This is a genomic window from Streptomyces sp. NPDC007189, from assembly GCF_040703635.1.
Taxonomy (GTDB): domain Bacteria; phylum Actinomycetota; class Actinomycetes; order Streptomycetales; family Streptomycetaceae; genus Streptomyces.
Window position 1 is genome coordinate 1 of record NZ_JBEYEY010000017.1, and the last position, 113,250, is coordinate 113,250.

Below are 113,250 nucleotides of genomic sequence, written 5' to 3' on the forward strand. Positions count from 1 at the left end.
TACTCACCCTCTCGGGCTTTCCTCCGGGCGCTTCCCTTCGGTGTTTCCGACTCTATCAGATCTTTCCGATCCGATTTCCTCGGCGCTTTCCAGGTCCCCGCGTTTGTTTCGCGGTTTCCTTTCCGGCGGATCCGACTTTATCAGAAGTTTTTGACCGGTCAGACCGGCCGCTCATTTCTGAGTAATCGGGAGGTGCTTCTCCGAGGTGTCGCTCTCGACACTCTCTGGAAGCTCGTAGAGTCTAGCTGCGACCTGTGAACCTGTCCAGTTCCAGGCAACTGTTTGAATCTACCTCCCCACGCCATCCGTGTCAACGGCTCTTGCGGGGCGAAGAGGAGACTAGCAGCTCACAGGGCTGGAACGCACATCACGCGGCGGTGGGGACCGACGCGCTGCGGTCCGACGCGTCGAGATCGCCGGTCTCACCTGCGCGGACCGCTCGGCCGCCGAGGACGTAGACGTACGCCAGGAAGACCACCTCGGCCAGGACGCCGATTCCGATGCGGGCCCAGGTGGGCAGGCCCGACGGCGTGACGAAGCCTTCGATGGCGCCGGAGACGAGCAGGACCAGGGTGAGGCCGATCGCCATGCCCACCGCCGCGCGCCCCTCCTCCGCCAGCGCGGTGCGCCGGGTACGGGGGCCGGGGTCTATGAGGGTCCAGCCCAGGCGCAGTCCCGTACCGGCGGCGACGAAGACGGCGGTCAGCTCCAGCAGGCCGTGCGGAAGGACCAGCCCCAGGAAGGTGTCGAGCCGGCCGGCGGAGGACATCAGGCCGATACCGACGCCCAGATTCAGCATGTTCTCGAAGAGGATCCAGAGGACGGGCAGGCCGAGAAAGACGCCCAGGACCAGGCACATCGCGGCCGCCTGGGCATTGTTCGTCCACACCTGGGCGGCGAAGGCCGCCGCGGGGTGGCTGGAGTAGTACGTCTCGTACTCGCCACCGGGTCGGGTCAGCTGACGCAGCTGGCTGGGCGCCGCGATCGACGCCTGTACGTCCGGGTGGGTGCCGATCCACCAGCCCAGGAGGATCGCGATGGCTGTGGAGACCAGTGCCGTGGGTACCCACCAGTGGCGGGCGCGGTAGACGGCGGCGGGGAAGCCCTGGCCAAGGAATCGTGTGACGTCACGCCAAGATGCGCGGCGGGTGCCGGTGACGGCGCTACGCGCGCGTGCCACGAGTTGGCTGAGCCGGCCTGTCAGCTGCGGGTCCGGCGCGCTGGACTGGATGAGGGACAGGTGAGTGGCGGTGCGCTGGTACAGGGCGACGAGTTCGTCGGCTTCGGCGCCGTTGAGGCGGCGCCGGCGGCGGAGCAGGGCGTCGAGGCGGTCCCATTCGGCTCGGTGTACGGAGACGAAGACGTCCAGGTCCATCGGGTCTGCCTGCTCCTCGGCTGGTCGTCGACTGCTCGTGGCGGATGGTCTCGATCGCGGTCAGCTCGTAGTACTGCAGCGCGATGCGCTCACAGCTTGGCAGACTTGCGCTTCCGGGGGCAGATCAAGGGAGGACGGCGGGCGTGAGTGAGCTGGTGACGGGCGAGGCGGTGGCGCTCGAACTGCGGCCGGCGAAGCTGCCGAGCAGGGCGCTGGCCGTACTGCTCGATCTGGCGGTGGCCGTGATCGCGTACGTCGTCGTCAGCATCGCCGTGGTGGTGTCGACCGCGTCGCTGGACGAGGCCGCGCAGGTGGCGCTGTCGATCGCGACGTTTCTGCTGGTGCTGGTCGGCGGGCCGGTCGCGGTGGAAACCCTCAGCCATGGGCGTTCGCTGGGGAAGCTGGCCCTCGGGTTGCGGGTGGTGCGCGATGACGGCGGCCCCATCCGGTTCCGGCACGCGCTGGTGCGGGGTGCGATCGGTGTGGTCGAGATCCTGCTGACGTTCGGCGTGATCGCCTGCATCGCCTCGCTGCTGTCGGCGAGAGGCCGGCGGCTCGGGGACGTGTTCGCGGGCACCCTGGTGGTGCGTGAGCGGATACCGGTGGGCCGGGCCGGCATCGTCGCGCCGCCGCCCGCCTGGCTGGCGGGGCGGTTCGCGGAGCTGGACCTGTCGTCGGTGCCGGACGGGCTGTGGCTCGCGGTCCGGCAGTACCTGACCCGGATGGGGCAGCTCGACCCGCAGGTCTCGACGGCGATGGCGCAGCGGCTGGCGGCCGACCTTGCCGCGCGCACGGGCGCCCCGGTGCCGTCGGATCTGCCGGCGGCAGCCTTCCTTGCCGCGGTGGTACACGAACGGCAGTCACGTGAGGCACGGCAGGCGTACGGCGTCGGTGGCTACGCTCCGCCGGCGGCCGCGCCCGGCACACCGGCCATGTATCGGCCCCCGGTCGCGGCGCAGCCGCCCTCCGCTCATGAAGCCCCTTCTTCTCAGCCACCGGCTCCCGCGGCGGGCGATCCGGCGCACTCCGCTCAGCCAGGCCGGCCGCAGGACTGGACCCGGCATCCGCAGCATCCGCTTGCGCCGTCGCCGGTGCCTCCCCGGCCTGCGCAGGGCGAGCCGCCTGCTGACCGGCCGGCCACCGGTTTCGTACCGCCGGCGTAGAGGCGGGGAGCGGTTCCGCCAGGCCCTCGTCGGCGGCCATGCCGGCCCCGAGCCGGCCGATCCAGCCGGTCGCCGGTCCTGATCCAGCGGTCCCCGTCTTCTCTCCGTCCCCGGCGATCAGTCGAACGTCGACGGCGGTGACTCCAGGTCCTCCAGCTCGATCCCGGGGGCGGCCAGGACGACGTCGCCGGCGATGTGGACGGTGTGCCGTTCGCCGGTGTCCAGGGCTGTGACCTGGTATTCGTCCACGATCAGGGGGCCGTTGTCAGTGGCGTGTGCTTCGCTGTTCACCAAGGCCCAGGACTGGTCCACGGTGCGGGGGGCGAGGACCGGGTCGGTGAAGGCGACCAGCCGTACGCGGGTCGCGTCGGACGAGGGGGTGAGGCGCAGGAGACGGGCGGTGGCGACGAGGAACGCGGGGGACGTGCCGGTGAAGGCGTGGGCGCGCACATTGCCTTCGGTGGCGTGGGTTCCGGTGGGGTCGGTGCGGACCCAGGTGACGCCGTCGAGGGCGGCGCCGCGCACCTGCCACTCCCCCGCGTGGAGTTCGAGGCGGATGGGGCGGCCGAGGTCGTCCAGGGCGAGATCGACGGAGCCGCGCTGAGTGCCGGCGGGGTCGGTCAGCCGGGAGACATAGCGCCAGCCGGACGGGCCGGGGGCGCACTGGAAGTGTTCTTCACCGAGGGGGGTGTGACCGTGCGGATCGTGGAGCGAATAGCGGCCGCGGGGCATCGGGGTCCTGGGGCTTGACGGGCTGAGGGTCCGGCCGGACGTGGGCTGGTCTCGTGCGGTCCGGACTTCCGGGGGTCCCGTGCGGTTCCGGCGGGACCGGTCAACGGGGCAGGCCCCCGGCACGGGGGTGCGGGGGCCTGCCTCGGGGGTCTGCTGCCGGGGAGCGCGGCGGTGCACCGGTGCGCTCCCCGGTGAGCGGGACTACGGACTCGCCGGAGTCGCCGGCTCAGTAGCGGTAGTGGTCCGGCTTGTACGGGCCGTCGGCGTCGACGCCGATGTACGCCGCCTGCTCCGGGCGCAGCCGGGTGAGCTTGACGCCCAGGGCGTCCAGGTGGAGGCGGGCGACCTTCTCGTCCAGGTGCTTGGGCAGCACGTACACGCCGATCGGGTACGCGTCGGGCTTGGTGAACAGCTCGATCTGGGCCAGCGTCTGGTCCGCGAAGGAGTTGGACATCACGAACGACGGGTGACCGGTGGCGTTGCCCAGGTTCAGCAGACGCCCCTCGGACAGCACGATGATCTTCTTGCCGTCCGGGAAGGTCCAGGTGTGCACCTGCGGCTTGACCTCGTCCTTGACGATGCCCGGCACCCTGGCCAGACCCGCCATGTCGATCTCGTTGTCGAAGTGACCGATGTTGCCGACGATCGCCTGGTGCTTCATCCGCGCCATGTCCGACGCCAGGATGATGTCCTTGTTGCCGGTCGTGGTGATGAAGATGTCCGCGGTCTCCACCACCTCCTCCAGCGTGGTCACCTGGTAGCCGTCCATCGCCGCCTGCAGCGCGCAGATCGGGTCGATCTCCGTGATGATCACCCGCGCGCCCTGGCCGCGCAGCGACTCCGCACAGCCCTTGCCCACATCGCCGTACCCGCACACGACGGCCGTCTTCCCGCCGATCAGAACGTCGGTGGCGCGGTTGATGCCGTCGACCAGCGAGTGCCGGCAGCCGTACTTGTTGTCGAACTTCGACTTCGTGACGGAGTCGTTGACGTTGATCGCCGGGAAGAGCAGGGTGCCCTCGCGCTGCATCTCGTACAGGCGGTGGACACCCGTGGTGGTCTCCTCCGTCACACCGCGGATCTCCGAGGCCAGCTGGGTCCACTTCTGGGGGTTCTCGCCCAGGGTGCGGTGCAGCAGCTGGAGGATGACGCGGTGCTCGTCGGACTCGGCGGTGTCCAGGGCGGGGACCTCACCGGCCTTCTCGTACTCGACGCCCTTGTGGACGAGGAGGGTGGCGTCGCCGCCGTCGTCCAGGATCATGTTCGGGCCGCCGGTGGGGCTGTCCGGCCAGGTCAGCGCCTGCTCGGTGCACCACCAGTACTCCTCGAGGGTCTCGCCCTTCCAGGCGAAGACCGGGATGCCCTGCGGGTTGTCGGGCGTGCCGTTCGGGCCGACGGCGATGGCGGCGGCCGCGTGGTCCTGGGTGGAGAAGATGTTGCACGAGGCCCAGCGGACCCGGGCGCCGAGGGCGACCAGGGTCTCGATGAGGACGGCGGTCTGCACGGTCATGTGCAGGGAGCCGGTGATGCGGGCGCCGGCGAGGGGCTGGGCCTCGGCGTACTCCTTGCGGATCGCCATCAGGCCGGGCATCTCGTGCTCGGCGAGGCTGATCTCCTTGCGGCCGAACTCGGCCAGCGAGAGATCGGCGACCTTGAAGTCCTGTCGGTTGTCGACAGTCGTCATTGCGAGCTGCTCCTCGGTATTCGGGTCGAGGTGGGTACGGCTGGTCTGCGCGGCGGCGGACACACGAGTGCCCGAGAAGAGGACACTGGCATGCCCACGTACGCGCAGCGCAGTCCGTCGGAGGCCCTCTCTCCCTCGGTCGGTCCGTACGGGACCGCCCGACCGCCATCAGCAGCGACGTCTGGCTCCGTCCCAAGCTACACCGGACGGCCCGGTCGGCCCCAGTCCGCCTCCGGCCGGTTCCGGCCGGAGGCGGGCTCCGGCCGCCCGGGAGACGGTCTCCCTTGCGCCGGGGGGCGGGTGTGCGCAGCCGGAAGGCACCGCGTGCAGTGGGTGGGCGGGTGGGGGCTATTCTTCGCGCTCTTGACAAAAGCATGGGGAGGGCGCGGTATGGCGGGCGGACGGCGGGGACGTGGGCTGGGGATCTCGGCGCTCGTGGTGGGGCTGCTGGGAGTGGTGCTGGGGATCGGCGCCTTCGCCTACGGGCGGGCCGCGTACGGCGTCTCGAGCGTGGGCGGCGAGAGCATGCGGCCGTCGTACGGGCAGGGTGACCGGGTCGTGTGGGAGCGCGTCGACGGGAGCGAGGTGCGGCGCGGTGACGTGGTGGTGTTCACGCCGCCGGAGTCCTACGGGGTCGACGCGCCCCTCATGAAGCGGGTCGTCGGCGTGGGCGGGGACCGGGTGAGGTGCTGCACGCTCGTGGGCGGGCGGGAGCGGCTGACCGTGAACGGCAGGCCGGTCGACGAGCCGTACGTGTACGGCGGTGACGCCGACGGCACGCACACGCCGTACGACGTGACGGTCCCGCAGGGGCGGTTGTTCCTCCTCGGCGACTACCGCGCGAACTCCCAGGACTCGCGTTACCACCTCGACGAGCAGGGCGGGACGGTGTCCGCGGACGCGGTACGCGGCCGGGTGACGGACGACCGCACGGGTCCGGCGCTGCTGGGGACGGGCCTGATCCTCGGTGTCGTGCTGGTCCTCGTCGGCGCCGGTCTGGGCATCGGCTTTCTCGCCGTACGGCGGCGGAAGGCGCCGCCGGTGCCGCCGATGCCCTGGCCGGCGCGGCCGATGGGGAGCTGAGGGAGCCGAAAGGCCCTCAGTGCCCGGCCGTGTGGGGGTTCGGGCCGCCCGGGGTGGCCTCCGGGTCCGGGCCCTTGGCGGCCTCGGCCTCGCTGTAGATGTCGGGTTCGAGATAGATGACACGGGCTATCGGCACGGCGGCGCGGATGCGGGCCTCGGCGGCGTCGATGGCGCTCGCGACCTCGGCGGCCGTGTCGTCGTGCCGGACGGCGATCTTGGCGGCGATCAGCAGCTCCTCGGGGCCGAGGTGGAGCGTGCGCATGTGGATGACGCGGGTGACCGTGTCGCCGTCGACCATCGCGGACTCGATCTGCTTGACCACGTCGGCGCCGGCGGCCTCGCCGAGCAGCAGCGACTTGGTCTCCGCGGCCAGCACCAGGGCGATGCAGACGAGCAGGACACCGATGCAGACCGTGCCGATGCCGTCCCAGACGCCGTCGCCGGTGAGCACGGCGAGACCGACGCCGAGCAGGGCGAGGACGAGGCCGATCAGCGCGCCGAAGTCCTCCAGCAGGACGACCGGCAGCTCGGGCGCCTTGGCGCGGCGGATGAACTGCGCCCAGGACAGGCTGCCGCGCAGCTCGCTGGACTCCTTGATGGCCGTGCGGAAGGAGAAGCCCTCGGCGATGACCGCGAAGAGCAGGACGCCGACCGGCCAGTACCAGTGCTCCAGTTCGTGCGGGTGGCTGATCTTCTCGTAGCCCTCGTAGACGGCGAACATGCCGCCGATGGAGAACAGGACGATGGAGACCAGGAAGGCGTAGATGAAGCGCTCGCGGCCGTAGCCGAAGGGGTGCTGCGGGGTGGCCTCGCGCTGGGCGCGCTTGCCGCCGATGAGCAGCAGGAACTGGTTCCCGGAGTCGGCGAGCGAGTGGACGCCCTCGGCGAGCATCGAGGAGGAGCCGCTGAACGCGAACGCCACGAACTTCGACGCCGCGATCGCGAGGTTGGCCCCCAGTGCCGCCACGATCGCCCTGGTACCGCCTGACGCGCTCATGTGTTCGCGTTGTCCCTTCGCCTCTGGAGCCCCTCGGACCCCGCGGAGCCTGTCGAGCCCGCGGAGTCCTCCCTCGTACGGCCACGCCGTCCGGGCGCGTGCCCGGCTTTGCCCGGCCTTTGCCGGGGGGCCATTCTTGCAGCCCGGCCGGGCATCGCCGCGTCAGGTATCCACAACCCCGGTCATACGATCACAGTGGCGCGGAAGAGCGTGCCCGCGCCCGAGACCTTCACCGTCTCGTCGGCCGGGACGAAGACCGACTGGCCGGGGCCCAGCTCGTGCTCGCCGGCCCGGACCGCGCCGGCGGTGCAGAGCAGGATCTGCGGGGTGCCGAGGGTGAGGTCGCGGGAGGCACCGCCCTCGGGCAGGACGTACCGGGAGAGGCGGAACTCGTCGATCGGCGTGTCGTAGACCTCCTCGCCCGCCGGGGAGGCCTCCGGGCGCAGCACGCCCGGGTCGGTCGCCCGGAAACGGACGATCCGCAGGAGTTCGGGGACGTCGACATGCTTGGGCGTCAGACCGCAGCGCAGGACGTTGTCGGAGTTGGCCATGATCTCGACGCCGAGGCCGTTCAGGTAGGCGTGCGGGACGCCGGCGCCGAGGAACAGGGCCTCGCCGGGCTGCAGCCGGACGTGGTTCAGCAGCATGGCCGCGATGACGCCGGGGTCGCCCGGGTAGTGCCGGGCGATGTCGGCGTAGGGGGCGTGGTCGCCGCCGAGGCGGGCGCAGGCCGCGCCGGTCTCGGCGACCGTCTGCGCCATCGCCTCCGGGTCGGCGGTGAGGATCGCGGTGAGCACCTCGCGCAGGGCCGCGTCCTCCGGCTGGGCGCGCAGCAGGTCGACGTACGGCTTGAGGGAGGCGACGCCGAGCGCCTCGAGCAGGTCGGCGGCCCGGGCCGGGGCGCGGAAGCCGCACAGGCCGTCGAACTCGGTGAGCGCGCAGATCAGTTCGGGCTTGTGGTTGGCGTCCTTGTAGTTGCGGTGCGGGGCGTCGACCGGGATGCCGCGGCGCTCCTCGTCGGCGTACCCCTCCTTCGCCTGCTCCAGGTCGGGGTGCACCTGCAGGGACAGGGGCGCGCCCGCGGCGAGGATCTTGAGGAGGAAGGGCAGCCGCGGGCCGAACCTCGCCACGGCCTCCTTGCCCAGCTCCGCCTCCGGGTTCGCGTCGATGACCTCGACGAGGCTTCCGCGCGCGGTGCGCGAGGGTGCGCCCGGGTGGGCGCCCATCCACATCTCGGCCTGCGGCTCACCGGTCGGCTCGACACCGAGCAGCTGCGGAATGGCGGTGGGGGAACCCCAGGCGTAGGGGCGGATGGTGTTGTGGAGGCGGTCCATGTGTCTTCTCTGTCTCGGTGACGACGGCTGCCCAGCCGGCGCGCGCGGTGCCGCGGGCGGTGCTGGGTGGGCGCGGGCGGTCCGGCCCGTTGCCAGATCAGGCCCTCGAAGCGAGCGCCAGGTAAACGGCGGCGAAATCCGTGACGGCGATCAGTTCCGCGAGGGTCTCCAGTTCCCCGCCTTCCTCCGGTTCGAGTTCGCTGATCGGCGTGTCGTGGCTGAGGGCCACGTCACGGGCGGCGGGGGCGGCGGTGAGGCCGCCGAGCGGGCGGTCGCGCAGGAGCACTACGCGCGCGTGCAGCGCGGGCGGCTCCTCGACGCGGTCGCGGAAGAAGTCGTCGGGGTCGGCGCTTGCGGCCAGCGGACCGGCCAGCAGGGCGCTGTGCGCGGAGAGCGCCTCGGGGAGTTCGGCGACGAGCGCGGGGCGGCCGGAGAGTTCGGCGAGGGCGGCGGCGAAACGGCGTCCGGCGGGGCCCGCCGAGGTTCCTTCCGTCCACACGACGGGCAGCGCGTCGGCGAGTTCGGCGGCGAGGGTCTTGGCCGGGTTGCTGTAGGTGGCGATGGCGGGGCCGCAGCGCTCGGCGATGTGGTCCAGGCGGTCGGCGACCTTCTGCAGGGCGTCCGGCGGAGCGCTGATCAGCCCGATCCGGTCGAGCAGCGCCAGCAGCGGGGTGAGCAGCGCCCAGAACACGCCCGGGGAGGACGCGGCGAGCGGTTCCTCCTGGTCGTACGGCGCCGTCGCCATCGGTACGAACATGCCGTGGGCGCCGGCGACCGACTCCGCGAGAGGGGTGCCGGCCGGGGCGACGGCGACGACCGAGCAGCCTCGGCGGTAGGCCTGTTCGGTGAGGAGGGTGAGGCTGGGCTCGGTGCCGTCCGGAGTGGCGATCAGGAGCAGGTCGACGGAGCCGGCCCAGCCCGGCAGCTCCCAGCGCAGGGCGCCGGCGGCCGGGGCGACACCGGCGGGGGCCAGGCGGACCACGGGGCTGCCGGCGCCGGCCAGGGTGCCGAGGAGGTCGGCGGTGTGGGTGGCGGCGGCTCCGGGGCCGGCGATGAGGACGGCGCGGGGGCGGCCGTCGGGCTTGAGGTCGCCGACGCCGGCCTCTGTGGCGTGCCGGACGGCGGTGCGGACGCGGGCGCCGGCCTCGGCGGCACCGCGCAGCAGGCCTCGGCGGTCGGCCTCGGCGAGGCCCTCCGGGGTGTCGAGCAGCGATTCGTCCAGCATGGGGGCTCCGATCGCCGGGATCCTGTGCGGGTTTCTACGACGTTCGTCTACGACGCGAAGGGCGTCGTCACGCGGGACGGCGGGCCTCGTCCACGAGGAGGACCGGGATGCCGTCGCGGACGGGGTAGGCGAGGCCGCAGTCCTGGCCGGTGCAGATCAGCTCGGTGTCCTGCTCCTTGAGGGCGGCGTGGCAGGCCGGGCAGGCGAGGATCTCCAGGAGGCCGGCTTCGAGCGGCATGGGGTTTCCCTTCGGGGGGTCGTTTCTCTGGCCGGTGGTCAGCGTACCGCTGGCGGGTGGGGTGGGCCGGGGTGTCACCCAAGGGTGCGTTCCGTGGGCGGCCCAGGAGGTGCGTCCCCTAGGGGCCCAGAGGCTGCGTCCCTTGGCCGCCCGGATGGTGCGTGCCCTGGGCGGCCCAGGGGGTGCGTGCCCTGGGCAGCCCGGCGGTGCGTGCCCTGAGCGACCCAGGCGGTGCGTGGCCTGAGCGACCCAGGCGCTGCGTGCCCGGGGCGACCCAGGCAGTGCGTGCCCTGGGCGACCCAGGCAGTGCGTGCCCTGGGCGACCCAGGCGCTGCGTGCCCGGGGCGACCCAGGCAGTGCGTGCCCTGGGCGACCCAGGCGGTGCGTGGCCTAGGGCCCCAGGGGCTGCAGTCCCTGGGCGACCCGGGGGTACGTGCCCCGGGCGCCCCGGGGGGTGCGTGCTCTGGGCGCGGCCCGGGGGGTGCGTGCTCTGGGTGGCGGGTTCGTCCGCCAGGCTCGGCTGTGGAAAGGCGAGGGGCGGCGGCGCCGGCCTGGGCCGCCGGGAAGTGCCGCCCCGGTCCGTCGTGCCCCGCGTTCGCTCACGCCCTGATGATCGCCAGCGCCTCGTCGCGGATCCTGGCCATCGTCGCCTCGTCCTTCGCCTCGGCGTTGAGGCGCAGGAGCGGCTCGGTGTTGGAGGGGCGGACGTTGAACCACCAGTCGGCGGCGGCGACCGTGAGGCCGTCGAGGTCGTCGAGGGTGACGTCGGCGCGGCCCTCGTACGCGGAGCGGATCGCGGCGAGGCGGTCGGCCTGGTCGGCGACGGTGGAGTTGATCTCACCGGAGCCGGCGTAGCGGTCGTACTGGGCGACGAGGGAGGACAGGGGGCCGTCCTGGCCGCCGAGGGCCGCGAGGACGTGCAGGGCGGCCAGCATGCCCGTGTCGGCGTTCCAGAAGTCCTTGAAGTAGTAGTGCGCGGAGTGCTCGCCGCCGAAGATCGCCCCGGTGCGGGCCATCTCGGCCTTGATGAAGGAGTGGCCGACGCGGGTGCGGACCGGGGCGCCGCCGTTCTCCTTCACGACCTCCGGGACCGTACGGGACGTGATCAGGTTGTGGATGACCGTGCCCTTGCCGCCGTGGCGGGCGAGTTCGCGGGCGGCGACCAGCGCGGTGATCGCGGACGGGGAGACCGGGTCGCCGTTCTCGTCCACGACGAAGCAGCGGTCGGCGTCGCCGTCGAAGGCGATGCCGAGGTCGGCGCCCTCCGCAGGGACCCGCTTCTGCAGGTCCACGAGGTTGGCCGGGTCGAGCGGGTTGGCCTCGTGGTTGGGGAAGGTGCCGTCCAGTTCGAAGTACATCGGCACGAGGGTCAGGGGCAGGCCGGCGAAGACCGAGGGGACCGTGTGGCCGCCCATGCCGTTGCCGGCGTCGACCACGACCTTCAGGGGGCGGATGGAGGTCAGGTCGACGAGGGAGCGGAGGTGCGCCGCGTAATCCTCCAACGTCTCGCGGGAGGACAGGGTTCCCGGCCGGTCGACCGGCTCGGGGGCGCCCGACTCCAGCCAGCGCTCGGCCAGTTCGCGGATCTGCGTCAGGCCGGTGTCCTGGCCGACCGGGGCCGCGCCCGCGCGGCACAGCTTGATGCCGTTGTACTGGGCCGGGTTGTGGGAGGCGGTGAACATGGCGCCGGGCAGATTCAGCGCGCCCGAGGCGTAGTACAGCTGGTCGGTGGAGCACAGGCCGATCTCGATGACGTCGGCGCCGCGGTCGGCGGCGCCGCGCGCGAAGGCGCGGGACAGGCCGGGGGACGAGGGCCGCATGTCGTGGCCGACGACGACGGCCGCCGCGCCCGTCACCTCCGCGAAGGCGGCGCCGAAGAGCCCGGCCAGCGACTCGTCCCACTGGTCCGGAACCACTCCGCGTACGTCGTACGCCTTCACGATCTGCGACAGATCAGCAACCACGGCCAACCCTCCTGAAAGTCCTATGGGTGCCCACAAACTACCCGTCCGGGGTAAGGGCATGTTGTGCGGACACCTGGTGGACACCTGGTCGTGACCGCTGGTCGCTACCGTCTGGGTTCGGGCCGGCTCCGAACGGCTTCTAGGCCGGCCTCAGTTGTCCGGGGAGCGCAGGACGCGCAGATGGCCGCGGCGGGCGACTTCCATGGGGTCCGCCGCACGGGCTCCGCCGCCGGCCCCGGCCGCGCGCTCCTGGGGGCGGGCCGCCTCGCGCACGGCGTTGGCGAGCGCCTCCAGGTCGTCGCCGCTGGGCCGCGCGGGAGCGGAGCCGTCGAGGAGGCGGACAACCTCCCAGCCGCGGGGGGCGGTGAGGCGTTCGGAGTGCTCGGCGCACAGGTCGTAGCAGTGCGGCTCGGCGTAGGTGGCGAGCGGGCCGAGGACCGCGGTCGAGTCGGCGTAGACGTACGTCAGCGTCGCGACGGCGGGTCGGCCGCAGGCGGTGCGCGAACAGCGACGTACAGGGCTCACGACGTTGGACGGTACCGCACTCTTGAGCGGGCCGCGACGACTCTCCACCAGGTCACTCCACCGTGTCGTGCTGTGAAACGCCCCACACACCCCTTCGGGGAGTCCCTGCTGACCTGCGTGGACGGGGTCTCGGCGGGTTTTGCGCGTGACTCGATACGGTCATGAGTCGACACAAACACCGTCAATTGCCTTGAGTTCGGCGGTCTTGGAGGGTTACGGAAACGAGCCAGACGTTGGCTGGAATGGTCATCCTGCGACACGACGCGGAGAGGGCCGGTCGAAACAAGGTGCGGCCGATCGGCGGTGGGCTGATCGGCGGGGATCTTGATCGGCTGGGGTGGGGTGGGGTGGGGTGGTTGCGGTCGGATGGGGACGGCTGGTGGGGGTGGGCCTGGGGGGCTCGTCGGGTGGGACGTCGGGTGGGAGGGTGGTTGCCGTGTGGGGGCGGGCGGGGGGCGCGAGCGGGGATTACGCTTCCCCAGTGATGGACAACCGTGTACCGCCCCGTGCCGCCGGCCCCGGGCCCCGCCGCCGTGATCGTCACGGACGGGGCATGCGGGGGCCGATCGCGCCGCCGCAGGTGCCGCTGGCGGCCAGCCGTGCCGATGTGTTCGCCGACCTGGTGCAGGACTCCGTGGACCGTCTCGAGCGGCGCTGGCCGCAGCTGGCCGACATCGATTTCCTCGTGCTGGAGGTGCCCCGGCTGGACGGGCGGGGCGAGCAGGCGTGGAATGACGAGGCCGTGCCGTTGGGCGGGGTCGTTCCCGCGCGGGACGGGCGGCGGGCGCGGGTGGTCGTGTACCGGCGGCCGGTGGAGATCCGGACCAAGGGGCGGGACGAGCGGGCCGCGCTGGTGCACGAGGTGGTCGTGGAGCAGGTGGCGGAGTTGCTGGGGCTGACTCCGGAGACTGTGGATCCTCGGTACGGGGAGGACTAGGGCTGCGGCGGTGCGTGGGTGCCCTGTGCTGGCGCCGGCCGATTGGCGTTTCGGGTTGCCCGGTGCGTGCGGAGTGCCCTGTGCTGGCGCCAGCCAGGCTTTTCAGTTGCCCGGTGCCTGTGAGTGCGCGGTACTGACGCCGGGCAAGGGGTGTTTCGCTTGCCCGCGCTTGCGGGGTGCCGCTGCCTGCATCTGCGCGGGCGCGACCGTCGGGGCCGGGTGGGCGGCGCCCCGGCAACACCCCTGCCCCGCAGTCACACGCCGGCCTTACTTCTGCAGTACCGACAAGTCCTCCGACGTCCTCGGTACCGCTACCAGGCCCCGGTCGTTCGGGAGGGGCTGGATGGTGAAGCCGGGGACTCCGGATTCGGGGGCGGAGAGGGTGCGGGAGGCGTAGACGAGGCCGCCGGAGACGGTTTCGACGGTGAGGGCGTAGGTGCCCTTGAGCCCCGAGGGGACCGGGGCGGCTACGTCCTGCGTGGTGCCGGACTTGATGGTGTACGTCTTCGTCGTCGCCGTGCCGCCGTCGCTGCCCGCCGAGGCCGTGACCTTGACCGTGGCCGTGGCGGTGGGCGCGGTCAGGGAGAGGGTCGTGCCCTTGGCGCTGTTGTCGGCCGAGGTCGCGCGCGTGCCGACGGGCGCGGTGGCCGGGATGAACGCCGTCTCCTGCTTGTCGCCCTTGCCCCGGACCACCCGCAGGGCCGCGACGACCGGCACCGACTGGTCCGTGGGGGTCAGGACGAGGGAGCCCGCCTCGCCTCTGGTCACGTCGCCGAGGTCGGCCGTGGTCGTCATGCCGGACTTCACGTGCAGGGTGTCGTTGCCCGCCGGGGCGATGAGGCCGTCCGGTGAGGCCAGGCGGACCTTCAGGTCGGCGTCGTCGCCACCCGGGGTGAAGGCGATCAGGCGCACGTCGGTGGCGTCCTTGGGGATGCCGGGCAGGACCAGGCTGCCGGCCGGGTCGGCGGACGCCGCCAGCCAGTCGCCGCCCGCCTTGTCGTCCAGGGCCTGCACCGACGCCCCGACCCGGCCGCTGCGCACGCTGACGTGCACGGTCAGGTCGGCCTGCCGTTCGTCGGTGAGCGTGGAGAGCAGGACCGGCTTGCTCGCGTGCGGCGGGACGGTCTGGTTCTCCCCCAGCGGGGACTTGATCGCGCCGTCCTTGCCGTACAGCTCGATGTCGACGACCGCGGCGGAGTCGTCGGGATTGGTCAGGTGGAGGTAGTCGGTGCGGTCGGCGGCCGTGCTGGCGCCGGGGAACCAGAAGTCGGTGTCCGCGGTGGTGCAGGTGACGCCCTGGAGGCCGCGGCCGGTGCCGGCGGCGACCTCGGTGGTCTCCTGCACGGTCCAGCCGGGCGCGAACTTCCCGTCGGCGGTGCCGATGAGCGCGGGCGCGTCGGCGCCTGAGGTGTCGCCGGTGACCGGGGTGCCGGGCGCCTTGGGGGTGAGCACCGGCTGGTCCGCCGTCTTCTTGCCGTCCTTGGAGCCCTTGCCGCCCTTGGCGCCCTTGCTGGTCCCGGAGTTGTCCGAGCCGTCCGCCAACTGACCGTCGGCCGCCTGGAGTCGGGCCTTGCCCGTGCTCGCCGTGCCCTGGGTGACGGGTGTGAACGACGTGTACGACGTGTCGGCTATGTCCGAGATGCTCGGTGCCGGGCACAGCAGGCTCGTGCGTTCCACCGGGAGTTCGGCGGCCGCCTTGGGGGCGGAGGCGCCGGACGCGGTCGGGCCGGCGAGCGCGGCGAACGCGGTGACGGCGGCCAGTGCGCCGGTGGCGGCGGTCAGGGACAGGGTGGTGCGGTTCACTGCTGGCTCCCGTCGGGGCGCTCGCTGCCGGTGCCGTGGGGGTGCTGGGCCGGGTCGTAGCCCTGCTGGGCGGGGTCGTAACCCTGCTGGGCGGGGTCGTAACCCTGCTGGGTGTCGTACGCCGGGTGGTAGCCCTGCTGGTAGGCCGCCGGGTCGTACGGCACCGGGCCGCCTGTGCCGTCGTAGGCGTACGGGTCGTACTGGCCGGGCTGCTGATAGGGGTCGGCCGGGTACGTCTGCTGGTCGTGGCCGGAGGGCTGGTACGGAGCGCCGTCCTGGTACTGGTCGGCTCCGTAGGCCGGGTAGCCGGCGTTCGCATAGGAGTCCTGCTCCCACTCGCCGTACGCCTGCTGGTGCGGTACGGCGGCCGGGGGCTGCTCCGGCAGGGGCGGCGCCGTGGGCTGCTCGCCGGCGGCCTGCTCACCGGCCTGCTCCTCGGCCTGGGCGCGCAGGCGGCGAGCGCGGCGGCCCTCCCCGGCGGTGGCCTGCGCGGGCAGCGGCTCGATCTCGGGGAGATCGTCGTCGACGTCGCGGCGGCGGCCGGGCAGGGCGAGGACGACCAGGACGACGGCGAGCGCGCCCTGGAGCCACAGCCAGGCGGTGTGGGTGATCGGGTCGTCGTAGGTGACGTCCAGCTTTCCGCCGTCGGCGGGCAGCTGGAAGCCCTGGGCCCAGCCGTCGACCGTGGTGCGGGTGAGCGGCTTGCCGTTCAGGGTGGCCGTCCAGCCGTCGGAGGCGGTGTCGGCGAGGCGCAGGACGCGGCCCGCGGAGCCGGCCGGGACGGTGGTGTGGATCTCCACCGGTCCGGCACTGACCGGTCGGCCGGCGCCCGAGCCGCCGACGGGGACGATGGCCGCGCGGGAGACCTCCTGGTCGACGCGGTACAGCGCGCTGCCGTTCTGCTGGCTGAGCCGGGTCAGGCCGGGGGTGGTGTCGAGGACGCGGGTGATGTCCCGGGGCGCGCCCTGGCGGACGAGGACGTACCGCACGGCGAAGCCGCCGAGTTCGTCGGCCTGGTCGGCGCCGGAGCCGGCGACGAGGTTGGCGACGACCTTGTCCAGCCGGGTGTCCGCGCCGTCGGCGGCGCCGGCCTCGGCGTCGCCCATGCGGGCGCCGGAGCCGCGGACCAGGGTGTAGCGCACGCGCGCGGGGGAGTCGCTGTCCAGGATCAGGGTGCGGGCCCGGTCGCCGGTGGCGGAGTCCTCGGCGACGAACGCGGGCACCTGGGTCGGGTCGCGGCGCTCCAGCGGGCCGTCGGCGCCGCCGATCATCCAGCCGGCGGCGACGAGCAGCGGGCCCGCGGCCGAGGCGAAGGCGATCAGGGCGGCCACGGGCTGGCGCCAGCCGAAGCTCTGCTCGGCCACACGCGCGCGTGCGCCGTCGGCGCCGAGGGCGGCGGCGGCCAGCAGGGCGATGCCGTAGACGAGGGTGGCCGGTCCGGCCCAGGCGGACCTGTTGGACAGGACGGCGAGGACGAGGCCCAGCAGGGCGACGGCCCAGGCGGTGCGGACGGCCAGCTGGCGTTCGGAACGCAGGAGCGCGGCCAGGGCGGCGAGGACGATGCCGATGAGCATCAGGCCGTGCACGGTGCCGGGGCCGCCGGGGCTGGCGCCGAGCAGGTCGAGCGCGGAGGCGGCCGACGGGCCGTAGGCCAGGCCCGCCTCCTTGAAGAAGCCGCCCGGGAACAGGGTCAGCGACCAGGGGGCGAGGACCAGCAGCGGGGTGCCGAGCTGGGCGAGGAAGCGCAGGGCGTGCGCGGTCAGGTCGCCGCGGCGCAGCACGAGCACGCCGATGCCGAGGAGCAGCGCGATCGGCCAGACGATCGGCGTGAAGGCGGTGGTGATGGTCAGCAGCAGCGCGTAGGCCCAGGTGGCGCGCCAACTGCCGCGTGCGCCGGAGCGGTTCGCGAGGCCGCTCGCGGCGATGCCGGCGCGCGCGATGAGCGGCAGCAGTACGGCGAGGACGGCGGTGCCGATGCGGCCGCCGGCCAGGGCGCCGGTGGTGGCGGGCAGGAACGCGTAGGCCACGGCCGCCCAGGCGCGCAGCAGCCGGGAGGTGACGAGCGGCCGGGAGGCGAAGTAGGCGGTGAATCCGGCGAGCGGCACGGAGGCCACCAGCAGGACGGTGACGGCGAGTCCGGTGGAGCCGAACAGGAGCGTGGCGAAGGCGGCGAGGATCGCGAGGTAGGGCGGGGCGGAGGAGGTGCCGCCCGCGCCGACCGGGTGCCAGCTGTCGGCGAAGTGGGACCACAGGTCGCCGGCGCCGGCCGGGGCGGGCAGCAGGGCGCCGCCGCCGAGGGCGCCGCCGCCGAGCAGGGCGCGGCAGGCGACCAGGGAGATCAGCAGCAGGGCGAGGAAGAGCACGGGGCCGGGCCTGCGGGCGATCCGCTTGAGCCGGGCGAACTGCTCGATCTGCAGGAAGTCGGCGTCGTCGCCGCCGGGCCCGGACTCCACGGCGCCGCCGTGCCGGCCGGCCGGGGAGGTGTCGTCGGTGCCGCTGGTGAAGTTGGCGGCGAGTTGTTCGACGGTGGCCCGGATGGTGGCGCCGGGCGGCGGGAAGAGCCGGCGCAGCTCGGCCTTGTCGATCTGCGGGCGGCCGCGGCGGCGCCGGGCGGCGATGATCCGCTCGGGGCGCAGCAGGGTGCCGAGCAGGCCGCGGATCTCGTCGACGGCCTGGCCGGGCACCTTGCCGACGAGGTAGGCGACGGTCCGCAGGAGCGTGCCGAGCACCAGCCGCACGAACACCCAGGGCAGGGCGGCGCCGCGGGTGTTGACGAGCAGGGTGTAGACGGCGCCGGCCTTGTCGACTTTGTGCGGGGAGGCGGCGGTGCGGCCGACGCAGTCGACGGCGCGGCGCTCGCGGGAGGCCGCCTCGGCGTGCCGGACGACGGCGTCGGGGGCGATCAGGACGCGGTGGCCGGCGGCGTGGGCGCGCCAGCACAGGTCGACGTCGTCGCGCATCAGGGGCAGCCGGCGGTCGAAGCCGCCGAGCTGTTCGAAGACGTCACGGCGGATGAGCATGCCGGCGGTGGAGACGGAGAGCACGGTGCGCACGTGGTCGTGCTGGCCCTGGTCCTGTTCACGGCGGTCCAGGCCGGTCCAGCGGCGGCCGGAGTGGGCGATGGAGACGCCGACCTCCAGCAGCTGCCTGCGGTCGTACCAGCCGCGCAGCTTGGGGCCGACGACGGCCACGTCGTCGCGGCCCAGCTCCAGTTCGTTGTCGACGACTCGCAGCAGTTCGGCGAGGGCGTCGGGTTCGGGGGCGCAGTCGTCGTGCAGCAGCCAGAGCCAGTGGATGGGCTCGCCGTGCGGCAGTTCGGGCAGGTCGTACGCGTCGTCGCGCCACGTGCGCGTGACGGGGTCCCAGCCGCTGGGGCGCTTGAGGTAGGGCAGCTCTTCGGGGGTGAGCACCGGGGCGGTGCGGCTCGCCTCCTCGACCGCCTGGCCGAAGCCGGTGCGGCGGGCGAGGTGCAGGACGTTCGCGTCGCCGAGGGACTCGGTGAGCAGCCGGGCGGAGTCGTCCGCGCTGCCGGTGTCGGCGGCCACCGCGTACTGCACGGGGCGCTCCTGGCCGAGCAGCCCGGCGAGGGCGTCGGGCAGCCAGCGGGCGCCGTCGTGGGAGACGAGGACCGCGGTCACCACATGGCGCGGGAACTCAGGTGTGGCGGCGCCGGCTTGGGCTGCCGTTTGGCTGTGCACGGACATCGAGGTACGGGCCCCGGTTCGATGGACTGCGGTGGACGCCCGCGCCCTCTCGGGGGCCGAAAGGACAGCGGGGCGTCTCGGACGAGCGACCACACTATCGGCTGGCCATGACGACGGCCCGCCGCCTGTGGATAACCCACCGGTGACGGGCCGTTCGTGACGTTTTGGTGTGAATGAGCGTGCGTGTGCGCGCTCAGACGGCGGCCTTCTTGAGCCGGCGGCGCTCCCGCTCGGACAGGCCGCCCCAGATGCCGAAGCGCTCGTCGTTGGCGAGGGCGTACTCGAGGCACTCGGAGCGGACCTCGCAGGCGAGGCAGACCTTCTTCGCCTCTCTGGTGGAGCCGCCCTTCTCGGGGAAGAAGGACTCGGGGTCGGTCTGGGCGCACAGCGCGCGCTCCTGCCAGCCGAGTTCCTCGTCCGCGTCGTCGACCAGCAGTTGCTGCACCAGCTCGGTCATGTGCGCCCCTCGTCTGTCTTTCGCGTCCCCGTGTGTAGCCGTCGCTACCGATTTCGGCTGAACGACACGAGTGAAATTACAAGTGTGCTGCTCCGGGCGAGTCAAGCCGAGATCTGCTATTGGGCCCGTTATTCACTCTGCGGAACCAAGGCCGTGCGGAAAGTGTTCAAATCGCCATATACCTTGACACGCAGGCGAGGCCCGGGAGGGCGGCCGAACCTCGTACAGACCTCTGTACGAAGAAAGACGTCCCCGCGTTCGATCGCGTTGCACGAGGCTTGAACGCTCGGTTGTGCGCCATGTGTCCCGGGTTCCCGATGAACAAACCTTTCGCCTGCCGGATGAACCGGATGAGGTGAAACCTGTCCCACATGGCGGCCCCGAAGTTGACAGCTCAGGTGTGAACCGGTGTCCTAGTGGGCATGCTCGCGCACTCGGCACTCACCTCGACCCGCACCGCCGGGTCCATCGGTGCTGCCCAGTGCCGCTGTAGCTGTTGTCGCTGTTCCAGCTGTTGAGCCGTACCCGCTCCAGCTGTACGCCGAGTCGTCCCGGACCCGGCGCCCGTTCCCTCCGACCCTCTTGTACCGAGGAACCAGGCACCCCCCATGAACAGCGACAACGACCTCCAGATCGCCGGCGACATCCTCGAGGTCCCGCACCTGCTCCAGCCGCCGCGCGAGCACCCGGCGACCGTGGCCGAGTTCGTCGGGCTCGCCCGCTCCATCGCCGCCGACCGCTCCCAGTGGGCCCACCTCGTCCGCTACGACGCGACCACCCGCTGGTACCACCGGCTGCGCAGCGGACCCGGATACGAGGTGTGGCTGCTGTCCTGGGTGCCGGGGCAGGGCAGCGGGCTGCACGACCACGGCCGCTCCTCCGGAGTCCTCACCGTCCTGGAGGGCACCCTCACCGAGCGCACCGAACGCGCCACGCGCGCGTTGGCGTCAGGCGCGCAGCGGGTGTTCGCGCCGGGGTACGTCCACGAGGTCGTCAACGACGCCCTGGAACCCGCGGTCAGCCTGCACGTGTACCACCCGGGCCTGACCGCGATGCCGATGCACACGGCCCCGCACTGCGAGGCTCGTCCGGTGACTGCCTGACGCGTTGTCGTAGCCGCCTGCAAGACTTGGGGTCATGCGCATTGTGGTTCTGGCAGGCGGCATCGGTGGTGCCCGGTTCCTGCGCGGCCTGAAGCAGGCCGCGCCGGACGCGGACGTCACGGTGATCGGCAACACCGGCGACGACATCCACCTCTTCGGGCTGAAGGTCTGCCCGGACCTGGACACGGTGATGTACACGCTGGGCGGCGGCATCAACGAGGAACAGGGCTGGGGGCGGGACGACGAGACCTTCCACCTGAAGGAGGAGCTGGCGGCCTACGGGGTCGGGCCGGACTGGTTCGGCCTCGGCGACCGGGACTTCGCCACGCACATCGTGCGCACGCAGATGCTCGGCGCGGGCTATCCCCTCAGCGCCGTCACCGAGGCGCTGTGCGACCGCTGGAAGCCGGGCGTGAAGCTGATCCCGATGACCGACGACCGCGTGGAGACGCACGTGGCCGTCGAGGTCGACGGCGAGCGCAGGGCGGTCCATTTCCAGGAGTACTGGGTACGGCTGCGGGCCTGTGTCCCCGCCGAGGCCGTGGTCCCGGTGGGCGCCGAGCAGGCCAAGCCGGCGCCCGGCGTGCTGGAGGCCATCGCCGAGGCGGACGTCATCCTCTTCCCTCCGTCCAACCCGGTCGTGTCCATCGGCACCATCCTCGCCGTGCCCGGCGTCCGGGAGGCCATCGCGGACGCGGGCGTGCCCGTGATCGGCCTGTCCCCCATCGTCGGGGACGCGCCGGTGCGCGGCATGGCCGACAAGGTGCTCGCCGCGATCGGCGTGGAGTCCACGGCCGCCGCGGTCGCCGAGCACTACGGCTCCGGACTGCTGGACGGCTGGCTGGTCGACACCGTGGACGCGGCCGCGGTCGAGCAGGTCGAGGCGGACGGCATCCGCTGCCGGGCCGTACCGCTGATGATGACCGACGTCGACGCGGCCGCCCGGATGGCACGGGAGGCCCTGGCACTGGCCGAGGAGGTGCGGGGAGCGTGAGTACGGTGGCTTCCGGCGCGGACGCCGAAGTGGCGGGGGCCGGCGGGACGGGCGCCGTTGCCGGCTCGGAGGCGGCCGGCTCGGGAGCGGCGACGGTCGGCCGGGAGGCGCCGGATATCGCGGGGCCCGGCGCGGGGACGGCCGTCGTGGGGGCGTCCGGGCCGGGGTCAGGTGAGGGCGGCGGGTTCCGGGTCTGGGCGCTGGAGGGGATTCCCGAGGTGCGGGCCGGGGACGATCTCGCCAAGCTGATCGCCGCCGCCGAGCCGGGGCTGGCCGACGGGGACGTGCTGCTCGTCACCTCCAAGATCGTCTCCAAGGCGGAGGGGCGGATCGTACGGGCGGCCGACCGGGAGGCGGCCATCGACGCCGAGACCGTCCGGGTCGTCGCCCGGCGCGGCGCGCTGCGCATCGTGGAGAACCGGCAGGGCCTGGTCATGGCCGCCGCCGGGGTCGACGCCTCCAACACCCCCGCCGGGACGGTGCTGTTGCTGCCGGAGGATCCGGACGCGTCCGCGCGCGAGATCCGCGACGGCCTGCGCGCGGCCCTCGGCGTCGACGTGGGCGTGCTCGTCACCGACACCTTCGGACGGCCCTGGCGCGCGGGGCTCACGGACGTGGCGATCGGCGCGGCCGGGGTACGCGTGCTGGACGACCTGCGCGGCGGCACGGATGCGCACGGCAATCCGCTGAGCGCGACCGTCGTCGCCACGGCGGACGAACTGGCCGCCGCGGGCGACCTGGTGAAGGGCAAGGCGGCCGGACGGCCCGTCGCCGTGGTGCGCGGCCTGCCCCACGCAGTGGCCCCCGAGGACGGCGAGGGCGCGCGGGCGCTGCTGCGGACCGCGCGGGACGACATGTTCCGCCTCGGCACCTCCGAGGCGGTCCGGGAGGCGGTGACCCAGCGGCGTACGGTGCGGGCGTTCACCGACGAGCCCGTCGACCCCGGCGCGATACGGCGCGCGGTGGCCGCGGCGGTCACCGCGCCCGCCCCGCACCACACCACGCCCTGGCGGTTCGTGCTGCTGGAGTCGGAGGAGTCCCGGACACGGCTGCTGGACGCGATGCGGGAGGCCTGGATCGCCGACCTGCGCCGGGACGGCAAGAGCGAGGAGTCCATCGCGAAGCGGGTGCGGCGCGGTGACGTGCTGCGGGGCGCGCCGTATCTGATCGTGCCGTGCCTCGTCATGGACGGCTCGCACCACTACGGGGACGCGCGGCGGGACGGCGCCGAGCGGGAGATGTTCGTCGTCGCGATGGGCGCCGGGGTGCAGAACCTGCTGGTCGCGCTGGCCGGGGAGCGGCTGGGCTCGGCGTGGGTGTCGTCCACGATGTTCTGCCGGGACGTGGTGCGCGAGGTGCTGGCGCTGCCCGCGGAGTGGGATCCCATGGGCGCGGTGGCGGTCGGGCATCCGGCCGAGGAGCCGAGACCGCGGCCGGAGCGGGACGCGGCGGCGTTCGTCGAGGTGCGGTGAGTTGAGTTCGAGCCACCCGCTCTCCCGTGAGCGCCTAGTCTCGTAGGGACGGCGCCGGCGGCACCGGCTCCCCCAAGACCCCCAGGATCCCTTCGTGGCAGGACGTTTCGCTCAGCGCCCCACGCGTACGACCGTGCGCGGCGGACAGACCGGCGTGCCCGCGGGCGCCGCCGCCGGGATACCGCGGCAGGCCTCGGCGCCGGCGCGGGTGCGGCGGTGGGCGCCGGTCGGGCCGCTCGATCTCGGGCTGGTGCTCGGGCCGCTGCGGCGCGGGCCCGCCGACCCCACGTTCCGGGCGACCGCCGACGGATCCGTGTGGCGGGCCTGCCGCACGCCCGCCGGGCCGGGCACGCTGCGGGTGCGGGCGTACGGCGGTGAGGTGCTCGGCGAGGCCTGGGGGCCGGGGGCGGAGTGGCTGCTGGACCGGTTGCCCGAGTGGCTCGGCGCGGCCGACGAGCCGGAGGCGTTCGTGCCCCGGCACCGGGTGGTGGCGCTGGCGCGGCACCGGCGGCCGGGGCTGCGGCTCACCCGGACCGGGCTGGTGCTGGAGTCCTTGATCCCGTCGGTGCTGGAGCAGAAGGTCACGACCGACGAGGCGTATCGGGCGTGGCGGTTGCTGGTACGGCGGTTCGGGGAGCCCGCGCCGGGGCCCGCGGGGGCGTCCGAGCGGCCGATGTTCGTCATGCCGGCGCCGCGGACCTGGGCGTTGATCCCGTCCTGGGAGTGGCATCGGGCCGGGGTCGACGACAAGCGGGCCTCGACGATTCTGCGGGCCGTGCGGGTCGCTGCGCGGCTGGAGCAGGCGGTGGGGATGCCGGCGGCCGAGGCGCGGGCGCGGCTGGAGGTCGTGCCGGGGGTGGGGCCGTGGACGTCGGCGGAGGTCGTGCAGCGCAGTCATGGGGCGGCGGATGCGGTGACGGTCGGGGACCTGCATCTGCCGGGGATCGTGGGGTGGGCGCTCGCGGGGGACCGGGATGCCGACGACGAGGTGATGCTGCGGTTGCTGGAGCCGTATGCCGGGCAGCGGCATCGGGCGGTCCGGTTGATCCTGTTGAGCGGGCTGGCTCCGGGCCGGCGGGCGCCGAAGATGCCTCGGGTGGACATCGGGTTGCTGTGAGAGTGCGGGTGCCTACGGCGTTTCGGCTGTTGTTGTTTCCCGGTGCTGCAGTTGCCCCACACGGTGTCTCGCCGGCCCACGCTCACAGGGAGCCCGGTGCTGCCCTGCCCCACACGGTGTTTCGCTCACCGCGCTCGCGGGGTGCCTCCCCCACTCTCGGCTTCGCTCGAGCGGGGGGACCCCCACCGCCCACCCGTGCCGCCTGGGGGTCCCCCCAGGCCCTTAAGGCACTGGGGGAGGCACGACTGCCCGCAGCTACGGGGTACGCCCTGCGCCGTCTCGCCGCTGATGGGTGGGGCGCCGTCCCAGCGGCACGACTGCCCGCAGCTACGGCGCCCCGAAGGGGCGCGGGGAACTGCGCGAACGGCCACGACGCACCGGCGGTGAAGGGCCGGCGGACGCGTCCCCCTGTACGTGGGGGCCCGGGGCGCAGCCCCCGTCTAGGCGGCGTCCCGGGGCCCTGTGGCTACTGGGGCGGCGGCCCCCAGGGGGCCTCTGGCTACTGATCCGATGAAAAGCGGACCGCGCCTGATGGGATGTGGGCGTCGCACCAGACTCGGACGCCCTCGCGGAGTTCGTTGTCGGCGCCGATGACCGCGCCGTCGCCGATGACCGTGCCGGTGAGGACGGTGCGTTCGCCGACGCGGGCCCTCGTGCCGATGAGGGAGTCGGTGATGACGGCGCCGGGCTCGATGACCGCGCCCGGCAGGATCGTGGAGCCGAAGACCCGCGCGCCCTCGGCCACGAACGCGCCCTCGCCGACCACCGTGCCGCCGGTCAGCTTGGCGTCCGGCGCCACCGTGGCCGTGGGAAGGATCAGCCGGTCGCCGCAGCGGCCGGGGACGGCCGGGGACGGGGCGCGGCCCAGCACCAGGTCCGCCGAGCCCCGGACGAAGGCCGCGGGGGTGCCCAGGTCCAGCCAGTACGTGGAGTCGACCATGCCCTGGAGGTGGGCGCCCGCCGCGAGCAGGCCGGGGAACGTCTCGCGTTCCACCGAGACCGGCCGGCCCAGCGGGATCGTGTCGATCACCGAGCGGCGGAAGACGTACGCCCCCGCGTTGATCTGGTCGGTGACGATCTCCTCCGGTGTCTGCGGCTTCTCCAGGAAGGCGAGGACGCGGCCGGTCTCGTCCGTGGGGACGAGACCGTAGGCACGAGGGTCCGTGACCTTGGTGAGGTGCAGCGACACGTCCGCGCCCGCGCTCTCGTGCGTGTCCACCAGCGCCCTGATGTCCAGGCCCGTGAGGATGTCGCCGTTGAAGATCAGCACCGGGTCGTCGGGCCCGGAGTGCAGACGCGAGGCGACGTTGCGGATGGCACCGCCCGTGCCGAGGGGTTCCTCCTCCGTCACGTACTCGATGTGCAGCCCCAGGGAGGAGCCGTCGCCGAAGTACGGCTCGAACACCTCGGCCAGATAGCTGGTGGCGAGGACGATGTGGTCCACGCCGGCGGCTTTGGCGCGCGCCAGCTGGTGCGTGAGGAACGGCACCCCGGCGGCCGGGACCATGGGCTTGGGCGTGTGCACCGTGAGCGGACGCAGCCGGGTGCCTTTGCCGCCGACCAGGAGGATCGCTTCTGTCACCTGTCGTCTCTGCTTCCTGCCGGGACCGGCCGAACTACTCGTTTCACTCGTTTCGGCCGGTCAGTGTATGCAGACCGTAGCGGCGGCATCCGTGACAACCACGCGGTTTCCCACGAGATCGGTGAGAGAACGGTGTGAGTGCGGCGAGCCCCCGACGACGGCACCGGACGAGCATCCCGGCCCACTCAGCGCCCCTGGTAGCGCGCCGCGCCGGAACGGGCCGCACCGAGCTCGGCGTAAAGCGACGCGCCGGGGCAGTCGGTGGCGAACCCGTCCCGATGGCCGGAGATCACGTTCAGTCGTACCTTCTTACCTTTCGGGTAGAGGTTGCCACCGCCCGACGTGAGATATGTCGTGCCGCGCGGGTCGGCGCCGTAGAGCCCGGACTTCCACGCGACGAGCCGGGCGAGCGCCGTCACCACGGCGCCGGGCGGCTTGGTCGCGCCGTAGCTGCCGATCACGGCGATGCCCATGCTGCTGTTGAAGCCGGCGGTGTGCGCGCCGAGGACCGCCTTCGCCACACCGCCGGCCCGGCCCTCGTAGAGGGTTCCGCACTTGTCGACGAGGAAGTTGTAGCCGATGTCCCGCCAGCCCATGCTCTCGACGTGGTAGCGCTGGATACTGCGGATGACGGAGGGGGCCTCGGCGCAGGTGTAGTCGTCACCCGAAGAGGTGTGGTGCACGAAGACCGCCTTGAGCTTCTTCGTGTAGACGAACCCGGGTTCGCGCAGTGACTCGTCGGCGCCCCAGCCGAGGCGCGTGACGATCGCCGGGCGCGGCCCGATGTACGGCTTCCCCCGCGACGGCCCCTGCAGGCGGGCGAGTTCGCGCTCGGTCGCCGCCTTGTCCAGCTCCGGGATCCGTGTGGCGCCGAAGGCGGCGATGTCGGTGTTGGCGACCGACGACGCGCGCGCCGCCTCCGAGTGCGGCCCGGTGCCGGGCGCGTCGGCCGGGCCGCCCTCGGGCGGCGGCGCCTCGCCGGGGTCGACCAGCTCCAGGTGCAGTCCGGCGGGCAACGGAGGCCGCGGGGGATCCGGTACGGCCGTACGACCGCCCCGCGCACCCGTGTCACCCCGGCCGGTGCCACCCGCACCCGCCGCGCGCACGCGGATGTCCACGCCGTCCGAGTCGCCCACCCACAGCGGCGCGGTCGCGCCCCGCGCCCGGCGTGTGTCCCGTTCCGCCGTGCCCGGGTCGGGGCCGTGGTCGGCGTTGTGGGTGCCGACGTCCTGCCAGCCGGACCACCGCCCCGTCCGCGCCGACCGGGTCCGCACCTGGACCCGGCCGTGCAGTTCGGCGTCCGGATCGTCCCAGACGACCCCGACCAGCGAGAAGCGCTCACCGCCCGCCGGAACAGGCCCTGCTCCGGGGCGGTGCCGCGGGCGCGTTCGCGGGAGAGGGGGACGAGGGGCAGCGAGCGGGTGCCGCCCCAGGCGCCGGGCTGCGCGGTCCGGGCGGGTGCGGCGCTCGCGGGCAGGGTCAGCAGCGCGGCCGCGAGGGCCGCGGCGCAGGCGACGCCGATCGAGGACACGGCGATCGACGGGGCGCCGGTGGTCGAAGTCGGGAATCCACGCATGGCGATGATCTTGGACATAGTCGTACAAAAATGTGCAACAGGGCGGTAGCGCGGCGAACTGACGGGGTGTCGGGAGCCGCTGTGCCGTACCGGTGGTCCCGCCGCGCCCCGCGCTCGTCCGCGCGTACCCTGTCCCGGGTGAACGCCACCGATCGCACCCCTGCCGACCTGCTGGCTTCCGCGCTCGCCGCGGACCCCGGCCGCCCGCTGGTGACCTTCTACGACGACGCCACGGGCGAACGCGTCGAACTGTCCGTGGCCACCTTCGCCAACTGGGTGGCCAAGACCGCGAACCTCCTCCAGGGCGACCTGTCCGCCGGGCCCGGTGACCGGGTGGCGCTGCTGCTGCCCGCGCACTGGCAGACGGCCGTGTGGCTGCTGGCCTGTTCGTCGGTGGGCGCGGTGGCGGACCTCGGCGGGGACCCGGCGGCCGCGGACGTCGTCGTCAGCGGGCCGGACGCGCTGGAGGCGGCGCGGACCTGCCGGGGGGAGCGGGTGGCGCTGGCGCTGCGGCCGCTGGGCGGGCGGTTCCCGGAGAGCCCGGAGGGCTTCCTGGACTACGCCGTGGAGGTGCCGGGTCAGGGGGACCGGTTCGTGCCCTTCGCCCCGGTGGACCCCGAGGAGCCCGCGCTGATCGTCGCCGGGGCCGAGTTCAGCGGGGCCGAGGTCGTGGAGCGGGCGCTCGCGGACGCGCCGTCGCTCGATCTGACGGGGCCCGGATCGAGGTTGCTGTCGGGGCTGCCGTACGACACCTGGGAGGGGGTCGGCGCCGGACTGCTGTCGCCGCTGGCCGTCGGGGGGTCCGTGGTGCTCTGCCGGCATCTGGACCGGCTCGGTGAGGAGGCCCTCGCCCAGCGGATCGAGAGCGAGCGGGTCACGTCGGTGCGCCGCTGACGGGGCCCGTACCCCGGTACCCCGAGGACGCGCGGTTCCCCCGGTCGGAGTAGCTGAAGGCGCTGTCGGCCCACACCCCCGCCATGGTCGTAAGAGCAGGACGCGACGCTCGTACGCCTCAAGGGGGTGCCCCGGCCGTGGCCGACAGCGCAGGCAAGGCCCTCGGTCCCGGTGTGGGGGCCTCGGCCACCGGCGACGGGCTGGTGCGGCGGCGCCGCCGGCGGTGGGCGCGGGGGGCGGCGCTCGGGCTGGCCACGCTGGTCGTGGCGGGCGCCGCGGGCGGCTGGGCGGTGTACGCCAGGCTCAGCGACAACATCACCGCCGATGACGCGGCCGCCCGCGAACTGGAGCGGTACGAACGGGAGCGGCCCACCGAGCTGGTGCGGGGCGCGCAGAACATCCTGCTGATCGGGTCGGACACCCGGGCCGGGACCGGCAACAGCGCGTACGGGCGGGATCTGGGCAGCGAGCGGTCGGACACGACGATCGTGCTGCATCTGGCCGCCAACCGGCGCAGCGCCACCGCCGTGTCGCTGCCCAGGGACCTGATGGTGGACATCCCCGGCTGCCTGCAGAAGGACGGCAGCCGCAGCCGGCCGGTGTTCGCCATGTTCAACCACGCCTTCCAGGTGGGCGGTTCGGCGTGCACGATCCGGACCGTCGAGAAGCTGACGGGCATTCGGATGGACCATCACGTGGTCGTGGACTTCAGCGGGTTCAAGGAGATGGTCGACGCCGTCGACGGGGTGCAGGTGTGCCTGAAGGAGCCCATGGACGACAAGGCGGCCCTGCTGAAACTGCCCGCGGGCAAGGTCACGCTCGACGGGGAGCAGGCGCTCGGCTACGTGCGGGCCCGCAAGTCGGTCGGCGACGGCAGCGACACCGAACGGATGGAACGCCAGCAGCGGTTCCTCGCCGCGCTGGTGAACAAGATGCAGAGCAACGACGTGCTGCTGAACCCGGCGAAGCTGTATCCGGTGCTGGACGCGGCGACCTCCTCGCTGACCACCGATCCGGCGCTGGCGAGTCTGCGCGGCATGTACCAACTGGTGCGCGGGCTGCGCGACATCCCCGTCGAACGGGTGCAGTTCCTGACCGTGCCGAGGGAGTCGTACGTCTACGACGCCAACCGTGACCAACTCGTGGAGCCGCAGGCGCAGAAGCTGTTCGGCCGGCTGCGCGCGGACCAGCCCGTGGCGGTGGTCCCGCGGGCGCCGAAGCAGGCCGCGGAGACGGACGGGAAGGGCGGCAGCCCGGCAGCCGGACGTTCCCCCTCCCCCACACCGACGTTCCGCGGGAACACGGCCGCCGAACGCACGTGCGCGTGATCCGCACGGTGAAACACCGGACGTGCGTCCAGGAAAATGAGCCGGATTGCCCAGGTGTAGGCATGCGGAATTTGTCACCGGCGTCGCTGGACGCTGAACTGGGCGGATAGTGTGAGCGATCCGGTGCATCCGGCCGCGAGGTCCGTCCTGGGGTCGTGCACTGTTTCACCGAGACCCGAGCGCCTTTGAGGGGGAAGGCGCCGCGTTCCCGACGGAGGATTCGGACAACCGTGGACGCGCAAGGCCGTGGGCGGGCGGACGACATCGACCCCGCAGACCAGTGGGTGCTCAATCCGGACACCGGCGAATACGAACTGCGACTGAGCCCTTCCGCAACGCAGTCACCGGTCCCCGGCCCCCGCAGACCGGCCGCCCGGGCGGACGCCGGCGCACCGCCCCGCCGTACCGGCACGGCGCCCGACGGGACGCGACCGGGGCGCGGCGGCGACGTACCCCCGCCGCGGCCGTCCCGGCGCCGGGGCGGCGAGCCGGAGACCCCGCAGGGCAGGCGGGCGGCCCGGCGTCCGGTGAAGAAGAAGTCGAAGGTGAAGAGGGCGCTGGCGTGGACGGCCGGCGGCACGGCGTTCGTACTGGTCGCCGTCGGCACCGCCGGCTATCTGTACCTCAAGCACCTCGAGGGCAACGTCACCACGACGGACGTCGAGGGCGCCGCCAAGAACGGCTTCAGCAAGGACGGCGCGTTCAACATCCTGATCATCGGCACCGACAAGCGCACCGGCAAGGGCAACACGGGCTACGGCGACAAGGGCAGCGTCGGGCACGCCGACACCAACATCCTGCTGCACGTCGCCAAGGACCGCTCGAACGCGACCGCGCTCAGCATCCCGCGCGACCTGATCGTGAACGTGCCGGACTGCCCGACCAAGCAGGCCGACGACTCGACGAGGATCATCCCCGGTTCGCAGAACGTGCGCTTCAACACCAGCCTGGGTCAGGACGGCCGGGACCCGGGCTGCACCATGCGCACGGTGAAGGAGGTCACCGGCATCCAGCCGGACCACTTCATGATGGTGGACTTCAACGCCGTGAAGACGCTGACGACGGCGGTCGACGGCGTGGACGTGTGCCTCGCCCACGCCGTCGACGACAAGGACTCGCACCTGCACCTGTCCGCCGGCAAGCACAAGATCGAGGGCGAGCAGGCCCTGGCCTTCGTGCGGACCCGGCACAGCTGGGGCAACCAGGGCGACCTGGACCGGATCAAGGTGCAGCAGCAGTTCATGGCCTCGCTGATGCGGAAGATGTCCTCCAGCGACACGCTCACCAACCCGAAGAAGCTGCTGGGCCTCGCCGAGGCCGCCACGAAGGCGCTGACCGTCGACAAGGGCATCGGCTCGGTGTCCACGCTCAAGGACATCGCGCTGGAGCTGAAGAAGGTGCCGACGAAGAACATCACCTTCGTCACCGTGCCGGTGAAGGACAACCCGGCGGACGGCGCCGTCCACAAGACGGTGATCGTCGACCCGGCGCTGGCCCCGCAGGTCTTCGACGCGATCAACAACGACGTCTCCTTCACCGAGGTGAAGAAGAAGCAGAAGGCGGAGAAGGACGCGCAGGCCGCGCGGCTGAAGGGCAGCAGGTCCGCGCCCTCCGACGTGCGGGTGCGGATCCTCAACGGCGGCGCCGTCGCCGGCAGCGCGCAGGAGACCCTGGACTGGCTGCAGAACCAGGAGGGCGTGCTGAAGTCGGAGAACGCGGGCAACGCGCCGGCGCAGCTGAGCAGGACCACGCTGGAGTACGCGCCCGACCAGGCGGCCCAGGCCCGGGAGCTGGCCCATCTCATGGGTCTGCCCGGCTCGGCGCTCAAGCCCGGCAAGAGCGTGACCAACTCCCAGGGGCTGCCCGCGATGACGCTGACCCTGGGCAAGGACTTCAAGGGCGCAGGGGTCTCCCTCACCGCTCCGACGAAGGCGCCGGCGGTCGACAAGTCCACGGCGGACAAGGTGAAGTGCGCCAGCTGAGCCCGATCGCCGTCAGGTGAGGGAACACCATGTGACAGCTGCTCATGTGTCGGCGGGAAGGGCGGACACTGCGGTGCGCGAGTACGGACGGTGAAAGGGCCGCTCCCCAGTCTGGGGAGCGGCCCTTCGACCGCGTGGGGGTGTCAGGCGCGCACCGCCGGCCGCCGCGACGCGATCACCCTCTTCGCCAGCGACCGCGGGCTGGTCAGAAAGCCCCAGCCCCAGGACATGTGCATGGTGGCCAGGGCCACCGGGATCTGCAGCCGGGCCTTCGGCGGCAGGCCCCGGCCCGCCGGGAGCGAGCCCGCGACGATCGCCGCCAGATAGCCGCCGGGGACGAGGAAGGCCCACGGGGTGAGCGCCGCGCCGGCCACGATCCCGGCCGCTATCGCGCACACCGCCGTCGGCGGGGCGAGGTAGCGCAGGTTGATGGAGCCCGAGTGGTAGCGGGCCACGACGTGCCGCCAGCGGCCGTAGTCCTTGTACTGCTTGGCCAGCGCCCGCACGCTCGGCCGCGGCCGGTACGACACCTTCAGCTCCGGCGAGAACCAGATCAGCCCGCCCGCTTCCCGGATCCGGAAGTTCAGCTCCCAGTCCTGGGCGCGGATGAACTCCTCGTTGTAGCCGCCCTGCTGCTCCAGGGCCTCGCGGCGGAAGACGCCGAGGTAGACCGTCTCGGCGGGCCCGGCCTCGCCGCCGGTGTGGAAGGCCGCGTTGCCGACGCCGATCTTCGAGGTCATCGCGGCGGCGACCGCGCGCTCCCAGTCGTTCTCGCCCTCGGCGTGCATGATGCCGCCGACGTTCTGCGCGCCGGTCTCCTCCAGCAGCCGCACGGCGGTCGCGATGTAGTTCGGCGAGAGCATGCCGTGGCCGTCGACGCGGACCACGATCGGGTGCCGGGAGGCCTTGATCGCCGCGTTCAGCGCCGCGGGCGTGCGGCCGGTCGGGTTGGGGACGGTGTGCACGCGCGCGTCTTCCGCCACGAGCTGAGCCGCGATCTCGTCCGTGCGGTCCGTGGACGGACCGAGGGCGATCACGACCTCCATCTCGCCGGCGTACTCCTGCGCGAGGATCGCTTGGACGGCCCCGCGCAGATGCCGCTCCTCGTTGAGGACGGGCATGATCACGGAAACAGCGGGATGCCGCACGTCGGGCTTGGCGTTCATAGGGGGATCACGTTACCGCGAACGGGGGACACCGGTGCGCGCCGCCGGGGCCAAGGGCCGGGCTGGAGATCGTATCGGCCTACCGTGCTCACGGATCCCACGTACGGCGTCGTCCGGAGGTGTCCCCCTTGGCCAGCCCGCCCCGGTCCCCCGCGCGTCCGCGCCGACCGCAGCCGCCCCACCGTGTGCCGCGCCCGCCCGAGCGGCCGGTGCGGTCCGTACGGCCGCCCCGGCGGCCCCGCTGGGCCATGCGCGCGGTGAGCACGCTGTCGGTCGTGGTGCTCGCCTCGGCCGGGATCGGGCACGCGGTGATCAGCAGCCTGGACGCGGGGATCGCCCGGGTCGACGCCTTCAAGGACATGAAGAACCGGCCGCAAGCGGGCCACGGCATGAACATCCTGCTGGTCGGCACCGACGGCCGGGACAAGATCAGCGAGCAGGAGCGGCGGCGGTACCGGCTGGGCGGGGCGCCCTGCCACTGCACCGACACGATGATGATCGTGCACGTCTCGGAGAACCGGGACCGGGCCACCGTGGTGAGCCTGCCGCGCGACTCCTACGCCGAGGCGCCCGCGAGCACCGACCCGGCCACCCGCAGACAGCACCCGGCGCACCCCATCAGGCTGAACGCGGCCTACTCCGAGGGCGGCCCCCAGCTGACCGTCCGCACGGTCGAGAGCATGACCCATCTGAAGATCGACCACTATCTGGAGGTCGACTTCACCAGCTTCATGAAGACCGTGGACGTCCTCGGCGGGGTGAGCGTCTGTACGACGGCCCCGCTGAAGGACGCCTACAGCGGGCTCGACCTCTCCCCCGGCACGCACACCCTCAACGGCGGGCAGGCCCTGCAGTACGTGCGGGCCCGGCACGTCGACGCCACCAGCGACCTGGGCCGGATGCGGCGGCAGCAGCGGTTCCTGGCCGCGCTGATCGAGCGGGCCACCTCCTCCGGGGTGCTGCTGAACCCGATGCGGTTCCGGGACGTGATCCGGGCGGTGCTCGGCTCGGTCCGCGCCGACGAGGGCTTCGGCACCGACGAGCTGCTCGACCTCGGCCGCGCCATGCGGGACTTCTCGCCGTCCTCCTCCGAGTTCACCACCGTGCCCATCGGGCAGATGAACTACGCCGTCAAGGGCATCGGCTCGACCCTCAAGTGGGACCAGGGCAAGGCGGCCCAGCTGTTCGCGGCCCTGCGCGACGACAAGCCGCTCACCGCGCCGCCGCCCGCGCACCCCGTGCAGCGTCCGGCGCCGGTCGAGGTGGACCCGCGGCAGATCCAGGTCCAGGTGGCGAACGGCACCGGCACGATGGGGCTCGCCAAGCGCGTCGACGCCGCCCTCGCGGCGGCCGGCTTCGCCGCCACCCACCGGCCGGTGACCGCCCCCGCCCATGTGCCGCACACGGTGATCTCCTACGACCCCCGCTGGGACCGCTCCGCCCGCGCCCTGGCCACCGCCCTCCCGGGCGCCCAGCTGCGCGCCGTACCGGGCCAGGGGCCGCTGCTGAAGGTGACCGCGGGCGCCGACTTCAAGGACGTGCGCAAGGTGCGCTTCGAGGACCCCGCCCAGCCGCAGCAGGCGGCCGTGCGGGGCAACGAGGTGACCTGCGCCGGCGCCTAGCCCACGAGGGGCGCCCGGCTAGTCGTCGAAGCCCTCCGCCGCCCGCTTCTCGCGCAGCTCGCGGATGGCGCGGCGGCGGGCCAGGCGGTGGGTGCGGCGGATCTGGGCCTCCTGGTAGCGGCGGCGGTCGCGGTCTGTCTCCGGGATCACCGGCGGCACCCGGCGCGGCTTGCCGTCGGCGTCGACGGCGGCGAAGACCAGATAGGCCGAGCCGACCTGGGTGGGCGGGGTCGACTCGTTCCAGCGCTCGGCGAGGACCCGCACGCCGACCTCCATGGAGGTCCGCCCGGTCCAGTTCACCTGCGCCTTCACATGGACCAGGTCACCGACGCGCACCGGCTCAAGGAAGACCATCTCGTCCATGGACGCGGTGACCGCCGGACCGCCGGAGTGCCGGCCGGCCACGGCGCCGGCCGCGTCGTCGACCAGCTTCATGATCACGCCGCCGTGCACCGTGCCCAGCAGGTTGGTGTCGCTGTGGGTCATGATGTGGCTGAGAGTGGTGCGCGAGGCGGACGTCGGCTTGCCCGGGATGTCCGGTTCCATGTCCCGTTCCGCGTCCGTGGCCTGGTCTGTCATGCCCTCCACCTTATGCCGAAGCGACAATCGCGGAATTTGTGTCGGCTTCGCAACAGCGCCGCTGTGATTTTCCGACAGCCCTTGTACGCCTCACACCGGCGCCCTGCACACTGGGGCGCATGAATGACTGGCCCGAGCAATGGTCCGACGACAACCGCGGCCCGCGCTACGGACGCGGCAGTGCCGGCGCACAGCCGGAGGGCGCCCGCGCGATGCGTCAGGTGCGGCGCGGCCCGGCGGTACCGCCCGGCCAGCGCTCCTACGGCGACCCCGGCCCGGCGGCGCCGCCGTACGGGGCCGCCGGTGTCCCGCAGCAGCCGTCGTACGTCGACGGCCAGGGATACGGCGACGGCACCGGTTACGACAGCGGCTACAACACCGGGCAGGTGTACGGCGGCGGGCGGCGCGGCGGCGGCTTCGTGCCGAACGACAACGACCCGGACCCGCAGGCGGACCGGTACCGGCCGCGCCCGAACTGGCGGCGCCGGATCAAGTGGACCGCGATCACGCTGGCGACCGTGGTGGTCGTCACCTCCGTCGCGACCTACTTCTGGGCCGACTCCAAGCTGCGCCGCGAGGTCGACCTGTCCAAGGTCATCGACCGGCCGGCGTCCGGCTCGGGCACGAACTACCTGATCGTCGGCTCGGACAGCCGTGAGGGCATGTCCAAGGCGGACGAGAAGAAGCTGCACACCGGCGGCGCCGAGGGCAAGCGCACGGACTCGATGATGATCCTGCACGTCGGTGACAACGGCGACACGCTGATATCGCTGCCGCGTGACTCGGACGTCGTCGTCCCGTCGTACAAGGGCTCGACCTCCGGGAAGGTCTACCCGGCGCAGGGACGGCACGCGAAGCTCAACGCGACCTACGCCGAGGACGGCCCGACGCTGCTGGTCCGCACGATCGAGGCCAACACCGGGCTGCACATCGACCACTACGTGGAGATCGGCTTCCAGGGCTTCGCCAGCATCGTGGACGCCGTCGGCGGTGTCACCATCGACATCGACAAGGGCTTCAAGGACTCCTACTCGGGCGCCGACTTCAAGGCCGGCAAGCAGAAGCTGAACGGCGCGCAGGCCCTCGCCTTCGTCCGCACCCGGCACGCGTTCGCCGCCTCCGACCTGCAGCGCACCAAGAACCAGCAGAAGTTCCTGTCGGCCCTCGCGCACCAGGTGGCCACCCCGTCCACGGTCCTCAACCCGTTCAAGCTCTACCCCACCATGGGCGCGGGCCTGGACTCCCTGATCGTCGACAAGGACATGTCGCTGTGGGACCTGGCCTCGATGTTCTGGGCGATGAAGGGCGTGCAGGGCGGTGACGGCACGTCGATGAACATGCCGATCTCCGGCTCCGTCGGCGGCAACCTGGTCTGGGACAAGGCGAAGGTCAAGACCCTGGTGAACGAGCTGAACAACGACCAGAAGGTCACCGTCTCCGGCACCTAGGCGGCCGGACGTCCCGTCCACGGCCCACCCTCCGGAGTCCGCTTTCCCCCGGCAGAGTAAAGCGCGGATCAAGGTGCGACGACCATTCCGCGCATACCGGCATCAGTCGACCGGTTGTACGAACGTGGGGTTTGTCATCGCCGTGAACAGGCGCTGAACTGTGCGGATAGTGTGTGCGGTCCGGTGCGGAACTGCCGAGGCGTCGTGCACCGTTCGACCCACTGTACCGAGGGCCTTGGGGGCGACTCGTCGCGCGGCCCCGACGGAGGACGAAGCGACATGAACACGCAAGGCCGTGGGCGGGGGAACGGCATCGGCCCCTCGGACCCATCACTGAGGCACCTTTGCACGGAGCGGACGCGGGCGTGCCGCTCACCCCTTCGGCGAACGCGCCGAACCGGCGCGCCGGAGCCGGCGGCCGACGAAGTCGTACGGGCCTTGTGACGTCCGGGCTTCCTTCCGCGTCTAACTGAACGCGGAAGCACGGCAGCCCACGGCGCGGGGCGCGGGGCCGGCCCCGCGCCCCGGCCGGTGCCCGGTCACCGCGGCACGGCCGGCAGACAACGACAAAGGCGCGTACGCCTCCCCACCGGCGGCGGGCGCGCAACAAAGCCGCGGTGTAAGGGTGCCGAGGGCGGGAAGGCAGGAGATGGCACACAGCAGCGTGGACCAGGAGGGGGCGGTGCCGCGCGCTCGGCGCGCCGGCGGACCCAGCGCGGAGGACGAGCCCCGGGACGGGCGGGGCGGCCGACGGCGGAGCAGCGGCGGTCACAGACGCCGCACGGAGCCGGAGTCGCCGAAGCCCAAGCGCCGGATACTGCGCTGGTCGGCGTTGACCCTGGCGGTCGTCATACTCGGCTCCGCCGGGGCGGGTTACCTGTACTACCAGCACCTCAATGCCAACATCCAGAAGGACAAGCTGAACCTGGGCGACTCCGACGTGCCCGGGGCGACTCCGAACGCCGCCGGCCAGACACCGCTGAACGTGCTGCTGATCGGCTCGGACAGCCGGAACAGCGCCAAGGACCTCGCGCTCGGCGGAGCCAAGCAGGAGGTGGGCCGCGCCGGGCTCGCGGACGTGCAGATGCTGGTGCACGTGTCGGCCGACCGCACCAACATGTCCGTCGTCAGCCTGCCCCGCGACACGATGATCCCCATCCCCAAGTGCACCGACCCGCACAACGGCCAGGTCTACCCGGCCCTCTCCCTGGCCATGGCGAACGAGTCGCTGGCCCGCGGCGGCCCCGGTTGCACGGTCGCCACCTGGCAGAAGCTCACCAGGATTCACATCGACCACTTCATGATGGTCGACTTCTCCGGCGTGGTGGACATGGCGGACGCCATCGGCGGCGTCCCCGTCTGCGTCAAGCAGAACGTCTGGTCGCACACCTCCGACGGGCACGGCTCGGGCCTGAAACTGAAGGCGGGGACGACGTACGTCAAGGGACAGCAGGCCCTGCAGTGGCTGCGGACCCGCTACGGCTTCGAGGACGGCACCGACCTCGGCCGTACCCACGCCCAGCACATGTACATGAGCGCGATGGTGCGCCAGTTGCGCAAGAACGCGACCCTGACCAACCCCGGCGCGATGCGCAGCCTGGCGGAGACCGCGACGAAGGCCCTCAAGGTCGACGAGGGCCTGGGGACGATCGCGAAGCTCTACGGCCTGTCCGAGGAGTTCAAGAAGGTCCCCACCAAGCGGATCACGATGACGACGCTGCCGACCGTGCAGTGGTCGCGGGACCGGAACCGGCTCGTGCCCGCGCCCGAGGACGCCGACCAGCTCGTCTCCATGGTCCGCGACGACATGCCGCTGGACGGACGTGGCTCGAAGCACAAGACCGAGGAGAAGGCGAAGACCCCCGCGGACCCGGACGACAAGATCGCGGTGCAGGTGCGCAACGGCACCGCGGGGGACGGACAGCCTCCGGCGCAGCAGCGGGCGAGCGCGGTCGTCCAGGTACTGCAGGGCAAGGGGTTCGCCCAGGCCGCGGCGGACACCACGGCGGCGTCGGAGACGAAGACCACCGTCCTGTTTCCCAGCGCGGACCTGGAAGGCGACGCCCAGGCGGTGGCCAAGGCGCTCGGGATCCCGCTGAAGCAGGTGCACAAGTCGACCGACGTCTCCGGCGTCACGCTGATCGTGGGCTCCGACTGGCGCACCGGCACCGCGTACAAGCCACCCACCGGGCCGACGAAGGCGCCCTCCTCGTCGGCCGCGCTCAACGGCGACAAGAAGGACGCGTGCATGGAGGTCCAGAAGGGCTTCACCTGGTGAGCGGAGCACGGTGACCGCGCCGTGCACACCACGAGGGGCCTTGGCCATGACCGTGCTGCCCGCCCCGCTCGCGGGCTCGGTCGTGGGCCTGCCGGCGTGACCCCCCGGGGCACTCGCGCTGCGGGTGCCCCGGGCGGTTCCCGTGCTCACATACCGGCCCCCGCCATCGCCCGGCACGTCTCCGCGCAGCGGCGACACGCCTCCGCGCAGCGCATCATCTGCTGGTCGTCGGGCATGGTCATACACGCCTCGGCGCACATCTGGCACACCTTGGCGCACATCTGGCACATCTCGACGGACATGGGCGAGCGCCGCATCATCATGTCGGCGCACATGCGGGTCATCTCGGAGCAGTCCATCAGCGCCCGCATGACCTGCATCTGCTGCTGGCCGCCCTTCTGCATGCAGGAGCTCATGGACTCCTCGCACATGCTGTGGCAGTTCATGCAGGCCTCGATGCAGTCCTGCATCTGCTGGGTCAGGGCCGGCATCATCTGGGACTGGGTCATGGCTCCTCCTGGGAACCCGGGGGCCCGGGGCGGACCCCGTGTGCTTCCGTCCTACGACGACCCGGCCCCGCGCGCATGTGACCGACCGGTCGTAAGGTGCCCGCGAAGAGCGGAAAGGCGCCCCGGAGGGCGCCTTCCCACAGCGTGAACCGCCGTGCCGTTACGGCAGGTTGCGGGCCATGACGATCCGCTGAACCTGGTTCGTGCCTTCATAAATCTGCGTGATCTTCGCATCGCGCATCATGCGCTCCACCGGGTAGTCGCGGGTGTAGCCGTAGCCGCCGAGGAGCTGGACGGCGTCCGTGGTGACCTCCATCGCCACGTCCGAGGCGAAGCACTTGGCGGCGGCGCCCAGGTAGGTGAGGTCGGCGTCGCCGCGCTCGGAGGCGGCGGCGGCCTGGTAGGTGAGGGCGCGGGCCGCCGAGATCTTCATCGACATGTCGGCGAGCATGAACTGGATGCCCTGGAAGTCGGCGATCGCCTTGCCGAACTGCTTGCGCTCCTGGACGTAGCCCTTGGCGTAGTCGAAGGCGCCCTGCGCGCAGCCCAGCGCCTGGGCGGCGATGGTGATGCGGGTGTGGTCCAGGGTCTTCATCGCGGTCGCGAAGCCGGTGCCCTCCTCGCCGATCATGCGGTCGGCGGGTATGCGCACGTTGTCGAAGTACACCTCGCGGGTCGGGGAGCCCTTGATGCCGAGCTTCTTCTCCGGGGCGCCGAAGGAGACGCCCTCGTCGGACTTCTCGACCACGAACGCGGAGATGCCCTTGGTGCGCTTGGCCGGGTCGGTCACGGCCATGACCGTGTAGTACTCGGAGACGCCCGCGTTGGTGATCCAGCGCTTCACGCCGTTGAGGACCCAGTGGTCGCCGTCGCGGACCGCCTTGGTCTTCATGCCGCCCGCGTCGGAGCCCGCCTCCGGCTCGGAGAGGCAGTACGAGAACATCCCGTCGCCCTTGGCGAGCGGGGTGAGGTACTTCTTCTTCAGCTCCTCGCCGCCGGAGAGGATCACCGGGAGCGAGCCGAGCTTGTTCACCGCGGGGATGAGGGAGGAGGAGACGCAGGCGCGGGCCACCTCCTCGATCACGATGACCGTGGCGAGCGCGTCGGCGCCGGCGCCGCCGTACTCCTCGGGGACGTGCACCGCGTGCAGGTCGTTGGCCACCAAGGCGTCGAGGGCCTCCTGCGGGAAGCGGGCCTCCTCGTCCACCGCCGCGGCGTACGGCGCGATCTTCGCCTCGACCAGGGAGCGGACGGCGTCCCGGAGCATGTCGTGCTCCTCGGACGGGCGGTACAGGTCGAAGTCAGCCGATCCGGCCACGAACTCACGCTCCAAAGACGCAGTGATACTGACGCTAATTACCGTTAAGTAATCAAAATTTTAGAGGTCGGCCCGCAGCACGCCTACGTGACCTACACGACAGCGGGGAAATTGCCCGGCGGGCGGCCCGACTATGCTCAGGGGCCGCAGCACCGACGTACCCGAGCTGGAGCGCATCCATGAGCCTGAAGATCACCGTGATCGGCACCGGCTACCTCGGCGCCACGCACGCCGCGGCCATGGCCGAGCTCGGCTTCGAGGTGCTGGGACTCGATGTCGTACCCGAGAAGATCGCCCTGCTGGAGCGCGGCGAGACCCCGATGTACGAGCCGGGGCTCGAGGAGCTGCTGCGCCGGCATGTGGCGGGCTTCGAGGGGTCGACCGGGCGGCTGCGGTTCACCACCGACTGGGCCGAGGTCGGCGCCTTCGGCGACGTGCACTTCGTGTGCGTGAACACCCCGCAGCGGCACGGGGACTACGCGGCCGACATGTCGTACGTCGACTCCGCGATCTCCTCGCTCGCCCCGCATCTGCACGGCCCGGCCCTGGTCGTCGGCAAGTCGACGGTGCCGGTGGGCACGGCGGACCGGCTGGCGGACTACCTCGCCGCGCACGCCCCGGCGGGCGGCGACGCCGAGCTGGCCTGGAACCCGGAGTTCCTGCGCGAGGGCTTCGCCGTGCACGACACCCTGCACCCGGACCGGATCGTGGCCGGCGTGCGCAGCGAGCGCGCCGAGAAGCTGCTGCGGGAGGTGTACGCGACCCCGCTCGGCGAGGGCACGCCGTTCGTCGTCACCGACTTCCCGACCGCCGAGCTGGTGAAGACGGCCGCGAACTCCTTCCTCGCCACGAAGATCTCCTTCATCAACGCGATGGCGGAGGTGTGCGAGGCCGCGGGCGGCGACGTGGCGAAGCTGGCGGAGGCCATCGGGCACGACGACCGGATCGGCAAGAAGTTCCTGCGTGCCGGGATCGGCTTCGGCGGCGGCTGTCTGCCGAAGGACATCCGGGCGTTCATGGCGCGCGCCGGTGAGCTGGGCGCGGACCAGGCGCTGACCTTCCTGCGCGAGATCGACTCCATCAACATGCGCCGGCGCGGCCAGATGGTGGAGATGACCCGGGAGGCGCTCGGCGGGGGCTCCTTCCTCGGCAAGCGGGTCGCGGTGCTCGGCGCCACGTTCAAGCCCGACTCGGACGACGTCCGCGACTCGCCCGCGCTGAACGTGGCCGGGCAGATCCACCTGCAGGGCGGCCAGGTCACGGTGTACGACCCGAAGGGCATGGACAACGCCCGCAAGGTCTTCCCGACACTCGGGTACGCCGGCTCGGCGCTGGAGGCGGTGCGCTCGGCCGACGTCGTCCTGCACCTGACCGAGTGGCGGGAGTTCCGCGAGCTGGACCCGGCGGCGCTCGGCGAGGTCGCGGCGGCCCGGTTGATCCTGGACGGCCGCAACGCGCTCGACGCGGAGCTGTGGCGCCGGGCGGGCTGGACGTACCGGGCGATGGGCCGCCCGACGGCGTGACGCACGTGCGGCGGCGCGGACGATGCCGTGACGGACGTACGAGGTACGGACCTACGGCGTAACGGACCTGCGACGTATGGGCCTACGGGCCTACGGCGACGCCGGTTCGGCCGAGGCTCAGTCGGCCGAACCGGCGTCTGTCCGCATTCTGCACCAAGACCCTGTGGGTCAGGGTCCCTTCGCCCGGTAGCGCCGCATCTTCGCGCGCGCCCCGCACACCTGCATCGAGCACCAGCGGCCCCGCCCGGCGGGGCTGCGGTCGTAGTAGGCCCAGTGGCAGTCGGCGGCCTCGCAGGCCTTCAGCCGCATCCAGGTGCCCTGAGCGACCCCCTCCGCCACGGCGGCGGCGACCCGGTCGAGCAACGGGGCGCCCGGGGCGGGGGCGAGCGCGGCCGAGCCGTCCTCGGGGTCGACGGTGACGTACAGGGGGGCGCGGGCCAGCAGCTCGCCGAGCGGGGTCACCGTGCGGTGCGGCCGGTGCCCGGCGTGCGCCAGCAGCGCGGCCCGCAGCGACTCGCGCAGTTCGCGCACCCCGGCCAGCTCGTCCTCGGCGATGCCGAAGCGGGCGCGTCCGTCGGCCGTGTCGAGCGCGTCGCCGCCGGTCTCCAGGTCCAGGGTGTTGACCAGGGACTCCACCAGCCCGAGCGCTCCGGGGGCGGCCGATCTCTCGCTCATGCTTGCGACGTTACCCCCCATAGGGGAGCATGCAGTAACCGTTACCGGTTACCCGTCTCCAGAGGTAACCCGAGGAGGTAGTCATGGCTCTCGCCAAGCTCGGTGTCGTGGTGCTGGACTGTCCCGATCCCCGTGCGCTGGCCGGCTTCTACGCCGCGGTGCTGGGCGGCACGGTGGAGGCGAACTCCGACGACAGCGGCGAGTGGGTGGACCTGAAGGTGCCCGGCGGACCGTCGCTGGCCTTCCAGGAGGCGCCGGGGTACGTGCCGCCGCGCTGGCCCGCCGCCGACCACTCGCAGCACTTCCACCTGGACCTGGTGGTGGAGGACCTGGACGCGGCCGAGAAGGGGGTGCTGGAGCTGGGCGCCCAGCCGCTGGACGCCGACGACCGCGAGCGCACGTTCCGTGTGTACGCCGACCCGGCAGGGCACCCGTTCTGCCTGTGCGCCGGCTGAGCGTCCTGAAGGAGGATCCCATGGCGTCCGTCGCCCGTTTCCGTTCCGTCGTCCTCGACTGCCCCGATCCGCACGCGCTGGCCGACTTCTACGCCGCGGTGGCCGGGGGCACCCCGCAGGCGGAGGACGACGACTGGGTCGTGCTGAAGGTGCCGGACGGCCCGCGGCTGGCCTTCCAGCGGGCCGAGGGGCACACCCCGCCGGAGTGGCCGCGCGCCGACCGCAACGGCCAGCAGTTCCACCTGGACTTCGACGCGGGCCCGACCTGGGCGGACGTCGACGCGGCCCACGAGCGGGTGCTCGCCCTCGGCGCCCGGCCGCTGGACCTCGAGGACCGCGAGAAGAAGGACTTCCAGGTGTACGCCGACCCGGCCGGGCATCCCTTCTGCCTGTGCCGGATCGAACACCCCTGAGCCGGGGGGCTAGGGGGCGGCGTCCAGTTCCGTGATCCTCGCGGTGGACGCCCCAGCAGCTCTCTCCCGGCGCTGCTGTGCGGCGCGGGCCGTGAAGTCCGCGCTGCGCAGCACCCGCTGGACGTTGCCCCAGGCCAGCAGGGCCAGCTCGGGCTCGGACCAGCCGCGCCGCAGGAGCTCGGCGATCAGGTATGGGTATCCGGAGGCGTCGGCGAGGTCGCGGGGGTGGGCGGCGCCGGAGTCGTAGGTGCCGGACAGGCCCACGCACTCCCGGCCGGCCACCTCGCGGACGTGGTCGAGGTGATCGGCGACGTCGTGGACCGTCGGCCCGGTCTGCTCGGCGGTCAGCGGCACCATGCACAGCCCCCTGGCCGCGCCCAGGGCGGCGAGCAGCTCGTCGGGCAGGTTGGCGGGGTGCGGGCGCAGGCCGTGGGCGGCGGAGCGGGTGCACAGCACCGGGGACTTCGACAGCGCGACGACGCGCTCGGCGGTGGCGGCAAAGGCCCCGGAGACGTCGGCGAGGACACCGAGCCGGTTCATCTCGCGGACCACCTCCTCGCCGAACCGGCTGAGCCCCTGCTCCCCCGCCCAGGCCGTGCCCGCCAGCGTGAGCACGCGCAGGCCGAGGGCGTGCAGGATGCGCAGGACGCCGAGGGAGTCGTCGAGCGCGGTGGCGTGGGCGGGGCCGAGCAGCACGGCGACCCGGCCGCGGTTGCGGGCGTCGATGATCTGCCCGGCGGTGCGCACCAGGCGCAGCCCCTCCGGGTTGGCCTCGATCACCGAGCGCGCCTGGTCCACCTGCTCCAGGGTCGCGGCCGTCGCCCGGTCGCCGCCGGGGCCCTCGGGCAGGTGCAGGGACCAGAACAGCGCGCCGACGTGTCCCTCGCGCAGCCGGGGGACGTCGGTGTCGACGGCCGCCTCGCCGAGTTCGAGGTCGTACCAGGTCAGATGGCGCAGCGCCCAGGGCAGCCCGCTGTAGCCGTCGGCGACCGGGTGGGCGGCGAGCACGGCGTGGGCCCGCTCCAGGCAGGCGCGCCCCTCGTGGTCCCGGTCCCCGGGGAACGGGTCGTCCGGCAGGTCCTCGTCCTCACCGGCCTCGGTCGTGGCGGGGATGTCGTCCTGGAGGTCGGCCATGGCGGGCTCCGTACGTCGTCGTCGCTCACATCGGCCGTGAGCTGCGTCGTGGTGGGGCGTATCGCCACGGTCGCACGGAGAAGACGGGAACTTCCCGGTGAGTGGGGCGTTCGGGGGTACGGCCGGTCAGGCGTCCCGGGCCGTGCGGATGACCTCGTCCAGGGTCTCCCGGGAGCGGCGCAGATCGGCGATCATGCGGTCGATCCGCTCGCGTTCGGCGGTCAGGTCCTGCACCAGGCGCGGGGTGGCGATCGCGGAGGGTCCGCCGTCCCGGTCGCGCATGCAGGGCAGCAGCTGCCGGATCTTCTCGCTGTGCAGCCCGGCCGCGTACAGCTCCTGGATCCGGATGACCCGGTCGACGGCCGTCTCCGGGTAGTCGCGGTGGCCGCCGGGGGTGCGGTCCGCGACGAGCAGTCCCTGGGTCTCGTAGTAGCGCAGCGACCGCTCGCTCACGCCGGTGCGCCGGGCCAGTTCGCCGATCCTCACTGCGGGACCTCCGGGCGTCCTCGGGGCTTGAACCTCACATCAGTGTCAAGTTCTACCGTGCCCGCATGACGCAGACAACGGACACCACGGACTTCCTGGCCCCCTCCCGGCTGGGCCGGCTCGCCCTCCCGCACCGCCTCGTGATGGCCCCGCTCACCCGCAACCGCGCGGCGGCCGACGGCACCCCCACGGACCTGATGGTCGAGCACTACGCCCAGCGCGCCTCCGCCGGTCTGATCATCGCGGAGGGCTCGACGCCCAACGCGGTCGGGCAGACGTACCCGAACATCACCGCGATCCACACCGACCGGCACGTGGCCGGCTGGCGGCGGGTCACCGACGCGGTACGGGCGGCCGGCGGGCGGATGTTCCTCCAGCTCCAGCACGGGGGCCGGGTCGGTCATCCGGCGACCACCGGCCTCACCCCCGTCGCGCCCTCCGCCGTCCCGCAGCCGGAGACGATCTTCACCCCGGAGGGCCACCAGCCGGCCGCCGTCCCGCGCGAGATGACCGCGGACGACATCCGCGCCACCGTCGCCGACTTCGCCGCCGCCGCGCGCCGGGCGGTCGACGCCGGCTTCGAGGGCGTGGAGGTGCACTCGGCCAACGGGATGCTGCTGCACCAGTTCCTCGCGGACAACACCAACCGCCGAGGCGACGGCTACGGCGGCTCCGTGCGGCGGCGGGTACGGTTCGCGGCGGAGGTGACCGAGGCGGTGGCCGACGCGATCGGCGCCGACCGGGTGGGCATCCGCATCTCCCCCGCCTCCACCGTCAACGGCGTCCGGGAGGAGGACACCGACGGCCTCTACGCCGCGCTCCTGGACCGCCTCAAGGGGCTGGACCTCGCCTATCTGCACCTGGTGCGCTCCGACCCGCGGGCCGGCTGGTACCGGAAGATCCGCGCCGACTGGCCCGGCGTCCTGATCGGCAACCCGGACCTGACCGACCTGACCACCGAGGCCGTCACCCGGGCCACGCGCGAGATGCTGGCGGCCGGCGCCGACCTGGTGGCGCTCGGCCGGCCGTTCCTCGCCAACCCGGACCTGGTCGCCCGGCTGCGCCTGGGCGCACCGCTCAACCCGGTCCGGGAGCGGTACTTCATGTACGTGGGCGGGGCCGACGGCTACAACGACTACCCCGCCCTGGACGGTCAGCCGTCCGTGCCGTCCAGCGACTCGATCGTGGCGACGGACGGCGCGCGCGTGGCCTGAAGGCCGCGGGCCACGGACTCGGCGGCCTCCAGCACCCGGACCGCGTTCTGCCAGGTGAGCTTGGCCAGGTCGGTCCTGGACCAGCCGCGGTCGAGGAGTTCGGCGAGGAGGTTGGGGTAGCCGGAGACGTCGCTGAGCCCGTCGGGGGTGAACGCGGTGCCGTCGTAGTCGCCGCCGATGCCCAGGTGGTCGACGCCGGCGACCTCGCGCATGTGGTCGAGGTGGTCGGCGACCGTGGACACCGTGGCGACCGGGCGCGGGTTGCGCTCCTCGAAGGCGCGGTGGAGCTTCATCGCCTCGGGGCTGGTGTCCAGGTGGTGCAGGCCGTGGGCGCGCAGGTTCTCGTCGGCCGCGGCGGTCCAGTCGACGGCCGCCTGGAGGACGAACTTCGGTACGAACGTCACCATCGCGACGCCGCCGTTGGCCGGCAGCCGCTGAAGGACGTCGTCGGGGATGTTGCGCGGGTGGTCGCAGACCGCGCGGGCGGAGGAGTGGGAGAAGACCACCGGCGCCTCGGACGTGTCGAGCGCGTCGCGCATCGTCGTCGGCGCCACGTGCGAGAGGTCGACCAGCATGCCGAGCCGGTTCATCTCGCGGACGACCTCGCGGCCGAACGCGGTCAGGCCGCCGGCCCTCGGCTCGTCGGTCGCGGAGTCCGCCCAGTCCACGTTGGAGTTGTGGGTGAGCGTCATGTAGCGCACGCCGAGTGCGTGCAGGCCGCGCAGGGTGCCCAGCGAGTTGGCGATGGAGTGGCCGCCCTCGGCGCCCATCAGGGAGGCGATACGGCCGTCCCTACGGGCCGTCTCCATGTCGGCGGCGGTCAGGGCCGGGGCCAGGTCGGCCGGGTAGCGGTCCAGCAATCGCCGGACGCAGTCGATCTGCTCCAGCGTCGCCGCGACCGGCTCCGGCTGCTCGGCCGGCACGTACACCGACCAGTACTGCGCGCCGACCCCGCCCTCGCGAAGCCGCGGGATGTCGGTGTGCAGGTGCGCGCCCTGGTGGCCGGCGATGTCCAGCTTGTCCAGGTCGTAGCCGGCCGCCTTGCGCAGCGCCCAGGGCAGGTCGTTGTGGCCGTCGACGACCGGGAACTCCCGCAGCAGCTCCCGGGCCGCCTCCACCGACGTCATCGCCGTCACTTCCCGAAGCCGAAGTGGCCCTGGCCCTCGACCTTGGAGCGCAGCCGCTTGCCCTTCTCGGTGGCCTGGTCGTTCAGCTCCTGCTGGAAGTCGCGCATGCGGTGCAGCAGGTCCTCGTCGTGCGCGGCGAGGATGCGGGCCGCGAGGAGCCCGGCGTTGCGGGCGCCGGCGACGGAGACGGTGGCCACGGGCACGCCGGCCGGCATCTGCACGATGGAGAGCAGCGAGTCCATGCCGTCGAGGTACTTCAGCGGGACCGGCACGCCGATGACCGGCAGCGGGGTGACGGAGGCGAGCATGCCGGGCAGGTGGGCGGCGCCCCCGGCCCCGGCGATGATCACCTTCAGGCCGCGGTCGGCGGCCTGCTCGCCGTACGTGACCATCTCGCGCGGCATGCGGTGCGCGGAGACGACGTCGACCTCGTAGGCGATCTCGAACTCGTCCAGGGCCTTGGCGGCGGCCTCCATGACGGGCCAGTCGGAGTCCGACCCCATGACGATGCCAACAACAGGGCTCATTCGGTGATCGTGCCTCTCAGGTAGCCGGCTGCGTGGCGGGCGCGCTCCAGCACGTCGTCCAGGTCGTCGCCGTAAGTGTTGACGTGTCCCACCTTGCGGCCGGGCTTCACGTCCTTGCCGTACATGTGGATCTTGAGCTTGGGGTCGCGGGCCATGCAGTGCAAGTAGGCGGAGTACATGTCCGGGAAGTCGCCGCCCAGGACGTTGACCATCACGGTCCACTTCGCGCGCGGGCGCGGGTCGCCGAGCGGCAGGTCGAGGACCGCGCGGATGTGGTTGGCGAACTGCGAGGTGATCGCGCCGTCCATGCTCCAGTGGCCGGAGTTGTGCGGGCGCATCGCCAGTTCGTTGACGAGGATGCGGCCGTCGCGGGTCTGGAACAGCTCCACCGCGAGGTGCCCGACGACGCCCAGCTCCTTGGCGATGGTCAGGGCCATCTGCTCGGCCTCGAGCGCCAGGGACTCCTCCAGGCCCGGGGCCGGGGCTATGACCGTGTCGCACACGCCGTTGACCTGCTGCGACTCCACCACCGGGTAGGCGACGGCCTGGCCGTGCGGGGAGCGTACGACGTTGGCGGCGAGCTCGCGGACGTAGTCGACCTTCTCCTCGGCGAGCACCGGGACGCCGGCCTTGAACGGCTCGGCGGCCTCCTCGGCGCTGTCCACGACCCACACGCCCTTGCCGTCGTAGCCGCCGCGCACGGTCTTCAGGACGACGGGGAAGCCGTCGCCCTCGGCCGCGAACCGCGCCACGTCCTGCGGATCGCTGACGATGCGGTGCCTGGGGCACGGGATGCCGATCGAGTCGAGCTTCGCGCGCATCACACCCTTGTCCTGGGCGTGCACCAGCGCGTCGGGGCCCGGACGCACGGGGATGCCGTCCGCCTCCAGGGCCCTGAGGTGCTCGGTGGGTACATGTTCGTGATCGAAGGTGATCACGTCGCAACCGCGCGCGAACTCGCGCAGCGTGTCCAGATCGCGATAGTCGCCGACGACGACATCGTTCACGACCTGCGCCGCAGAGTCCTGAGGGGTGTCACTGAGAAGCTTGAACCTGATGCCCAGCGGGATACCCGCCTCGTGCGTCATACGCGCGAGCTGGCCCCCGCCGACCATGCCGACTACCGGGAACGTCACACCCCTAGCGTATCGGCCACGCCGACAGGACCGGACAACGTCCCTCGCACGGTCTCTTACCAGTCGCTTTCCCCTCTCTTTCCGATCTGTTTCCTGGTATTGGCCTTGTGCGCAGGCGGCGGAGGGTTCGCGTGGATAGCATGGCTGGGCTGACGAAACCTACCGACGGGAGCTGCACAGCCATGGAACCTCGTTCCTCGGGGCTGCAACGGCTCGTACGCGAGGTGGCCAAGTTCGGCACCGTCGGCGTTGCGGGCATCTTCGTCAACCTCGGCGTGTTCAACCTGGTCCGCCACGTCTCCGACCTCCCGGTGGTGCGCGCCAGCATCATCGCGACGGTGGTCGCGATCGCCTTCAACTACGTCGGCTTCCGCTACTGGACGTACCGGGACCGCGACAAGGGCGGGCGCACCAAGGAACTGTCGCTCTTCCTCTTCTTCAGCGCGATCGGCCTGGTCATCGAGAACGGCGTGCTCTACCTGGCGACCTACGGCTTCGGCTGGGACAGCCCGCTGCAGAGCAACGTCTTCAAGTTCGTGGGCATCGGCGTCGCGACCCTGTTCCGCTTCTGGTCGTACCGCACCTGGGTGTTCCGGGTGCAGCCGAGCCACGAGGCGGAGTCGATCCTGGTGGCCGAATCGAAGCGGCCCCACTCCGAGCAGAAGTCCCAGCGGGTCCCGTAAGAGCGCGAGCGGGCCGGCGCCCCCTTACCGGACCGTGGGCTGCTCCTCCCCCGGCTTGCGGGCCGGCGGGGTGCGCGACAGGAACAGGCCGAACACCGGCGGCTGGGCCTGCAGCAGCTCCAGGCGCCCCCCGTCGGCCTCCGCGAGGTCGCGGGCGACGGCGAGGCCGATCCCCGTGGAGTTGCGGCCGCTGATGGTCCGCTCGAAGATCCGCGCGCCGAGGTCGGCCGGGACGCCGGGGCCCTCGTCGGTGACCTCGACCACGGCCTGGTTGCCGGTGACGCGGGTGCGCAGCGCGACCGTGCCGCCGCCGTGCATGAGGGAGTTCTCGATCAGCGCCGCCAGCACCTGGGCGACCGCCCCGGGCGTGCCGACGGCCTGCAGATGCCGCTTGCCGGAGCTGACGATGGCGCGGCCGGCGCTGCGGTAGGCCGGGCGCCACTCGGCGAGCTGCTGCTGGATGACCTCGTCCAGGTCGAAGGTGACGGCGGAGCCGGTGCGCGGGTCGCGGGAGTTCGTCAGCAGCCGCTCGACCACGTCGGTGAGCCGCTCGACCTGGGTGAGCGCGACGTTCGCCTCTTCCTTCACGGTGTCCGGGTCATCCGTGAGGGTGATTTCCTCCAGGCGCATCGAGAGGGCCGTCAGCGGGGTGCGCAGCTGGTGGGAGGCGTCGGCGGCCAGGCGCCGCTCGGCCGTCAGCATGCGGCCGATCCGCTCGGCGGAGGAGTCCAGGACATCGGCGACCCGGTCCAGCTCGGGGACGCCGTAGCGCTTGTGCCGGGGGCGGGGGTCGCCGGAGCCGAGCCGTTCGGCGGTCTCGGCGAGGTCGGTCAGCGGGGAGGCGAGCCGGTTGGCCTGCCGTACGGCGAGCAGGACGGCGGCGACCACCGCGAGCAGCGCCACCAGGCCGATGATCAGCAGGGTGCGGCCGACCTCGCGGGTCACCGCGGAGCGCGGCTCCTGCACGGTGACGGTCTCGCCCTCCTCGCCGCGCTGCGTGGCGTGGATCACGTCGCCGTGCGGCCGGGTGCCGATCTCGATCGGCGGCTTGCCGGGCATGCGGATGACCGCGAACTGCTCCCGGCTGACCGGATTGCGCAGCACGTCCGCGTTGACGTTCTCCGAGGCGAGGATCCTGCTGTCCACGATGCTGGCCAGCCGGATCGCCTCGGAGTCCACCCGCTCCTGGGCGCTGTTGCTGATCGTCCGCGACTCGACGATCACCAGGGAGATACCGAAGACGGCGATCACCACGAGGACGACAGCGAGGGTGGACTGGATGAGACGTCGGCGCATGTTCCGTTACCTGAGGTGGTCGCTGGTCCCGGAAGGTCCCGGGCGGGGCTCAGCTCTTCTCGAAGCGGAAGCCGACCCCGCGCACCGTGGCGATGTAACGGGGGTTCGCCGCGTCGTCGCCGAGCTTCTTGCGCAGCCAGGAGATGTGCATGTCCAGGGTCTTGGTGGACGACCACCACGTGGTGTCCCAGACCTCGCGCATCAGCTGGTCGCGCGTGACGACCCGGCCGGCGTCCCGCACCAGCACCCGCAGCAGGTCGAACTCCTTGGCGGTGAGCTGGAGTTCCTCGTCGCCCATCCATGCCCGGTGCGACTCGACGTCGATCCGCACCCCGTGCGTCGCGGGCGGCTGCTGGGGTTCGGCGGCGCCGCGCCGGAGCAGCGCCCGCACCCGGGCGAGCAGTTCGGCGAGCCGGAAGGGCTTGGTGACGTAGTCGTCGGCGCCCGCGTCCAGGCCGACGACGGTGTCCACCTCGTCGGCCCGCGCGGTCAGGATGAGGATCGGCACGGTGTGGCCGTCGGCCCGCAGGCGGCGGGCGACCTCCAGGCCGTCCATGCCCGGCAGGCCCAGGTCCAGCACGACCAGATCGACGCCGCCCTGCATTCCGGCGTCGAGCGCGGTGGGTCCGTCCTCGCGCACCTCGACCTCGTAACCTTCCCGGCGCAGGGCGCGGGCCAGCGGCTCCGAGATGGACGCGTCGTCCTCGGCGAGCAGTACACGGGTCATGAGGTGATGGTAGACCGCCTGCGTACGGTGCTGGGGTGTGATCGGTTCCGGGTTCTCTTACCTTCGCGCGCCGGTGGTGCGCCGCTGGTACGAACCATCGCTCTGGGGATGCGATCGTAGGAAGGACCTTCGATTGCCGTCCTGTGGTTCCTGCGACACCTGTGATCCGTGTCTCAAGTCCTTCCATATCCGGCAGTGTCCTGCCTTACAGTGACCTGAACGCCTGTAGTACACCAGGGGACCTTCGGCGGGCACGTGAGCTGAAGGTCTCTTTTGTGTGCGGGCTGATCATGATCAGCCTTGAAAGGAACGACCTCTGGCCGGGCTCCGCAGCGCATCGCCGCGCGACGGGGCGTGGATCCCGGTGGTCGCCGTCCACCGCTTCCGAGACCCGGACGCGGACTCCCCTCGGGCGTTGGGGGCGGACGGCCGACCCCGCCGGTGCCGGCCGCACCCCCACCGGGCGCGCAACGCTCGACCAGCGCGTCCCGACCAGCAAGGAACGACCATGGCGTCCAGCCTGACGAAGGACTCGGTCCGCCCGGGCACCCCCGGAGCCGAGAAGACCTTCTTCGGCCACCCCCGCGGCCTGGCCACACTCTTCATGACCGAGATGTGGGAGCGTTTCTCCTACTACGGCATGAGGGCTCTGCTCCCGCTGTACCTGGTGGCCCCGGGCGGCCTCCACCTGAGCGCGGGCACGGCGACCGCGATCTACTCGGTGTACGTGTCGCTCGTGTACCTGCTCGCCCTGCCGGGCGGCTGGGTCGCCGACCGCTTCCTCGGCCCCCGCAAGACGGTCGCCGTCTCCGGCCTGATCATCATGCTCGGCCACCTGTGCCTGGCCCTGCCCGCGGCCGCGAGCTTCTTCGTCGGCCTGATCCTGGTCGCGATCGGTTCGGGTCTGCTGAAGGCCAACATCTCCACGATGGTCGGCCACCTCTACAAGGGTCCGGACGACCCGCGCCGCGACGGTGGCTTCACCCTCTTCTACATCGGCATCAACCTGGGCGCCTTCGCCGCGCCGCTGATCATCGGCACCGTCGGTGAGAACGTCAACTGGCACTTCGGCTTCGCGCTGGCCGCGCTCGGCATGGCGCTGGGCCTGGCCCAGTACCTGCTCGGCGGCCGCCACCTGAGCCCGGAGAGCAGCGAGGTCCCGACCCCGCTCAGCCGCCAGGAGAAGGCCGCCACCCTGCGCAAGGGCCTGATCTGGCTGGTCATCGCGGTCGTCTTCTACGGCCTGGTGGGCGGCACCGGTCACTTCACCCTGAACTGGGCGCTGATCCCGCTGACGCTCATCGGCCTGATCGTGCCGATCCTGGTGATCGCGCGGATGCTGCGCGACAAGGACCTGGACTCGACGGAGAAGTCGAAGGTGCGGGCGTACGTCTGGTTCTTCGCCGCCGCCGCCGTGTTCTGGATGATCTACGACCAGGGCGGTTCGACCCTGTCGCTGTTCGCGGACAGTTCGGCCAAGAACTCGATCGCGGGCTGGACGTTCCCGGTCTCCTGGTACCAGTCGGTCAACCCGGTCATGATCATGGCGCTGGCGCCGGTCTTCGCCTGGCTGTGGCTGTGGCTGAACCGCAGCGGCAAGGAGCCGAGCACGATCGTGAAGTTCGCCTCCGGCCTGGTGCTGATCGGTGCGTCCTTCTTCCTCTTCCTCGCCCCGCTGTCGATCGCCGAGGGCGGTCACAAGGCGGCGGCGCTGTGGCTGGTCGCGATCTACTTCGTGCAGACCGTCGGCGAGCTGACGCTGTCGCCGGTGGGTCTGTCCGTGACGACGAAGATGGCGCCGAAGAAGTACGCCTCGCAGATGATGGGCGTCTGGTTCCTCGCGGTCACCGCGGGCGACTCCATCACCGCGCTGATGTCGAACCCGGCCGTCGGCGGGGTCAACCTCGACAAGATGGGCTACGTGGCCCTGGAGGCCGTGCTCGCCGTCCTCGCCGGTGCGGCCGTGTGGATCTACCGCAAGAAGGTCAACAAGCTGATGGGCGACGTGCGCTAGTCGCCCGGCCCCGGCCGTCGGAGGGCCACCGCATCCCCGGGATGCGGTGGCCCTCCGTGCATGGGCGCAGGCGGGCGCCAGCCTGGGGTACGGGAGGGGCCCCGGCCCTCACGGCCTGCGCAGCACCTCCGGCAGGCCCCGGCGCCGCAGCACCTCGGGCAGGCCCCGGCGCCGCAGCACCTCGGGCACGGCCACCGTGCCGTCGGGCCGCTGGTGCTGTTCCAGCAGCGCCGGCACCAGACGGCTGGTGGCCAGGCCCGAGGCGTTCAGGGTGTGCACGTACGCCGGCCGGCCGCCGTCCGCCGGGCGGTACCGGATGCCTCCGCGCCGGGCCTGGTAGTCGCGGGCGTTCGACACCGAGCTGACCTCCGCGTAGGCGCCGAGGCTGGGCAGCCAGACCTCGACGTCGTACGTCCTGGCCTGCGCCGCGCCGGTGTCCCCGGCGGCGAGCCGGGTGACCCGGTAGTGCAGGCCCAGCTCGGCCACCAAGTGCTCGGCGGCGGCGAGCAGTTCGAGCTGGGCGGCGTCCGAGTCGGCGGGCCGGGTGAGCTGGAACAGTTCGACCTTGTTGAACTGGTGGCCGCGCAGGGTGCCCCGCTCTGCGGTGCGGTAGCCGCCCGCCTCCTTGCGGTAACAGGGCGTGTACGCCACGTACTTGACGGGCAACTCGGCCTCGTCGAGGGTCTCGCCGTGGTGCAGGGCGGCGAGCGCGGTCTCGGCGGTGGGCAGCAGGAACCGCTCGGGGCGGCCGTCCGGCGCGCGGTCCGTGACGAAGACGTCGTCCGCGAACTTCGGGAACTGGCCCGCGGTGTAGCCGGCCTGCCAGGTGAGCAGGTGGGGCGGCAGCACGAAGGTGTGGCCCGCCGCGCGGTGGGTGTCCAGGAAGTGGTTGAGCAGCGCCCACTCCAGCGCGGCGCCCTCCCCCCGGTACACCCAGTTCCCGCTGCCGGCGAGGGCCGCACCGCGCCGGTGGTCGACCAGTCCCAGCTCCTCGGTGAGCCGGACGTGGTCGCGGGGCGCGTACCCGAACTCCGGGCGGGCGCCCTCGGTGCGCACGGCCTCGTTGCACTCCTTGCCGCCCGCGGGCACGTCCGGCTCGGGCAGATTCGGCAGGCCGTCGAGGAACGCGCGGTGCTCGGCGTCCAGCCTGCCGTGCGCGGCGGTGGCTTCGGCGACCCGGTCGGCCAGGTCCGCGGCCGCCGCGAGGAGTTCGTCCGCCGGTTCGCCCGCCCGGCGGCGGACCGCGACGTCCGCCGAGACCCGGCGCCGTTCGCCGCGCAGCCGCTCCAGGGCCGTACGGGCCCCGCGCAGCCGCCGGTCGAGGGCGAGGAAGGTGTCGAGGTCCACGTGCAGGCCGCGTTTGGCCAGGCCCTCGCGGACGCGTTCGGGATGCTGCCGGATGAGGGTGACGTCAAGCATGGTGCTGCCCAACTGGTCGGCGGGGCGGCACGGTCCGCCCCGGGTCGGTTCCCTCGGGGCGTGGGCGAGAGGGTGCTCGCGGTGCCACCACGCCTTCGCCGTCGTACGACGGCCTCGTCGGGCCCGATGACGGGGGCCGGCCGGCGGGGCATTTCCTCCCCGCACTCGGGAGGGGATTCACTCCGGGGTGCGAGGCCGCCTTCACAGCGACCGGCGGCTCTCTCGGCTCGCTGAGCCCCGGGCTACTCGTCTCCGTCAGCGCGTTGCGCCCAGGTTAGGGACCGCCGTGTCCGTGCGAAACCGAATTTCCGCGCGGCACGCACTGCGCCCGGCCTGCCTCGTGCGGGAACCCGGCGGCCCAACGGCCTAAGCCGGAGCACCCAGTTCCGCCCACACCGTCTTTCCCGGCCGGTCGGCGGTGCGGACGACGCCCCAGTCCAGGCAGAGCCGCTGGACGATGAACATGCCGTGGCCGCCGGGGCGGCCGGCGCGGTGCGGGGTGCGGGGGGCCGGCTGGCCGGTGCCGCGGTCGGAGACCTCCACCCGGATCACCTTGTTGTCGCAGGCCAGCAGGAGTTCGTCGGGGCCCTCGGCGTGCAGGCAGGCGTTGGTGACGAGTTCGGAGACGACGAGCAGCACGTCCTCGGCGGCGGCCCGCTGGTCGGCGCCGGAGGCGGGCAGCCAGCCCCACGCGTACAGCGCCTGGCGGCTGAAGTCGCGGGCCAGCGGGACGACACCGCTCTCGCCCCGCAGGCTGATTCTGCGGAGCTGAGGGCCCCGGGTCTCGCGCGTATCGCCGGCGGACCCGGACGGCACGGACGGCGCGGCCGCCCCCGTGGGCCCGCCTGCCGTCGGCGCACCCCCCTCGGACCCCCCGGAAGCGCCGCTGGGCTCCGGGCCGCGGTCGCCCGGCGAGTAAGGCCGGGTGGTGCTCATCAGCGCTTCACCTCACCGATTCACCAGTTCACCATGGAAAGTCCGGCGCCGGTCCGCGCCGAGCGGCCCGTACGTCGTCCGTCTGTCCGTCTTGTTCCGTCTTCCGTCTGTCCGTCGTCCGCGTGTCCGTGCCGCACCCGCCGTCCGTCCGTGTGTCCCTCGTGCCGCCCGCCGGCGGGCCGTGCTCCCGCGCGCCGTCCGTCCGGCCGCGCTGTCCGGGCCTGTCCGGCCTGCTCGTCCGGTCCGGCCGGTCCGGCCGCGGTTCCGCTCGCCGTCCGGCGCGCCGGTTGTGCCGGTCCGGCCGGTCCTGTCCGCCGGGGCCGGTCCTGGCGTCCGGTCCGGCCCGTCCGTCGATCGTCCGTGCGGGGTGTCCCGCTGGACCGTCCGTCGCACGCGCGCCCCGTCCCGTGGTGTGGCCGGTCCCGGGGTCCTCCGGGCCGGCGGTCGTCAGGGGGTGTCCCGCCTTCTCCTGCCCTCTCCTGCCCGGACGATCCGGCACGACACCCCTGTTTTCGGCGTTACGGGTGCGGTCGCTCACGGCATGCCGCGCGCGAGGGCGGGGCCGGGGGACTCAGTCGCTGCCTTCGGCCAACGCCGCCTCCACGGAGTCGTGCACGGTGAAGACCGCCTCCGCCCCGGTGATCTCGAACACGCGGGCGACCACCGGCTGCATCCCGGCCAGATGGACCCCGCCGCCGGCGGCCTCCGCCTTCAGCCGGGCTCCGAGCAGGACGTTCAGCCCCGTGGAGTCACAGAACTCCAGGCGGGAGCAGTCCACGACAAGGCGCGAGAAGCCCTTGTCCAAGAGGTCGTCGAGGGGCTCACGCAAAAGATCGGCGGTGTGGTGATCGAGCTCACCCGCCGGTGTCACAACGGCGCTGGAGCCCTCTTCCCGCACCTCCACCAGAAGCCGGCCCGACTGTGCGCTGCCGACCGTCCCGTGGTCCATGCCGTCTCTCTCCCGAGGTCGTGGACGCTGACTGCTCTCGAACACTACGCCCTCCAAGCGAACTCCGGCACCCGAAGAACCTCACAGAAACGGACATAACTAGACAGAACGCACTTGCGATCGGTTCGGTCGACCGGGTAGGGCTAGTAGGACACGTATCCCTACACGCCGGCTTCGGAGGCGCCGCACACCGCAGGCAAGCACTGGCTTCGGCAGCCATATGCCGACAACGATGGAGGACACCATGTCACCCCGGCTCGACGCATCGCATACCCCGATCGCGACGTCGACACCCCCACCGGAACAACTGGATCATCCCATCGACGCCCTCGACCCCGTCGAGGGACTCCCGGAGATCCCCCCGTACGACGAGATCGGCCCGGTCGACGCGCGGGCCCTGTCCAAGACCCTCTTCGAGCGCCTCGAGTCGCTGGAGGAAGGGACGCACGAGTACTCGTACGTCCGCAACACCCTCGTCGAGCTCAACCTCGCACTCGTCAAGTTCGCCGCCTCCCGCTTCCGTTCCCGCAGCGAGCCGATGGAGGACATCATCCAGGTCGGCACCATCGGCCTGATCAAGGCGATCGACCGTTTCGAACTCGCCCGCGGAGTGGAGTTCCCCACGTTCGCGATGCCGACCATCATCGGTGAGATCAAGCGGTTCTTCCGTGACACCTCGTGGTCCGTGCGGGTTCCGCGCCGGCTGCAGGAGCTGCGCCTGGACCTGGCCAAGGCCGGGGACGAGCTGGCCCAGCGGCTGGACCGGGCCCCGACCGTCCCGGAGCTGGCCGAGAAGCTCGGCATCTCCAACGACGAGGTCATCGAGGGCATGGCCGCCTCGAACGCCTACACCGCCTCCTCGCTGGACGCCCAGCCCGAGGAGGACGAGACCGAGGGCGCCCTCGCGGACCGCATCGGGTACGAGGACCACGGCCTCGAGGGCATCGAGTACGTGGAGTCGCTCAAGCCGCTCATCGCCGAACTCCCGCCGCGGGACCGGAAGATCCTCTCCCTGCGGTTCGTGGCGAACATGACCCAGTCGGAGATCGGCGAGGAACTCGGCATCTCCCAGATGCACGTGTCCCGTCTGCTGTCGCGCACGCTGGTACGGCTGCGCAAGGGTCTGACGATCGAGGAGTGACCTCCGCGTCCCCGTCGCGGTGACATCCTGCGCAGCGGCCCGGCCCACCATGCCGGGCCGCTGCGCTGCCGCCGTGGGCGCCCCACCTCTCCGAGTGGCGCGGGTATCCGCGAATGCGCCTGTCATTCCCGGCTCTTGCGCACGGTTCCGGCCAACTCGGCCCGTGGTCCCAACCGTTATCTGGTTACCCGCGGAAACCTCTTTTCCCGGCCACTCCCCTCGACCACTATGGCCCCCCGAACCGGCCGGTGGGCCGGGCCGGGACCGCAACGGCGCGGTCACCCGGCGGTGCGAGGAGGCTGAACGATGGCTCAGGGGGACGGAGCCGGCCCGGACGGCGCCGACGCGGGTACGGAGCACGCGGGCGCGGAGCTTCAGGACGCACCGGACGCCCGGCTGACCGAACTGCTGCGCTCCCCCACGGCCACGGCGTACCCCGCCCTGCAGGAGCTGCGCCGCCGGCACCTTCCGGCGGTCCTCGCCTACGCCCGGCTGTGCGCGGCGAGCGAGTCCGCCGCCCGCCGGCTGGCGGCCGAGACCGTCACCACGGTCGCCCGCGAGACGGCCCGGGGCGTCGACCCGGCCGTCCCGCTGCGCCACCGGCTCCTGCTGCTGGCCGGCCGGGCGGCGGCGACCTGGGCACGCGACGATCGCTCCGCCGGACTCGACCCCGCACTGCTGCTCGTCCTGAACACCTCCGGCCTGCCCGAGGGCCCCACCCCGCCGCTCCTGCCGGCCTTCCGCTCGCTGCCCTCCCGCGCCCAGGGCCTGCTCTGGTACGGCCTGGTGGAGCGGGAGCCGGAGGACCGGACCGCCGCCTTCCTCGGCCTGAGCCGCACCGACGTGTCCTTCGGCGTCCCGCAGGCCCTCAAGGCCCTGGCGCAGGCCTGCCTCCGCGAGCGTCTCGCCGCCTCCGACGACGCCCGCTGCGCCGACTTCCGCCGGCTGATCGAGGAGGCGGTACGGCCGGACGGCCCGCGCCGCAGCGCCGACCTGGACGCGCACATGGCCCGCTGTCCGCACTGCACGGCCGCGTTCGAGGAGCTGCGGGCCCTGCGGGACGCGCCCCGGCAGACCCTCGCGGAGGGGCTGCTGCCATGGCGCGGAACGGCGTACGTCCACGCCGAGGAACCCCGGCCCGCCGCCCCCGAACCCCCGGCGGTACGGCAGGTCTGGCCGCCCCGGCGCCGCGTCCTGCTGGCCTCGGCGGCCCTCGGCGTGGCCCTGGCCCCGCTCCTGGTGTTCGTGCTCGTCCCGGCGCAGTCCCACGACCAGCGGCCGGCAGCGGCGACGCCTTCACCCCCCTCGGTGACGGTGACCGCGACGGTCTCCGTCACCCCCTCCCCGTCCCCCACGAAATCCCCGTCCCCCACGCCCACTTCCCCGTCCCCGTCCCCTTCCCCGGCCACGCGGTCGCCGCGGCCCACCCCGAAACCCACTCCGCCGCCGTCACCCTCCTTCACCCCGCCCGGCTCCTCCTTCGCCGAGGTGGTGAACGTCGCCACGGGCCGCTGCCTGGACATCCGCTACGGCGATCTGGAACAGGGCACCGACGTGATCACCGCGCGCTGCGACGGCTCCTCGACCCAGCGCTGGCGCGTGGACAGCGGCCTGGGCGTGCTCCGGTCGGCGGCCGACGAGGACTTCTGCCTGGACAGCCGCGGCGCGACCGACCGGGGCGTGGGCATCTGGACCTGCGGCTCGGTCTACGGCGACAACGGCGACAACCTCCGCTTCACCGTCGACCCCGACGGCACGATCCGCCCGGCCGTCGCCACCGGGACGGCGGTGACCCCGGACGGCAGGTACGGGGTGTCCCTGCAACCCCTGGACGGCGGCGACGACCAGCGGTGGCGGGCGGGGGCGCGGTGAACCGGGCGGACTGAGGCGCTGTCCGGCGGCCGTCCGGGTCCGGCTGGGCCCGCTGTTCCGGCCTTGAGCACCTGGACCCGGCCACCGGCGAGCTGATCCCGCTGCAGCACGGGCCGTACCGTCAGGAGACCGTCGTCAACCCGCTCAACGGCGGCGTCGAGCGGGTCTTCGGCCCGCTGACGGAGTCGTTCGCGGGCGACCCGCTGCTGCACTCGGTGCTGACCGCACCCGGCCGGATCTTCAGCGACGCGTCCCTGGCTGCTGATCGGCCGCCCCAACGTCACCGGCGGTGAGAGCGGGGTGTACGCCAGCTCGGGCGCCCATCTGCTGACGGCTACGCTGTCCGAGCCCGGCGACCTGCTGCTGGGCGACGACCGCCGCACTGTGCACTCGGTGACCCCGGTGCACCCGGTGGACCCCCGGCTGCCCGCCCACCGTGACGTCCTGGTGATCGCGTACACGGCGCCCCAGCGCTGACCCCGGCACCCTCCCCGTCCCTCCGCGGCAACGCCGTCCGCAGATCCCTACGCACAGGAGCGCCCATGACCACCACCGCGGCCCGTGGCCGGCTGACCGATCTTCCCGTGCTGCTGGTCGCGGTGGTGTGGGGATCCAGCTATCTGGCCGCCAAGGGAGTGACCACGCAGCACACCGTGCTCGCCGTGCTGGTGCTGCGCTTCGCGATCGCGCTGCCGGTGCTCCTCGTCGCGGCCCGGCGGCGGCTGCGGACGCTCAGCGCCACACAGATACGCGGCGCGGGGCTGCTCGGACTGATCCTCGCCGGGATCTTCCTGCTGGAGACGTACGGCGTGGTCCACACCTCCGCCACCAACGCGGGGCTGATCATCAGCCTCACCATGGTCTTCACCCCGCTGGCCGAGAGCCGGGTGCGCGGCACCAGGCTGCCGGGCTCGTTCCTGGCGGCTGCCGGGCTGTCGGTGCTCGGCGTGGCCCTGCTCACGCAGGGCGCCGGGTTCACCGCTCCGACCGGTGGCGACCTGCTGATGCTGGGGGCGGCCGTCGCGCGTACCGTGCACGTCCTCGCCATGTCCCGGATGGAGTCGGTGCGCGGAGCGGACGCGCTGTCGCTGACCGTCCTTCAACTGGGCAGCGCGGTGGTGGTGTTCGCCGTGCTGGTGACGCTGCCGGGCACGGGGTCCGCGCCCTGGTCGGCCGCGGCCGGCTTCGGCGCCGGTGACTGGCTGGGGCTGCTGTATCTGTCGGCGTTCTGCACGGTGTTCGCGTTCTTCGTGCAGATGTGGGCGGTGCGCCGTACCTCCCCCTCCCGGGTGAGCCTGCTGCTCGGCACGGAGCCGGTGTGGGCGGCCGCGGCCGGCATCGCCCTCGGCGGCGACCGGCCGGGCTGGCTGGGCCTGCTGGGCGCGATCCTGGTCCTGGCCGGCACGGCCTGGGGACGGTCGGTGGCGGACCGGGGACACACGGCCGCGAACACCGCGGAAGCGGCGGCCGTGGCGACGGGGACGGGAGCGGCGACCGCCGCGACAAAGACGGGGACCGGGGCGGGAGCGGCGACCGGGATCACCGGGGCCGAGGACCGGGCGACCGGGGCCACCGCCGCGGACGCCGCCGGCACCCCCGCGGACCCCACCAGCGCCGAGGCCGGGACGGCAGGCACGGTCGCGGGCGCGGGCGTGGGCGTCGGGGACGCGGGGGCGGCCACGACGGCGCTGCCGCCCGCGCGGGCGCTCTGACCCGGGTGTGCGGCCGGTCCGGACACCGGCGCGGTCACCTGCCGGGGAGCTCAGACCACCCGCACGCCCCTGCGCCAGACCCCGCTCACCAGAGGGACGCCCGGACGGTAGGCCAGGTGGACGTGGCTGGGGGCGTCCAGGAGGGTCAGGTCGGCGCAGGCGCCGGGAGACAGGCGGCCGATGTCGGTGCGGCGCAGGGCCGCGGCGCCGCCCGCGGTGGCCGACCAGACCGCCTCGTCCGGAGTCATCCGCATGTCGCGGACGGCCAGGGCGATGCAGAACGGGACGGACGAGGTGAAGGACGAGCCGGGGTTGCAGTCGGTGGACAGGGCGACCGTGGCGCCCGCGTCCAGCAGGCGGCGCGCGTCCGGCCACTCGGCGCGGGTGGAGAACTCCGCGCCGGGCAGCAGCGTGGCCACCGTACGGCTGTGGGCGAGGGCGTCGACGTCCGCGTCCGTGAGGTGGGTGCAGTGGTCCGCGCTGGCCGCGTCCAGTTCGACGGCGAGCTGGACGCCGGGGCCGTAGGAGAGCTGGTTGGCGTGGACGCGGGGGTGCAGTCCCTTCGCCTGGCCCGCCGTGAGGATCGCGCGGGCCTGGTCGCCGTCGAAGGCGCCCTTCTCGCAGAACACGTCGATCCAGCGGGCGTGCGGCGCGCAGGCGTCCAGCATCTCGCCGGTGACCAGGGCGACATAGGCGGCCGGGTCGCCCTCGAAGTCGGGGGAGACGATGTGCGCGCCGAGGTACGTCACCTCGTCGGTGTGCCGCGCGGCGATGCGCAGGGCGCGGGACTCGTCCTCGACGGTCAGGCCGTAGCCCGACTTCGTCTCGAAGGTGGTGGTGCCCTGGCGCAGGGCCTCCGCCAGGTAGCGGGTCAGGTTCGCCTCCAGCTCCGCGTCGCTCGCGGCGCGGGTGGCGGCGACCGTGGTGCGGATGCCGCCCGCCGTGTAGGAGCGGCCGGACATGCGGGCGTTGAACTCCTGCGTGCGGTCGCCGGCGAAGACAAGGTGCGAGTGGGAGTCCACGAAGCCCGGCAGCACCGCCCGGCCGCCCGCGTCGACGCGATTGTCAGTGGCGGGTGCTTTCCTGGATTCACCGGTCCACACGACACGGTCGCCGTCGATGACGACGGCCGCGTCCTGGACCAGTCCCAGGGGGGATCCGTCACCGAGGGAGGGGTCGTTGGTGACCAGCGTGGCGATGTTGGTGATGACGGTGCTGCTGCTCATGGTGTCCTCGTGGGTGGTCGTCAGGAGCGGAGGGCTGCGACGGCCCGCGCGAGAGCCCCGGGCACATCGGGCACGAGGGTGTGCGCCCCGTCGCGTACGACGTGCCGCCCGCCCGCGACCGTGTGCCGTACGTCCGCTGCCGTCGCGGCGAATACGGCGGTCTCGGCGCCCAGTCGCGGCACCGGGCCCGCTGTTCTGACCGAGTCGAGCGCGATCGTCGTGAGGTCGGCGAGCGCGCCGGTCTCGATGGCGCCCGCGTCCTGCCAGCCGAGTGCGGCGTGGCCGTCGGCGGTGGCCGCCCGCAGCAGGGCGGCGGCCGTCCAGTGGCCCCGGGTGCGGGTGCGCAGCCGCTCGTTCAGCTCCATCGCGCGCGCCTCTTCGAGCAGGTCGATGACGGCGTGGCTGTCGGAGCCGAGGGACAGCGGGGAGCCGGCCCGCTGCAGGGCCACGGCGGGGCCGATGCCGTCGGCCAGGTCCCGTTCGGTCGTCGGGCACATGCAGGTGCCGGTGCGCGAGCCGCCGAGCAGGGCGATGTCCTCGTCGGTGAGGTGGGTGTTGTGCACGCCGGTGGTGCGCGGGCCGAGGACGCCGTGGTCGGCGAGCAGCCGGGTGGGGGTGCGGCCGTGCGCGGCGAGGCAGGCGTCGTTCTCGGCGGTCTGCTCCGACAGGTGCACGTGCAGCGGGGCCCGCCGCTCCTCGGCCCATCCGGCCACGGTCGCCAACTGCCCGGCGGGCACGGCCCGTACGGAGTGGATCGCCGCCCCGATCCGTGCGTGATCCCGTTCCTTGAGAACTGCACAGCGTTCGGCCCAGGCCTCCGCGCTGCCGTCGGAGAAGCGGAGCTGGTGGGTGTTCGGGGCCTGGCCGAAGCCGGCGGACAGGTAACAGGTGTCGAGGAGGGTGATCCGGATGCCGGCTTCGGCGGCGGCCGCGATCAGCGCCTCCCCCATCGCGTTGGGGTCGGCGTAGGGGGTGCCGCCGGGCGCGTGGTGCACGTAGTGGAACTCGCCGACGCAGGTGATGCCGGCGAGGGCCATCTCGGCGTACACCGCGCGCGCCAGGGCGTGGTAGCTGTCCGGGGTGAGCCGGTCGGCGACGGAGTACATCACCTCGCGCCAGGTCCAGAAGGTCCCGGAGCCGATCTGGACGGTGCCGCGCAGCGCCCGGTGGAAGGCGTGGCTGTGGGCGTTGGCGAGCCCCGGCAGGGTGAGCCCGCGCAGCACCTCGGCGCCGGGCGGCGGGGTGGGCACCTCGGTGCGCACGGCGCCGATCCGCCCGCCCTCCGTCTCCACGACGACCCCCGGCTCGACACGGTCGCCGAGCCAGGCGTGCTCCAACCAGTAGGTCCCCTTGGTCACCTGCAGGCCAGCCCTTCCAGTACGTCGGCGAGCGCGCGCACCCCGGCCACGCAGTCGTCCTCGGCGGCGGACTCGGCCGGGGAGTGCGAGACACCGGTGGGGTTGCGCACGAACAGCATGGCGGTCGGAATGCTGCCGGAGAGGATTCCGGCGTCGTGTCCTGCGCCCGTGCCGAGGACGGGCACCGTCAGGCCGGTGTCCTTGCCCAGGATGCGGCCGAGCTCGTCGCGCAGGGCGTGGTCGAACTCGACGACCGGGGTGAAGGACTCCCGTACGACGTCCAGGTCGACGCCGTGGGCGTCGGCGTACTCCCGGGCGGCCTTCTCGATGCCCCCGACCACCGTGTCCAGGGTGTCCTGGTCGGCGGCGCGGGAGTCGAGCCAGCCGCGCACCAGCGAGGGGATCGCGTTGACCCCGTTGGGCTCCACCGCGATCTTCCCGAAGGTGGCGACGGCACCGGCGAGTTCGGCCTCGCGGCGGGCGGCGAGCACGGTCTCGGCGTAGGACAGCATCGGGTCGCGGCGGTCCACCAGCCGGGTGGTGCCGGCGTGGTTGGCCTCGCCCCGGAAGTCGAACCGCCAGCGCCCGTGCGGCCAGATGGCGCTGGCGATGCCCACCGGGTCGCCGGACAGGTCCAGGACCCTCCCCTGCTCGACGTGCAGCTCGACGAACGCGCCGATCCGGGCCAGCCGTTCCGGGTCGGCCCCGATGCCCTCGGGGTCGTACCCGGCGGCCTCCATGGCCTGCGGCAGCGTGACCCCGTCCGCGTCGGTGAGCCGGTGCGCCTGCTCGACGGTCAGCTGCCCGGCGGTCAGCCGCGACCCGACGCAGGCGAGCCCGAACCGGGCCCCTTCCTCGTCCCCGAAGTTGACGATGGCCACCGGCCTGGTGAACCGCGCTCCCCTCCCGCGCAGTTCATCCAGGGCGGCGAAGGACGACACGACCCCGAGGGGCCCGTCGAAGGCCCCTCCGTCAGGCACGGAGTCGAGGTGCGACCCGGTGACGACGGCGTCCCCGGCCACCGGGTCCCCCAACCAGGCCCACTGATTCCCGTTCCGGTCGACCTCGTACGCCAGCCCCCGCGCCCCGGCCTGCTCCCTGAACCAGGCCCGGCAGTCGCCATCGGCCCCTGTCCAGGCAAAACGCCGGTAACCACGGGAGTCGGGATGCCGCCCGACGGGGAGCAACTCACGCCACATCTCATGAAAGGAGCTGCCACCTACAAGCTGTGACCCGGACGGCGACGAAACCTCAGCCTCCACCGAGGAGTTGCCGTGCCCGCCTTCAACCTGCGTCACGCGTCGTCACCCTCACGCATAGGCACCCGCACCCCACGCTCCTGCGCGACCGACTCCGCGATGTCGTACCCCGCGTCCACGTGCCGGATGACACCCATACCGGGGTCGTTGGTGAGAACGCGCCGAATCTTCTCGCCACCCAGCTTCGTGCCGTCGGCCACGGTGACCTGCCCCGCGTGAATGGACCGCCCCATGCCCACGCCGCCACCGTGGTGGATGGACACCCACGACGCACCGGAGGCCACGTTGACCATGGCGTTCAGCAGCGGCCAGTCGGCGATCGCGTCGGACCCGTCGAGCATGGCCTCGGTCTCGCGGTACGGCGAGGCCACGGACCCGCAGTCGAGGTGGTCGCGGCCGATGGCGAGCGGCGCGGCCAGCTCACCGGAGGCGACCATGTCGTTGAACCGCTCACCGGCCTTGTCGCGCTCGCCGTAGCCGAGCCAGCAGATGCGCGCGGGCAGCCCCTGGAAGTGGACGCGCTCACCGGCCATCTTGATCCAGCGGGCCAGCGACTCGTTCTCCGGGAACAGCTCCAGGATCGCCTTGTCGGTCTTGGCGATGTCGGCGGGGTCGCCGGACAGCGCGGCCCAGCGGAAGGGGCCCTTGCCCTCGCAGAACAGCGGGCGGATGTAGGCGGGGACGAAGCCGGGGAAGGCGAACGCGCGGCCGTACCCGGCGAGTTGGGCCTCGCCGCGGATGGAGTTGCCGTAGTCGAAGACCTCGGCGCCGGCGTCCATGAAGCCGACCATGGCCTCGACGTGCCGGGCCATGGACTCGCGTGCCCGCGTGGTGAAGCCGGCCGGGTCCTTGGCGGCGGCGTCGGCCATGTCCTCGAAGGCGACGCCCACCGGCAGGTAGGACAGCGGGTCGTGGGCGGAGGTCTGGTCGGTGACGATGTCGATGGGGGCGTTCATCGCGAGGAGCTGGGGGACCAGTTCGGCCGCGTTGCCGAGGACGCCGATGGACAGGGGGCGGCGGGCGTCGCGGGCCTCGACGGCGAGCTGGAGCGCGTGGTCGAGGGAGTCGGCCTTCACGTCGAGGTACCGGTGCTCGATGCGGCGCTCGATGGCGCGCGGGTCGCAGTCGATGCAGATCGCGACGCCGTCGTTCATGGTCACGGCGAGCGGCTGGGCGCCTCCCATGCCGCCGAGGCCGGCGGTGAGGGTGATGGTCCCCGCGAGAGTGCCGTTGAACTTCTTCGCGGCGACGGCGGCGAAGGTCTCGTAGGTGCCCTGGAGGATGCCCTGGGTGCCGATGTAGATCCAGGAGCCGGCGGTCATCTGGCCGTACATGGTCAGGCCGAGGGCCTCCAGGCGGCGGAACTCCTCCCAGGTGGCCCAGTCGCCGACGAGGTTGGAGTTGGCGATGAGGACGCGCGGGGCCCACTCGTGGGTCTGCATGACGCCGACCGGGCGGCCGGACTGGACCAGCATGGTCTCGTCCTGCTTGAGGGTCTTCAGGGTGCGGACCATCGCGTCGAAGGAGCGCCAGTCACGGGCGGCCTTGCCGGTGCCGCCGTAGACGACGAGCTTGTCGGGGTGCTCCGCGACCTCCGGGTCGAGGTTGTTCTGCAGCATGCGCAGCGCGGCTTCCTGCTGCCATCCCAGGGCGCTCAGTTCCGTGCCGCGCGGTGCTCGTACGGGGCGGGGTCCCGACATCGTCTGCCTCCTGCTGTTGCTCTTCCTATTCACATCTTCTCTTTCTGAATAGACCTAGTCAATACATCGGGGCGCCTCCGTCCGCGCGCCGCGGATGTTTGGCTGGATGTACGCGAGACGTAGACGACCGGGCACCAGGGGACACGAGGGGAGAGGCCGTGGAGCGGGACCTCGAAAGGGAGGCGCATGAGCGCGCCGCGCGGCGGGACGAGGCGGTGCGGGCGGCCGTGGAACAGGGGCTGCTCGGGCCGGACGCGGCGGTGGTCGGGCTGCTGGACGTGACCGGGATCCGGGAGTCGGCGGCGGCGCTGCGGGCGGCGTTCGACGCGGTCGTGCCGCCGGGGACGCCGGTGCTGCACGCCTTCGCGGTGAAGGCGACCCCGCTGGTGCCGGTGCTGCGGCTGCTGCACGAGGCGGGCATCGGCGCCGAGGTGGCGAGTCCGGGCGAGCTGGCGCTGACCCGCGCGGCAGGGGTGCCGGCCGGCCGGACCGTGCTGGACTCGCCCGCCAAGACCCCGGCCGAGCTGCGGGAGGCGCTGGCGCTGGGCATCGCGGTGAACGCCGACAACCCGCAGGAGCTGGACCGCCTGGACGCCCTGGTCCGCGCGTCGGCCACCGCCTCCCCGCTCGGGATCCGGGTCAACCCGCAGGTCGGCGGCGGCTCGATCGGGGCGACCTCGACGGCGACGCAGACCTCGAAGTTCGGGGTGGCGCTGCGCGACGAGGGGGCGCGCGAGTGGGTCGTACGGGCTTATCTGGACCGGCCGTGGCTGACCCGGCTGCACGCGCACACCGGCTCGCAGGGCATCCCGCTGACGCTGCTGGCGCGCGGGGTGGCGGAGGCGTACGCGCTCGCGGAGGAGATCAACGAGCGGGCGGGGCGGCGGCAGATCGACACGCTCGACATCGGCGGCGGGCTGCCGGTGAACTTCGCGGCCGAGGCGACGGCGCCCTCGTACGCGCAGTACGCCCGGCTGCTGGCCGATCAGGTGCCGGGGCTGTTCGACGGGCGGTACGGGCTGGTGACCGAGTTCGGGCGGTCGCTGCTGGCCAAGCAGGGCACGGTGGCGGCCCGGGTGGAGTACACCAAGAGCGCGGGCGGGCGGCGGATCGCGGTGACGCACGCGGGCGTGCAGGTGGCGACGCGGACGGTGTACGCGCCGGGGGCGTGGCCGCTCAGGATCGCCGCGTACGACGCCAAGGGGCGGCCGAAGCCGGGGCCGGAGGTGGTGCAGGACGTGGCCGGGCCGGCCTGCTTCTCCGGCGACCTGCTGGCCGAGGGCCGCGCGCTGCCCCTGCTGGAGCAGGGCGACTACGCGGCGGCGCTGGACACGGGCGCGTACTACTTCGCACACCACTACGCCTACAACTCCCTCGCCCGGCCGGGGATTTACGGCTTCGCGCCGGACGGTGCGGGAGGCGTCGCGTTCGCGGTCGTACGGGAGCCGCAGACCATCACCGAGGTGGTGGCGGAGTCGGGCGGGGCGCACGCGGACGCGCTCACCACCCTCAGGGCACCCGGAAGCCGTTGACGCACCCCTGGCATGCCTCGAACGAATGGATCAACTCCAGTGCTCCAGGGGCTAGTTGACCCACACTAGTACGCCGGACGCATGTTCCACCGGAAATTGCCAAAGGCCTCACATCCCGCGCGCACCGTGCGTAGTGTCACTGTCACTCAGCCGGAGTCCCAGGCGGGAGGGGAGCCACGGTGCCCGGAATCGACGAGTGCCTGCTGGAAGCGATGCGCCTGCCCGGCGCCCGGGGGGCGGCGCTGGTGGACTGGACCAGCGGACTGGCCCTCGGCACGGTCGGGGAGGCGCCCGGCGGCGATCACGAGACGACCGCCGCCGAGGCCGCCGAGCTGGCCCGAATGGCCGCCGAGCACGGCGCCTTCGCCGCCCACGGCGACGGGCACCCGCCCATCGAGGACGTGATCGTCAGCAACCGCGACAGCTATCACCTGCTGCGGTTCGTGGACACGTCGTTCGACAGCAGCGTCTTCCTGCATCTGTGGCTCGGCCGCGAGGAGGGCAATCTGGCGCTCGCCCGGATCCGGCTCGGTGAGATGGCGGACCGGCTGGTCCTGGGATGACCGTGGTGCAGACACCTCCGCCGCCGCTGCCGGTGCGGGACACCTCGGCGCCCCGGGCGCTGTCGCCGATGCTGACCCGGCTCGCCGAGGAGCGGGCCACCGGCGTCCTGGTCCGCGAGCACGGCACCCTGTACCTCGCCGAGGGCCGGGTGGTGCATGCCGACAGCCCGCTCGCCCCCGGTCTCGACATCCTCCTCACGGCCCACGGCACCCTCGCGGCCACCGCCTGGCAGCGGGCCGCCGCCGAGGCCTCCGGCCCGCTGCACGCCGCCGAACTCCTGCTGGAGTCCGGGCTGCTGGCCACCGGCGCGCTGGAGCTGTGCCACCTGGACGCGCTGTACGACGCCGGGTACTTCGCGCTGGCCCCGAGCAGCGCCCCGGGCCGGTTCCACTACGACCGCGCGCCCCGGCTCGGCCCGCTGCCCTCGGTGCCGGTCGTCGCCCTGGAACGCGAGACGCTGCGCCGCCGGCTGCTGCTGCACCGGCTGTGGCCCGACCCGGCCGCCGACACCGCCCCGCTGATCCGCGCCGACCCGGTGGCCGCCGCGCCGCTCACGCCCCGGCAGCGAGCGGTGCTGGACCGCGTGGACGGCGTCCGCACGGCCACCGCCATCGCCCGGAACCTGGGCCGGCAGGCCTTCCACACCCTGGTCGACGTGCGCCGGCTCGCGGCGGCCGGCCAGGTCGTCCCGCTGCCGACGGCACCCGCCCCGCCGCCCCCGTTCCCGGTCACCGACCCCGACATCGCGCTGCTGAAGAGGCTCAGGGATGCGCTGGAGGCGCTTTGAACGGCACCGCCCCGCCGAGAGGAGAGAGCTGATGGTGTCCGAGGAAGATCTCCAGGCGGTCCTGGACGAGCTGCACCGGCTGCGCAACCGGGTCCCGCAGCTCACCGGGGCGCTGGCGGCCGGCGTCGACGGACTCGTCGTCGCCCATGACACTCCCGGGGTCGACCCGGAGGGCCTCTCGGCGCTCACCGCCGCCGCGCTCGGCGTCGCCGTCCGGATCACCGACGCCACCGGCAACGGCGGCTTCCGGGAGCTGCTGGTGCGCGGCGAGCACGGCTACATCGCCACCTACGCGGCCGGTCGCACCGCCGTACTGACCCTGCTCGCCGAGGGCCGGGTCAACGTCGGCCGGCTGCACCTGGAGGGCCGCCGCTCCGGCGCCCGCATCGGGGAGCTGCTCGACGCCGCCGAGGCCGCCGCCCGCACCGCACGCCAGACCGCCCGCCCCGCACCCGCACGCACCCGCACCACCCGCGCGCCCCGCACCACGGCCGCCGAGGCGCGCACCGCAACCGACAGTTGAGAGGACCACCATGGCCAACACCGAAACCGCGCTGAAGGAAGCCCTCACCTCCATCGAGGGCGCCACCGGCGTCGCACTCGTCGACTACACCAGCGGAATGGCGCTGGGCACGATGGGCGGCAGCAAGAGCTTCGACCTGAACGTGGCCGCCGCGGGCAACACCGACGTGATCCGCGCCAAGATGCGCACGATGGAGATGCTCGGCCTCAAGGGCGAGATCGAGGACATCCTGATCACCCTGTCCGACCAGTACCACCTGATCCGCCTGCTCAAGAGCCGCGGCGGCAACGGCCTGTTCCTCTACCTGGTCCTGGACTCCTCGCGGGCCAACCTGGCGATGGCCCGGCACCAGCTGAAGCGGATCGAGGCGGAACTGGAGGTGTAGTCACACCAGTTGAGCGGTACGGCGGCGGGCCCCGCCCGGGGCCGCGTCGCCGGCCGCGATGCCCGTGCCGCGCAGGCCCTTGACGGCCTTGCCGGCCGGGTTCCCGCCGCGCTGGTCGAGCCAGTCGACGCGCACCCACAGCAGCGTCTCCCCGGCGCGCTCGCGCCGCCCGATCCAGGCGGCCTTCAGCCGCAGCCCGGTGCCGAGCCCGGCCAGCAGCAGACCGCCGGCCGCGGGCACCGCGAAGGCGGAGCCGAGCGCCGCGGCGAAGGCCAGCAACAGCCACCAGCGGTGGCCCCGGCGCCAGTTGCGCACGGTCACCGCCCGGTCCTGCAGCACGTCGTACTTGCCCGCGCGGGCCGCGCCGCGGGCGAGGGCGCCGTACCGGCCGCGCCGCGCCAGCGCCACCACCGCCGCGCCCACGAGGAACAGCGCGGCCCCGGCGAGCATCCCGATCCGGCGCCCGGTGATGCCGGGCGGCACCGCGCCGATCCCCGCCGCGAACACCCCGGACCACCACAGCGGTGCGGCTCCCGCCCGTACGACGACGGCCACCCGGGCCAGCCCCTGTCCTCCGCGCGCCACGTCAGCCTCCCGTGTCACGTCCACCAAGCGCCTGTGTGCGACAGGCACGGTAGCGGCCGAAGGTGAGACGAATCTGAGAGCGGGCGCCGGAGCGGCACTCTGCCGGGGCGTCACTCCACGAACAGGCCCCGCGCCGCCGCCTTGGCGTCGAACTCCTCCAGCCGGGCCTGCGCGTCGGGCAGGTCGTCGCAGACCGCCTCCAGCAGCACCCGCCCGAGCAGCATCGGCGCGCACGCGGTGTCGAAGGCGAGCCCGGTGCCGACGGCGGCGGGCAGCAGCAGATCGGAGTACTTGGCGACCGGCGCGAACGCGGAGTCGGCGACCGTGACGGTGGTCAGACCCAGGTCCTTGGCGTAGGCGAGGGTGTCGACGACCTCGCGCGGATGCCGGGGCAGGGCGAAGCACAGCAGCGCGGAGGCGCCCGCGCGGACGGCGCCGTCGATCCGGTCCTGGATCATCGTGCCGCCCTCGTTGAGCAGCCGGACGTCCGGGTGGACCTTGGCGGCGAAGTAGCAGAAGCCGTACGCCTGCGAGGCGGCGGCGCGCAGGCCGAGCACCGGCAGCGGACGGGAGGCGGCCAGGATCCGGCCGGCCTTCTGCACCGGACGCGGGTCGGCGAGCAGTTCGGCGAGGTGCCTGAGGTTCTCGATCTCGGCCTCGACGGCCTGCTGGTACTCGTTGAAGGCGCCCGCCTCGGCGGCCGGTTCGGCGGGGACGACCTCGCGCAGGTGCTTGCGCAGCGCCGGATAGCCGTCGAAGCCGAGTGCGACCGCGAACCGGGTCACCGACGGCTGGCTGACCCCGGCCAGTTCGGCCAGCTCCACGCTGGACAGGAACGGCACGTCGGCGGCCCGCCGGACCATGCTGTGCGCGATCCGGCGCTGGGTCGGGGTGAGCCGGTGCCCCTCGAAGAGGGCCTGCAGCCGGCCCGCGGGGCTGTCGGTCGCACCCGTCGCCTCGGTATCCCTGTCCACGCTCATGACGCGCTCCCCCTCCAGATCTCCGTGAACCGGTCGAGCAGTGCGGCCGCCTGTGTCACGTCGTCCGTGAGCGGCCGGTCGGCCGGGTCGGCGTCCAGGACCGACTCGGCGAGCGCGAACGCCCGGCCGGCCGGCAGCCCCGGGTCGGGCCGCAGGTCGCGCTGGCGCAGCGCGCGGACGGCGGCGACCAGTTCGCAGCCGACCACCAGACGATACGCACCGCACGCGCGCAGGGTCTGCCGCGCGGCGAGCGAGGCGAAGCTCGCCTGTTCCTCGACGCCCCGGGAGAGTACAGCGTGGCCCAGCGAGGCGGGCGCGGAAAAGGCGCGCAGTTCGCCGAGGGCCGCCCCGGCCGCGTACTCCAGGATCATCACGCCGGAGGAGGCCGGCTGGTGGTCGGCGAGGAAGGGGCGCAGCCGGGTGTAGGCGGGCTCGTTGAGGGTGGACAGGCGGGAGGTGGACAGCCGGGCGACCTGGGTCAGCGCGAGCCTGAAGTGGTCGAGGGCAAGGGCGAGTTGGGCCTGATAGAAGCCGCCGTGGTGGTAGGCGGCCAGGTCCTCGGGGGCGATCAGCGGGTTCTCGGCGGCCGCGTTGATCTCCACGGTGAGGACCTGCTCCAGGGCGTCGGCGGCGTCGTGGGCGGGGCCGTGGATCTGGGGCAGGCAGCGGAAGCCGTAGGAGTCCTGGATCCGGCCGAGGGGCGGGGTCGGCCGGTCGGCGGCGCCGATCAGCTCCCGCATCCGCCGGGCCACCTCGATGCTGCCCCGGTGCGGGCGGGCGGCGTGCACGGGCGCCGCGTACGCCTCGTGGGAGCCGTCGACGGCGAGCAGGGACAGGGCCGCGACGACCTGGGTGGCGCCGACGAGCCCGCGCAGTTCGTGCAGGGCGAGCGCGGACTGGCCGAGGGTGAGGGCGTTGCTGCTGATCAGGGCGAGGGCGTCGTTGTTGTCGAGGGACTGCGGTTCGGGCGCGCCCGCGCCGCGCCAGGGGTGTTCACCGGCGAGCGCGAGGCCCACCTGGGCCAGGGCCGCGATGTCGCCGGTGCCGACGGAGCCGAATTCGTTGACCACCGGATACGCGCCGCTCTCCAGGGCCTCGCACAGGGCGGTGACCACACCGGGCCTCAGGCCCGCGCCCCCGGCCAGCAGCTGGTTGGCGCGGACGGCGAGCATCGCGCGCACCTGGCGGGCCGGGAGCTGTTCGCCGATGGCACCGGCGTGGCTGCGCAGCAGGCGCAGGCCATGGCCGGCGGCGGCCTCGGTGGGCACGTCCTCGTTCCGGTTGGCGCCCACTCCGGTGGAGCGGCCGTAGACGCGCCCGGTGGCGGCGATCTGCCGGGCGGCGTTCCAGGAGTGCTCCACGCGCCGCATCGCGCCGGGCTCCGGCACCGGGAGCGCACTGCCGTCGGCGAGCCGTACGACGTCGTCGACGCCGAGCCCGGTGCCGTCGAGGACCACCGCGGCCGAGTGCACCGACGACGGCGCGTCCACGATGTGAGACACCATCACGCCCAAACTCCCCTCAACTCGGACATTCCGTCTTGCCCATCGGTCATCCGTTACGACGGATTAACACCAACCCGTTGACAAGCTATTCACACACCAAGAACTCTGCATGACGTTATACAGCCGGGCAAGGGACAACTCATGATCCAGTTCGATGCGGTCCACAAGCGCTTCCCCAACGGCACCACAGCGGTCCACGACCTCACCCTGGAGATGCCGGATGGCGGCGTCACCGTCCTGGTCGGATCCTCCGGTTGCGGCAAGACGACCACCCTGCGGATGATCAACCGGATGGTCGAGCCGACCTCCGGCACCATCCGCGTCGGCGGCAAGGACGTCACCCGGCAGGACGCGGCCGCGCTGCGCCGCTCCATCGGCTACGTCATCCAGCAGGCCGGCCTCTTCCCGCACCGCACGGTGCTCGACAACATCGCCACCGTCCCGCTCCTGCTCGGCTGGAACCGCAGGAAGGCCCGGGCCCGCGCCGCCGAACTCCTGGAGACCGTGGGCCTGTCCCCCGAGGCCGGCAAGCGCTACCCGCACCAGCTCTCCGGCGGCCAGCAGCAGCGCGTCGGCGTCGCCCGCGCGCTCGCCGCCGACCCGCCGGTGCTGCTCATGGACGAGCCGTTCGGCGCGGTCGACCCGGTCGTCCGCACCCAGCTCCAGGACGAACTGCTCAGGCTGCAGACGGAGTTGAGCAAGACCATCGTCTTCGTCACGCACGACATCGACGAGGCCGTGCGCCTCGGCGACCGGATCGCCGTGTTCCGCACCGGCGGCCACCTGGTCCAGTGCGCCGCACCCGCCGAACTCCTGGCCCGCCCCGCGGACGACTTCGTGGCCGACTTCCTCGGCGCCGAGCGCGGTCTGAAACTGCTCTCGCTGAGGACGCTCGCCGACGTCCCCCAGGGCCCGGCACCGCAAGGCGCCGCCTGGACCCTCGTCCTCGACGCGCGGAACAAGCCCCTCCACTGGGCCTCTCAGGACGCCGAGATCCCCGTACGCCCCCTGAAGGACACCGACTCCCTGCTCTCGGCGCTGAACGAGTCGGTCGCCTCCCCCACCGGGCTGATCGCCCGCGTCGACGCCGACGGCGTCCTCACCGGTGTCTCCTCCCGCGACGACATCCACGAGCACGCCGGCCGCGCCCACGCCGAAGTGAGGGTGGCCGCATGACGATCGACTGGTCGTGGATATCGGCCCACACCGACGACCTCACCACCCTCACCCTCTCCCACCTCCAGGCCGCGCTCACGGCCGTCGCCCTCGGCCTGCTGATCTCGCTCCCGCTGGCCGTGGTCGCCCACCGGATCCCGCGGCTGCGCGGCTTCCTGCTCGGCGCGTCCAACGTCCTGTTCACGATCCCGTCGATCGCCGTCTTCGTCCTGCTGCTCCCGGTCAGCGGCCTGACCCGCACCACCACCGTCACCGGCCTGACGATCTACACCCTGGTCGTCCTGCTGCGGAACACCGTCGAGGGCCTGGACTCGGTCCCCGTGAAGGTGAAGGAGGCCGCCAAGGCGATGGGCACGCGCCCCCTGCGCACGCTCCTCACCGTGGAGTTCCCGCTCGCGCTCCCCGTGATCATGGCCGGTGTCCGCATCGCCACCGTGATGTCGATCTCCCTGGTCTCCGTGGCGACCTACATCGGCGACGGCGGCCTCGGACAGCTGTTCACCGACGGCTTCCAGCGCGACTTCCCCACCCCGGTGATCGCCGGAGTGGTCCTGACCCTGCTCCTCGCGGTCGTCGCCGACGCGGCCCTGGTCGCCGTCCAGTACGCCCTCACCCCGTGGACCAGGAGGCGAGCCTGAGATGTACGAACTGTTCAAGAACCTCGGCACCTGGCTGACCAGCGGCTCGCAGTGGGCCGGTTCCGACGGCATCGCCCACCGCCTCGCCGAGCACCTCCAGTACTCCCTGCTGGCCACGCTCATCGCCGCCGCCATCGGACTGCCGCTCGGCCTGCTGATCGGCCACACCGGCAAGGGCGCGTTCCTCGCCGTCAACCTCGCCTCCTTCGGCCGCGCCCTGCCGACCGTGGGCCTGGTCGTGCTGGTCTTCCTGGCCGGTGGCCTGTCGATGCTGCCGGTGTACGTCGCGCTGGTCGCCCTCGCGGTCCCGGCGATCGTCACCAACACCTACGCCGGCATGACGACCGTCGACCCGGACGTGAAGGACGCCGCACGCGGCCAGGGCATGCGCGGCCACCAGGTGCTGTTCCAGGTCGAACTGCCGCTCGCCCTCCCGCTGATCATGACCGGCCTGCGACTGGCCCTGATCCAGGTGGTCGCCACCGCGACGATCGCCGCGTACGTCTCCTTCGGCGGCCTGGGCCGCTACGTCTTCGACGGCCTCGCCCAGCGCGACCTGGTCCAGGTGCTCGGCGGCGCGGTGCTGGTCGCCGTCGTCGCCGTCGTCCTGGACGTGGCCCTCGCCGCCCTCCAGCGCTTCCTCTTCCGCCACCGCACCGCCTAGCCCCCCGGGAATCCCCGATGAACCGACGCACTGTCCTCGGCGGCCTGTTCGCGGTCGCCTCCGTCCCCGCCCTCTCCGCCTGCGGCGGCGGCATCACCTCCCTGAACGGCCAGGGCTCCGCCGCCGGCGGCGGTGGCTCCAGCAAGGGCGGAGTCACCATCGGCACCGCCAACTTCACCGAGAACCAGGTCCTCGGCTACCTCTACGCGGCCGCCCTGCGGGGCGCCGGCGTGAAGACGGCCGTCCGCCCCAACCTCGGCACCCGCGAGATCGTCATCCCCGCGCTCAGGGGCGGCGACATCGACCTGCTCCCCGAGTACCAGGGCGCCCTGCTCAACTACCTCGCCCCGAAGGCCACCGCCACCGAGTCGGGCGAGATGCAGAACGCCCTCGCCCAGGCCCTCCCGGCCGGCCTCCAGGTGCTGCCGTACGGCATGGCGGAGGACTCCGACGCCTTCGTCGTCACCCGCGAGACCGCGAGGAAGTACGGACTCGCCTCCCTCGCCGACCTGAGGAAGCAGAACGGGAAGCTGGTCGTCGGCGCCGCCCCCGAGGTGAAGAAGCGCCAGGTCGGCGCGGTGGGCCTGAAGGAGGTGTACGGCGTGGAGTTCAAGGAGTTCAAGTCGCTCGACTCCGACGGGCCGCTGGTCAAGGGCGCGCTCAAGAAGGGGGACGTGGACGTGGCGAACCTGTTCACCACCGACACCGACATCAAGGCCAACGACTGGGTGGTGCTCACCGACCCCGCGCACCTCGTCCCCAGCCAGCACATCGTCCCGCTGATCGCCGACCGCAAGGCCGACGACACCGTCCGCAAGGCCCTCGCCCGGCTCGGCAACCTGCTGACCACGGCCCAGCTCACCGAGCTCAACCGACAGGTGGACAAGGACAAGAAGGACCCCGAGGACGTCGCGAACACCTACGCCAAGCAGCACGGACTGGTGAAGTAGATGAGCAAGCTGGTCGAACTGCGCTCCATCGACGTCGTCCCCGACGAGGAGCGGCACGGCACGGCCTTCAGCCAGTTCACGCTCTGGCTGGGCGCCAACCTGCAGATCACGGCGGTCGTCACCGGCGCCCTCGCGGTCGTCTTCGGCGGGGACGTCGTCTGGTCGCTCGCCGGTCTGCTGCTGGGCAACCTGCTCGGCGGCGCGGTGATGGCCCTGCACTCGGCACAGGGCCCGAAGCTGGGCCTGCCGCAGATGATCCAGTCGCGGGCGCAGTTCGGGGTGCGCGGGGCGGTCGTACCCCTGCTGCTGGTGATCGTGATGTACGTCGGCTTCTTCGCGTCCGGCAGCGTGCTCGCCGGACAGGCGGTGGGCGAGCTGACGCACACGAACGACACCACCGGGATCGTCGTCTTCGCGGCCGTCACGGCGCTCATGGCGATCGTCGGCTACCGGGTCATCCACGCCCTCGGCCGCGTTGCCAGCGGGGTCTGCGCGCTCGCCTTCGTCTACCTGGGCATCCGCCTCCTCGACCGCGCCGACCTGACCGCCCTGCTGCACGACGCCCACTTCTCGCCGCCGATGTTCCTGCTGGCGATGTCCCTGTCGGCGTCCTGGCAGCTGGCGTTCGGGCCGTACGTGGCCGACTACTCGCGCTACCTGCCGCGCACGACGTCCACGAGGGCGACCTTCTGGTGGACCCTGTCCGGCTCGGCGCTGGGCAGTCAGTGGTCGATGACCTTCGGCGTGCTGGTGGCCGCCACGGCGGGCGCGAAGTTCCTGGACAGCCAGGTCGGTTACGTCGTCGCCCTCGGCGGCACCGGACTCGTCGCCTCCTTCTTCTACTTCGTCATCGCGCTCGGCAAGCTCACCATCAACGTCCTGAACACCTACGGAGGCTTCATGTCGATGGTGACGAGCGTCAGCGGCTTCCGTGGGCAGCGGCAGCTGTCGCGGACCGGCCGGGCGGCGTACATCGCGCTCGTCATGGTGGCCGGCACGGCGGTGGCCCTGCTGGGCAAGGACAGCTTCCTGTCCTCCTTCAAGGACTTCCTGCTGTTCCTGCTGACCTTCTTCACGCCCTGGTCGGCGATCAACCTGGTCGACTACTACCTGATCTCCAAGGAGCGGTACGACATCCCGGCCCTGTCCGACCCGCACGGCCGCTACGGCGCCTGGCGGTGGGACGCGCTCGCGGTGTACGCGCTGGGCCTGCTCGCCCAGCTGCCCTTCCTCGCCACCGGCTTCTACACCGGCCCGCTGGTGGACCGGCTGGGCGGCGCGGACGTCTCCTGGATCGTGGGCCTCGCCGTACCGGCGCTGCTGTACTGGCTGATCGGGCGGCGGAACGCGGCGTACCCGCCCGGGAACCCCAGGGGGAAAAGGGGGGTTGTCCCCAGTGCGCAGGGCGTGAGCGCTCCCTAACGTAGGGGGCATGACCGGAGTGGACGGGCGGAACACCGACCTGAGAAAAGAACTCGACGCCACCCTGCAGACCCGCCGGGAGCTGGGCGAGGAGTACGAGACGGCGCTGGTCGACTCCTTCCTGGAGAAGGTCGAGCAGCGGATCGACGACGCGGTGGACCGCCGGGTGCGCCGTCATCTGGCCGAACAGCAGCTGGCGACCGCGCGCGGCGCCCGGCGCCCGAAGAACGCCGACACCTGGTCGGAGCGCTTCGGGCTCGCGATCATCTCGCTGGTCCTGGCGATCCCGCTGACCGCCGTGGCCGGCGGGGTCGCGGGGACGGCGGGGACGGTGGCCGCCTGGGTCGGCATCGTCGGCGTCAACTTCGCCCAGGCGGTACGCCTCAACCCGGAGCTCCTCACCGGCCGCCGCGACCGCGCCGACCGGGAGGCCTGAGCCCGGCTCGCGCCCGCCGGACCGGCCGGACTGGACGGCCGGTTCACGCCTGCCGCACCGGCCGGCCGGGCGGGCCGCCGGTTCACGCCTACGGGTCGGCAGGACCATGATCTGGCGGAGGTTGACGTGCGGGAGTTCTGCGAAGCGGAACGCTCGCTGAACCCCTCTGAAAAGAATTGCGCGGGGACCGCCGCACCCCCATTGCTGGGGGGCGGGACGACGGCGGTCCCCGCGAGGGACGCGGGCCGGGTCAGGGCCGGGCATCTCGCGTCCGTGGCGTCCAGGGAGGTCCGGGAGCCGCTCCGGAGGTTCCTTGGCGCCGTTCGGCGCCGGCCTGGGCGGGGAGCCTCCCCCAGTGCTTAACGCCTGGGAGGTACCCCCACCACCCCTGCCGACGCCCACCAATCTGCCGTACCCGTGTTAAGCCGGTGCTGCGCGCACGTGACACGCTCGTACCACTTCCGCGAACCCCGCCTCACCTCAAGTCGGCCGGGTGAACCCGCAGTTCACCGGGTGTTCGCTACTGCTTTCCGCCCTTGGCGAGGAAGGCCAGCAGGTCCTGCCGGCTGACCACGCCGGTGGGCTTGCCCTCGACCAGGACGATCGCCGCGTCCGCCGAGCCGAGCACGGACATCAGGTCGCCGACCGGCTCCCCGGAGCCGACCTGGGGCAGCGGGGCGGACATGTGCTTCTCCAGCGGATCGTCGAGGGAGGCCCGCTTGTTGAACAGGGCGTCCAGCAGCTCGCGCTCCACCACCGAGCCGACGACCTCGGCGGCCATCACGTCCGGGTGCCCGGCGCCCGGCTTGACGACCGGCATCTGCGAGACGCCGTACTCGCGCAGCACCTCGATGGCCTGGCCGACGGTCTCCTCGGGGTGCATGTGCACCAGGGAGGGGATGGTGCCGCCCGCCTTGTCGCTGAGGACGTCGCCGACACGGGCGCTCGGGCCCTCGTCCTCCAGGAAGCCGTAGTCGGCCATCCACTCGTCGTTGAAGATCTTGCTGAGGTAGCCGCGGCCGCTGTCCGGCAGGAGCACCACCACGACGTCGTCCGGGCCCAGCCGCTCCGCCACCCGCAGCGCCGCCACGACCGCCATGCCGCAGGAGCCGCCGACCAGCAGGCCCTCCTCCTTGGCGAGCCGGCGGGTCATCTGGAAGGAGTCCTTGTCGGAGACGGCGACGATCTCGTCGGCGACGGTCCGGTCGTAGGCGGTCGGCCAGAAGTCCTCGCCGACACCCTCGACCAGGTACGGCCGCCCGGAGCCGCCGGAGTACACCGAGCCCTCGGGGTCGGCGCCGACGACCTTGACGCGGCCGTCACTCACGTCCTTCAGATAGCGGCCGGTGCCGGAGATGGTGCCGCCGGTGCCGACGCCCGCCACGAAGTGGGTGATCTTCCCCTCGGTCTGCTCCCACAGCTCGGGGCCGGTGGAGTGATAGTGCGAGAGCGGGTTGTTGGGGTTGGAGTACTGGTCGGGCTTCCACGCGCCCGGTGTCTCGCGGACGAGCCGGTCGGAGACGTTGTAGTAGGAGTCCGGGTGCTCGGGAGCGACGGCGGTCGGGCACACGACGACCTCGGCGCCGTAGGCGCGCAGCACGTTGATCTTGTCGGTGGACACCTTGTCGGGGCACACGAAGATGCACTTGTACCCCTTCTGCTGCGCCACGATGGCCAGTCCCACCCCGGTGTTGCCGCTGGTCGGCTCGACGATCGTCCCGCCCGGCTTCAGCTCCCCGCTCTGCTCGGCGGCCTCGATCATGCGCAGGGCGATGCGGTCCTTCACGGAACCGCCCGGGTTGAAGTACTCCACCTTGGCCAGGACGGTCGCCTGGATGCCCTTGGTCACGCTGTTGAGCCTCAGCAGCGGGGTGTTGCCGACGAGGCTGATCATCGAGTCGTGGAATCGCACCGTTGTCTCCGGTTGCTTGCAAAAAGAGTGGTCGTCGTGGTGCAGCCAGCCTAAGGCCAGGTGTGCGGCTCACGCGGTCGTTCACTCCCCGTTGAGATTGGCGCACGGTCGGTACGGGGCAAGGAGTGGGTGTACGGCTACGAGGAGGTGGCGGCGACGCATGACGCGCATGTCGAGGGCGAGAGTGGCCCGGCGCATCGCGGCCGGGGCGGCGTACGGCGGCGGCGGGGCCGGGCTGGTCGGCGCGGCGGCGGTCGGCCTGCTGCTGGCGGAGGTGCGGCTGGCCAGACGCCATGTGGGCAACGGCAGCGGCGGCCGGGTTCCGGTCGCCGACGGCGTGTACGGCCACGCGTACGACATCCCCGGGGAACCGCCGCTGCACCTGGCCATGCTCGGCGACTCCACGGCGGCCGGGCAGGGCGTGCACCGGGCGGGCCAGACGCCGGGCGCGCTGCTGGCGTCGGGCCTGGCGGCGGTGGCGGAACGCCCGGTGGAGCTGCGCAACGTCGCCCTGCCCGGGGCCCAGTCGGACGACCTGGACCGCCAGGTGAGCCTGGTGCTGTCCGCCGGGATTCCCGTCCCGGACATCGTCGTGATCATGGTCGGCGCGAACGACGTGACCCACCGGATGCACCCGACGCGCTCGGTGCGCTACCTGTCGGCGGCGGTACGGCGGCTGCGCACGGCCGGCGCGGAGGTGGTGGTCGGCACCTGTCCCGACCTCGGCACGATCGAGCCGGTGCAGCAGCCGCTGCGCTGGCTGGCCCGGCGGGCCTCCCGGCAGCTGGCGGCGGCGCAGACGATCGGCGTCGTGGAGCAGGGGGGACGGACCGTGTCCCTGGGCGACCTGCTGGGCCCGGAGTTCGAGGCGAACCCGCGGGAGCTGTTCGGCCCCGACAACTACCACCCCTCGGCGGAGGGTTACGCGACGGCGGCGATGGCGGTGCTGCCGACGGTGTGCGCGGCGCTGGGCCTGTGGCCGGAGGAGGAGCGGCCGGACGTGACGCGCCGCGAGGGCTTCCTGCCGGTGGCGCGGGCGGCCGCCGAGGCGGCGTCGGAGGCGGGCACCGAGGTCACGGCGGCCATGCCGACGGGGCCGCGCGGCCCGTGGGCGCTGCTGAAGCGGCGCCGGCGGCGCCGGGTACCGGAGGCCGAGCCCGCCCGGCCGGCCACATGACCCCGAACCGGGCGCCCAAGCAAGCGCTTAGTAAATTGCGGCCAGTGTCACACCGCCACACCGGTGACCTGGACCATACGTAGCGGTAACTTCCCAACCGGCCCTGCCCGAAAAGCAAACCGTCCACTGGAGCCGTGATGCCCGAAGCCGTCATCGTCTCGACCGCCCGCTCCCCCATCGGCCGCGCCTTCAAGGGCTCCCTCAAGGACCTGCGCCCCGACGACCTGACCGCCACGATCATCCAGGCGGCGCTCGCCAAGATCCCCGAGCTGGACCCGAGGGACATCGACGACCTGATGCTCGGCTGCGGCCTGCCCGGCGGCGAGCAGGGCAACAACCTCGGCCGGATCGTCGCCGTGCAGATGGGGATGGACCACCTGCCGGGCTGCACGATCACCCGCTACTGCTCCTCGTCGCTGCAGACCTCCCGCATGGCCCTGCACGCCATCAAGGCCGGCGAGGGCGACGTCTTCATCTCGGCCGGCGTCGAGACCGTCTCGCGGTTCGTGAAGGGCAACTCCGACAGCCTGCCGGACACCCACAACCCCTTCTTCGCCGAGGCCGAGGCCCGCACCGCCGCCGTCGCCGAGCAGGAGGGCACCACCTGGCACGACCCGCGCGAGGACGGCCTGGTGCCGGACGCGTACATCGCGATGGGGCAGACGGCGGAGAACCTGGCCCGCTGGAAGGGCGTCACCCGCCAGGAGATGGACGAGTTCGGCGTCCGCTCGCAGAACCTCGCCGAGGAAGCCATCAAGAACGGCTTCTGGGAGCGCGAGATCACCCCGGTGACCCTGCCCGACGGCACGGTCGTGTCCAAGGACGACGGCCCGCGCGCCGGCGTCACCCTGGAGGGCGTCGCCGGGCTCAAGCCGGTCTTCCGCCCGGACGGCCTGGTCACGGCCGGCAACTGCTGCCCGCTCAACGACGGCGCCGCCGCCGTCGTCATCATGAGCGACACCAAGGCCCGCGAGCTGGGCCTGACCCCGCTCGCCCGGATCGTGTCCACCGGCGTCTCCGGCCTGTCCCCCGAGATCATGGGCCTCGGCCCGGTCGAGGCGAGCAAGCAGGCGCTGGCCCGCGCCGGCCTCACCATCGACGACATCGACCTGGTCGAGATCAACGAGGCCTTCGCCGCCCAGGTGATCCCCTCCTACCGCGAACTCGGCATCGACATCGACAGGCTGAACGTCAACGGCGGCGCCATCGCCGTCGGCCACCCCTTCGGCATGACCGGCGCCCGCATCACCGGCACGCTCATCAACTCCCTGCAGTGGCACGACAAGCAGTTCGGCCTGGAGACGATGTGCGTGGGCGGCGGCCAGGGCATGGCGATGGTCATCGAGCGCCTCAGCTGACGCACGTTCGGTAGCGAACCGGACACGTTACGTCGGAGAACGGCCCAGAACCGAGGAAACTCCAAGGTTCTGGGCCTTTCCGTGATCCAATCTCCCCCAGGATGTGACCTATCTGACTCACCGACCACATCGGTGCAGGTCAGCGCAGGTCAGCGCGGCACACGACACACCCGCGAAGCCAAAGCCCTGTCCGGTTCGTGACGTTACGCACTGACAGCTGCTTAGTCCGCCCTTCAAGCTGATGTAGGAAGTCGGGGGTCGACTTTGAACCTGGGAGTACGTCAGTGAGCGCCATGCCGATCGCCCTGCTGCTCACCACGGCCGCCACGGGCGCCGTGGGCGTCGCCGTCCTGCGCACCGTTCTGAAGCTGCGCCGTCAGCTGGCGGAGCTTCAGGCCCAGCTCGCCGAGAACCAGGCGGCCGCTTTGGGCGCGTTGCTGCCGAGTGCCCGCGGCAGCGCCGACACCGAGGGCATACGGGCCGCCGTGGCCGAGGCGCTCGCCGAGGAGCGGGAGCGCGAGCTGGCCGAGGCGCGTGCCTTCTGGGCGGCGCAGGAGGCCCGGGACGTCTCCGACACGCCGACCCTGCTCGGCCTGCCCGAGCACGACCTGTTCCTGCCCCGGCAGGCCGACTTCGCCGGCCTGGAGCCGGTGTCCGAGCCGACCGCCGAGGCCGACGAGTTCGCCGGGGAGTCCCCGGAACTGGCCGCGGCCCGCCGCCGCCACCCCTCGCACCCGGACTTCGTCCCGGTGCAGTCGCCGGTGGTGAACGACCACGAGCGCACCGTCAGCATGCTGGAGCAGCTGTCCGCGGAGCGCGTCGAACTCGCCGACGTCCGTCCGGGCCCGCTCGGCACGCTCGACGTCTACGTCTTCGCCGACGGCACCACCCTGTGCATGACCCCGGGCCACCGCGAGACCGCCGAACGCCTGGCGGCGGCGGTCGAAGCGGGCGAGGCCCCCTATCTCGTGGGCGGCTCCGGCATCTCCGGCGCCTACACCCTGACCTTCGCCTGCGGCGAGGACATGGTCTTCATCCTGGCTGACCGGGTCATCGCGTCGCTGTAGGGGTTCTCGCCTCAGACTCCCGCCCGCTCCCGCGCCTCCTCCACCAGCCGCACCGCTTCGGCGACCTCGTCGTCGCTCCGCAGCACCAGCGCCACGTCATGGGCGGCCACGAGGATCTGGTCCGCCACGGCGAACATCCCCGCGTCCGGCATCTCCCGGGGCTCCGTCCCCGGCTCCTCCACAGCCTGCGCCCACCGCGCCAATTGCCTGGCCAGCGCCAGCGCCTCGGCGGCGGCGCCGCGCTGGAGCCGGCTCTGCGGTGCCGCGCGCAATCGGTCGGCGAAGTGATCCACGGCTCGGTTCAAGGGCGTCGTATCAACCACGCGCCGAGCGTAACGCGCCGCACTGTTGCCAATACGCGAACGCTCAGGCACCGTGACGTGAAGGACCGGCTTACATCCCCTTTGCGTTCGGAGGCGCCGATGTCCCAGCTCTTCTCGGAGGAGACCCACCGCAATCTGCTCGCCCGCATCCCCCACTGCACCGGTCGTGAAGTCTCCGACTGGCTGCGCACCGTTGAAGAAGGCCCCGCCCTGTTCCGCTTCGAGGAGAAGGTCAGCTGGCTCCGGCACGAGTACGACCTCGCGTACGGCCACGCGAAGGCGATCGTCCACGAGTACGACCTGAGGAGGGCAGCGCGCAAGCTGCTCTAGACGCGAAAAGGGCCCCGGAGCGGAACTCCGGGGCCCTTTTCATGACCTGCGTGACGACCGGCGTGTGCGCTAGTCGTTGTTGGTGAAGATCGCGACCAGGCGCAGCATCTCCAGGTAGATCCAGACCAGCGTCACGGTGAGACCGAACGCGGCCAGCCAGGACTCGTTGCGCGGGGCGCCGTAGGCGATGCCGTCCTCGATCTGCTTGAAGTCGAGGGTCAGGAAGAACGCGCCGAGCACGATGGCGACGATGCCGACGAGCGCGCCCAGCGGGCCGAAGCTGCGCAGACCGCCGTCCTCGGCGACGCCGAAGGCGACCAGCAGCAGGTTCACCGCCATGACCACCAGGAACGCCATGGCGATGGCCATGCCGACGCGGGCGTAGCGTGCGGTGACGCGGATCCAGCCGGCCTTGTAGACCAGCAGGGTCGCGGCCGAGACCGCCATGGTGCCGAGCACCGCCTGGAAGGGGGCGCCGCTCCAGCGGCTGTTGTACATCTCGCTGATGACGCCGAGGAAGACGCCCTCGAAGGCGGCGTACCCGAGGATCAGGGCGGGCGACGGCGTGCGCTTGAAGTTCTGGACCATCGCCAGGACGAGCGCGACGATCGCCGAGCCGATGGCCAGGCCGTAACTGGTGGCCGTGACCGGCAGCAGCGCCCAGGCGAGGACGGCGCCGACGGCGACGGTGCCGAGCGTGATGGCCGAGCGGACGACGACGTCGTCCATCGTCATTCGGTCGGTGGTGACGGGGGCCTGCGGCGGGGCGCCGTGCTGAACACCCTGCTGCGCGTACGGATTCTGGGCGTAGGGGTTCTGCGCGTACGGGTTGCCCTGCGCGTACCCGGCCTGCGGTGCGGTGTGGAAACCGGCGTAGCCGCCGGCGCGGCTGAACCCCCGTCGCGAGAAGACCGGGTTGCTGCTCCTCATTGCACTCCTCCATGGCTGCCGTGCGCAGCCTTGGCTCAAGAGTAATGGATTGGCAAAGGGCCGATCGTCGTACTTCAGGAGGATCTTTCCTTCACCGTGCTGCGCAACACGCTACGTGAGCCGGTGATTCCCGGCCACGGTTGATCGCATTCCCTGACCAACCTGCGACCTAACCGACGAGAGGAAATCCCGTGTACCCCTCGGCCAGGTCGGTCCCGGCCGCGCGGGAGGAGGCGATCCGGTCCAGCCGGGCCAGTTGGAGGCGGGCGTCGAAGGGGGTGGCGTCCGGGGCCGGATGGAGCATCGTCGTCATGTCGTAGGAGAACCGCTCGGCCTGCCAGACGCGGCGCAGGCAGGTCGCGGAGTAGGCGTCAAGCAGCTTTGCCGAGCCGGTCTCCTTCTCGTGGGCGAGGGCGCGGGCGAGGGTGACGACGTCGCCGACGGCGAGGTTCAGCCCCTTGGCGCCGGTCGGCGGCACGATGTGGGCGGCGTCGCCGGCGAGGAAGAGCCGGCCGTGCCGCATCGGCTCGTGCACGAAGGAGCGCATCGGCGTGACCGACTTCTGGGTGATGGGGCCGCGTTCCAGCCGCCAGTCGTCGTCCGTCTCCAAGCGGCGCTCCAGCTCGTCCCAGATCTCCTCGTCGCTCCACTTGTCCGCGTCCGCGTCGGCGGGCACCTGGAGGTAGAGGCGGGAGACGGAGGGGGAGCGCATGGACAGCAGGGCGAAGCCGCGGTCGTGGCGGGCGTAGACGAGTTCGTCGTGCGAGGGCGCGACGTCGGCGAGGATGCCGAGCCAGGCGTAGGGGTACGTCCGTTCGAACGTCCGGGACAGGGCGGCGGGGAAGGCCTTGCGGGCCACGCCCCAGAAGCCGTCGCAGCCGACGGCGTGGTCGCACTCCAGCACGTCCTCGCGGCCCTGGTGGCGGAACCGGATGCGCGGCCGGTCGCCCTCGGCGCCCTCCACGGCCAGCGCCTCGGCCTCGAACAGCAGCGGTCCGCCCTCCTTGAGCTGAAGGGCGATCAGGTCCTTGCAGACCTCGGTCTGGGCGTACACCATCACCGACCGGCCGCCGGTCAGGCCGGGGAAGTCGACGCGGTGCCGGCGCCGGTCGAAGCGCAGCTCGATGCCGTCGTGCCGCAGCCCCTCCCGGTCCATCCGCTCCCCGGCGCCGGCCGCGCGCAGCACGTCGACCGTGCCCTGCTCCAGAATTCCGGCGCGCTGCCGATGTTCCACGTAGGCACGGTCGCGGCTCTCCAGGACGACCGAGTCGATGCCGGCGCGGTGCAGCAGCCGCGCGAGCAGCAGTCCGGCCGGCCCGGCTCCGATGATGCCGACGGTGGTGCGCATCGGTACGTCCCTTCGGAATCGACTCTACGGCGTTCGTCAGGTGAACTTTTTTTCACTGACGTCCTGCGGGCCGAGTCTGCGCCGGAGGGCATCCGATGTCAATGGGTCCGAGGTCCATGGACGGGCACGGCGCGGCCGCCCACCGGGTCCTCGAGGGGCATCTCGGAACCGGCGGACGGCCGTGCGCGGCGGCCAGGCGGTCAGTGCCCGGGCCAGCCGTCCAGGTGGCGGTGGAGCGTGACCGTGGGCTGGGCCTTGGCCTTCGGCGCGTGGGCCACCGCGTCCCGCAGGACCGCGCTCACCTCGCCCGCCAGGCCGTCGACGCGTTGCTTCAGCTCGGCCGCCGGCAGCGTGGAGCGGGTCAGCGCGTCCAGCCGGCGGTGGATGTCGGCGAGCTTGTGCCCGGCGCCGGCGTCCAGGGTGAGCGGGGCCGGGGTGGAGACGACGAACTGGTAGGCGCCGGCGAGGGTCTGGCAGCCGGTGCACTCCTTGTTGGCCGCGTCGCTGAGGTTCACGGCGTTCAGGTGCGTGCGCTCACCGGCGATCGTGACGATCTGGAAGGACAGCGCGACGGACCGGCAGTGGTCGTCGGCCGAGCAGCCGGTGGAGACGGCGTTGGCCTGGTTGCGCACCCCGGCCGCGTTCACGGTGCCGAACTGGCGGATGGTGAAGGAGTCCTCGGCCCGCGTGTGGTGGGCCCGGTCGGCGTGGCTGAAGACGTGGTCGGACGCGAACGCCGCGTGCGCCGTGCCGGTCACGGCCTGCGCCGGTACGGCGGCGGCCGCGCCGGCGACTCCGGCGGCTCCGGCCGCGAACAGGCCCATGCGCAGGGCGTGCCGGGCGAAGGGATGGTTGCTGGAGCGTGCCTTGCGGTGGCTGCTCATGGGGTCTCCGTACAGGGTTCGGGCGGCCCGCGCGGGCCGGAGAAGTGTGGCTGATGCGGTGTCAGGAGGACACCGGTGCGGGCGAGGCGTCGCTCGGCGCCGGCGTGGGGCTCCCGGTCGTCGACGCGGGGACGCTCTCCGACGGGGTCGGGGAGGCCGGGGGCCCGGGGTCCTGGCTGGTGGGCGGGGTGGGATCCGCGGCGGCGCCGCCGGAGGACGGCTCCGGCCGATGGGAGCCGGATCCGGTCGGCGCGCCGGGCGCCGCCGGCCCCGACGCCGACGACGGTGGCGCCGAGAGGGACGCGCTCGCCGCGGCGCCGGGCGACGCTGCGGCCCCCGACGCGGAGGCCGAGGCTCCCGGCACCGCCGACGGCGACACGGAGGCGCCGCCGGTGCCGTACCCGCCGTGCCCGTCGTGGCCCGGGGTCGAGGCGTCCCTCGGCGAGGGCGCCTCGGTCGGCACCCCGGGCTGCAGGATCGGAGCGATCGGGGGCTTCTTCGGCAGCGGCTTCGGGGTCATGCCGCACACCCAGGCGTAGGAGAGCCCGGTCAGTCCGGCGAGGGCGAGTACGCACAGCGCGAGGCGCAGCCGGGGCCGTCCGGCGGTGGAGCGCTTCGCGGCCCGCAGCAGCCGGCCGCCGATCTTCACGGACAGATAGACGACACCGGCCATCGGGCACAGCAGCATCACGCTGCCGATCACCCCGACGAGCCCGGCGACGACCTGCCCGTGCGCGAACGCCGCGCCGGTGCCGAGGAGTTGCTCGGTCAGCGAGCGCACCATGGTGGTGAGGATCCGGGGCAGGTTCCACAGCGCGTAGCCCATCTCGCCGGCGATCAGCGGCACCATGGTCAGCACCCAGCCGGCCACGATGGTGCGCGCGGACCGCTTGAGCCCGGCGACCTCGGTGCGCGCCGCCCGGCCCTTGGCGCCGGGCACGAGCGAGAGCAGGATCGGCTTGATCTTGCCGTAGAGATCCGGCACCCCGGCGAGGTCGCCGAGGATGTAGTAGCCGTCCAGGCGGACGGCCGGCATCAGCTGTTCCAGGATCTCGAAGTGCCCGAGGTAGACGGCGGCCAGGAAGAACTGCGCCCCGGTCGCGAAGTAGGCCCCGGCCATGGCGAGCATGAAGACGACGTTGAAGTACACCCCGCCGAGGTCCGTGCGGAGCCGGCCCCCGCGCGAGATCCGGTAGACGTCGGTGACGTCGGTGTACATCGACGGCCAGATGAGGAACAGCCCGCAGCCGATGCAGCCGGGCCGGGCGCCGCCGTACCGGCAGGCGGAGGCGTGGCCGAACTCGTGGAAGACGAGCGAGGCCACGGTGAGCCCGAAGACGATGAGGATCAGCACCGGCTGGTCCAGGACCTCCAGCACCGGCTCGATCGCCCCGAAGAAGCCGAACAGCCACACGTCCATCGCGAGCGCCGCGAGCAGGACGGCGGCGACCACGGCCGGGCGGTGCAGCCAGGCCAGAGCCCGCGCGATCCGCCCGGTACGGCGCTCGTCGAAGATCACCCGGTGGCCCTTGAGGGCGAGCAGCAGGTCGGAGCGCGGGGCGTCGACCTCGTCGTCCTCCTGGCCCTCGGGCACCGTCACGCCGAGCGGCTGGAGCTTGTTCTCCAGCAGGTAGCGGATGTTCTCGGCGCTGACCTCGCGGCCGTAGCGGGCGCTGACCCGGTGGGCGATCGTCTCGGCGTCACGGATGCCGTCGACGGACGACGCCACCAGGTACAGCAGCCGCGACAGCTGCACGACCTGCCCGTCCCCCCGACGGGCTATGTACTTCGGCTCGGTGAAGCCCGAGCCCTGGTACTCGCCGTGCAGCCGCAGCCCCGCGCTGAGCCGCGGCGCCGGCCCGACCGGCGTGGCGACGGTCGGCAGGCTGCCGGTCGTCACCTGTTCGTACGTCACCGGCCAGCCGCCGGGCCCGGGCACCGGACCGGTGTCGTACAGGGCGTCGGCGCCGTTGTCGAGCACCGTCATCCGTGGTCTCCCCCCACGCTGTTCCCCCCAAGGCCGCGGGGCGGACGCCCCGCACACGTGCGATTCGCCCCGCGGCCGTTGTCGCGGCGGTGCCGTTACTGCTTGACGCTGATCGTCTGCTGGGCCGACGACTCGGCGTCCGACCACGAGGAGTGGTCGTTCAGGGCCGCGGACTCGTTGTGGGCGTCGATGTTCGCGACGTGCTTGGTGACGGTGACCGTCTTGCCGAAGCTGAACTTCAGCCGGCCCAGGGCCTCACGGCCCGGCAGCAGCTCCGCGGACTCGCCGTCCAGCTCGCGCATGTCCATGCTCATGGTGGTGGTTCCTTTCGTGGTGGGTCGGTCGGGGCGCGCGGGCTACTGGCTGACGCTGATGGTCTGGGCGGCGCCGGAGTCGGCCACCGAGCACGAGGAGTGGTCGTTCAGCGCGGCGGACTCGTTGTGGGCGCTGATGTTCGCGACGTGCTTGGTGACGGTGACCGTCTTGCCGAAGCTGAACTTCAGCCGGCCCAGGGCCTCACGGCCCGGCAGCAGCTCCGCGGACTCGGCGTCGAGCTCATGGGCGTTCAACATGGTCGATTCCCCCTCGGGAAACAGGCGGTTCCGGTCGGAGAGAGTCAGGTTCCCCCCGGGCTCTGTCCAACTTGGTCGGACGAGCTGTCCAACGAGATTGGACACTAGGGCCTCGCGGCACCGGCGCGCAACCCGTTCGGTGAATCACCCTTTCGGCGGCCCCGCTACCCGCCCGTAGAATCGGCGCGGACAGGGACGGTCAGGTCGAGCGGCGAGCAGGAAGTGGACTTCGGTGGCCAACGCACTGCAGCAGTTGATCCGTGAGCGTCTCGACCGCCAGGGCTGGTCCTACGGCGACGTGGCACGGCGCGGCGGCGTACCCCGCTCCACCGTGCACCACCTGGCCACCGCCGACCGGGTCGTCCGCATGCCCCAGGCCACCACCCTGGAAGGCCTGGCCAAGGGCCTCGAGCTGCCGCTGGACACCGTGCGCCGGGCCGCGGCCGAGGCCTGCGGCATCCACGTCTACGGCGGCCCGTCCGACGAGGACCCGGCCGCTACGGCCGCCCGCAGCACCGACCCCGAGGTCGAGCTGCTCATCGCCAGCGTGCAGCAGCTGTCGGCCGAGGACCGCCGGCATGTCACCGCCCTGGTCGAGTCCCTGCTCGGCCGCTCGGCGCGGCCCGCACCGGAGAAGTGACCGGAAGGTCCGCTTCGCGGCCGTGCCGGAAAAATCATGCAACTGCGCCCGAAGGGTGCCACATCCCCCGCTAGTCTCTCGTCTGCCCGAGGAGCGAGAGCCGTACGACCACCCGGGCTCTTTGGGGGGAACGTGTTGTTCGTGCATGGCGGGCCGGCCACCGCGGTGGTCCGGGGCCCCGCCGGGGAATCGGTCGTCCTGCTCTCCGGTGAGCTGCCCCAGGTGCTCACCGAGGACGCGGTGACCGAACTGCTGGACCTGGCCGCCGCGATCCTGGACGCGGACGAGCTGGCGCTGTTCCACACCTGCCTGCGCACCCTGCGCACGGACGGGCTGCGGGCGGGCCGGCGCATCGAGGTGGACGGCGCGGTGCTGACGGTCTACGAGGGGTGAGGCGCCGCACGATCGAGGCGAGACTCTTCGGGTGAAAAAACCGGCGCAAGGCCGCCTGACTGGCGGTTCGCTGGCGGTCGGGGGTGTCTGCAAACCATACGTTCGGATCCAGCGCTCACAGCGGCGGCGCTGTCGTGCACAGAGTTCGTTCGCACCTTCCGACAGACCGCAAAGCCGAGAGGAACAGTTATGCGTCTGACCCGCTGCGCTCTCGCTGCTGCAACGGTGACGGTCTCCGCCTCGGCCGTTGCCCTGTCCTTCTTCTACACGCACTTCACCGCCCCGAGTTCCGACGTCGAGCAGGTCCGCATGGTCAGCGCCATGGGCGCCGCGCGGAGCAAGGCCGAGTCGCCCGAGCCGTCCGCCATGGATCCGCTCCCGAAGGTATGGGAACCCCCCTGTTACAGCTACGGCGGCCCCTACTGCGGCTGGGTGAGGGAGTACCGGGGCGGCTGTGACTGGGAGTGGGGTCTGAGCTACGGAATCAAGGACCCCCGAGTGCTCTGCCCCCACGACCCCCGCCCGAGCCCGTCGGCCGCAGCCAGTTCCTCGGCCGGACCCAGCCCGTCGGAGTCGACGGCGCCCTCCGACGACGGCGATACCACCGGGGGCACCTCCGGCGACGGCGATACCAGTGGGGGCACCTCCGGCGACGGCGATACCACCGGAGGCACCTCCGGCAGCGGCGGTACGACGGCCAGACTCAGCCGCTTAGCCGGCCCGAAGCACAAGCGCCCGGCAGAGCCCCACCGCTCGGCCGCCCCCACTCCGACAGCCCCGCCCAGCGCCACGGCCACAGCCGCCCCTGTCGGCGACCTCCCACAGCAGCAGTCCTTCCCGACCGGTCCCGGCAGGATGCCTTCGGCGCCCAGCAGCACCGGCGGTGTGGACGCGCCGGCGGTGGTCGAACCGCAGGCGCCGCCAGGAGAAGAAGTCCCCGACACAGCGAGCCTTCTGCAGGCCGTGCGCACCGCTGCGGAGGGCTTCGTCTTCTTCCCCTACGTCGTCCCCTTCCCGGAGATCGGCCCTTCGCCCTTCGGCACAGCCGATGCGGCAGCACCTCTCGTCCCCTGACGCAATCTGGCTGCCGCCGGTGAAGAAGCTGAGAGGCATCGCCAGAGTAGTCACGCACGGTGCAGGAGCGAGTGCCCGGAGCCGGACTTGAACCGGCACGCCCGCGAAGGGGCAGCGAGGTTTAAGCTCGCCGTGTCTGCATTCCACCATCCGGGCAGGCCATGGGCTCCGCTTCGAGGTTCGAGCCTATCGGGACGCATCCCCCGAACAGCGGAAGGGCGGACCGATGTTGTCTTATTTTATTGACGTCTGAGGGTGCATCAGCCCGCGGAACGGGCCATCCGCACTTGCCAACAGCCTGACGTGACGGGGGTTCGCGCGTACGGGGAATGACGGAATTTCACCGTCCGAACGAGGGTGTTCCACCCGTTCCCGACGCCGTTCGACCAGGGTTCGACGGCGGTCCCCGCGGCCGTTCCCGGGCGGTCCCGGCGGTGCCGCCTCTCAGGGTCCTCCGTCCTCCCCAGGTATGACACGGCGCCCTCCCGTCCGACCCGAGTCGCCCCCCGGAACCGGAACAGCGACTGACTCCACGCGCCCGTGGCGCCGGGACGATGGAGCGGTCCCCATGGAACAGACGTCGTCCCGACAGGAGCACCTTCCCGTGACCACCACACCCACCGCAGGCCGGACCACCGCAGTGGCCGCACGCGCCACGGAGCTGTCGAAGATCTACGGGCAGGGTGAGACCCGGGTGGTCGCCCTGGACCGGGTCTCCGTCGACTTCCGGCAGGCCGAGTTCACCGCGATCATGGGCCCGTCCGGCTCCGGCAAGTCCACGCTGATGCACTGCGTGGCCGGCCTCGACACCTTCTCCTCCGGATCCGTGCGGATCGGCGACACCGAGCTGGGCTCGCTGAAGGACAGGCAGCTCACCAAGCTCCGCCGCGACAAGATCGGCTTCATATTCCAGGCGTTCAACCTGCTGCCGACGCTGACCGCCCTGGAGAACATCACCCTGCCGATGGACATCGCCGGGCGGAAACCGGACAAGGCCTGGCTCGACCGGGTCATCTCGATGGTCGGCCTGTCGGACCGGCTCGGACACCGGCCCTCGCAGCTCTCCGGCGGCCAGCAGCAGCGCGTGGCCGTCGCCCGCGCCCTCGCCTCCCGGCCCGAGATCATCTTCGGCGACGAGCCGACCGGAAACCTCGACTCGCGCTCCGGCGCCGAGGTCCTCGGCTTCCTGCGCAACTCCGTGCGCGAACTGGGCCAGACCGTCGTCATGGTGACCCACGACCCGGTGGCCGCCGCCTACGCGGACCGCGTGATCTTCCTCGCCGACGGCCGGATCGTCGACGAGATGTACGCCCCCACGGCCGAGACCGTTCTCGACACGATGAAGCAGTTCGACGCGAAGGGCCGTACCTCCTGATGTTCCGCACCGCCCTGCGCAACGTCCTCGCGCACAAGGCCCGGCTGCTGATGACCGTCCTCGCCGTCATGCTCGGCGTGGCCTTCGTCTCCGGGACGCTCGTCTTCACCAACACCATCTCCGACGCCTACCAGAAGAGTTCCGCCAAGGGCTTCGACCAGGTCGACGTCGCCGTACGGCCCAAGTACCAGGAGTCCGCGGGCGACAGCGTCGGCAAGCTGTCCGACCTGACGCAGGCCACGCTGGACAAGGCCGCCAAGGTCCCCGGCGCCGCCTCCGCGACCGGTGTCGTCAGCGGCTTCACCGCCGTGGCCGACCGGCACGGCAAGCTCGTCGGCGGCGACTGGCAGTCCAACGGCGGCAACTACTGGGGCACCAAGGACGCCCGCTATCCGCTGGTCAGCGGCCACGCCCCGCACGGCAGCGGCGAGGTGCTGCTCGACTCCAAGACCGCGAAGCGGGCCGGTTACCGGGTCGGCGACACCGTGCGCCTGTCCGTGAACGGCCCGGTCCTCACCCCGAGGCTCGCCGGGGTCTTCACCACCGACGACGGCAACGTCTCCGCCGGCGGCAGCCTCGCCCTGTTCGACACGCCCACCGCGCAGGCGCTGTTCGGCAAGAAGGGAGGCTACGACGAGATCGACGTCAAGGCCGCGCCCGGCACCGGCCAGTCCGCGCTGAAGGCCGCGCTCGACAAGGCGCTGCCCGCACATCTGGTGAAGACCACCACCGGCAAGCAGCTCGCCGACGACCAGGCGAAGCAGATCGCCGACTCGATGAGCAGCCTGAGGCAGGCACTGCTGGTGTTCGCGGGCATCGCGCTGTTCGTCGGCACGTTCATCATCGCCAACACCTTCACCATGCTGGTCGCCCAGCGCACCCGGGAACTGGCCCTGCTGCGCGCGGTCGGCGCCTCCCGCCGCCAGGTCACCCGCTCGGTGCTCCTCGAGGCGTTCGCCGTCGGCACGGTCGCCGGTGTGGCCGGGCTCGCCGCCGGCATCGGCATCGGCGCGGGGCTGCGCTCGCTGCTGGGCTCCTTCGGCGCGAGCGTGCCCGACGGGCCGCTGGTGATCAGCCCCGGCACGGTGGCGGCCGCGCTCGCGGTCGGCGTCCTCATCACCATGCTGGCCGCCTGGCTGCCCGGCCGGCGCGCCGCGAAGATCCCGCCGGTGGCGGCGATGAGCAGCGTCCACGCCAAGGCCACCACCAAGTCGCTGGTACTGCGCAACACTCTGGGCGCGCTGTTCGCGGGGGCCGGTGTCGCGGTGGTCCTCGCGGCCACGACGATGGACGCCGACTCCGCCCAGGGCCCGATGGGTCTCGGCGCGGTCCTGCTGATCATCGGCGTGTTCATCCTGACCCCGCTGCTGTCCCGCCCGCTGATCGCGGCCGCCGCCCCGGTGCTGCGCGCCTTCGGGGTGTCGGGCAAGCTGGCCCGGCAGAACTCGGTGCGCAACCCGCGCCGTACCGCGGCCACCGCCTCCGCGCTGATGATCGGCCTGACCCTGATCACCGGCATGACGGTGATGGCGGGCAGCCTGCAGACCGCGATCGACAAGATGGCCTCCTCGGCGATCCGCGCGGACTACGTGGTCTCGATGGCGAACCGCTCCCCGCTCTCCCCGGACGTCGCGCAGAAGCTCGCCACCGCCAAGGGCGTCACCGCCAGCAGCCCGCTGCGCAACGCCGAGTCCCGCATCGACGGCAAGACCGAGTTCCTGACCGGGGTCGACGGCTCGTCCATCGGGAAGCTGACGGACCTGAAGGTGGACCAGGGCGCGTTCACGGTGAGCGGCACGCGGGTCGTCGTGGACAAGGACCGGGCCGAGGAGTACGGCTGGACGCCCGGCTCGCACTTCACCGCGCACTTCGAGGACGGCAAGGCGCGCACCCTGACCGTCGCCGGTGTCTACGAGGGCAACGACCTGATCAACGGGATCATGCTCGACGACACGGTCCTCACCCCGCACCTGAAGGACCCGGCCGACATGCAGGTCATGGTCAGGACGGCGGGCGGCGCCTCCGGCGCGACCAAGGACCGGCTGGCCGAGATGCTCGGCAAGAACCCGGCGATCAAGATCCAGGACAAGCAGGACATCTCCAACAGCATCGCGCAGATGTTCACGACGATGCTGAACATGCTCTACGGCCTGCTCGGCATGGCGGTGATCGTCGCGGTCCTCGGCGTCGTCAACACCCTGGCCATGTCGGTGTTCGAACGCGCCCAGGAGATCGGCATGCTCCGCGCGATCGGCCTGGACCGCAAGGCGGTCAAGCGGATGGTGCGCCTGGAGTCCCTGGTGATCTCCCTGTTCGGCGGGGTGCTCGGCATCGGGCTCGGCGTGTTCTTCGGCTGGGCGGCCGGTCAGCTGCTGGGCACGAAGATGCCGACGTACGAACTGGTCCTGCCCTGGGGCCGGATGGCGGTCTTCCTGCTGCTGGCGGGCACGGTCGGCGTCCTGGCCGCCCTGTGGCCGGCCCGGCGCGCGGCCCGGCTGAACATGCTGGCGGCGATCAAGGCCGAGTAGCGGCCGGTACGGAGGCGAAGGGGGGCCCGTGGAAACGGGCCCCCCTTCTGCCGTACCCGGGTCAGGTGTTCCAGGTCCGGGTGCGCAGCGGCAGCCCGGAGGCGCCGGACTCCGGGGTGCGAACGGCCAGGACCTGGTTGACGCCGATCCGGTTGTGTTCGAAGGCGAGCGCGGAGGCGGCCATGTACAGCCGCCAGACCCGGGCCCGGCCGGGGCTGGTGAGGCGGACCGCGCGGTCCCAGTCCCGCTCCAGGTTGGTCACCCAGCGGCGCAGGGTGCGGTTGTAGTGCTCGCGCAGCGACTCCACGTCCCGCACCTCGAACCCGGCGGACTCCAGCTGGGTCACGGTGGTGCCGATCGGGGCGAGTTCGCCGTCGGGGAAGACGTAGGCGTCGATGAACTGGTCGACCTCGTACGCCGATTCGTCGCGCTGCGGGCGGCGGCCGATCTGGTGGTTGAGCAGCCGACCGCCGGGCTTGAGCAGGCGGTACAGCTGCCTGGCGTACTCCAGATAGCGCTCGGCGCCGACGTGTTCGGCCATGCCGATGGAGGAGATGGCGTCGAACGGCCCGTCGGTGACGTCCCGGTAGTCCTGGACCCTGATCTCCACCCGGTCGGTCAACCCCTCGTCGGCGACGCGCTTGCGGGCGTACGCCGCCTGCTCCTGCGACAGCGTGACCCCGACGACGCTCACGCCGTGCTCACGGGCCGCGTGGATCGCCATCGAGCCCCAGCCGCAGCCGACGTCCAGCAGCCGCTGGCCCTCTCTCAGGCCGAGCTTGGCGCAGACGAGTTCGAGCTTGTCCCGCTGGGCGGTCTCCAGGGTGCCACCATCCTCCCAGTACGCGCAGGAGTACACCATGGACGGCCCGAGGACGATCTCGTAGAAGTCGTTGCCGACGTCGTAGTGGTGGCTGATGGCCCGCCGGTCGGTGCGCCGCGTGTGCAGACGCCGGCGCGGTCTGCGGACCTCCTCGCGCGGCGGCGCGGGCGGAATCGGCGGCCCGGCCAGCTTCAGCAGATCCCGTGCGGCGGCCCGTACGGCGGGGTCGCGCAGGGCCTCCCCGAGACCCCGGGCGTCCTCGCCGCGCTCCCAGACCAGCCCCGCCAGCGCGTCCAGCGTGGCGTACAGGTCGCCCTCGATCTCCAGGTCCCCGGAGACCCAGGCGCGGACGAGGCCCAGCTCGCCCGGTTTGAACAGGATGCGGCGCAGGGCCCGGCGGTTGCGCACGACCAGCGCCGGCGCGTCCGGCGGCCCGGCCAGCGAGCCGTCCCAGGCCCGGATCCGCACCGGGAGCGGGGCTCCCAGCATCTGCTCGGCAAGACTCCTCAGCCGCGACGCGGCGTCGGCCATGGCGCACACCTCCAAGACGACGATCCCGGATGCCGGTAACCACGTAAACACCGTCCGCTGTCTCGCGCAGTCCCGCAAAGGAGTTACAACTGGGCAAAAAAAGTTGTAGTCGCCATACAGATGGACCGGTGCCGGACACGCCGAAGGGGCCGCCCGCACCACGGATGGCAGGCGGCCCCTTCGGGGTGTTTCAGGTGACCGGGGTCAGGAGGCCTTGGCCTTCTCCTCGGTCTTCGCGGCGGCGACCGGCGCCGGCTTCGCGGCCTCGTAGAACTCCTCGCGCGGGTTCTCCATGGCGCCCAGGGAGACGACCTCGCGCTTGAGGAACATGCCGAGCGTCCAGTCGGCGAAGACGCGGATCTTGCGGTTCCAGGTCGGCATCGCCAGACCGTGGTAGCCACGGTGCATGTACCAGGCGAGGCGGCCCTTGAGCTTGATCTTCATCTTGCCCATGACGATCATGGCCACGCCCTTGTGCAGGCCGAGACCGGCGACCGCACCCTTGTTGGCGTGCTCGTAGTCCTTCTGCGGGAAGCCCCGCATGCCGGAGACCACGTTGTCGCCGAGCACCCTGGCCTGGCGCAGCGCGTGCTGGGCGTTCGGCGGGCACCAGGCGTTCTCGTTGCCCGCCTTGCGGCCGACGAGGTCCGGGACCTGTGCGTTGTCGCCGGCGGCCCAGATGTAGTCCGTGCCCTTGACCTGGAGCGTGGGCTCGCAGTCGACGTGGCCGCGCGGGCCGAGCGGCAGACCGAAGCGGGCGAGCGCCGGGTTCGGCTTGACGCCGGCGGTCCACACGATGGTGTCGGCGTCGACCTCGAGGCCGTTCTTCAGCACCACGTGGCCGTCGACGCAGGACTCCATGGAGGTGGAGAGGTAGATCTCCACGCCCCGGCTCTCCAGGTGCTCCTTGCCGTACTGGCCGAGCTTGGGACCCACCTCGGGGAGGATCTTGTCGGCGGCGTCGACGAGGATGAAGCGCATGTCCTCGCGGGACACGTTCTTGTAGTACTTGGCCGCGTCCCGGGCCATGTCCTCGACCTCGCCGATGGTCTCCGCGCCCGCGAAGCCGCCGCCGATGAAGACGAAGGTGAGCGCCTTGCGGCGGATCTCCTCGTCGTTGGTGGAGTCGGCCTTGTCCAGCTGCTCCAGCACGTGGTTGCGCAGGCCGATGGACTCCTCGATGCCCTTCATGCCGATGCCCTGCTCGGCGAGGCCGGGGATCGGGAAGGTGCGGGAGACCGCGCCCATCGCGATGACGAGGTAGTCGAAGGGCAGCTCGTACGCCTCGCCCACCAGCGGGGCGATCGTGGCGACCTTGCGGTCCTGGTCGATGGTGGTGACCCGACCGGTGAGGACCTCCGCCTTCGGCAGCACGCGCCGCAGCGGGACGACGACGTGCCGGGGGGAGATGTTGCCGGCGGCGGCTTCGGGGAGGAAGGGCTGGTAGGTCATGTACGACCGGGGGTCGACGACCGTGACGGTCGCCTCGCCGTAGCGCATCTTCTTGAGAATGCGCCGAGCTGCGTACAGGCCTACGTACCCACCGCCTACTACGAGGATCCTGGGACGCTCCGTGGTGCTCATGCCATCGAGTATCCACCCGCTCCGAGGGGGGTGCTCGTGCGCCCCTTCACAAGGTATGACAGGCCCTGTGCTACACTCCGCGGCCCGCGTGACGCGGATCATGATCGGCCAAGGGAACCGCATCCCCCTTTGGGCCGTTGTCAATGCCGCGTGAGCTGCCTCTCCGGGTCGGCCGGGCGGTGGTGAGGGTCCCGAGACCCGCCCGGAACAACTCTTTCCGCAGCGCCTCCGCGCCCGTCATCTGAACATGTTCAAACGGCCTTTGGCCCCCCGGAAGGGCCAACCGGACCCCGTTCGCGGCACGACCCGACCGAATTCCTTGTGAAGAACTTCACGAACTTTCCCGGGTGATCGCACCGGAGGGGCCCCGCAGAGCCCCTCCATGCCGCTCAAACGTTATCCGGCCTGCTCAGCAGACCGCTACCCATCAGTAACAAAAGAGAGCTACGCCACCGACCACGCGATGCCGTCGAGGATGTCGTGCTCGCTCACCACGACCTCCTCGGCACCGGTCCGCTCCATGATCGCGAGCAGCACCAGGGCGCCCGCGCCGATGACGTCGACCCGGCCCGGGTGCATGGACGGGACCGCCGCCCGCTCGGCGTGGGTGGAGCGCAGCAGCCACTCGGTGATCTCGCGGACGCGGTCGCGGGAGATCCGGGAGTGGTGGATGCGCGCGGAGTCGTACTCGGGCAGGTCCTGGGCGATGGCGGAGACGGTGGTCACGGACCCGGCGAGCCCCACCAGGGTGCGCGCCTCGCGCAGCGGGACCGTCTCCTCGGCGAGGTCCAGGGCCGCCTCGATGTCGGCCCGCATCGCGGCGATCTGCTCCGCGGTCGGCGGGTCGGAGACCTTGCCGCCCCGCACCAGGTGACGTTCCGTCATCCGCACGCAGCCGACGTCCACCGAGCGCGCGGCGCGCACCCGGTCGTCGCCGACGACGAACTCGGTGGAGCCGCCGCCGATGTCCACCACCAGGTACGGCCTGGCGAGGTCCGCGCGCCCCTTGAGTTCCTTGGTGGCCCCGGTGAAGGAGAACTCGGCCTCCCGGTCGCCGCTGATCACCTCGGGCTCGACCCCGAGGATGTCCAGCACCCCGCGCACGAACTCGTCCCGGTTCTCGGCGTCGCGGGAGGCGGAGGTGGCGACGAACCGCACCTGGGCGGCGCCGAGTTCACGGATCACCCCGGCGTACTCCCGGCACGCGGCGAAGGTCCGCTCCAGCGCCTCGGGCGCCAGCCGGCCGGTGCGGTCCACGTCCTGGCCGAGCCGCACGATGGTCATGCGCCGGTCCAGCTCCAGCAGTTCGCCGGTGGCCGGGTTGACGTCGGCGACCAGCAGCCGGATGGAGTTCGTGCCGCAGTCGACGGCGGCGACCCGGGAGAAGCCCTCCGGGACCGGCGGCCGGACCGCGAAGGAACCGCCGCGCGCCTCGGCCGGGTCGCGGACGGCGCCCTCCTCGCCGGGGTGCTCGTCCGCGGGGTCCGGCGCGGCCAGCGGCTGCACGCACGGCCCCTTGCGCCACCACTCCGGCAGCATCGCGAGCGCCTCGTCGCCGAGCGGGTTCACCCCCGGTCCCGCGGCCAGCGAGTGGGCGACCAGGACGTGCAGGCACTTCACGCGGTCGGGCATGCCGCCGGCGCTGGGGAAGCCCTCCAGGACCTCGATGGCGTCCCGGCGCGCGATGTAGTCCTCGTGCGCGGCCCGGTAGGCCGCGGCCAGCTCGGTGTCGCTCTGGAGGCGTTCCGTCATCTCCTTCATGACGCCGTTCGCCTCCAGCGTCCCGATCGCCGAGGCGGCGCGCGGGCACGTCAGGTAGTACGTCGTCGGGAAGGGCGTGCCGTCGGGCAGCCGCGGCGCGGTCTCCACGACGTCCGGCCGGCCGCACGGACAGCGGTGCGCGATGGCCCGCAGGCCCCGCGGCGGGCGGCCGAGCTGCTGCTTGAAGGCCTCGACGTCCGCGTCGGTGGGTTCGGTGCGCGGGGTGGGCGGCGGGGGCGTTTCCATGACTGCTGTTTGAAAGGCTTTCTGTGGGTTCACTGGTCGGAGGCGTCGGACTTGTCGACTCCGTCCCAGACGTTCGCGTACCAGGGGCGCCGGGCTCCCCTGAGGTCGGCGCGGGACTGCTTGGCCAGACCCGGGTCGACCACGGTGTACCCGGTCTCGCCGGGCATCACATAGTGCAGCCGGAGCCGGATCTGCTGCTCGGCGTAGGCGTCGTCCTGCCAGCGCGCCTTGAGGTCGCGCAGCTGCTCCACCCGCTTGCGGGCCTGCTGCTGCTGGCGCTGCAGGTCGGTGATCTGCGCGCGCTGGGAGACGTACTGCCGCATCGGGTAGGCGAGCGCGACGACCAGCGAGCACAGCACCAGCGCGAGCAGCGCCGCGCGGCCGGTGAGCCGGGAGCGGCGGGCCTGCCGTCTGCTCTGCGAGCGGTAGACCCGGGCCGCCGTCTGCTCGCCGAGCAGCCGCAGCCTGGTCGCGGTGGAGAAACGGTCCCGGTCCTTGACGGCCATCTGGCTCCTCCGCTCCCCTTCGCCGGTGTGGCTGCACACGTGCGTACGTCCCCGGACACGGTACGGGACCGAGTGCGGGGACGTACGTACGACTGGCTAAGCCTTACTCCGCGTTGGCTCAGCCCTTGAACCGCGGGAAGGCGCTGCGGCCGGCGTACACCGCGGCGTCGTCGAGGATCTCCTCGATGCGCAGCAGCTGGTTGTACTTGGCGACGCGCTCGGAGCGGGCCGGGGCGCCGGTCTTGATCTGGCCGCAGTTGGTGGCGACGGCGAGGTCGGCGATGGTGACGTCCTCGGTCTCGCCGGAGCGGTGGGACATCATGCACTTGTAGCCGTTGCGCTGGGCCAGCTCGACGGCGTCCAGGGTCTCGGTCAGCGAGCCGATCTGGTTCACCTTGACCAGCAGGGCGTTGGCGGCGCCGTCCTCGATGCCGCGGGCGAGGCGCTCGGGGTTGGTGACGAACAGGTCGTCGCCGACGAGCTGGACCTTGTCGCCGAGCTTGTCGGTGATGGTCTTCCAGCCCTCCCAGTCGTCCTCGAACAGCGGGTCCTCGATGGAGACCAGCGGGTAGGCCTCGACCAGCTCGGCGTAGTACTCGGTCATCTCGGCGGCCGAGCGGTTCTTGCCCTCGAAGACGTAGGTGCCGTCCTTGTAGAACTCGGACGCGGCCACGTCCAGGGCGAGCGCGATCTGCTCGCCGGGGGTGTAGCCGGCCTCCTTGATCGCCTCGAGGATGAGGTCGAGGGCCTCGCGGTTGGAGCCGAGGTTCGGGGCGAAGCCGCCCTCGTCGCCGAGGCCGGTGGCCAGGCCCTTGTTCTTCAGGACCTTCTTCAGCGTGTGGTAGACCTCGGCGCCCCAGCGCAGGGCCTCGGAGAAGGACTCCGCGCCGATGGGGGCGATCATGAACTCCTGGATGTCCACGTTGGAGTCCGCGTGCGAGCCGCCGTTGAGGATGTTCATCATCGGCACCGGCAGCAGGTGCGCGTTGGGGCCGCCCAGGTAGCGGAAGAGGGGGAGGTCGGACGCCTCGGAGGCGGCGTGGGCGACGGCGAGGGAGACGCCGAGGATGGCGTTGGCGCCGAGGGAGCCCTTGTTGTCGGTGGCGTCCAGGTCGAACATGGCCTGGTCGATCAGGCGCTGCTCGGTGGCGTCGTAGCCGACCAGCTCCGGGCCGATCTGCTCGATGACGGCGAGGACGGCCTTCTCGACGCCCTTGCCCTGGTAGCGGTTGGGGTCACCGTCGCGCAGCTCGATGGCCTCGAAGGCGCCCGTCGAGGCGCCGGACGGGACGGCGGCACGACCCGTGCTGCCGTCGTCGAGGCCGACCTCGACCTCGACCGTGGGGTTGCCTCGGGAGTCCAGGATTTCCCGGGCTACGACGACGTCGATGGACGGCACGAGCATCTCCTTCTTGGGATGTGACGCTGGAAGTGCGGGGCGTGTGCCTTGCGGCCGCGCCGTGCGACTAGAGCCTAACCGTCCCCGGGGCGCCGGCCACCGACCGACCGTCCCGTGGACGGGAGGGACACGCAGACGGTACCTATTGTTCACCGCCGGAACAAAGGGGGGTGCGGGAAAACAGCAGGAGACGGCCGGGCAAAGAAAAGCCCCGCCCCGGCGCGTACGGGGGAACACGCGCCGGGGCGGGGAGCCCGTGGGGACGGGGGGTGGCCCTCACGAGGCCTCCAGTGTCAGGGCGGCGGCTGTGAGGGCGCTGTGGGCCGGCTCGGAGCCGGGTGTCACCCGCCGGCTGTCACTTCAGGTGCAGCTGCTGGCCCGGGTAGATGAGGTCGGCGTTCTTGACGATGTCCTTGTTCAGCTGGAACAGCTTGTGCCAGCCGCCCTGCACGCCGTGCTTCTCGGCGATGGAGCTGAGGGTGTCGCCCTTGACCACCTTGTACTCGCCGTCGCCCTTCTTGACCTTCGTGCCGGTCGGGGTGGTGACGGTCTTGCTCGCCGACGGGGCCGTGCGCGTGGTGGAGCGGGTCGCGGCCTGGCCGGTGGAGCGGCCGGCGGTGCTGGCCGCCGACGACTTCGTGGAGGCGGCGGGAGCGGAGCCGTTGTACGGCGTGCTCGTCAGGCCGGTGCCGCAGACCGGCCAGGCGCCCTTGCCCTGGCCCGCGAGGACCTTCTCGGCGACGGCTATCTGCTGCGCCTTGGTGGCGAGGTCGGCGCGCGAGGCGTAGGCGGTGCCGCCGTACGCGGCCCAGGTGGAGTTGGTGAACTGCAGGCCGCCGTAGAAGCCGTTGCCCGTGTTGATGGACCAGTTGCCGCCGGACTCGCAGCGGGCGACGGCGTCCCACTGGGAGGCGGTGGCGGCGGAGGCGTTGCCCGCGGCCATCAGCGGGGCGGCGACGGCGGCGCCGGTGACACCGGCGAGCGCGACGGCACGGACGGCCTTGGACGGGCGGCGGTGCTTGCCCTTGGCGGAAAACAGCATGGATCGATCCCCTCACCGACGCCTGCGAGGTGAGCTGTCGGGTTCGGGCCGGTTGAGTTGCCCGGCCGCACTCCCGCTTGCGCGAGGTGCGGCTTCACCCCTAGCCGGTCCAGCAGCAACTGCTGGGTCCGGCACCTACCTTGGGTCCCCCGCTCCTGCCTACGGCGCTTGACGCGACGACTGTTCCCGGGCAACCGCTGGCAGGATTCGGCGTTGCGACTGCCGGGGCTCGTGGTGACGAGCGGTCCCGACCGTAGACACGGCATCGGCCGAATTTCAAAGACGATCAGGGCTTCTGAGACTCATCCCACACTTTCGCCAAACCGGACATTGCGTGATCAAGTGGGGCGTCAACTGGCCCTGGCCCGTGCTGTTTTAGCCGTCGATTTTCAGGGTCTGACCGGCGGCGATGTGGTCCGGGTCGGCGCCGATGACCTTCTTGTTGCCCTCGTAGAGCGCGCGCCAGCCGCCGTCGACGCCGAGCGAGTCGGCGATGGAGGCGAGGGAGTCGCCCTCGCGGACGGTGTAGGTGTCCGGTCCGCGGTCGGCGTGACGGCCGGACGACGTGGAGTTCTGACCGTTTGTCACGGTTTCGTCCGCGCTTGCGCCACGGTGACGTCCGCCACTGGTGAGCGCTCCGGTGTCGACCAGGCTCCAAGAACCGGCACTCTGCTGGTAATTGTCCGACTTGTCGGCACCGGGCGCCTCCGTCGAGGAACCGGCGCTCCCCTGCGAACTTCCGGTGCCCTGCGCGCCGGACTCATGAGATTTGTCCGACTTGGGGGTGCTGGTTCCGGTGGAACCGGACGTGTCCGGCGTTCCGGTGGCGTCGCCGCCGGCGCTCGGGGCGGGCGTGCCGCTCGCGTCCGAGGAGGGGCTGGAGGTGTCGGAGCCGGAGGAGTCCGAGCCGGACGCCTGGCCCGAACCGGAGCCGTTGGAGGACGAATCCGGCAGACCGGACGATCCGGAGCCGTCCGCCGAGCCGGAGGCACTGCCCGAACCGCTGCTGTCACCAGAGCCGCCGACGCCGGTGTCGACGTCGAGCGAACCGGAGTGGGAGGTCAGCCCGGCGGTCAGCGCGCACATGGCCCACGGCGTGGTGCCCTGGTCGGCGAGGATCTTCTCGGCGACGGCGATCTGCTGGTTGCGGCTGGCCTGGTCGGCGCTCTCCGCGAACTGCGTGCCGCCGTACTCGTCCCAGTCCTCCTGCGAGATCTGCAGACCGCCGTAGTAGCCGTTCCCGGTGTCCGCGCTCCAGGATCCGCCGCTCTCGCACTCGGCGACCCTGTCCCAGGTGGTGCCGTCGGCGGCGTTGGCGCTCGCGGCGCCGAGCAGCGGGATGGCGATGGCCGAGCCGGTCACTCCGGCCGCGACGAGGAGGGCCGGAGCCTGACGGGGGCGACGGTGACGACCGTTCCCGGAGAGCATGCGGAAGCCTTTCGAGCGACTGCGGAACCGGCGCGGCGAACGGTGCCCTCGCCACGCTGATGGGTGAACGTATCGTCCGACGATCACTTGTCACAAGTTCATGCCGCGCAGATCACGTGAAGATCACATAGTTGAACGTGCGTCACTTTTCTCTGTACGGCGTGCGGTCAGGCGGTGGGCGTGAACTCCACGGGCAGCGTGCGCAGGCCCCGCATGATGAGCCCGCCGCGCCAGCGCAGGTCGGCGGGATCGGCGGCGAGCCGCAGGTCGGGCAGCCGGGTGAGCAGGGTGGCGAGCGCGGTCTGGCCCTCCAGCCGGGCGAGCGGCGCGCCGAGGCAGTAGTGGATGCCGTGGCCGTAGCCGAGGTGCTGGTTGTCGCGGCGGGCGAGGTCCAGCACGTCCGGATCGGCGAACCGCTCGGGGTCCCGGTCCGCCGCCGCGAGCACCACGAGCACCGGGTCGCCCGGCGCGATGTCCTGTCCGCCGATGGTGAGCGGCTCGGTGGCGAACCGCCAGGTGGCCAGCTCCACCGGCCCGTCGTAGCGCAGCAGTTCCTCCACGCCGGTCTCCAGCAGGTCCCTCTCCCCCCGGGCCAGGGACGCCTGGAGCCGCTCGCGCTGCCCGGGGTGGGTGAGCAGGGCGTAGGTGCCGTTGCCGATCAGGTTCACGGTGGTCTCGAAACCGGCGAACAGCAGGATGAAGGCCATCGCCGCGGCCTCGTTCTCGGTGAGGTGCTCGCCGTGGTCGGAGGCGCGGATCAGGCCGGAGATGAGGTCCTCGCCGGGCGCGGGCTCGGCGGGCAGCGCCTCGCGCTTCTTGTGGATCAGCTCGGCGAGGTAGCCGCGCATCTTCTTCACGGACCGCGCGACCCCGCCCCGGGGCCCGCCGCCGTGCCGGATCATCATGCCCGCCCAGTCGCGGAAGTCGTCCTGGTCCTCGCGCGGGACGCCGAGCAGGTCGCAGATGGCGTAGATGGGCAGCGGGAAGGCGAACTCGTGGATGAGGTCGGCGGAGCCCTTCCCGGCGAACCGGTCGATGAGACGGTCGGTCAGCTCCTGCACCCGCGGCGCGAACTCGGCGACCCGGCGCGGGGTGAACGCCTTGCTGACCAGCCGGCGCAGCCGGGTGTGGTCCGGCGGGTCGATGTTCAGCAGATGCGTCATCAACTCCGCCTTGCGCTCGCCCGGAATACCGGTCTTGCCCTTGGCGTGCGCGGGCTCGTCGTGATGCGCCGGGTTCTTGCTCAGCCGCTGGTCGGCGAGGGCCTGCTTGGCATCGCCGTACCGCGTGACCAGCCAGGCCTCCACCCCGCTGGGCAACCGCGTCCGCCGCACCGGCGCGTGCTCGCGCAGCCAGGCGTAGGCGGGATAGGGGTCGGTGGCGAACTCCCAGCTGAAAAGCGCGGGCACGGGGCCTGAGCTCTCGCCGGGGGCGGGGGTCGGGTGGGGCTGGTCGGTCACGGGTCGACCGTATCCGGGGCTTCATGGGTCTCCGCGTCATGGTGGCCGGCGGTGGCCGGGCGTATCGCCTCGGGGGCGACTCCCTCCGCCTCCCGGATCGCGTCCCGGTACGCGCGTGCCGCCGCGCGCAGGGCCGCCTCCGGGTCCACACCCTCCGCCTCGGCGCGGGCCGCCAGGGCCAGCAACTGGTAGCCGATGCCCTCGCCCTGCGGCAGCGGCACGTCCAGGCCCGCCGTCCGCGCGCGGGAGACGAGCTTGGCGGCGAGGGCCAGGCCGGGCTGGCCGAGCGGGACGCCCTCGGTCACCGAGGCGCGCCGCTTCTCCTCGGCCTTGGTGCGCAGCCAGTGCTCCTTGACGTCCTCCGGCGTCTCGGCCTTCTCGTCCCCGAAGACGTGCGGGTGCCGGTGGACGAGCTTGGCGACGATGCCGCCGGCCACGTCGTCGATCGAGAACGGCGCGTCCGGGTGCTCCTCGGCGATCCGGGAGTGGAAGACGACCTGGAGGAGCACGTCGCCCAGCTCCTCGCGCAACTCCTCGCGGTCGCCGGCCTCGATCGCCTCGACCAGCTCGTACGCCTCCTCGATGCCGTACTTGGCGAGGCCCTCGTGGGTCTGCCGGGAGGACCAGGGGCACTCGGCCCGGATGCGGTCCATGACCTGCACGAGGTCCAGCAGGCGGGCGCCGGGCAGGTCGTAGGAGGCGGGCAGCAGCTCCAGCTCCGGCATGGCGACCCGGCCGGAGCCGGCCAGCCGGGCCAGGCCGTCGGTGAGCGCGGGCTCCCCCTCGCCGGTGGCCACGACCACGACCGTGCGCCCGCCGGCGCAGGCGTCGACCAGCTCCTGCGCCGTGGGGGACGCCTCCCGGACCGCTATCCCGGCCTCGCGCAGATACGGCAGCTGCGGATGCGCGCCGTCCGCGCACAGCACGGCGTCAGCGGCGCGCAGGGCCTGCCAGGCCGGCCAGGACAGCAGGCCGGGGGCGACGCGGTGGCTGGTGGTGAGCAGGACGACGCGGCCGGGGCCGGCGGTGGGGGCGAGGTCGGAGCTGGATGCGTTCACGATCCGAACGTAACCCACGCCGACCAGGAGCGGATCCGGTTATCCACAGGGTGGGGACGATCGTGTGATCGTACGACCGGCCGTGCTAGGCGGTCAGCGGCTGCCCGCCGGACGCCGTCGTGACCTCCCGCACCCAGGGTGTCTTGGCGTCGACGCGGCTGCTCTTCTGCACGTCCCAGGTGCCGTAGCGCGGGTTGAGGTCGATGTGCAGTTCCTGGGACGCCTTGGACAGGGCCTTCCAGAAGGCGGGCTGGGTGGTGTCGGTGCCGAGCTGCTGGGCCAGCTTCTGCGCCTCCAGCTGGAGCCGGAGGTTGTCGTCGAGGCGGGCGGGCGCGATGCCGTACTTCTGCAGCCAGGCCGTCTGCAGGCCCTTGGCGCCGCCGGCCTGCTGCTCCAGGCCCGTGCGCATCTGCTGGATCTCCTCGCGGGTGACCGTGATGCCCGCGTCCTGCGCGGCGCGGTGCAGCACCCGGTCGAGGACCATGTTGTGCAGGGTGTCCCGGGTCAGGCTGCTGGTGGAGGCGAGCACCTGCTCGTACTGGGTCTCGTCCGGCACCGCGGCCCGCTGCGCCGCGCGGACCTCGTTGACCCGGCTCTGCAGCTGCGCGACGGTGATCCGCTGCCCGCCGACGACGGCCGCGGCGCCGGGGTGCGCATCGTTTCCGCAGGCGGTCAGCAGGGGTGCCGCGGCGGCGATCGCGGCGGTGAGGACGAGCGCGGTGCGACGGCGGCGGTGCAAGGAAACCTCCTGGGGGAGATTGTGCGGCGGTGCACAAAGTCTTGCGATGATCGATGGTAGGCAGCGGCTCAGCTCAGGCCAAGCCATTCGACCAACGATTCACCGCGACTTACGGCACCGCCGCGCCCCGGCGGGAGCGCCGCCCGGCTCAGCCGATGATCGCCACCGGCCCGTCCCAGGCGTCACGGTCCACGGTGATCGTGGAGCCGTTCCGCGTCTCCTTGCTGTCGACCATGTACTGATGGCCGCGGCTGTGGCCGGTGAACTGCGTCGACCCCCACGGCCAGTCCGCGGTCGTGGTGTTCTGCTTGTCCCACAGCGCGTACCAGAGGTTGCCCGGCAGGTCCGTCCTGTCCTTGGCGGTGGCGACGGCCTTGGCGCTGGAGCTGGTGAAGCCGTAGTAGCCGCTGCGGTACGTCTTGGCGCGCAGCCCCTTGTCGAAGGCGCGCACATACGTCAGCACGGCGTCGTTGCACGCCGTGTTCGTGATGTCGTACGCCTCCATGTCGAGGTAGACCGGGCTGCCCGCCTTCATGCCGAGCGCCGAGGCCTTGGCGACGGCGTCGGCGGCGTCCTTCGCGCCCAGTGAGGCCGCCGTGGACGCGGTGATCTTCTCCGGGCTGGAGCCGGACTGGCAGGGCGGCTGGGCGCCGACGTAGATCGGGATCAGCTTCCAGCCCAGGGAGCTGACCGACTTCACCCAGGACGCGGTCAGGTTGGGCTGGGAGCAGCCGCGGTTCCTGCCGCCCACGTAGACGGCGGCGGCGCCGTAGAAGCCGGTGTGCCAGGCCTTCATCGCCGGCAGCGAGGGCGCGGCGCAGGTGTCGAACGCGCGGCCGGTGAAGGTCTTCTGCGCGGGCCACGCGGTGGCGGCCATGGAGGTCTGCGCCGCGATCCCGGCGCCGGCGACGACGGCCGCACCGGCCACCGCCCACGTGAGGTGTCTGCGCTTCTTCGACTGCCGATGGCCGGCCATGAGTCCCACCCCTGTTGACACGTCACTTCGTTGAGCGACGCAACGTATCAACCGCTTCCGCTAGCCCCGCACCTGCCCCAGCCACTGGAGGGTGCGCCGGATCTCCAGGGCCATCGGATACCCGGGCCCGTGCAGCCGCTCCACGTCCATCAGCAGCCGGGCGAGGGTGTCGTGGGCGGACGGGCGGTCGCCGAGGGCGAGCAGCAGATGGCCGATGCGCCGGCGCACCTCGTGGGCGAGCTGCGGGTCGCCGGAGACGTACTGGTTCTCGTAGTACGGCAGCAGCGCCCGGTACTCGGCGAGCGCCGCCGCCGGCTGGCCGAGCTGCTCCAGGCACTGCGCGGCCTCGTAGCGGTAGCGCAGGGACTGCGGGTCGGCCTGGCCGGCCTCGGCGGCGCGCTCGTCGGCGAGCCGGCGCAGTTCGGGCAGCGCGCGCCGGTACTGGCCGTCGTCCATGAGCGTGGCCGCGTACTGCTTGCGCAGCGTGCGCACGACCGGGGAGTGCTCGCCGTGCTGCTCGGCCGCGGCCGGCAGGATCGCGCCGAGGATGTCCACGGCCTGGGTGATGCGCCCCTCCCCCAGCAGCCGCTTGACCTCCTCGACGGCGGCGGCGACGTCGGGCTTCTCGGCCGCCGGCGGCGCCGGCGCGACGGGGGCCGGCTGGGGCGCGGGGGTCCGGGCGCGGTCCGGCCAGGGGGCGTGCGGGCGCAGAAAAGGGCGCGTGGGGTCCAAGGGGGCCCCGGTGGGCGTCCCGCGCGCGGGCAGCAGCGCCGCCAGGTCCTCGTACACCTCCTGCGCGGACGCCGGCCGGTGCTGCGGGTCCTTCGCGAGCAGGCGCAGGACCAGCGCCTCGAGCGGCTCGGGGACCTCGGGGCGGATACGGCGCACCGGCAGCGGCGGCTCGTACAGGTGCCGGTGCAGCACCCCGAGCGCGGTGGAGCCCGCGAACGGCACGTCCCCGCTGAGCAGTTCGTGCATCAGCACCCCCAGCGCGTACAGGTCCGTGTACGGGCCGACCGCGCCGCCCATCGCCTGCTCCGGCGCCATGTAGGCGGGCGAGCCGATCGGGGAGCCGGTGTGGGTGAGCCGGGTGGTGTCGGTGTCCATGACCGAGGCCACGCCCAGGTCGAGCACGGTGACCGTGCCGTCCTGCTTCACCATCACGTTGCGCGGCTTGAGGTCGCGGTGCACGATCGGCACGGCGTGCACGGCGCTCAGCACGGCGCACAGCTGCGCGGCCACCGCGACCGCCCACGGCCAGGGGTACGGGTCGTGCTCGGCGAGATGGTCGGACAGGTCGGCGCCGTCGACGTACTGCATGACGAGGAACAGCTCCTCGCCCTCGCTGCCCGCGTCGTGCACGGTCACCAGGCCGGGGTGGTCCACCTGCGCGGTCACCCGGCACTCGCGCATGAACCGGCGGCGCAGCTCGTCCGCCTCCTGGCCGGCCACCTTGTCGGGGCGCAGCAGCTTCACCGCCACGCGCCGGTCCAGCCGCCGGTCGTACGCCGTCCACACCTGGCCCATGCCGCCCTGCCCGATGAGGGTGGACAGTTCGTACCGGCCGGCGACGACACGTCCTGCCGCCACGCTCACCTTCCGCTCTCGGAGCCGTCGTTGCGGCCGTCGTGCTTGCGCAGGTAGTCGCTCAGCTCGTCCAGTTCGGCGCGCACCTGCTCGATGTGGCTGGGCGCCGGGCGCTGCGGCGGCTGGGGCACGGGCGTGTGCGCCAACGGCGGCGGGGTGTGCGGGGCGACAGGGGCCTGCGGGAACGGCGTGTCGTGGCCCGCCCGGCTGATCGGCACGGTCGGGACGGTCGCCGCCGCGTACGGGTTCGCCGGGCCCGGATAGGCGTAGCCGCCGTGCGCCGCCCGCTGGGCCGCGTACGCCTGCCGCCGGCGGGCGTAGTGGCGGATCTCCGCCGCGAGGTAGTACACGATCGTGGCCGCCAGGGTGCCCAGCAGCAGGAACAGGCCGAAGTAGCCCACCGGGGTGTGGATGTCGTCGCCGGGTTCGGTGCCTATGAGCACCAGGCTGAGCAGGTCGGCGACCAGCGCGACGACGAACAGGCACCAGTCCACCGCCCGCCGCGTGACGGCCGCCAGCCGCAGCAGCATCACCCAGGCCAGCATGCCGATGCTGAAGAACCCGGTCGCCACGAACAGCACACGCAGCAGAACCAGCCACCCGGTGTGCGGCGGCTGCTTCACCGGCTGTCCGTGGCCGAGGCCTTGCATGGCTGCTCCTGATGCCTGAAGTGGGCGTACACATCCGACCGGCGTGCTCCGTCGGGGGAGAACGCCGGTCGTGCGATTGTCGCTTCGAGCATATGGCCCGGGACCGACAAGGACACGGGCAAGCCTCCCGGATCTACCGAACCGTTGTCCTGCCGCCCCCGTGGTCAGTCCGGCGCCACCGTGCCGTCGGTCAGGCCGTCGTACATTCCGCGCACGAGCTGCTCCCCGAGGCGGCTCGCGCGGC

General features: G+C 72.3%; 100 protein-coding genes, 1 tRNA gene, 3 pseudogenes and 1 riboswitch (1 of these 105 only partly in view). Of the genes and pseudogenes, 44 read left to right on the forward strand and 60 right to left on the reverse strand.

The genetic code is table 11. From position 1 onward, the window contains the following. Positions 1–367: 367 nt before the first annotated feature. Positions 368–1,375, reverse strand: a complete 1,008-nt coding sequence (locus AB0950_RS30125) for a stage II sporulation protein M (RefSeq protein WP_366779837.1) — start codon at positions 1,373–1,375, stop codon at positions 368–370. Positions 1,376–1,518: 143 nt separating this feature from the next. Here AB0950_RS30125 and AB0950_RS30130 point away from each other — a divergent pair, with 143 nt between their 5' ends. Further along, entirely contained in the window at positions 1,519–2,538 is a 1,020-nt protein-coding gene (locus AB0950_RS30130; RefSeq protein ID WP_366779838.1) for an RDD family protein, read from the forward strand. Between the two features lie 117 nt (positions 2,539–2,655). Here the strand turns inward: AB0950_RS30130 and AB0950_RS30135 are convergent, their stop codons facing one another. Together AB0950_RS30135 and ahcY are read right to left on the reverse strand one after the other, a co-directional pair. After that, the gene (locus tag AB0950_RS30135) at positions 2,656–3,270 is read right to left on the reverse strand and encodes a hypothetical protein (protein WP_366779839.1); all 615 of its coding nucleotides are present in this window, start codon (positions 3,268–3,270) and stop codon (positions 2,656–2,658) included. A 226-nt stretch (positions 3,271–3,496) separates the two neighbouring features. Next, a complete protein-coding gene (gene ahcY, locus AB0950_RS30140; RefSeq protein WP_360162217.1) occupies positions 3,497–4,954 on the reverse strand; it encodes an adenosylhomocysteinase in 1,458 nt (485 codons plus the stop codon). Between the two features lie 390 nt (positions 4,955–5,344). Between ahcY and lepB the strand changes: the two genes are divergently transcribed. Next, the gene (gene lepB, locus AB0950_RS30145; RefSeq protein ID WP_360574676.1) at positions 5,345–6,037 is read left to right on the forward strand and encodes a signal peptidase I; all 693 of its coding nucleotides are present in this window, start codon (positions 5,345–5,347) and stop codon (positions 6,035–6,037) included. A 16-nt stretch (positions 6,038–6,053) separates the two neighbouring features. Here the strand turns inward: lepB and AB0950_RS30150 are convergent, their stop codons facing one another. From AB0950_RS30150 to AB0950_RS30175, 6 genes are all read right to left on the reverse strand, one after another. Continuing rightward, complete coding sequence (locus AB0950_RS30150) at positions 6,054–7,034, reverse strand: cation diffusion facilitator family transporter (protein WP_366779840.1); 981 nt, start codon at positions 7,032–7,034, stop codon at positions 6,054–6,056. Between the two features lie 182 nt (positions 7,035–7,216). Then, entirely contained in the window at positions 7,217–8,368 is a 1,152-nt protein-coding gene (gene manA / locus AB0950_RS30155; protein WP_366779841.1) for a mannose-6-phosphate isomerase, class I, read from the reverse strand. 97 nt (positions 8,369–8,465) lie between these two features. After that, the gene (locus tag AB0950_RS30160) at positions 8,466–9,593 is read right to left on the reverse strand and encodes an SIS domain-containing protein (RefSeq protein ID WP_360162225.1); all 1,128 of its coding nucleotides are present in this window, start codon (positions 9,591–9,593) and stop codon (positions 8,466–8,468) included. A gap of 67 nt (positions 9,594–9,660) precedes the next feature. Further along, positions 9,661–9,831: a Trm112 family protein gene (locus AB0950_RS30165; RefSeq protein WP_360162227.1), complete on the reverse strand. Its 171-nt coding sequence runs from the start codon at positions 9,829–9,831 to the stop codon at positions 9,661–9,663. A gap of 599 nt (positions 9,832–10,430) precedes the next feature. Further along, entirely contained in the window at positions 10,431–11,795 is a 1,365-nt protein-coding gene (locus AB0950_RS30170; RefSeq protein ID WP_360162229.1) for a phosphomannomutase/phosphoglucomutase, read from the reverse strand. A gap of 150 nt (positions 11,796–11,945) precedes the next feature. Further along, entirely contained in the window at positions 11,946–12,368 is a 423-nt protein-coding gene (locus tag AB0950_RS30175; RefSeq protein ID WP_186287702.1) for a DUF3499 domain-containing protein, read from the reverse strand. Positions 12,369–12,804: 436 nt separating this feature from the next. On the opposite strand from AB0950_RS30175, the gene AB0950_RS30180 reads away from it, so the two are divergent. Beyond that, a complete protein-coding gene (locus AB0950_RS30180; RefSeq protein WP_330342906.1) occupies positions 12,805–13,257 on the forward strand; it encodes a metallopeptidase family protein in 453 nt (150 codons plus the stop codon). A 267-nt stretch (positions 13,258–13,524) separates the two neighbouring features. Here the strand turns inward: AB0950_RS30180 and AB0950_RS30185 are convergent, their stop codons facing one another. The 3 genes from AB0950_RS30185 to AB0950_RS30195 form a co-directional block, all read right to left on the reverse strand. Beyond that, positions 13,525–15,060, reverse strand: a complete 1,536-nt coding sequence (locus tag AB0950_RS30185; RefSeq protein ID WP_360162230.1) for a DUF5719 family protein — start codon at positions 15,058–15,060, stop codon at positions 13,525–13,527. Beyond that, on the reverse strand, positions 15,057–18,764 hold the full coding sequence (locus tag AB0950_RS30190; protein ID WP_366779842.1) for a glycosyltransferase: 3,708 nt from the start codon (positions 18,762–18,764) through the stop codon (positions 15,057–15,059). The genes AB0950_RS30185 and AB0950_RS30190 overlap by 4 nt, the downstream gene beginning before the upstream one ends. Before the next feature lie 193 nt (positions 18,765–18,957). Continuing rightward, positions 18,958–19,221, reverse strand: coding sequence for a WhiB family transcriptional regulator (locus AB0950_RS30195; RefSeq protein ID WP_003975777.1), 264 nt, complete (start codon positions 19,219–19,221; stop codon positions 18,958–18,960). A gap of 608 nt (positions 19,222–19,829) precedes the next feature. Here AB0950_RS30195 and AB0950_RS30200 point away from each other — a divergent pair. From AB0950_RS30200 to AB0950_RS30215, 4 genes are all read left to right on the forward strand, one after another. Continuing rightward, positions 19,830–20,324, forward strand: coding sequence for a cysteine dioxygenase family protein (locus AB0950_RS30200; RefSeq protein WP_366779843.1), 495 nt, complete (start codon positions 19,830–19,832; stop codon positions 20,322–20,324). A gap of 34 nt (positions 20,325–20,358) precedes the next feature. Next, the gene (gene cofD / locus AB0950_RS30205; RefSeq protein ID WP_366779844.1) at positions 20,359–21,318 is read left to right on the forward strand and encodes a 2-phospho-L-lactate transferase; all 960 of its coding nucleotides are present in this window, start codon (positions 20,359–20,361) and stop codon (positions 21,316–21,318) included. Between the two features lie 146 nt (positions 21,319–21,464). Beyond that, positions 21,465–22,790 carry a coenzyme F420-0:L-glutamate ligase gene (locus tag AB0950_RS30210; RefSeq protein WP_366779908.1) on the forward strand — a complete coding sequence of 442 codons (1,326 nt, stop codon included), beginning with the start codon at positions 21,465–21,467 and terminating at the stop codon, positions 22,788–22,790. Between the two features lie 94 nt (positions 22,791–22,884). After that, positions 22,885–23,907, forward strand: a complete 1,023-nt coding sequence (locus tag AB0950_RS30215) for a DNA-3-methyladenine glycosylase 2 family protein (RefSeq protein WP_366779845.1) — start codon at positions 22,885–22,887, stop codon at positions 23,905–23,907. Positions 23,908–24,406: 499 nt separating this feature from the next. On the opposite strand, the gene AB0950_RS30220 is transcribed toward AB0950_RS30215, so the two are convergent. Both AB0950_RS30220 and AB0950_RS30225 read right to left on the reverse strand, forming a co-directional pair. Further along, the gene (locus tag AB0950_RS30220; protein WP_360574682.1) at positions 24,407–25,489 is read right to left on the reverse strand and encodes an NDP-sugar synthase; all 1,083 of its coding nucleotides are present in this window, start codon (positions 25,487–25,489) and stop codon (positions 24,407–24,409) included. 185 nt (positions 25,490–25,674) lie between these two features. Beyond that, positions 25,675–27,065, reverse strand: a pseudogene (locus tag AB0950_RS30225) (peptidoglycan recognition protein). Between the two features lie 138 nt (positions 27,066–27,203). On the opposite strand from AB0950_RS30225, the gene AB0950_RS30230 reads away from it, so the two are divergent. The 3 genes from AB0950_RS30230 to AB0950_RS30240 all read left to right on the forward strand — a co-directional run bounded on the left by AB0950_RS30230 (position 27,204) and on the right by AB0950_RS30240 (position 31,269). Further along, a complete protein-coding gene (locus AB0950_RS30230) occupies positions 27,204–27,959 on the forward strand; it encodes a TIGR03089 family protein (protein ID WP_366779846.1) in 756 nt (251 codons plus the stop codon). A gap of 137 nt (positions 27,960–28,096) precedes the next feature. Beyond that, on the forward strand, positions 28,097–29,287 hold the full coding sequence (locus AB0950_RS30235) for an LCP family protein (protein ID WP_366779847.1): 1,191 nt from the start codon (positions 28,097–28,099) through the stop codon (positions 29,285–29,287). Positions 29,288–29,517: 230 nt separating this feature from the next. Next, positions 29,518–31,269, forward strand: a complete 1,752-nt coding sequence (locus tag AB0950_RS30240; protein ID WP_360574684.1) for an LCP family protein — start codon at positions 29,518–29,520, stop codon at positions 31,267–31,269. Positions 31,270–31,412: 143 nt separating this feature from the next. Here AB0950_RS30240 and AB0950_RS30245 read toward each other — a convergent pair whose 3' ends face one another. Then, positions 31,413–32,435, reverse strand: coding sequence for a glycosyltransferase family 2 protein (locus AB0950_RS30245; protein ID WP_360162250.1), 1,023 nt, complete (start codon positions 32,433–32,435; stop codon positions 31,413–31,415). 248 nt (positions 32,436–32,683) lie between these two features. Between AB0950_RS30245 and AB0950_RS30250 the strand changes: the two genes are divergently transcribed. Beyond that, entirely contained in the window at positions 32,684–34,057 is a 1,374-nt protein-coding gene (locus AB0950_RS30250; protein WP_360574686.1) for an LCP family protein, read from the forward strand. An 18-nt stretch (positions 34,058–34,075) separates the two neighbouring features. Here the strand turns inward: AB0950_RS30250 and AB0950_RS30255 are convergent, their stop codons facing one another. Continuing rightward, positions 34,076–34,636: an acyl-CoA thioesterase gene (locus AB0950_RS30255; protein WP_361990128.1), complete on the reverse strand. Its 561-nt coding sequence runs from the start codon at positions 34,634–34,636 to the stop codon at positions 34,076–34,078. Between the two features lie 119 nt (positions 34,637–34,755). On the opposite strand from AB0950_RS30255, the gene AB0950_RS30260 reads away from it, so the two are divergent. Together AB0950_RS30260 and AB0950_RS30265 are read left to right on the forward strand one after the other, a co-directional pair. Next, positions 34,756–36,084, forward strand: a complete 1,329-nt coding sequence (locus tag AB0950_RS30260; RefSeq protein ID WP_366779848.1) for an LCP family protein — start codon at positions 34,756–34,758, stop codon at positions 36,082–36,084. A gap of 649 nt (positions 36,085–36,733) precedes the next feature. Further along, entirely contained in the window at positions 36,734–38,362 is a 1,629-nt protein-coding gene (locus AB0950_RS30265) for an LCP family protein (protein ID WP_366779849.1), read from the forward strand. 146 nt (positions 38,363–38,508) lie between these two features. On the opposite strand, the gene AB0950_RS30270 is transcribed toward AB0950_RS30265, so the two are convergent. Both AB0950_RS30270 and AB0950_RS30275 read right to left on the reverse strand, forming a co-directional pair. After that, positions 38,509–38,871, reverse strand: a complete 363-nt coding sequence (locus AB0950_RS30270) for a four-helix bundle copper-binding protein (RefSeq protein WP_360162258.1) — start codon at positions 38,869–38,871, stop codon at positions 38,509–38,511. Between the two features lie 160 nt (positions 38,872–39,031). Then, a complete protein-coding gene (locus AB0950_RS30275; protein ID WP_360574688.1) occupies positions 39,032–40,189 on the reverse strand; it encodes an acyl-CoA dehydrogenase family protein in 1,158 nt (385 codons plus the stop codon). Positions 40,190–40,368: 179 nt separating this feature from the next. Between AB0950_RS30275 and AB0950_RS30280 the strand changes: the two genes are divergently transcribed. Then, positions 40,369–41,712, forward strand: a complete 1,344-nt coding sequence (locus AB0950_RS30280; RefSeq protein WP_360157758.1) for a UDP-glucose/GDP-mannose dehydrogenase family protein — start codon at positions 40,369–40,371, stop codon at positions 41,710–41,712. 168 nt (positions 41,713–41,880) lie between these two features. Here AB0950_RS30280 and AB0950_RS30285 read toward each other — a convergent pair whose 3' ends face one another. After that, positions 41,881–42,387 (reverse strand): CGNR zinc finger domain-containing protein, encoded by a 507-nt coding sequence (locus AB0950_RS30285; protein ID WP_366779850.1) that lies wholly within the window; start codon positions 42,385–42,387, stop codon positions 41,881–41,883. Positions 42,388–42,470: 83 nt separating this feature from the next. On the opposite strand from AB0950_RS30285, the gene AB0950_RS30290 reads away from it, so the two are divergent. Then, complete coding sequence (locus AB0950_RS30290) at positions 42,471–42,842, forward strand: VOC family protein (protein ID WP_360157764.1); 372 nt, start codon at positions 42,471–42,473, stop codon at positions 42,840–42,842. 20 nt (positions 42,843–42,862) lie between these two features. Beyond that, positions 42,863–43,255 carry a VOC family protein gene (locus AB0950_RS30295; protein WP_360157767.1) on the forward strand — a complete coding sequence of 131 codons (393 nt, stop codon included), beginning with the start codon at positions 42,863–42,865 and terminating at the stop codon, positions 43,253–43,255. A 9-nt stretch (positions 43,256–43,264) separates the two neighbouring features. On the opposite strand, the gene AB0950_RS30300 is transcribed toward AB0950_RS30295, so the two are convergent. Both AB0950_RS30300 and AB0950_RS30305 read right to left on the reverse strand, forming a co-directional pair. Continuing rightward, positions 43,265–44,389, reverse strand: a complete 1,125-nt coding sequence (locus AB0950_RS30300; protein WP_366779851.1) for a dipeptidase — start codon at positions 44,387–44,389, stop codon at positions 43,265–43,267. A 126-nt stretch (positions 44,390–44,515) separates the two neighbouring features. After that, positions 44,516–44,875, reverse strand: a complete 360-nt coding sequence (locus AB0950_RS30305) for a MerR family transcriptional regulator (RefSeq protein ID WP_360157773.1) — start codon at positions 44,873–44,875, stop codon at positions 44,516–44,518. A gap of 65 nt (positions 44,876–44,940) precedes the next feature. Between AB0950_RS30305 and AB0950_RS30310 the strand changes: the two genes are divergently transcribed. Continuing rightward, complete coding sequence (locus AB0950_RS30310; protein WP_366779852.1) at positions 44,941–46,089, forward strand: alkene reductase; 1,149 nt, start codon at positions 44,941–44,943, stop codon at positions 46,087–46,089. Here AB0950_RS30310 and AB0950_RS30315 read toward each other — a convergent pair. From AB0950_RS30315 to AB0950_RS30325, 3 genes are read right to left on the reverse strand one after another with little or no spacing between them, the layout of a single operon-like run. Continuing rightward, on the reverse strand, positions 46,029–47,216 hold the full coding sequence (locus tag AB0950_RS30315; protein ID WP_366779853.1) for a dipeptidase: 1,188 nt from the start codon (positions 47,214–47,216) through the stop codon (positions 46,029–46,031). The genes AB0950_RS30310 and AB0950_RS30315 overlap by 61 nt on opposite strands. A 5-nt stretch (positions 47,217–47,221) precedes the next feature. Continuing rightward, a complete protein-coding gene (gene purE / locus AB0950_RS30320; protein ID WP_360157782.1) occupies positions 47,222–47,743 on the reverse strand; it encodes a 5-(carboxyamino)imidazole ribonucleotide mutase in 522 nt (173 codons plus the stop codon). Beyond that, positions 47,740–48,879, reverse strand: coding sequence for a 5-(carboxyamino)imidazole ribonucleotide synthase (locus AB0950_RS30325; RefSeq protein WP_360157785.1), 1,140 nt, complete (start codon positions 48,877–48,879; stop codon positions 47,740–47,742). Before AB0950_RS30325 ends, purE begins: the two co-directional genes overlap by 4 nt. 182 nt (positions 48,880–49,061) lie before the next feature. Here AB0950_RS30325 and AB0950_RS30330 point away from each other — a divergent pair, with 182 nt between their 5' ends. Continuing rightward, complete coding sequence (locus AB0950_RS30330; protein ID WP_360157788.1) at positions 49,062–49,562, forward strand: GtrA family protein; 501 nt, start codon at positions 49,062–49,064, stop codon at positions 49,560–49,562. A 24-nt stretch (positions 49,563–49,586) separates the two neighbouring features. Here AB0950_RS30330 and AB0950_RS30335 read toward each other — a convergent pair whose 3' ends face one another. Both AB0950_RS30335 and AB0950_RS30340 read right to left on the reverse strand, forming a co-directional pair. Further along, complete coding sequence (locus AB0950_RS30335; RefSeq protein WP_360157791.1) at positions 49,587–50,858, reverse strand: ATP-binding protein; 1,272 nt, start codon at positions 50,856–50,858, stop codon at positions 49,587–49,589. A 49-nt stretch (positions 50,859–50,907) separates the two neighbouring features. Beyond that, positions 50,908–51,585, reverse strand: a complete 678-nt coding sequence (locus AB0950_RS30340; RefSeq protein ID WP_020940464.1) for a response regulator transcription factor — start codon at positions 51,583–51,585, stop codon at positions 50,908–50,910. Positions 51,586–52,093: 508 nt separating this feature from the next. On the opposite strand from AB0950_RS30340, the gene AB0950_RS30345 reads away from it, so the two are divergent. Then, complete coding sequence (locus AB0950_RS30345; RefSeq protein ID WP_360157794.1) at positions 52,094–53,599, forward strand: oligopeptide:H+ symporter; 1,506 nt, start codon at positions 52,094–52,096, stop codon at positions 53,597–53,599. Between the two features lie 108 nt (positions 53,600–53,707). On the opposite strand, the gene serS is transcribed toward AB0950_RS30345, so the two are convergent. The 3 genes from serS to AB0950_RS30360 all read right to left on the reverse strand — a co-directional run bounded on the left by serS (position 53,708) and on the right by AB0950_RS30360 (position 56,903). Beyond that, positions 53,708–55,018 carry a serine--tRNA ligase gene (serS, locus tag AB0950_RS30350; protein ID WP_366779854.1) on the reverse strand — a complete coding sequence of 437 codons (1,311 nt, stop codon included), beginning with the start codon at positions 55,016–55,018 and terminating at the stop codon, positions 53,708–53,710. 366 nt (positions 55,019–55,384) lie between these two features. Then, positions 55,385–55,954 (reverse strand): ATP-binding protein, encoded by a 570-nt coding sequence (locus tag AB0950_RS30355; RefSeq protein ID WP_360157800.1) that lies wholly within the window; start codon positions 55,952–55,954, stop codon positions 55,385–55,387. A gap of 571 nt (positions 55,955–56,525) precedes the next feature. Then, positions 56,526–56,903, reverse strand: a complete 378-nt coding sequence (locus tag AB0950_RS30360) for an STAS domain-containing protein (RefSeq protein ID WP_360157803.1) — start codon at positions 56,901–56,903, stop codon at positions 56,526–56,528. A gap of 244 nt (positions 56,904–57,147) precedes the next feature. Here AB0950_RS30360 and AB0950_RS30365 point away from each other — a divergent pair, with 244 nt between their 5' ends. The 5 genes and pseudogenes from AB0950_RS30365 to AB0950_RS30385 all read left to right on the forward strand — a co-directional run. Next, the gene (locus AB0950_RS30365) at positions 57,148–58,044 is read left to right on the forward strand and encodes an RNA polymerase sigma factor SigF (protein WP_360158238.1); all 897 of its coding nucleotides are present in this window, start codon (positions 57,148–57,150) and stop codon (positions 58,042–58,044) included. A 306-nt stretch (positions 58,045–58,350) separates the two neighbouring features. After that, positions 58,351–59,916: an RICIN domain-containing protein gene (locus AB0950_RS30370; protein ID WP_366779855.1), complete on the forward strand. Its 1,566-nt coding sequence runs from the start codon at positions 58,351–58,353 to the stop codon at positions 59,914–59,916. A gap of 101 nt (positions 59,917–60,017) precedes the next feature. After that, the gene (locus AB0950_RS30375; protein WP_360158241.1) at positions 60,018–60,209 is read left to right on the forward strand and encodes a 2OG-Fe dioxygenase family protein; all 192 of its coding nucleotides are present in this window, start codon (positions 60,018–60,020) and stop codon (positions 60,207–60,209) included. A 7-nt stretch (positions 60,210–60,216) separates the two neighbouring features. Further along, complete coding sequence (locus AB0950_RS30380) at positions 60,217–60,393, forward strand: 2OG-Fe dioxygenase family protein (RefSeq protein ID WP_366779856.1); 177 nt, start codon at positions 60,217–60,219, stop codon at positions 60,391–60,393. Positions 60,394–60,458: 65 nt separating this feature from the next. After that, positions 60,459–61,334: pseudogene (locus tag AB0950_RS30385) on the forward strand (DMT family transporter); the annotation flags it as partial. A 344-nt stretch (positions 61,335–61,678) separates the two neighbouring features. On the opposite strand, the gene hutI reads toward AB0950_RS30385, so the two are convergent. The 4 genes from hutI to hutU form a co-directional block, all read right to left on the reverse strand. After that, on the reverse strand, positions 61,679–62,854 hold the full coding sequence (gene hutI / locus AB0950_RS30390) for an imidazolonepropionase (RefSeq protein ID WP_366779857.1): 1,176 nt from the start codon (positions 62,852–62,854) through the stop codon (positions 61,679–61,681). Between the two features lie 20 nt (positions 62,855–62,874). Then, entirely contained in the window at positions 62,875–64,212 is a 1,338-nt protein-coding gene (locus AB0950_RS30395) for a formimidoylglutamate deiminase (protein ID WP_366779858.1), read from the reverse strand. Then, positions 64,209–65,411: an allantoate amidohydrolase gene (locus tag AB0950_RS30400; RefSeq protein ID WP_366779859.1), complete on the reverse strand. Its 1,203-nt coding sequence runs from the start codon at positions 65,409–65,411 to the stop codon at positions 64,209–64,211. Before AB0950_RS30400 ends, AB0950_RS30395 begins: the two co-directional genes overlap by 4 nt. Before the next feature lie 95 nt (positions 65,412–65,506). Continuing rightward, positions 65,507–67,171, reverse strand: a complete 1,665-nt coding sequence (gene hutU / locus AB0950_RS30405) for a urocanate hydratase (protein ID WP_360157821.1) — start codon at positions 67,169–67,171, stop codon at positions 65,507–65,509. A 158-nt stretch (positions 67,172–67,329) separates the two neighbouring features. Here hutU and AB0950_RS30410 point away from each other — a divergent pair, with 158 nt between their 5' ends. From AB0950_RS30410 to AB0950_RS30430, 5 genes are all read left to right on the forward strand, one after another. Then, positions 67,330–68,703: a diaminopimelate decarboxylase gene (locus AB0950_RS30410; RefSeq protein ID WP_360157824.1), complete on the forward strand. Its 1,374-nt coding sequence runs from the start codon at positions 67,330–67,332 to the stop codon at positions 68,701–68,703. A gap of 179 nt (positions 68,704–68,882) precedes the next feature. After that, complete coding sequence (locus AB0950_RS30415; protein ID WP_330339569.1) at positions 68,883–69,266, forward strand: hypothetical protein; 384 nt, start codon at positions 68,883–68,885, stop codon at positions 69,264–69,266. Further along, the gene (locus AB0950_RS30420) at positions 69,263–70,054 is read left to right on the forward strand and encodes a transcriptional regulator (protein WP_360157827.1); all 792 of its coding nucleotides are present in this window, start codon (positions 69,263–69,265) and stop codon (positions 70,052–70,054) included. Before AB0950_RS30415 ends, AB0950_RS30420 begins: the two co-directional genes overlap by 4 nt. Positions 70,055–70,085: 31 nt before the next feature. Beyond that, positions 70,086–70,577 carry a roadblock/LC7 domain-containing protein gene (locus AB0950_RS30425; RefSeq protein WP_360157830.1) on the forward strand — a complete coding sequence of 164 codons (492 nt, stop codon included), beginning with the start codon at positions 70,086–70,088 and terminating at the stop codon, positions 70,575–70,577. A 10-nt stretch (positions 70,578–70,587) separates the two neighbouring features. Further along, complete coding sequence (locus tag AB0950_RS30430) at positions 70,588–70,962, forward strand: hypothetical protein (protein ID WP_360157833.1); 375 nt, start codon at positions 70,588–70,590, stop codon at positions 70,960–70,962. On the opposite strand, the gene AB0950_RS30435 is transcribed toward AB0950_RS30430, so the two are convergent. The 3 genes from AB0950_RS30435 to AB0950_RS30445 form a co-directional block, all read right to left on the reverse strand. Then, positions 70,963–71,547: a hypothetical protein gene (locus tag AB0950_RS30435; protein ID WP_360157835.1), complete on the reverse strand. Its 585-nt coding sequence runs from the start codon at positions 71,545–71,547 to the stop codon at positions 70,963–70,965. A gap of 110 nt (positions 71,548–71,657) precedes the next feature. Then, the gene (locus AB0950_RS30440) at positions 71,658–72,527 is read right to left on the reverse strand and encodes a MurR/RpiR family transcriptional regulator (protein WP_360157838.1); all 870 of its coding nucleotides are present in this window, start codon (positions 72,525–72,527) and stop codon (positions 71,658–71,660) included. After that, complete coding sequence (locus tag AB0950_RS30445; RefSeq protein ID WP_366779860.1) at positions 72,524–74,032, reverse strand: aromatic amino acid ammonia-lyase; 1,509 nt, start codon at positions 74,030–74,032, stop codon at positions 72,524–72,526. The genes AB0950_RS30440 and AB0950_RS30445 overlap by 4 nt, the downstream gene beginning before the upstream one ends. Positions 74,033–74,173: 141 nt before the next feature. Here AB0950_RS30445 and AB0950_RS30450 point away from each other — a divergent pair, with 141 nt between their 5' ends. From AB0950_RS30450 to AB0950_RS30475, 6 genes are read left to right on the forward strand one after another with little or no spacing between them, the layout of a single operon-like run. After that, positions 74,174–75,208 (forward strand): ABC transporter ATP-binding protein, encoded by a 1,035-nt coding sequence (locus AB0950_RS30450; RefSeq protein WP_366779861.1) that lies wholly within the window; start codon positions 74,174–74,176, stop codon positions 75,206–75,208. Continuing rightward, the gene (locus AB0950_RS30455) at positions 75,205–75,846 is read left to right on the forward strand and encodes an ABC transporter permease (protein WP_360157847.1); all 642 of its coding nucleotides are present in this window, start codon (positions 75,205–75,207) and stop codon (positions 75,844–75,846) included. Before AB0950_RS30450 ends, AB0950_RS30455 begins: the two co-directional genes overlap by 4 nt. Position 75,847: 1 nt before the next feature. Beyond that, positions 75,848–76,510 carry an ABC transporter permease gene (locus tag AB0950_RS30460; RefSeq protein WP_360157850.1) on the forward strand — a complete coding sequence of 221 codons (663 nt, stop codon included), beginning with the start codon at positions 75,848–75,850 and terminating at the stop codon, positions 76,508–76,510. A 17-nt stretch (positions 76,511–76,527) separates the two neighbouring features. Then, positions 76,528–77,460: an ABC transporter substrate-binding protein gene (locus AB0950_RS30465; RefSeq protein WP_366779862.1), complete on the forward strand. Its 933-nt coding sequence runs from the start codon at positions 76,528–76,530 to the stop codon at positions 77,458–77,460. Beyond that, positions 77,461–78,882: a cytosine permease gene (locus AB0950_RS30470; protein ID WP_360574707.1), complete on the forward strand. Its 1,422-nt coding sequence runs from the start codon at positions 77,461–77,463 to the stop codon at positions 78,880–78,882. 10 nt (positions 78,883–78,892) lie between these two features. After that, positions 78,893–79,318, forward strand: coding sequence for a hypothetical protein (locus AB0950_RS30475; protein WP_360157859.1), 426 nt, complete (start codon positions 78,893–78,895; stop codon positions 79,316–79,318). A gap of 520 nt (positions 79,319–79,838) precedes the next feature. On the opposite strand, the gene AB0950_RS30480 is transcribed toward AB0950_RS30475, so the two are convergent. Beyond that, positions 79,839–81,230, reverse strand: coding sequence for a cystathionine beta-synthase (locus AB0950_RS30480; RefSeq protein WP_360157862.1), 1,392 nt, complete (start codon positions 81,228–81,230; stop codon positions 79,839–79,841). A 160-nt stretch (positions 81,231–81,390) separates the two neighbouring features. On the opposite strand from AB0950_RS30480, the gene AB0950_RS30485 reads away from it, so the two are divergent. From AB0950_RS30485 to AB0950_RS30495, 3 genes are all read left to right on the forward strand, one after another. Next, positions 81,391–82,407 carry an SGNH/GDSL hydrolase family protein gene (locus tag AB0950_RS30485; protein ID WP_360157865.1) on the forward strand — a complete coding sequence of 339 codons (1,017 nt, stop codon included), beginning with the start codon at positions 81,391–81,393 and terminating at the stop codon, positions 82,405–82,407. Between the two features lie 137 nt (positions 82,408–82,544). Continuing rightward, the gene (locus AB0950_RS30490) at positions 82,545–83,765 is read left to right on the forward strand and encodes an acetyl-CoA C-acetyltransferase (RefSeq protein WP_360157868.1); all 1,221 of its coding nucleotides are present in this window, start codon (positions 82,545–82,547) and stop codon (positions 83,763–83,765) included. Positions 83,766–84,058: 293 nt separating this feature from the next. Next, positions 84,059–84,832, forward strand: a complete 774-nt coding sequence (locus AB0950_RS30495) for a hypothetical protein (RefSeq protein WP_360158244.1) — start codon at positions 84,059–84,061, stop codon at positions 84,830–84,832. Positions 84,833–84,843: 11 nt separating this feature from the next. On the opposite strand, the gene AB0950_RS30500 is transcribed toward AB0950_RS30495, so the two are convergent. Then, on the reverse strand, positions 84,844–85,155 hold the full coding sequence (locus tag AB0950_RS30500; RefSeq protein ID WP_360157871.1) for a hypothetical protein: 312 nt from the start codon (positions 85,153–85,155) through the stop codon (positions 84,844–84,846). Between the two features lie 99 nt (positions 85,156–85,254). On the opposite strand from AB0950_RS30500, the gene AB0950_RS30505 reads away from it, so the two are divergent. Continuing rightward, on the forward strand, positions 85,255–85,485 hold the full coding sequence (locus tag AB0950_RS30505; protein ID WP_020940491.1) for a DUF4287 domain-containing protein: 231 nt from the start codon (positions 85,255–85,257) through the stop codon (positions 85,483–85,485). A 69-nt stretch (positions 85,486–85,554) separates the two neighbouring features. Here AB0950_RS30505 and AB0950_RS30510 read toward each other — a convergent pair whose 3' ends face one another. From AB0950_RS30510 to AB0950_RS30535, 6 genes are all read right to left on the reverse strand, one after another. Next, positions 85,555–86,415, reverse strand: coding sequence for a Bax inhibitor-1/YccA family protein (locus tag AB0950_RS30510; RefSeq protein ID WP_366779864.1), 861 nt, complete (start codon positions 86,413–86,415; stop codon positions 85,555–85,557). Positions 86,416–86,584: 169 nt separating this feature from the next. After that, positions 86,585–87,763 (reverse strand): 4-hydroxybenzoate 3-monooxygenase, encoded by a 1,179-nt coding sequence (locus tag AB0950_RS30515; RefSeq protein ID WP_360157877.1) that lies wholly within the window; start codon positions 87,761–87,763, stop codon positions 86,585–86,587. Between the two features lie 200 nt (positions 87,764–87,963). Further along, complete coding sequence (locus AB0950_RS30520; protein ID WP_366779865.1) at positions 87,964–88,647, reverse strand: hypothetical protein; 684 nt, start codon at positions 88,645–88,647, stop codon at positions 87,964–87,966. A 61-nt stretch (positions 88,648–88,708) separates the two neighbouring features. Beyond that, positions 88,709–90,634 (reverse strand): hypothetical protein, encoded by a 1,926-nt coding sequence (locus tag AB0950_RS30525; RefSeq protein ID WP_366779866.1) that lies wholly within the window; start codon positions 90,632–90,634, stop codon positions 88,709–88,711. A 95-nt stretch (positions 90,635–90,729) separates the two neighbouring features. Next, positions 90,730–90,948 (reverse strand): hypothetical protein, encoded by a 219-nt coding sequence (locus AB0950_RS30530; protein ID WP_360157886.1) that lies wholly within the window; start codon positions 90,946–90,948, stop codon positions 90,730–90,732. Between the two features lie 42 nt (positions 90,949–90,990). Then, complete coding sequence (locus tag AB0950_RS30535; RefSeq protein ID WP_360157889.1) at positions 90,991–91,206, reverse strand: hypothetical protein; 216 nt, start codon at positions 91,204–91,206, stop codon at positions 90,991–90,993. 232 nt (positions 91,207–91,438) lie between these two features. On the opposite strand from AB0950_RS30535, the gene AB0950_RS30540 reads away from it, so the two are divergent. The 3 genes from AB0950_RS30540 (at position 91,439) to AB0950_RS30550 (ending at position 93,313) form a co-directional block, all read left to right on the forward strand. After that, positions 91,439–91,846, forward strand: coding sequence for a helix-turn-helix transcriptional regulator (locus tag AB0950_RS30540; RefSeq protein ID WP_360157892.1), 408 nt, complete (start codon positions 91,439–91,441; stop codon positions 91,844–91,846). 141 nt (positions 91,847–91,987) lie between these two features. Further along, positions 91,988–92,239, forward strand: coding sequence for a hypothetical protein (locus AB0950_RS30545; RefSeq protein ID WP_360157895.1), 252 nt, complete (start codon positions 91,988–91,990; stop codon positions 92,237–92,239). 189 nt (positions 92,240–92,428) lie between these two features. Continuing rightward, the gene (locus AB0950_RS30550; protein WP_366779867.1) at positions 92,429–93,313 is read left to right on the forward strand and encodes a hypothetical protein; all 885 of its coding nucleotides are present in this window, start codon (positions 92,429–92,431) and stop codon (positions 93,311–93,313) included. A 72-nt stretch (positions 93,314–93,385) separates the two neighbouring features. Here AB0950_RS30550 and AB0950_RS30555 read toward each other — a convergent pair. Next, positions 93,386–93,469, reverse strand: a tRNA-Leu gene (locus tag AB0950_RS30555). A gap of 448 nt (positions 93,470–93,917) precedes the next feature. Here AB0950_RS30555 and AB0950_RS30560 point away from each other — a divergent pair. Both AB0950_RS30560 and AB0950_RS30565 read left to right on the forward strand, forming a co-directional pair. Beyond that, positions 93,918–94,688: an ABC transporter ATP-binding protein gene (locus AB0950_RS30560; protein ID WP_360574711.1), complete on the forward strand. Its 771-nt coding sequence runs from the start codon at positions 93,918–93,920 to the stop codon at positions 94,686–94,688. Then, positions 94,688–97,216 carry an ABC transporter permease gene (locus tag AB0950_RS30565; protein WP_360157904.1) on the forward strand — a complete coding sequence of 843 codons (2,529 nt, stop codon included), beginning with the start codon at positions 94,688–94,690 and terminating at the stop codon, positions 97,214–97,216. Before AB0950_RS30560 ends, AB0950_RS30565 begins: the two co-directional genes overlap by 1 nt. A 61-nt stretch (positions 97,217–97,277) precedes the next feature. On the opposite strand, the gene AB0950_RS30570 is transcribed toward AB0950_RS30565, so the two are convergent. The 15 genes and pseudogenes from AB0950_RS30570 to AB0950_RS30640 form a co-directional block, all read right to left on the reverse strand. Further along, positions 97,278–98,570 carry a cyclopropane-fatty-acyl-phospholipid synthase family protein gene (locus AB0950_RS30570; protein ID WP_360574713.1) on the reverse strand — a complete coding sequence of 431 codons (1,293 nt, stop codon included), beginning with the start codon at positions 98,568–98,570 and terminating at the stop codon, positions 97,278–97,280. A 204-nt stretch (positions 98,571–98,774) separates the two neighbouring features. Further along, complete coding sequence (locus tag AB0950_RS30575; RefSeq protein ID WP_360574714.1) at positions 98,775–100,154, reverse strand: NAD(P)/FAD-dependent oxidoreductase; 1,380 nt, start codon at positions 100,152–100,154, stop codon at positions 98,775–98,777. Positions 100,155–100,598: 444 nt separating this feature from the next. Then, positions 100,599–101,501 carry a Ppx/GppA phosphatase family protein gene (locus AB0950_RS30580; RefSeq protein WP_366779909.1) on the reverse strand — a complete coding sequence of 301 codons (903 nt, stop codon included), beginning with the start codon at positions 101,499–101,501 and terminating at the stop codon, positions 100,599–100,601. A 207-nt stretch (positions 101,502–101,708) separates the two neighbouring features. Next, positions 101,709–102,161: pseudogene (locus tag AB0950_RS30585) on the reverse strand (DUF501 domain-containing protein); the annotation flags it as partial. A gap of 29 nt (positions 102,162–102,190) precedes the next feature. Further along, complete coding sequence (locus tag AB0950_RS30590) at positions 102,191–102,667, reverse strand: septum formation initiator family protein (RefSeq protein ID WP_366779868.1); 477 nt, start codon at positions 102,665–102,667, stop codon at positions 102,191–102,193. Between the two features lie 118 nt (positions 102,668–102,785). Then, positions 102,786–104,066, reverse strand: coding sequence for a phosphopyruvate hydratase (gene eno / locus AB0950_RS30595; RefSeq protein WP_360157916.1), 1,281 nt, complete (start codon positions 104,064–104,066; stop codon positions 102,786–102,788). Positions 104,067–104,421: 355 nt separating this feature from the next. Further along, a complete protein-coding gene (locus AB0950_RS30600) occupies positions 104,422–105,108 on the reverse strand; it encodes a transglycosylase family protein (protein WP_360574715.1) in 687 nt (228 codons plus the stop codon). Between the two features lie 4 nt (positions 105,109–105,112). Then, a riboswitch (cyclic di-AMP (ydaO/yuaA leader) is annotated at positions 105,113–105,285 on the reverse strand. A gap of 198 nt (positions 105,286–105,483) precedes the next feature. After that, a complete protein-coding gene (locus AB0950_RS30605) occupies positions 105,484–106,536 on the reverse strand; it encodes a transglycosylase family protein (RefSeq protein ID WP_366779869.1) in 1,053 nt (350 codons plus the stop codon). Between the two features lie 167 nt (positions 106,537–106,703). Next, a complete protein-coding gene (locus AB0950_RS30610) occupies positions 106,704–107,996 on the reverse strand; it encodes a cytochrome P450 (protein WP_366779870.1) in 1,293 nt (430 codons plus the stop codon). Continuing rightward, the gene (locus tag AB0950_RS30615) at positions 107,993–109,054 is read right to left on the reverse strand and encodes a nucleoside triphosphate pyrophosphohydrolase (RefSeq protein ID WP_366779871.1); all 1,062 of its coding nucleotides are present in this window, start codon (positions 109,052–109,054) and stop codon (positions 107,993–107,995) included. Before AB0950_RS30615 ends, AB0950_RS30610 begins: the two co-directional genes overlap by 4 nt. A gap of 85 nt (positions 109,055–109,139) precedes the next feature. After that, positions 109,140–109,793, reverse strand: a complete 654-nt coding sequence (locus tag AB0950_RS30620) for a SurA N-terminal domain-containing protein (RefSeq protein WP_360157931.1) — start codon at positions 109,791–109,793, stop codon at positions 109,140–109,142. A 148-nt stretch (positions 109,794–109,941) separates the two neighbouring features. Beyond that, entirely contained in the window at positions 109,942–110,769 is an 828-nt protein-coding gene (locus AB0950_RS30625; RefSeq protein ID WP_366779872.1) for a glycoside hydrolase domain-containing protein, read from the reverse strand. A 60-nt stretch (positions 110,770–110,829) separates the two neighbouring features. Next, positions 110,830–112,323: a serine/threonine-protein kinase gene (locus AB0950_RS30630; RefSeq protein WP_360158250.1), complete on the reverse strand. Its 1,494-nt coding sequence runs from the start codon at positions 112,321–112,323 to the stop codon at positions 110,830–110,832. Between the two features lie 38 nt (positions 112,324–112,361). After that, entirely contained in the window at positions 112,362–113,006 is a 645-nt protein-coding gene (locus AB0950_RS30635; protein WP_366779873.1) for a hypothetical protein, read from the reverse strand. A 164-nt stretch (positions 113,007–113,170) separates the two neighbouring features. Then, a protein-coding gene (locus tag AB0950_RS30640; RefSeq protein ID WP_366779874.1) for an N-6 DNA methylase crosses the window boundary here: on the reverse strand, positions 113,171–113,250 show its 3' end. It continues 2,044 nt past the right edge of the window; the window shows 80 of its 2,124 coding nt (coding positions 2,045–2,124); the start codon falls outside the window, past its right edge; it ends in the stop codon at positions 113,171–113,173.

What these genes read in the sequence shown, in the direction of transcription:
- AB0950_RS30285 (WP_366779850.1), bottom strand. Translation starts at nt 42,387, where the DNA reads ATGAGCGAGAGATCGGCCGCCCCCGGAGCGCTCGGGCTGGTGGAGTCC.
- AB0950_RS30315 (WP_366779853.1), bottom strand. Translation starts at nt 47,216, where the DNA reads ATGACGTCGGTGGAGGCGGCCCGGGAGCTGCTGCGGGAGTTCCCGGTC.
- AB0950_RS30470 (WP_360574707.1), top strand. Translation starts at nt 77,461, where the DNA reads ATGAGCAAGCTGGTCGAACTGCGCTCCATCGACGTCGTCCCCGACGAG.
- AB0950_RS30295 (WP_360157767.1), top strand. Translation starts at nt 42,863, where the DNA reads ATGGCGTCCGTCGCCCGTTTCCGTTCCGTCGTCCTCGACTGCCCCGAT.
- AB0950_RS30445 (WP_366779860.1), bottom strand. Translation starts at nt 74,032, where the DNA reads ATGGTGTCTCACATCGTGGACGCGCCGTCGTCGGTGCACTCGGCCGCG.
- AB0950_RS30515 (WP_360157877.1), bottom strand. Translation starts at nt 87,763, where the DNA reads ATGCGCACCACCGTCGGCATCATCGGAGCCGGGCCGGCCGGACTGCTG.
- AB0950_RS30570 (WP_360574713.1), bottom strand. Translation starts at nt 98,570, where the DNA reads ATGGCCGACGCCGCGTCGCGGCTGAGGAGTCTTGCCGAGCAGATGCTG.
- AB0950_RS30460 (WP_360157850.1), top strand. Translation starts at nt 75,848, where the DNA reads ATGTACGAACTGTTCAAGAACCTCGGCACCTGGCTGACCAGCGGCTCG.
- AB0950_RS30425 (WP_360157830.1), top strand. Translation starts at nt 70,086, where the DNA reads ATGGTGTCCGAGGAAGATCTCCAGGCGGTCCTGGACGAGCTGCACCGG.
- AB0950_RS30535 (WP_360157889.1), bottom strand. Translation starts at nt 91,206, where the DNA reads ATGTTGAACGCCCATGAGCTCGACGCCGAGTCCGCGGAGCTGCTGCCG.
- AB0950_RS30255 (WP_361990128.1), bottom strand. Translation starts at nt 34,636, where the DNA reads ATGACAGACCAGGCCACGGACGCGGAACGGGACATGGAACCGGACATC.
- AB0950_RS30245 (WP_360162250.1), bottom strand. Translation starts at nt 32,435, where the DNA reads ATGAACGCCAAGCCCGACGTGCGGCATCCCGCTGTTTCCGTGATCATG.
- AB0950_RS30330 (WP_360157788.1), top strand. Translation starts at nt 49,062, where the DNA reads ATGGAACCTCGTTCCTCGGGGCTGCAACGGCTCGTACGCGAGGTGGCC.
- AB0950_RS30150 (WP_366779840.1), bottom strand. Translation starts at nt 7,034, where the DNA reads ATGAGCGCGTCAGGCGGTACCAGGGCGATCGTGGCGGCACTGGGGGCC.
- AB0950_RS30625 (WP_366779872.1), bottom strand. Translation starts at nt 110,769, where the DNA reads ATGGCCGGCCATCGGCAGTCGAAGAAGCGCAGACACCTCACGTGGGCG.
- AB0950_RS30125 (WP_366779837.1), bottom strand. Translation starts at nt 1,375, where the DNA reads ATGGACCTGGACGTCTTCGTCTCCGTACACCGAGCCGAATGGGACCGC.
- AB0950_RS30635 (WP_366779873.1), bottom strand. Translation starts at nt 113,006, where the DNA reads ATGCAAGGCCTCGGCCACGGACAGCCGGTGAAGCAGCCGCCGCACACC.
- AB0950_RS30270 (WP_360162258.1), bottom strand. Translation starts at nt 38,871, where the DNA reads ATGACCCAGTCCCAGATGATGCCGGCCCTGACCCAGCAGATGCAGGAC.
- AB0950_RS30345 (WP_360157794.1), top strand. Translation starts at nt 52,094, where the DNA reads ATGGCGTCCAGCCTGACGAAGGACTCGGTCCGCCCGGGCACCCCCGGA.
- AB0950_RS30190 (WP_366779842.1), bottom strand. Translation starts at nt 18,764, where the DNA reads ATGTCCGTGCACAGCCAAACGGCAGCCCAAGCCGGCGCCGCCACACCT.
- AB0950_RS30200 (WP_366779843.1), top strand. Translation starts at nt 19,830, where the DNA reads ATGAACAGCGACAACGACCTCCAGATCGCCGGCGACATCCTCGAGGTC.
- AB0950_RS30135 (WP_366779839.1), bottom strand. Translation starts at nt 3,270, where the DNA reads ATGCCCCGCGGCCGCTATTCGCTCCACGATCCGCACGGTCACACCCCC.
- AB0950_RS30600 (WP_360574715.1), bottom strand. Translation starts at nt 105,108, where the DNA reads ATGCTGTTTTCCGCCAAGGGCAAGCACCGCCGCCCGTCCAAGGCCGTC.
- AB0950_RS30165 (WP_360162227.1), bottom strand. Translation starts at nt 9,831, where the DNA reads ATGCCGCTCGAAGCCGGCCTCCTGGAGATCCTCGCCTGCCCGGCCTGC.
- AB0950_RS30440 (WP_360157838.1), bottom strand. Translation starts at nt 72,527, where the DNA reads ATGAGCGTGGACAGGGATACCGAGGCGACGGGTGCGACCGACAGCCCC.
- AB0950_RS30400 (WP_366779859.1), bottom strand. Translation starts at nt 65,411, where the DNA reads ATGTGGCGTGAGTTGCTCCCCGTCGGGCGGCATCCCGACTCCCGTGGT.
- AB0950_RS30355 (WP_360157800.1), bottom strand. Translation starts at nt 55,954, where the DNA reads ATGAGCACCACCCGGCCTTACTCGCCGGGCGACCGCGGCCCGGAGCCC.
- serS (WP_366779854.1), bottom strand. Translation starts at nt 55,018, where the DNA reads ATGCTTGACGTCACCCTCATCCGGCAGCATCCCGAACGCGTCCGCGAG.
- AB0950_RS30280 (WP_360157758.1), top strand. Translation starts at nt 40,369, where the DNA reads ATGAGCCTGAAGATCACCGTGATCGGCACCGGCTACCTCGGCGCCACG.
- AB0950_RS30340 (WP_020940464.1), bottom strand. Translation starts at nt 51,585, where the DNA reads ATGACCCGTGTACTGCTCGCCGAGGACGACGCGTCCATCTCGGAGCCG.
- ahcY (WP_360162217.1), bottom strand. Translation starts at nt 4,954, where the DNA reads ATGACGACTGTCGACAACCGACAGGACTTCAAGGTCGCCGATCTCTCG.
- purE (WP_360157782.1), bottom strand. Translation starts at nt 47,743, where the DNA reads ATGAGCCCTGTTGTTGGCATCGTCATGGGGTCGGACTCCGACTGGCCC.
- AB0950_RS30265 (WP_366779849.1), top strand. Translation starts at nt 36,734, where the DNA reads ATGGCACACAGCAGCGTGGACCAGGAGGGGGCGGTGCCGCGCGCTCGG.
- AB0950_RS30455 (WP_360157847.1), top strand. Translation starts at nt 75,205, where the DNA reads ATGACGATCGACTGGTCGTGGATATCGGCCCACACCGACGACCTCACC.
- AB0950_RS30365 (WP_360158238.1), top strand. Translation starts at nt 57,148, where the DNA reads ATGTCACCCCGGCTCGACGCATCGCATACCCCGATCGCGACGTCGACA.
- AB0950_RS30550 (WP_366779867.1), top strand. Translation starts at nt 92,429, where the DNA reads ATGCGTCTGACCCGCTGCGCTCTCGCTGCTGCAACGGTGACGGTCTCC.
- AB0950_RS30495 (WP_360158244.1), top strand. Translation starts at nt 84,059, where the DNA reads ATGCCGATCGCCCTGCTGCTCACCACGGCCGCCACGGGCGCCGTGGGC.
- AB0950_RS30300 (WP_366779851.1), bottom strand. Translation starts at nt 44,389, where the DNA reads ATGGCCGACCTCCAGGACGACATCCCCGCCACGACCGAGGCCGGTGAG.
- AB0950_RS30450 (WP_366779861.1), top strand. Translation starts at nt 74,174, where the DNA reads ATGATCCAGTTCGATGCGGTCCACAAGCGCTTCCCCAACGGCACCACA.
- AB0950_RS30530 (WP_360157886.1), bottom strand. Translation starts at nt 90,948, where the DNA reads ATGAGCATGGACATGCGCGAGCTGGACGGCGAGTCCGCGGAGCTGCTG.
- AB0950_RS30360 (WP_360157803.1), bottom strand. Translation starts at nt 56,903, where the DNA reads ATGGACCACGGGACGGTCGGCAGCGCACAGTCGGGCCGGCTTCTGGTG.
- AB0950_RS30605 (WP_366779869.1), bottom strand. Translation starts at nt 106,536, where the DNA reads ATGCTCTCCGGGAACGGTCGTCACCGTCGCCCCCGTCAGGCTCCGGCC.
- AB0950_RS30160 (WP_360162225.1), bottom strand. Translation starts at nt 9,593, where the DNA reads ATGCTGGACGAATCGCTGCTCGACACCCCGGAGGGCCTCGCCGAGGCC.
- AB0950_RS30575 (WP_360574714.1), bottom strand. Translation starts at nt 100,154, where the DNA reads ATGAGCACCACGGAGCGTCCCAGGATCCTCGTAGTAGGCGGTGGGTAC.
- AB0950_RS30520 (WP_366779865.1), bottom strand. Translation starts at nt 88,647, where the DNA reads ATGAGCAGCCACCGCAAGGCACGCTCCAGCAACCATCCCTTCGCCCGG.
- lepB (WP_360574676.1), top strand. Translation starts at nt 5,345, where the DNA reads ATGGCGGGCGGACGGCGGGGACGTGGGCTGGGGATCTCGGCGCTCGTG.
- AB0950_RS30565 (WP_360157904.1), top strand. Translation starts at nt 94,688, where the DNA reads ATGTTCCGCACCGCCCTGCGCAACGTCCTCGCGCACAAGGCCCGGCTG.
- AB0950_RS30370 (WP_366779855.1), top strand. Translation starts at nt 58,351, where the DNA reads ATGGCTCAGGGGGACGGAGCCGGCCCGGACGGCGCCGACGCGGGTACG.
- AB0950_RS30465 (WP_366779862.1), top strand. Translation starts at nt 76,528, where the DNA reads ATGAACCGACGCACTGTCCTCGGCGGCCTGTTCGCGGTCGCCTCCGTC.
- AB0950_RS30180 (WP_330342906.1), top strand. Translation starts at nt 12,805, where the DNA reads ATGGACAACCGTGTACCGCCCCGTGCCGCCGGCCCCGGGCCCCGCCGC.
- AB0950_RS30420 (WP_360157827.1), top strand. Translation starts at nt 69,263, where the DNA reads ATGACCGTGGTGCAGACACCTCCGCCGCCGCTGCCGGTGCGGGACACC.
- AB0950_RS30290 (WP_360157764.1), top strand. Translation starts at nt 42,471, where the DNA reads ATGGCTCTCGCCAAGCTCGGTGTCGTGGTGCTGGACTGTCCCGATCCC.
- hutI (WP_366779857.1), bottom strand. Translation starts at nt 62,854, where the DNA reads ATGAGCAGCAGCACCGTCATCACCAACATCGCCACGCTGGTCACCAAC.
- AB0950_RS30590 (WP_366779868.1), bottom strand. Translation starts at nt 102,667, where the DNA reads ATGGCCGTCAAGGACCGGGACCGTTTCTCCACCGCGACCAGGCTGCGG.
- manA (WP_366779841.1), bottom strand. Translation starts at nt 8,368, where the DNA reads ATGGACCGCCTCCACAACACCATCCGCCCCTACGCCTGGGGTTCCCCC.
- AB0950_RS30475 (WP_360157859.1), top strand. Translation starts at nt 78,893, where the DNA reads ATGACCGGAGTGGACGGGCGGAACACCGACCTGAGAAAAGAACTCGAC.
- cofD (WP_366779844.1), top strand. Translation starts at nt 20,359, where the DNA reads ATGCGCATTGTGGTTCTGGCAGGCGGCATCGGTGGTGCCCGGTTCCTG.
- AB0950_RS30430 (WP_360157833.1), top strand. Translation starts at nt 70,588, where the DNA reads ATGGCCAACACCGAAACCGCGCTGAAGGAAGCCCTCACCTCCATCGAG.
- hutU (WP_360157821.1), bottom strand. Translation starts at nt 67,171, where the DNA reads ATGTCGGGACCCCGCCCCGTACGAGCACCGCGCGGCACGGAACTGAGC.
- AB0950_RS30335 (WP_360157791.1), bottom strand. Translation starts at nt 50,858, where the DNA reads ATGCGCCGACGTCTCATCCAGTCCACCCTCGCTGTCGTCCTCGTGGTG.
- AB0950_RS30260 (WP_366779848.1), top strand. Translation starts at nt 34,756, where the DNA reads ATGAATGACTGGCCCGAGCAATGGTCCGACGACAACCGCGGCCCGCGC.
- AB0950_RS30505 (WP_020940491.1), top strand. Translation starts at nt 85,255, where the DNA reads ATGTCCCAGCTCTTCTCGGAGGAGACCCACCGCAATCTGCTCGCCCGC.
- AB0950_RS30525 (WP_366779866.1), bottom strand. Translation starts at nt 90,634, where the DNA reads ATGACGGTGCTCGACAACGGCGCCGACGCCCTGTACGACACCGGTCCG.
- AB0950_RS30510 (WP_366779864.1), bottom strand. Translation starts at nt 86,415, where the DNA reads ATGAGGAGCAGCAACCCGGTCTTCTCGCGACGGGGGTTCAGCCGCGCC.
- AB0950_RS30195 (WP_003975777.1), bottom strand. Translation starts at nt 19,221, where the DNA reads ATGACCGAGCTGGTGCAGCAACTGCTGGTCGACGACGCGGACGAGGAA.
- AB0950_RS30250 (WP_360574686.1), top strand. Translation starts at nt 32,684, where the DNA reads ATGCGCGCGGTGAGCACGCTGTCGGTCGTGGTGCTCGCCTCGGCCGGG.
- AB0950_RS30490 (WP_360157868.1), top strand. Translation starts at nt 82,545, where the DNA reads ATGCCCGAAGCCGTCATCGTCTCGACCGCCCGCTCCCCCATCGGCCGC.
- AB0950_RS30310 (WP_366779852.1), top strand. Translation starts at nt 44,941, where the DNA reads ATGACGCAGACAACGGACACCACGGACTTCCTGGCCCCCTCCCGGCTG.
- AB0950_RS30485 (WP_360157865.1), top strand. Translation starts at nt 81,391, where the DNA reads ATGACGCGCATGTCGAGGGCGAGAGTGGCCCGGCGCATCGCGGCCGGG.